The organism is Streptomyces sp. NPDC002754 (genome assembly GCF_053592315.1).
Genome location: NZ_JBSFVM010000001.1, coordinates 957,245 through 1,066,941, shown reverse-complemented (window position 1 = coordinate 1,066,941; position 109,697 = coordinate 957,245). Strand labels below are relative to the sequence as shown.

Annotated in this window: 111 protein-coding genes and 1 pseudogene (2 of these 112 running past the window's edge); 42 read left to right on the top strand and 70 right to left on the bottom strand. The window is 70.7% G+C overall.

What is annotated here, in order from left to right; genetic code table 11:
• Positions 1–433: the beginning of a phosphatidylinositol-specific phospholipase C/glycerophosphodiester phosphodiesterase family protein gene (locus tag ACWD2L_RS05155; RefSeq protein WP_351338036.1), read on the bottom strand. The gene continues 449 nt to the left of window position 1, outside the view; 433 of the gene's 882 nt are visible here — the first part of the coding sequence; it begins with the start codon at positions 431–433; the stop codon falls past the left edge of the window.
• A gap of 277 nt (positions 434–710) precedes the next feature.
• On the opposite strand from ACWD2L_RS05155, the gene ACWD2L_RS05150 reads away from it, so the two are divergent.
• A complete protein-coding gene (locus ACWD2L_RS05150) occupies positions 711–1,634 on the top strand; it encodes a Vgb family protein (RefSeq protein ID WP_351338038.1) in 924 nt (307 codons plus the stop codon).
• A gap of 16 nt (positions 1,635–1,650) precedes the next feature.
• Here the strand turns inward: ACWD2L_RS05150 and ACWD2L_RS05145 are convergent, their stop codons facing one another.
• From ACWD2L_RS05145 to ACWD2L_RS05105, 9 genes are all read right to left on the bottom strand, one after another.
• Positions 1,651–2,304: an ABC transporter ATP-binding protein gene (locus ACWD2L_RS05145; protein WP_351338039.1), complete on the bottom strand. Its 654-nt coding sequence runs from the start codon at positions 2,302–2,304 to the stop codon at positions 1,651–1,653.
• Positions 2,297–3,214 carry an ABC transporter ATP-binding protein gene (locus ACWD2L_RS05140; RefSeq protein ID WP_351338122.1) on the bottom strand — a complete coding sequence of 306 codons (918 nt, stop codon included), beginning with the start codon at positions 3,212–3,214 and terminating at the stop codon, positions 2,297–2,299. The genes ACWD2L_RS05145 and ACWD2L_RS05140 overlap by 8 nt, the downstream gene beginning before the upstream one ends.
• 41 nt (positions 3,215–3,255) lie before the next feature.
• Positions 3,256–4,152 carry an ABC transporter permease gene (locus tag ACWD2L_RS05135; RefSeq protein ID WP_351338041.1) on the bottom strand — a complete coding sequence of 299 codons (897 nt, stop codon included), beginning with the start codon at positions 4,150–4,152 and terminating at the stop codon, positions 3,256–3,258.
• Positions 4,145–5,137 carry an ABC transporter permease gene (locus ACWD2L_RS05130; RefSeq protein ID WP_351338043.1) on the bottom strand — a complete coding sequence of 331 codons (993 nt, stop codon included), beginning with the start codon at positions 5,135–5,137 and terminating at the stop codon, positions 4,145–4,147. Before ACWD2L_RS05130 ends, ACWD2L_RS05135 begins: the two co-directional genes overlap by 8 nt.
• Entirely contained in the window at positions 5,134–6,717 is a 1,584-nt protein-coding gene (locus ACWD2L_RS05125) for an ABC transporter substrate-binding protein (protein WP_351338045.1), read from the bottom strand. The genes ACWD2L_RS05130 and ACWD2L_RS05125 overlap by 4 nt, the downstream gene beginning before the upstream one ends.
• Before the next feature lie 122 nt (positions 6,718–6,839).
• Positions 6,840–7,949 (bottom strand): acyl-CoA dehydrogenase family protein, encoded by a 1,110-nt coding sequence (locus ACWD2L_RS05120; RefSeq protein ID WP_351338048.1) that lies wholly within the window; start codon positions 7,947–7,949, stop codon positions 6,840–6,842.
• Positions 7,946–9,130 (bottom strand): acyl-CoA dehydrogenase family protein, encoded by a 1,185-nt coding sequence (locus ACWD2L_RS05115; RefSeq protein ID WP_351338050.1) that lies wholly within the window; start codon positions 9,128–9,130, stop codon positions 7,946–7,948. Before ACWD2L_RS05115 ends, ACWD2L_RS05120 begins: the two co-directional genes overlap by 4 nt.
• On the bottom strand, positions 9,127–10,116 hold the full coding sequence (locus ACWD2L_RS05110; RefSeq protein ID WP_351338053.1) for an NADPH:quinone oxidoreductase family protein: 990 nt from the start codon (positions 10,114–10,116) through the stop codon (positions 9,127–9,129). The genes ACWD2L_RS05115 and ACWD2L_RS05110 overlap by 4 nt, the downstream gene beginning before the upstream one ends.
• A 108-nt stretch (positions 10,117–10,224) precedes the next feature.
• A complete protein-coding gene (locus tag ACWD2L_RS05105) occupies positions 10,225–10,809 on the bottom strand; it encodes a helix-turn-helix domain-containing protein (RefSeq protein ID WP_351338124.1) in 585 nt (194 codons plus the stop codon).
• A gap of 152 nt (positions 10,810–10,961) precedes the next feature.
• On the opposite strand from ACWD2L_RS05105, the gene ACWD2L_RS05100 reads away from it, so the two are divergent.
• Positions 10,962–11,996, top strand: coding sequence for an NAD(P)/FAD-dependent oxidoreductase (locus tag ACWD2L_RS05100; protein ID WP_351338055.1), 1,035 nt, complete (start codon positions 10,962–10,964; stop codon positions 11,994–11,996).
• A 20-nt stretch (positions 11,997–12,016) separates the two neighbouring features.
• On the opposite strand, the gene ACWD2L_RS05095 is transcribed toward ACWD2L_RS05100, so the two are convergent.
• Positions 12,017–12,238, bottom strand: coding sequence for a helix-turn-helix domain-containing protein (locus ACWD2L_RS05095; RefSeq protein ID WP_351338056.1), 222 nt, complete (start codon positions 12,236–12,238; stop codon positions 12,017–12,019).
• The gene (locus ACWD2L_RS05090; RefSeq protein ID WP_351338059.1) at positions 12,238–12,729 is read right to left on the bottom strand and encodes a DUF2975 domain-containing protein; all 492 of its coding nucleotides are present in this window, start codon (positions 12,727–12,729) and stop codon (positions 12,238–12,240) included. Before ACWD2L_RS05090 ends, ACWD2L_RS05095 begins: the two co-directional genes overlap by 1 nt.
• 153 nt (positions 12,730–12,882) lie before the next feature.
• Here ACWD2L_RS05090 and ACWD2L_RS05085 point away from each other — a divergent pair, with 153 nt between their 5' ends.
• Entirely contained in the window at positions 12,883–13,794 is a 912-nt protein-coding gene (locus ACWD2L_RS05085) for an SDR family oxidoreductase (protein ID WP_351338062.1), read from the top strand.
• Positions 13,795–13,851: 57 nt separating this feature from the next.
• Here ACWD2L_RS05085 and ACWD2L_RS05080 read toward each other — a convergent pair whose 3' ends face one another.
• The 3 genes from ACWD2L_RS05080 to ACWD2L_RS05070 all read right to left on the bottom strand — a co-directional run bounded on the left by ACWD2L_RS05080 (position 13,852) and on the right by ACWD2L_RS05070 (position 16,246).
• On the bottom strand, positions 13,852–14,283 hold the full coding sequence (locus ACWD2L_RS05080; RefSeq protein ID WP_351338065.1) for a PPOX class F420-dependent oxidoreductase: 432 nt from the start codon (positions 14,281–14,283) through the stop codon (positions 13,852–13,854).
• Between the two features lie 68 nt (positions 14,284–14,351).
• Positions 14,352–15,191, bottom strand: a complete 840-nt coding sequence (locus tag ACWD2L_RS05075) for an enoyl-CoA hydratase/isomerase family protein (protein WP_351338068.1) — start codon at positions 15,189–15,191, stop codon at positions 14,352–14,354.
• Between the two features lie 68 nt (positions 15,192–15,259).
• A complete protein-coding gene (locus ACWD2L_RS05070) occupies positions 15,260–16,246 on the bottom strand; it encodes an SDR family NAD(P)-dependent oxidoreductase (protein ID WP_351338071.1) in 987 nt (328 codons plus the stop codon).
• 64 nt (positions 16,247–16,310) lie between these two features.
• On the opposite strand from ACWD2L_RS05070, the gene ACWD2L_RS05065 reads away from it, so the two are divergent.
• From ACWD2L_RS05065 to ACWD2L_RS05055, 3 genes are all read left to right on the top strand, one after another.
• Positions 16,311–16,853 (top strand): TetR/AcrR family transcriptional regulator, encoded by a 543-nt coding sequence (locus ACWD2L_RS05065; protein ID WP_351338072.1) that lies wholly within the window; start codon positions 16,311–16,313, stop codon positions 16,851–16,853.
• A 71-nt stretch (positions 16,854–16,924) separates the two neighbouring features.
• Positions 16,925–17,512: a TetR/AcrR family transcriptional regulator gene (locus ACWD2L_RS05060; RefSeq protein WP_351338073.1), complete on the top strand. Its 588-nt coding sequence runs from the start codon at positions 16,925–16,927 to the stop codon at positions 17,510–17,512.
• On the top strand, positions 17,509–18,894 hold the full coding sequence (locus tag ACWD2L_RS05055) for an MFS transporter (RefSeq protein ID WP_351338075.1): 1,386 nt from the start codon (positions 17,509–17,511) through the stop codon (positions 18,892–18,894). The genes ACWD2L_RS05060 and ACWD2L_RS05055 overlap by 4 nt, the downstream gene beginning before the upstream one ends.
• 44 nt (positions 18,895–18,938) lie before the next feature.
• Here the strand turns inward: ACWD2L_RS05055 and ACWD2L_RS05050 are convergent, their stop codons facing one another.
• Positions 18,939–19,469, bottom strand: a complete 531-nt coding sequence (locus ACWD2L_RS05050; protein ID WP_351338076.1) for a MarR family winged helix-turn-helix transcriptional regulator — start codon at positions 19,467–19,469, stop codon at positions 18,939–18,941.
• 58 nt (positions 19,470–19,527) lie between these two features.
• Between ACWD2L_RS05050 and ACWD2L_RS05045 the strand changes: the two genes are divergently transcribed.
• Complete coding sequence (locus ACWD2L_RS05045; RefSeq protein WP_351338079.1) at positions 19,528–20,472, top strand: amidohydrolase family protein; 945 nt, start codon at positions 19,528–19,530, stop codon at positions 20,470–20,472.
• Between the two features lie 24 nt (positions 20,473–20,496).
• Here the strand turns inward: ACWD2L_RS05045 and ACWD2L_RS05040 are convergent, their stop codons facing one another.
• From ACWD2L_RS05040 to ACWD2L_RS05030, 3 genes are all read right to left on the bottom strand, one after another.
• Complete coding sequence (locus tag ACWD2L_RS05040; RefSeq protein WP_351338081.1) at positions 20,497–21,141, bottom strand: LysE family translocator; 645 nt, start codon at positions 21,139–21,141, stop codon at positions 20,497–20,499.
• A 143-nt stretch (positions 21,142–21,284) separates the two neighbouring features.
• Positions 21,285–22,217, bottom strand: coding sequence for a hydroxymethylbilane synthase (gene hemC / locus ACWD2L_RS05035; RefSeq protein WP_351338084.1), 933 nt, complete (start codon positions 22,215–22,217; stop codon positions 21,285–21,287).
• Positions 22,218–22,311: 94 nt separating this feature from the next.
• Positions 22,312–22,890, bottom strand: coding sequence for a TetR/AcrR family transcriptional regulator (locus ACWD2L_RS05030; RefSeq protein ID WP_351338086.1), 579 nt, complete (start codon positions 22,888–22,890; stop codon positions 22,312–22,314).
• 192 nt (positions 22,891–23,082) lie between these two features.
• Here ACWD2L_RS05030 and ACWD2L_RS05025 point away from each other — a divergent pair, with 192 nt between their 5' ends.
• A complete protein-coding gene (locus tag ACWD2L_RS05025) occupies positions 23,083–23,634 on the top strand; it encodes a hypothetical protein (RefSeq protein ID WP_351338089.1) in 552 nt (183 codons plus the stop codon).
• 75 nt (positions 23,635–23,709) lie between these two features.
• Here the strand turns inward: ACWD2L_RS05025 and ACWD2L_RS05020 are convergent, their stop codons facing one another.
• The 3 genes from ACWD2L_RS05020 to ACWD2L_RS05010 all read right to left on the bottom strand — a co-directional run bounded on the left by ACWD2L_RS05020 (position 23,710) and on the right by ACWD2L_RS05010 (position 27,096).
• Positions 23,710–24,903: a GDSL-type esterase/lipase family protein gene (locus ACWD2L_RS05020; protein WP_451187229.1), complete on the bottom strand. Its 1,194-nt coding sequence runs from the start codon at positions 24,901–24,903 to the stop codon at positions 23,710–23,712.
• A gap of 47 nt (positions 24,904–24,950) precedes the next feature.
• A complete protein-coding gene (locus ACWD2L_RS05015; protein WP_351338091.1) occupies positions 24,951–25,703 on the bottom strand; it encodes a PIG-L deacetylase family protein in 753 nt (250 codons plus the stop codon).
• 85 nt (positions 25,704–25,788) lie between these two features.
• Complete coding sequence (locus ACWD2L_RS05010; protein ID WP_351338093.1) at positions 25,789–27,096, bottom strand: alpha/beta fold hydrolase; 1,308 nt, start codon at positions 27,094–27,096, stop codon at positions 25,789–25,791.
• Between the two features lie 155 nt (positions 27,097–27,251).
• On the opposite strand from ACWD2L_RS05010, the gene ACWD2L_RS05005 reads away from it, so the two are divergent.
• Entirely contained in the window at positions 27,252–27,728 is a 477-nt protein-coding gene (locus ACWD2L_RS05005; RefSeq protein ID WP_351338129.1) for a flavodoxin family protein, read from the top strand.
• On the opposite strand, the gene ACWD2L_RS05000 is transcribed toward ACWD2L_RS05005, so the two are convergent.
• The gene (locus tag ACWD2L_RS05000) at positions 27,699–28,190 is read right to left on the bottom strand and encodes a nitroreductase/quinone reductase family protein (protein WP_351338096.1); all 492 of its coding nucleotides are present in this window, start codon (positions 28,188–28,190) and stop codon (positions 27,699–27,701) included. The two genes, ACWD2L_RS05005 and ACWD2L_RS05000, sit on opposite strands and share 30 nt — an antisense overlap.
• Positions 28,191–28,408: 218 nt before the next feature.
• On the bottom strand, positions 28,409–29,437 hold the full coding sequence (locus ACWD2L_RS04995) for a LacI family DNA-binding transcriptional regulator (RefSeq protein ID WP_351338099.1): 1,029 nt from the start codon (positions 29,435–29,437) through the stop codon (positions 28,409–28,411).
• 288 nt (positions 29,438–29,725) lie between these two features.
• Here ACWD2L_RS04995 and ACWD2L_RS04990 point away from each other — a divergent pair, with 288 nt between their 5' ends.
• A complete protein-coding gene (locus ACWD2L_RS04990; protein WP_351338101.1) occupies positions 29,726–32,845 on the top strand; it encodes a family 78 glycoside hydrolase catalytic domain in 3,120 nt (1,039 codons plus the stop codon).
• 3 nt (positions 32,846–32,848) lie between these two features.
• Here ACWD2L_RS04990 and ACWD2L_RS04985 read toward each other — a convergent pair whose 3' ends face one another.
• The 6 genes from ACWD2L_RS04985 to ACWD2L_RS04960 are packed head-to-tail and all read right to left on the bottom strand — an operon-like array spanning position 32,849 to position 38,941.
• A complete protein-coding gene (locus ACWD2L_RS04985) occupies positions 32,849–33,874 on the bottom strand; it encodes a LacI family DNA-binding transcriptional regulator (RefSeq protein WP_351338104.1) in 1,026 nt (341 codons plus the stop codon).
• A complete protein-coding gene (locus ACWD2L_RS04980) occupies positions 33,867–34,187 on the bottom strand; it encodes an L-rhamnose mutarotase (protein WP_351338131.1) in 321 nt (106 codons plus the stop codon). Before ACWD2L_RS04980 ends, ACWD2L_RS04985 begins: the two co-directional genes overlap by 8 nt.
• Before the next feature lie 23 nt (positions 34,188–34,210).
• Entirely contained in the window at positions 34,211–35,290 is a 1,080-nt protein-coding gene (rhaS, locus tag ACWD2L_RS04975) for a rhamnose ABC transporter substrate-binding protein (RefSeq protein ID WP_351338107.1), read from the bottom strand.
• Positions 35,291–35,321: 31 nt separating this feature from the next.
• Positions 35,322–36,338, bottom strand: coding sequence for an ABC transporter permease (locus ACWD2L_RS04970; RefSeq protein ID WP_351338109.1), 1,017 nt, complete (start codon positions 36,336–36,338; stop codon positions 35,322–35,324).
• Positions 36,331–37,386, bottom strand: coding sequence for an ABC transporter permease (locus tag ACWD2L_RS04965; protein ID WP_351338112.1), 1,056 nt, complete (start codon positions 37,384–37,386; stop codon positions 36,331–36,333). The genes ACWD2L_RS04970 and ACWD2L_RS04965 overlap by 8 nt, the downstream gene beginning before the upstream one ends.
• Before the next feature lie 43 nt (positions 37,387–37,429).
• Positions 37,430–38,941, bottom strand: coding sequence for a sugar ABC transporter ATP-binding protein (locus ACWD2L_RS04960; protein WP_351338114.1), 1,512 nt, complete (start codon positions 38,939–38,941; stop codon positions 37,430–37,432).
• A gap of 261 nt (positions 38,942–39,202) precedes the next feature.
• Between ACWD2L_RS04960 and rhaI the strand changes: the two genes are divergently transcribed.
• The 7 genes from rhaI to ACWD2L_RS04925 all read left to right on the top strand — a co-directional run bounded on the left by rhaI (position 39,203) and on the right by ACWD2L_RS04925 (position 48,347).
• Positions 39,203–40,369, top strand: coding sequence for an L-rhamnose isomerase (gene rhaI, locus ACWD2L_RS04955; RefSeq protein ID WP_451187225.1), 1,167 nt, complete (start codon positions 39,203–39,205; stop codon positions 40,367–40,369).
• A 52-nt stretch (positions 40,370–40,421) separates the two neighbouring features.
• Positions 40,422–42,461, top strand: a complete 2,040-nt coding sequence (locus ACWD2L_RS04950) for a bifunctional aldolase/short-chain dehydrogenase (RefSeq protein WP_351336013.1) — start codon at positions 40,422–40,424, stop codon at positions 42,459–42,461.
• A gap of 235 nt (positions 42,462–42,696) precedes the next feature.
• Positions 42,697–44,139: a rhamnulokinase gene (locus tag ACWD2L_RS04945; RefSeq protein ID WP_351336016.1), complete on the top strand. Its 1,443-nt coding sequence runs from the start codon at positions 42,697–42,699 to the stop codon at positions 44,137–44,139.
• Positions 44,140–44,231: 92 nt separating this feature from the next.
• Positions 44,232–45,023: a (Fe-S)-binding protein gene (locus ACWD2L_RS04940; protein WP_351336018.1), complete on the top strand. Its 792-nt coding sequence runs from the start codon at positions 44,232–44,234 to the stop codon at positions 45,021–45,023.
• On the top strand, positions 45,020–46,516 hold the full coding sequence (locus ACWD2L_RS04935) for a lactate utilization protein B (protein WP_351336021.1): 1,497 nt from the start codon (positions 45,020–45,022) through the stop codon (positions 46,514–46,516). Before ACWD2L_RS04940 ends, ACWD2L_RS04935 begins: the two co-directional genes overlap by 4 nt.
• Positions 46,513–47,160, top strand: coding sequence for a LutC/YkgG family protein (locus tag ACWD2L_RS04930; RefSeq protein ID WP_351336023.1), 648 nt, complete (start codon positions 46,513–46,515; stop codon positions 47,158–47,160). The genes ACWD2L_RS04935 and ACWD2L_RS04930 overlap by 4 nt, the downstream gene beginning before the upstream one ends.
• A gap of 23 nt (positions 47,161–47,183) precedes the next feature.
• Positions 47,184–48,347 carry an ABC transporter ATP-binding protein gene (locus ACWD2L_RS04925; protein WP_351336025.1) on the top strand — a complete coding sequence of 388 codons (1,164 nt, stop codon included), beginning with the start codon at positions 47,184–47,186 and terminating at the stop codon, positions 48,345–48,347.
• A gap of 97 nt (positions 48,348–48,444) precedes the next feature.
• On the opposite strand, the gene ACWD2L_RS04920 is transcribed toward ACWD2L_RS04925, so the two are convergent.
• The 3 genes from ACWD2L_RS04920 to ACWD2L_RS04910 are packed head-to-tail and all read right to left on the bottom strand — an operon-like array spanning position 48,445 to position 50,773.
• Positions 48,445–49,407, bottom strand: coding sequence for an ABC transporter substrate-binding protein (locus tag ACWD2L_RS04920; protein ID WP_351336027.1), 963 nt, complete (start codon positions 49,405–49,407; stop codon positions 48,445–48,447).
• The gene (locus tag ACWD2L_RS04915; RefSeq protein ID WP_351336029.1) at positions 49,407–50,081 is read right to left on the bottom strand and encodes an ABC transporter permease; all 675 of its coding nucleotides are present in this window, start codon (positions 50,079–50,081) and stop codon (positions 49,407–49,409) included. Before ACWD2L_RS04915 ends, ACWD2L_RS04920 begins: the two co-directional genes overlap by 1 nt.
• Entirely contained in the window at positions 50,078–50,773 is a 696-nt protein-coding gene (locus tag ACWD2L_RS04910; RefSeq protein WP_351336032.1) for an ABC transporter permease, read from the bottom strand. Before ACWD2L_RS04910 ends, ACWD2L_RS04915 begins: the two co-directional genes overlap by 4 nt.
• Before the next feature lie 128 nt (positions 50,774–50,901).
• Here ACWD2L_RS04910 and ACWD2L_RS04905 point away from each other — a divergent pair, with 128 nt between their 5' ends.
• Positions 50,902–51,867, top strand: coding sequence for a pirin family protein (locus ACWD2L_RS04905; RefSeq protein WP_351336035.1), 966 nt, complete (start codon positions 50,902–50,904; stop codon positions 51,865–51,867).
• Positions 51,868–51,989: 122 nt separating this feature from the next.
• On the opposite strand, the gene ACWD2L_RS04900 is transcribed toward ACWD2L_RS04905, so the two are convergent.
• The 5 genes from ACWD2L_RS04900 to ACWD2L_RS04880 form a co-directional block, all read right to left on the bottom strand.
• On the bottom strand, positions 51,990–52,496 hold the full coding sequence (locus ACWD2L_RS04900) for a hypothetical protein (protein ID WP_351336038.1): 507 nt from the start codon (positions 52,494–52,496) through the stop codon (positions 51,990–51,992).
• A 169-nt stretch (positions 52,497–52,665) separates the two neighbouring features.
• Positions 52,666–53,706 carry a fatty acid desaturase family protein gene (locus tag ACWD2L_RS04895; protein ID WP_351336041.1) on the bottom strand — a complete coding sequence of 347 codons (1,041 nt, stop codon included), beginning with the start codon at positions 53,704–53,706 and terminating at the stop codon, positions 52,666–52,668.
• A gap of 466 nt (positions 53,707–54,172) precedes the next feature.
• On the bottom strand, positions 54,173–54,523 hold the full coding sequence (locus ACWD2L_RS04890; protein WP_351336044.1) for a PRC-barrel domain-containing protein: 351 nt from the start codon (positions 54,521–54,523) through the stop codon (positions 54,173–54,175).
• 513 nt (positions 54,524–55,036) lie between these two features.
• A complete protein-coding gene (locus tag ACWD2L_RS04885; protein WP_351336047.1) occupies positions 55,037–55,498 on the bottom strand; it encodes a hypothetical protein in 462 nt (153 codons plus the stop codon).
• Positions 55,499–55,691: 193 nt separating this feature from the next.
• On the bottom strand, positions 55,692–55,817 hold the full coding sequence (locus tag ACWD2L_RS04880; RefSeq protein WP_351336050.1) for a hypothetical protein: 126 nt from the start codon (positions 55,815–55,817) through the stop codon (positions 55,692–55,694).
• Between the two features lie 206 nt (positions 55,818–56,023).
• Between ACWD2L_RS04880 and ACWD2L_RS04875 the strand changes: the two genes are divergently transcribed.
• From ACWD2L_RS04875 to ACWD2L_RS04865, 3 genes are all read left to right on the top strand, one after another.
• Entirely contained in the window at positions 56,024–57,736 is a 1,713-nt protein-coding gene (locus tag ACWD2L_RS04875; RefSeq protein WP_351336052.1) for a sigma-70 family RNA polymerase sigma factor, read from the top strand.
• Between the two features lie 107 nt (positions 57,737–57,843).
• Positions 57,844–59,184, top strand: coding sequence for an LAETG motif-containing sortase-dependent surface protein (locus tag ACWD2L_RS04870; protein ID WP_351336055.1), 1,341 nt, complete (start codon positions 57,844–57,846; stop codon positions 59,182–59,184).
• 110 nt (positions 59,185–59,294) lie between these two features.
• Complete coding sequence (locus ACWD2L_RS04865; RefSeq protein ID WP_351336057.1) at positions 59,295–61,445, top strand: ATP-binding protein; 2,151 nt, start codon at positions 59,295–59,297, stop codon at positions 61,443–61,445.
• A 97-nt stretch (positions 61,446–61,542) separates the two neighbouring features.
• Here the strand turns inward: ACWD2L_RS04865 and ACWD2L_RS04860 are convergent, their stop codons facing one another.
• Positions 61,543–62,175, bottom strand: coding sequence for a hypothetical protein (locus ACWD2L_RS04860; protein WP_351336059.1), 633 nt, complete (start codon positions 62,173–62,175; stop codon positions 61,543–61,545).
• A 285-nt stretch (positions 62,176–62,460) separates the two neighbouring features.
• Here ACWD2L_RS04860 and ACWD2L_RS04855 point away from each other — a divergent pair, with 285 nt between their 5' ends.
• A complete protein-coding gene (locus ACWD2L_RS04855) occupies positions 62,461–62,721 on the top strand; it encodes a helix-turn-helix domain-containing protein (protein ID WP_351336061.1) in 261 nt (86 codons plus the stop codon).
• A 115-nt stretch (positions 62,722–62,836) separates the two neighbouring features.
• On the opposite strand, the gene ACWD2L_RS04850 is transcribed toward ACWD2L_RS04855, so the two are convergent.
• From ACWD2L_RS04850 to ACWD2L_RS04835, 4 genes are all read right to left on the bottom strand, one after another.
• Positions 62,837–63,070, bottom strand: a complete 234-nt coding sequence (locus ACWD2L_RS04850) for a chaplin (RefSeq protein WP_451187221.1) — start codon at positions 63,068–63,070, stop codon at positions 62,837–62,839.
• A 108-nt stretch (positions 63,071–63,178) separates the two neighbouring features.
• Positions 63,179–65,233 carry a phosphocholine-specific phospholipase C gene (locus tag ACWD2L_RS04845; protein ID WP_351336064.1) on the bottom strand — a complete coding sequence of 685 codons (2,055 nt, stop codon included), beginning with the start codon at positions 65,231–65,233 and terminating at the stop codon, positions 63,179–63,181.
• A gap of 288 nt (positions 65,234–65,521) precedes the next feature.
• Positions 65,522–65,839 (bottom strand): winged helix-turn-helix domain-containing protein, encoded by a 318-nt coding sequence (locus ACWD2L_RS04840; protein WP_351336067.1) that lies wholly within the window; start codon positions 65,837–65,839, stop codon positions 65,522–65,524.
• On the bottom strand, positions 65,826–66,371 hold the full coding sequence (locus ACWD2L_RS04835) for a hypothetical protein (RefSeq protein ID WP_351336070.1): 546 nt from the start codon (positions 66,369–66,371) through the stop codon (positions 65,826–65,828). Before ACWD2L_RS04835 ends, ACWD2L_RS04840 begins: the two co-directional genes overlap by 14 nt.
• A 236-nt stretch (positions 66,372–66,607) precedes the next feature.
• On the opposite strand from ACWD2L_RS04835, the gene ACWD2L_RS04830 reads away from it, so the two are divergent.
• From ACWD2L_RS04830 to ACWD2L_RS04820, 3 genes are read left to right on the top strand one after another with little or no spacing between them, the layout of a single operon-like run.
• Positions 66,608–66,733, top strand: a complete 126-nt coding sequence (locus tag ACWD2L_RS04830; RefSeq protein ID WP_451187219.1) for a hypothetical protein — start codon at positions 66,608–66,610, stop codon at positions 66,731–66,733.
• Positions 66,706–68,013 carry an ABC transporter ATP-binding protein gene (locus ACWD2L_RS04825; RefSeq protein ID WP_351336073.1) on the top strand — a complete coding sequence of 436 codons (1,308 nt, stop codon included), beginning with the start codon at positions 66,706–66,708 and terminating at the stop codon, positions 68,011–68,013. The genes ACWD2L_RS04830 and ACWD2L_RS04825 overlap by 28 nt, the downstream gene beginning before the upstream one ends.
• Positions 68,014–68,035: 22 nt before the next feature.
• Positions 68,036–68,422 (top strand): ABC transporter ATP-binding protein, encoded by a 387-nt coding sequence (locus ACWD2L_RS04820; RefSeq protein ID WP_351336076.1) that lies wholly within the window; start codon positions 68,036–68,038, stop codon positions 68,420–68,422.
• 7 nt (positions 68,423–68,429) lie between these two features.
• Here ACWD2L_RS04820 and ACWD2L_RS04815 read toward each other — a convergent pair whose 3' ends face one another.
• Positions 68,430–69,182 (bottom strand): TetR/AcrR family transcriptional regulator, encoded by a 753-nt coding sequence (locus ACWD2L_RS04815; RefSeq protein ID WP_351336078.1) that lies wholly within the window; start codon positions 69,180–69,182, stop codon positions 68,430–68,432.
• Positions 69,183–69,296: 114 nt separating this feature from the next.
• Between ACWD2L_RS04815 and ACWD2L_RS04810 the strand changes: the two genes are divergently transcribed.
• A complete protein-coding gene (locus ACWD2L_RS04810) occupies positions 69,297–70,157 on the top strand; it encodes an SDR family oxidoreductase (protein WP_351336081.1) in 861 nt (286 codons plus the stop codon).
• Between the two features lie 118 nt (positions 70,158–70,275).
• Complete coding sequence (locus tag ACWD2L_RS04805; protein ID WP_351336083.1) at positions 70,276–71,754, top strand: glycoside hydrolase family 43 protein; 1,479 nt, start codon at positions 70,276–70,278, stop codon at positions 71,752–71,754.
• 37 nt (positions 71,755–71,791) lie between these two features.
• Here ACWD2L_RS04805 and ACWD2L_RS04800 read toward each other — a convergent pair whose 3' ends face one another.
• Positions 71,792–72,895 (bottom strand): saccharopine dehydrogenase family protein, encoded by a 1,104-nt coding sequence (locus tag ACWD2L_RS04800; protein WP_351336086.1) that lies wholly within the window; start codon positions 72,893–72,895, stop codon positions 71,792–71,794.
• A gap of 136 nt (positions 72,896–73,031) precedes the next feature.
• Between ACWD2L_RS04800 and ACWD2L_RS04795 the strand changes: the two genes are divergently transcribed.
• The gene (locus ACWD2L_RS04795; RefSeq protein ID WP_351336089.1) at positions 73,032–73,643 is read left to right on the top strand and encodes a TetR/AcrR family transcriptional regulator; all 612 of its coding nucleotides are present in this window, start codon (positions 73,032–73,034) and stop codon (positions 73,641–73,643) included.
• Here the strand turns inward: ACWD2L_RS04795 and ACWD2L_RS04790 are convergent.
• Positions 73,614–74,765, bottom strand: coding sequence for an LCP family protein (locus ACWD2L_RS04790; RefSeq protein ID WP_351336092.1), 1,152 nt, complete (start codon positions 74,763–74,765; stop codon positions 73,614–73,616). The two genes, ACWD2L_RS04795 and ACWD2L_RS04790, sit on opposite strands and share 30 nt — an antisense overlap.
• A gap of 62 nt (positions 74,766–74,827) precedes the next feature.
• On the bottom strand, positions 74,828–75,334 hold the full coding sequence (locus ACWD2L_RS04785; protein WP_351336095.1) for a transglycosylase SLT domain-containing protein: 507 nt from the start codon (positions 75,332–75,334) through the stop codon (positions 74,828–74,830).
• A gap of 510 nt (positions 75,335–75,844) precedes the next feature.
• On the opposite strand from ACWD2L_RS04785, the gene ACWD2L_RS04780 reads away from it, so the two are divergent.
• Positions 75,845–77,260 carry an FG-GAP-like repeat-containing protein gene (locus ACWD2L_RS04780; protein WP_351336200.1) on the top strand — a complete coding sequence of 472 codons (1,416 nt, stop codon included), beginning with the start codon at positions 75,845–75,847 and terminating at the stop codon, positions 77,258–77,260.
• Between the two features lie 131 nt (positions 77,261–77,391).
• Here ACWD2L_RS04780 and ACWD2L_RS04775 read toward each other — a convergent pair whose 3' ends face one another.
• From ACWD2L_RS04775 to hutH, 6 genes are all read right to left on the bottom strand, one after another.
• Positions 77,392–78,342: an SDR family NAD(P)-dependent oxidoreductase gene (locus ACWD2L_RS04775; protein WP_351336203.1), complete on the bottom strand. Its 951-nt coding sequence runs from the start codon at positions 78,340–78,342 to the stop codon at positions 77,392–77,394.
• 192 nt (positions 78,343–78,534) lie between these two features.
• Positions 78,535–79,971, bottom strand: coding sequence for an amino acid permease (locus ACWD2L_RS04770; RefSeq protein WP_351336098.1), 1,437 nt, complete (start codon positions 79,969–79,971; stop codon positions 78,535–78,537).
• 300 nt (positions 79,972–80,271) lie between these two features.
• A complete protein-coding gene (gene hutC, locus ACWD2L_RS04765) occupies positions 80,272–81,048 on the bottom strand; it encodes a histidine utilization repressor (RefSeq protein WP_351336101.1) in 777 nt (258 codons plus the stop codon).
• 72 nt (positions 81,049–81,120) lie between these two features.
• On the bottom strand, positions 81,121–81,984 hold the full coding sequence (locus ACWD2L_RS04760; protein WP_351336207.1) for an alpha/beta fold hydrolase: 864 nt from the start codon (positions 81,982–81,984) through the stop codon (positions 81,121–81,123).
• An 88-nt stretch (positions 81,985–82,072) separates the two neighbouring features.
• The gene (locus tag ACWD2L_RS04755; protein ID WP_351336103.1) at positions 82,073–82,642 is read right to left on the bottom strand and encodes a HutD/Ves family protein; all 570 of its coding nucleotides are present in this window, start codon (positions 82,640–82,642) and stop codon (positions 82,073–82,075) included.
• Between the two features lie 153 nt (positions 82,643–82,795).
• Positions 82,796–84,331, bottom strand: a complete 1,536-nt coding sequence (gene hutH / locus ACWD2L_RS04750; protein WP_351336105.1) for a histidine ammonia-lyase — start codon at positions 84,329–84,331, stop codon at positions 82,796–82,798.
• A gap of 128 nt (positions 84,332–84,459) precedes the next feature.
• On the opposite strand from hutH, the gene ACWD2L_RS04745 reads away from it, so the two are divergent.
• Entirely contained in the window at positions 84,460–85,230 is a 771-nt protein-coding gene (locus ACWD2L_RS04745; RefSeq protein WP_351336108.1) for an IclR family transcriptional regulator, read from the top strand.
• Between the two features lie 75 nt (positions 85,231–85,305).
• Positions 85,306–85,647 (top strand): VOC family protein, encoded by a 342-nt coding sequence (locus ACWD2L_RS04740; protein ID WP_351336111.1) that lies wholly within the window; start codon positions 85,306–85,308, stop codon positions 85,645–85,647.
• 25 nt (positions 85,648–85,672) lie between these two features.
• Here the strand turns inward: ACWD2L_RS04740 and ACWD2L_RS04735 are convergent, their stop codons facing one another.
• Together ACWD2L_RS04735 and ACWD2L_RS04730 are read right to left on the bottom strand one after the other, a co-directional pair.
• Positions 85,673–86,443 (bottom strand): NAD(P)H-dependent oxidoreductase, encoded by a 771-nt coding sequence (locus ACWD2L_RS04735; RefSeq protein WP_351336114.1) that lies wholly within the window; start codon positions 86,441–86,443, stop codon positions 85,673–85,675.
• A 98-nt stretch (positions 86,444–86,541) separates the two neighbouring features.
• Positions 86,542–86,748: a hypothetical protein gene (locus ACWD2L_RS04730; RefSeq protein ID WP_351336117.1), complete on the bottom strand. Its 207-nt coding sequence runs from the start codon at positions 86,746–86,748 to the stop codon at positions 86,542–86,544.
• Between the two features lie 182 nt (positions 86,749–86,930).
• Between ACWD2L_RS04730 and ACWD2L_RS04725 the strand changes: the two genes are divergently transcribed.
• Positions 86,931–87,503 carry a GNAT family N-acetyltransferase gene (locus tag ACWD2L_RS04725; RefSeq protein WP_351336119.1) on the top strand — a complete coding sequence of 191 codons (573 nt, stop codon included), beginning with the start codon at positions 86,931–86,933 and terminating at the stop codon, positions 87,501–87,503.
• An 88-nt stretch (positions 87,504–87,591) separates the two neighbouring features.
• Positions 87,592–87,825, top strand: a complete 234-nt coding sequence (locus ACWD2L_RS04720) for a hypothetical protein (RefSeq protein WP_351336122.1) — start codon at positions 87,592–87,594, stop codon at positions 87,823–87,825.
• Between the two features lie 45 nt (positions 87,826–87,870).
• Here the strand turns inward: ACWD2L_RS04720 and ACWD2L_RS04715 are convergent, their stop codons facing one another.
• On the bottom strand, positions 87,871–88,929 hold the full coding sequence (locus ACWD2L_RS04715) for an aldo/keto reductase (RefSeq protein ID WP_351336125.1): 1,059 nt from the start codon (positions 88,927–88,929) through the stop codon (positions 87,871–87,873).
• Positions 88,930–88,996: 67 nt separating this feature from the next.
• Here ACWD2L_RS04715 and ACWD2L_RS04710 point away from each other — a divergent pair, with 67 nt between their 5' ends.
• On the top strand, positions 88,997–89,533 hold the full coding sequence (locus ACWD2L_RS04710; protein ID WP_351336128.1) for a TetR/AcrR family transcriptional regulator: 537 nt from the start codon (positions 88,997–88,999) through the stop codon (positions 89,531–89,533).
• A gap of 25 nt (positions 89,534–89,558) precedes the next feature.
• Here ACWD2L_RS04710 and ACWD2L_RS04705 read toward each other — a convergent pair whose 3' ends face one another.
• The 4 genes from ACWD2L_RS04705 to ACWD2L_RS04690 form a co-directional block, all read right to left on the bottom strand.
• Complete coding sequence (locus tag ACWD2L_RS04705) at positions 89,559–90,926, bottom strand: MFS transporter (protein WP_451187213.1); 1,368 nt, start codon at positions 90,924–90,926, stop codon at positions 89,559–89,561.
• Positions 90,927–91,041: 115 nt separating this feature from the next.
• On the bottom strand, positions 91,042–91,500 hold the full coding sequence (locus ACWD2L_RS04700) for an RpiB/LacA/LacB family sugar-phosphate isomerase (RefSeq protein WP_351336133.1): 459 nt from the start codon (positions 91,498–91,500) through the stop codon (positions 91,042–91,044).
• Positions 91,501–91,550: 50 nt separating this feature from the next.
• On the bottom strand, positions 91,551–92,546 hold the full coding sequence (locus ACWD2L_RS04695; RefSeq protein WP_351336136.1) for a LacI family DNA-binding transcriptional regulator: 996 nt from the start codon (positions 92,544–92,546) through the stop codon (positions 91,551–91,553).
• Positions 92,547–92,677: 131 nt separating this feature from the next.
• Entirely contained in the window at positions 92,678–92,884 is a 207-nt protein-coding gene (locus tag ACWD2L_RS04690; RefSeq protein WP_451187756.1) for a hypothetical protein, read from the bottom strand.
• 5 nt (positions 92,885–92,889) lie between these two features.
• Here ACWD2L_RS04690 and ACWD2L_RS04685 point away from each other — a divergent pair.
• Together ACWD2L_RS04685 and ACWD2L_RS04680 are read left to right on the top strand one after the other, a co-directional pair.
• Positions 92,890–94,062 (top strand): annotated as a pseudogene (locus ACWD2L_RS04685) (glycoside hydrolase family 2 TIM barrel-domain containing protein); the annotation flags it as partial.
• Complete coding sequence (locus tag ACWD2L_RS04680; protein ID WP_451187210.1) at positions 94,059–95,867, top strand: sulfatase; 1,809 nt, start codon at positions 94,059–94,061, stop codon at positions 95,865–95,867. The pseudogene ACWD2L_RS04685 and the gene ACWD2L_RS04680, both read left to right, overlap by 4 nt.
• Here ACWD2L_RS04680 and ACWD2L_RS04675 read toward each other — a convergent pair.
• The 6 genes from ACWD2L_RS04675 to ACWD2L_RS04650 form a co-directional block, all read right to left on the bottom strand.
• The gene (locus tag ACWD2L_RS04675; protein ID WP_351336141.1) at positions 95,857–97,590 is read right to left on the bottom strand and encodes a CocE/NonD family hydrolase; all 1,734 of its coding nucleotides are present in this window, start codon (positions 97,588–97,590) and stop codon (positions 95,857–95,859) included. The two genes, ACWD2L_RS04680 and ACWD2L_RS04675, sit on opposite strands and share 11 nt — an antisense overlap.
• On the bottom strand, positions 97,587–98,564 hold the full coding sequence (locus ACWD2L_RS04670) for an MBL fold metallo-hydrolase (protein WP_351336143.1): 978 nt from the start codon (positions 98,562–98,564) through the stop codon (positions 97,587–97,589). Before ACWD2L_RS04670 ends, ACWD2L_RS04675 begins: the two co-directional genes overlap by 4 nt.
• Positions 98,565–98,569: 5 nt before the next feature.
• Positions 98,570–99,493: an alpha/beta hydrolase gene (locus ACWD2L_RS04665; RefSeq protein WP_351336146.1), complete on the bottom strand. Its 924-nt coding sequence runs from the start codon at positions 99,491–99,493 to the stop codon at positions 98,570–98,572.
• 5 nt (positions 99,494–99,498) lie between these two features.
• The gene (locus ACWD2L_RS04660; RefSeq protein WP_351336149.1) at positions 99,499–100,614 is read right to left on the bottom strand and encodes an FAD-dependent oxidoreductase; all 1,116 of its coding nucleotides are present in this window, start codon (positions 100,612–100,614) and stop codon (positions 99,499–99,501) included.
• Positions 100,615–100,666: 52 nt separating this feature from the next.
• Positions 100,667–101,623, bottom strand: a complete 957-nt coding sequence (locus tag ACWD2L_RS04655; RefSeq protein ID WP_451187208.1) for a phosphotriesterase family protein — start codon at positions 101,621–101,623, stop codon at positions 100,667–100,669.
• A gap of 67 nt (positions 101,624–101,690) precedes the next feature.
• Positions 101,691–102,665, bottom strand: coding sequence for a phosphotriesterase family protein (locus ACWD2L_RS04650; RefSeq protein ID WP_351336154.1), 975 nt, complete (start codon positions 102,663–102,665; stop codon positions 101,691–101,693).
• Positions 102,666–102,911: 246 nt separating this feature from the next.
• Between ACWD2L_RS04650 and ACWD2L_RS04645 the strand changes: the two genes are divergently transcribed.
• The 4 genes from ACWD2L_RS04645 to ACWD2L_RS04630 are packed head-to-tail and all read left to right on the top strand — an operon-like array spanning position 102,912 to position 106,339.
• Positions 102,912–104,084, top strand: coding sequence for a cytochrome P450 (locus ACWD2L_RS04645; protein ID WP_351336156.1), 1,173 nt, complete (start codon positions 102,912–102,914; stop codon positions 104,082–104,084).
• Positions 104,081–104,269: a ferredoxin gene (locus tag ACWD2L_RS04640; RefSeq protein ID WP_351336159.1), complete on the top strand. Its 189-nt coding sequence runs from the start codon at positions 104,081–104,083 to the stop codon at positions 104,267–104,269. Before ACWD2L_RS04645 ends, ACWD2L_RS04640 begins: the two co-directional genes overlap by 4 nt.
• Entirely contained in the window at positions 104,266–105,408 is a 1,143-nt protein-coding gene (locus ACWD2L_RS04635; protein ID WP_351336162.1) for an NAD(P)/FAD-dependent oxidoreductase, read from the top strand. Before ACWD2L_RS04640 ends, ACWD2L_RS04635 begins: the two co-directional genes overlap by 4 nt.
• Positions 105,409–105,418: 10 nt before the next feature.
• Positions 105,419–106,339 (top strand): LysR family transcriptional regulator, encoded by a 921-nt coding sequence (locus ACWD2L_RS04630; RefSeq protein ID WP_351336165.1) that lies wholly within the window; start codon positions 105,419–105,421, stop codon positions 106,337–106,339.
• Positions 106,340–106,360: 21 nt separating this feature from the next.
• On the opposite strand, the gene ACWD2L_RS04625 is transcribed toward ACWD2L_RS04630, so the two are convergent.
• Positions 106,361–106,969, bottom strand: coding sequence for a TetR/AcrR family transcriptional regulator (locus ACWD2L_RS04625; RefSeq protein ID WP_351336168.1), 609 nt, complete (start codon positions 106,967–106,969; stop codon positions 106,361–106,363).
• 204 nt (positions 106,970–107,173) lie between these two features.
• Here ACWD2L_RS04625 and ACWD2L_RS04620 point away from each other — a divergent pair, with 204 nt between their 5' ends.
• On the top strand, positions 107,174–107,473 hold the full coding sequence (locus tag ACWD2L_RS04620) for a hypothetical protein (protein ID WP_351336171.1): 300 nt from the start codon (positions 107,174–107,176) through the stop codon (positions 107,471–107,473).
• The gene (locus ACWD2L_RS04615) at positions 107,470–107,664 is read left to right on the top strand and encodes a hypothetical protein (protein ID WP_351336174.1); all 195 of its coding nucleotides are present in this window, start codon (positions 107,470–107,472) and stop codon (positions 107,662–107,664) included. The genes ACWD2L_RS04620 and ACWD2L_RS04615 overlap by 4 nt, the downstream gene beginning before the upstream one ends.
• Before the next feature lie 18 nt (positions 107,665–107,682).
• Here ACWD2L_RS04615 and ACWD2L_RS04610 read toward each other — a convergent pair whose 3' ends face one another.
• From ACWD2L_RS04610 to ACWD2L_RS04600, 3 genes are all read right to left on the bottom strand, one after another.
• On the bottom strand, positions 107,683–108,873 hold the full coding sequence (locus tag ACWD2L_RS04610) for an amidohydrolase family protein (protein WP_351336177.1): 1,191 nt from the start codon (positions 108,871–108,873) through the stop codon (positions 107,683–107,685).
• A gap of 117 nt (positions 108,874–108,990) precedes the next feature.
• A complete protein-coding gene (locus ACWD2L_RS04605; protein WP_351336179.1) occupies positions 108,991–109,665 on the bottom strand; it encodes a (2Fe-2S)-binding protein in 675 nt (224 codons plus the stop codon).
• Positions 109,662–109,697, bottom strand: the 3' portion of a protein-coding gene (locus ACWD2L_RS04600; protein WP_351336182.1) for a (2Fe-2S) ferredoxin domain-containing protein. The gene runs 357 nt beyond the window's last position; 36 of the gene's 393 nt are visible here — the last part of the coding sequence; the start codon falls outside the window, past its right edge; the stop codon is at positions 109,662–109,664. Before ACWD2L_RS04600 ends, ACWD2L_RS04605 begins: the two co-directional genes overlap by 4 nt.

Here is a 109,697-nt window from a genome sequence, read left to right as displayed (position 1 = left end):
GGCGGCCGTAGCGGCGCAGTTGGCGGTCGAGTTCCTGGTACGTCGCCGCGCCGTCGGTCTTGATGTCGACGAGGAGCTGCAGCGGGGTGCGCCATCCCCGGTACACCGAACCGCGGTTGGCCTTCACGCGGGCGGCGAGCGGGTCGAGGTAGAGGGAGGCCAGGGTGCGCGTGGGGTCGAGGTCGACGGGGTCGTGGGCGACGAGCAGGTCGCCGTTCACGAGGTAGATGTCGGCCTCTACGCTGTTGAACCGCTGGTCGAGCGCGTCGAACAGGGGCCGCGGGTGCTCGTAGTCGTTGTGGGCGTGAGCGCGCCGCAGGGGTGCGGGGCCGCGCTTGGGCTCGGATGCCTGCGCCAGGTTGGGCGTGGTGACACCGACGGCGAGCGCTGCGGCGAGGGTGCCGAGGGCTCTGCGGCGGGTGGTCGGGGCCATGTGTGCCTCCTGTGGTGGGCCGGTGGGACACGGCGAGTATGCGGGGCGCGGGTCATCAACCGGCAGAGGTGGGACGGGAGTTGGCGAGACCGGCACCCCCGGTTCACCGCGGGGCCATCACAACTCACTGGTCACGGGCCTGCGTGGCCTGCTCCAGGGACACCCACGACGGAAATCCGGCTAACTTTACGTCCGTCGTAAGTTTGCTACGAGGCCACAGCGGCCTCACAGAGGTGACCTGCCTTGCGGATCACCGCGTCCTCCGAGGGAGCGCACGATGTCGCCCGAGCCCACCAGCGTTCGCCCACTGCCCGCACACGACCGGGTGGTGGAACACGCGGTGTCCGACAGCGCGGCCGGCCCTTACGCGCTCACCACGGGCCCGGACGGCGCGTTGTGGTTCACCCTCGTCCACAGCGGCGAGATCGGCCGGCTCGTCCCCGGCGCCGAACCGACGCGTCACCGCCTCGACGACCCCGACTGCGGCCCGACCGTGATCACCCCGGGCCCCGACGGTGCCCTGTGGTTCACGGAGTACCGGGCGGACCGGATCGGGCGGATCACGGTGACCGGCGACGTCGCCGAATTCGAGGTACCCACGCCGAGCTGCGGGCCGTTCGGCATCGCGGCGGGCCCCGACGGGGCGCTGTGGTTCACCGAGACGGCGTCGGACCGTATCGGCCGCATCACGGTGGACGGTGACATCACCGAGTTCCCGCTCCCCCTGACCGGCGGCTTCGCCTCGGCGATCACGGCCGGGACCGACGGCGCGATGTGGTTCACCCTCAACCAGGCGAACGCCATCGGCCGGATCACCATGGACGGCACGGTCACGAACCATCCGCTGCCGACGGAGGCGGCGGCGCCCGTCGGCATCGCCGCGGGTGGCGACGGGGCGCTGTGGTTCGTCGAGATCGCCGCCGGTCAGATCGGCCGGATCACTCCGGACGGCGAGATCACCGAGTTCCCGCTGCCCGATCGCACGGCCCGCCCGCACGCCGTCACGGTCGACGCCGAGGGCACCGTGTGGTTCACCGAATGGGGCGCCAACCGCATCGGCACGCTCACCCCCGACGGCACCCTCACCGCCCACGCCCTCCCTACCCCGAACTCCGAACCCCACGGCATCGCGGTCGGCCCGGACGGCGCGGTGTGGACGGCGTTGGAGATCGGCGCGCTGGCCCGGATCGCCACCTCGTAGTGCGACCGGCGTCCGCCTACGCCCCCGCCAACTCCCCCCACTCGACCGTCCGGCCGCACCACCGCTCGAGGAGCACGCGGTCGTGTCCCACCGCCAGGAGGCCCGCTCCGGTGTCCCGGCGGTAGGCCTCCACCGCGGCCACCAGTGCGGCCGTGGTCGACGCGTCGAGCATGGCGGTCATCTCGTCGCAGATCAGCCAGCGGGGGCGCAGGGTGAGGGCGCGGGCGAGGCAGGCGCGTTGGAGTTGGCCGTCGCTGACCTCGTGGGGGCGGCGGGTCAGCAGGTCGGTGGACAGGCCCACAGTGTCGGCCAACTCCCGTACGCGGGCGGCGTGGTCGGCGCCGTTCGCGCGCAGGGGTTCGGCGATGAGGTCGGCGAGGCGCAGGCGCGGGTCGGCGGACAGGCGGGGTTGTTGGAAGACGACGCCGAACGCGGTGCGTTGGGCGCGTGGGGCGCGGTGGCGCCAGCCGTGGGCCGGTTCCCCGTCGATGACCACGCGGCCGGAGTCCGGGGCGTGCAGCAGCGCCGCGACGCGGGCGAGGGTCGACTTTCCGCAGCCGCTGGGGCCGAGGAGGCCGACGCTCTCGCCGGGCGACACGAACAGGGTCACGTCCCGGATCACCGGAGCGCGGCGGTCGTAGCCCGCCGTGATGGAGTGCAGTTCAAGCACGGGTGGCCTCCTGCTGGGCCGGTACCGGGTGGTGGCAGGCCACGCCGTCCGTCACCAACGGCAGCGTTGTGCACCGGTCGTCGGCGCCTGTGCAGCGCGGGGCGAACGCGCAGCCCTCACCCAGAGCGCCCAGTTCCGGCGGCATCCCGGGGATCGGCGTGAATTCGCGGTCGGGCAGCGCGTTGAGGAGGCCTCGGGCGTACGGGTGGCGGGGGCCGCGCGCCCCGAAGAAGGCGTCCGCGTCGGCCAGTTCGACGATGCGGCTCGCGTACATCACCGCCACCCGGTCCGCGATCCGTTCCGCCGCCGCGAGGTCGTGCGTGATCAGCAGCAGCGCCCGGTCGGTGCCGATGTGGCGGCGCAGCTCGTCGACGGTGCGCTCGACGAGGTCGCGGTCGAGGCCGGTGGTCGGTTCGTCGGCGAGCAGCAGGGGCGCTTCGCCGACCAACGCCAGCGCGGTCGCGGCGCGTTGCGCGAGTCCACCGGAGAGTTCGTGGGGGTAGCGGTCGAGGTGGTCGAGCGGGAAGGCGGCGCGTTCGGCGACCTGCCGGACGGCTTCCTCCAACCGAGGGCCGCGGCGCGGCGCACCCGTCAACTTCCGGAGTGTCTCGGCCAGTTGTGAGCGCACCGTGCGGACCGGGGTGAGGTGTGCGGCCGGGCTCTGCGGCACCAGTCCGATCCGGCGGCCGCGTACCGTGCGCGCGAGCGTCGGCTCGTCGGCCGTCATCAGGTCCAGGTCGCCGAGGCGCGCCGAGCCCGCCGTCTCGGCGTTCTGCGGCAGCAGGCCAAGGAGCGCGGACGCCAGGACCGATTTTCCGCAGCCGCTCTCGCCCACGAGGGCCAGGCACTCCCCCGCCCGGAGGCCGAAGGAGGCGTCGCTGACGGCCCGTACGTACGCGCCGTCGCGCATCCGGAACCGTACGGACAGCTCGTCCACCGAAAGCACCGTGGTCACAGGGTCAGCTCCGATCGGCGGCGCGGGTTCAGGCGTTCGCGCCAGGCGCCCGCGAGGCCGGCGATGGCCAATGTCGGGACGATGATGAACAGGCCGGGGAAGAGGGTCGGCCACCAGTCACCCGCGAGCAGCGAGCCGCGCGCCGTCTGCACGAGCGTGCCGAGGCTGGCCTGGTGGGTGGGCAGGCCGAGGCCAAGGAAGGACAGGGCGGATTCGTGCCAGATGGCGTGCGGCACCATGAGGACCGCGGCGAGCGCCGCCTGTGGCAGGACGCCGGGCAGGAGGTGTCTGACCGTCACGCGCCACCGTGAGGCTCCGCCGGAGATCGCCGCGTCCACGTAGGGGCGCGAGCGCAGTGAGAGGACTTCGGCGCGCACGATGCGGGCCGTCGACAGCCAGTGCGTCAGGCCCACCGAGATCACGACCGGCCACACGCCCGGCCGGAACATCGCCACGATGAAGATGCCGAGCAGCAGGTGCGGCACCGACGAGAAGGTGTCCACGACGCGCATCACGCCCCGGTCCACCCAGCCGCCGAGCGCGCCCGCGAGCGCCCCGACGGCGGTGCCGATGACGGTCGCGACGACGGCGGCCACCACGCCGACGAGCAGCGAGACCCGCAGCCCGTACACGCTGCGCAACAGCAGGTCCCGGCCGACGTCGTCGGTGCCGAACGGGTGCGCCCAGGACGGCGGTTGGAGCTTCGCGGCGAGGTCGACGGCCTGCTGGTCGAGTTGCGTCAGGGGCGGCACCAGGAGCACGGCGAGAACCACCACGGACACGAGCACCGCGGACGAACGTATTCGCCACGCGCGCGTGGAGCGGCGCCGCATCCCGCGCGTGCGCCATTCCAGGGCCGGCGCAACGGTCTGGTCAGCGGTTTGGTCAGCCATCGAAGCCCACCCTTGGATCGGCGATGCCGTACAGGAGGTCGGCGGCCCAGTTCCCGGCGAGCACGGCGAGCGTCGCGAGGACGGTGACGGCGGCGAGCAGCGGGAAGTCGACGGAGGTGGCCGCCTGCACGGTCGCGGCGGCGATGCCCGGCCAGCTGAACACGGTCTCCACGAGCAGTGCCCCGGTGATGAGTTCGGGCACCCGTGAACCGATGAGCGTGAGCACGGGCAGCGTGCCGGAGCGCAGCGCGTGCCCGAACAGCACGGTGCGCGGGGCGAGTCCGCGTGCGCGGGCCCCGCGCACGGGGTCCTCGCCGAGCGCGTCGCCGACGCCCTGACGGACGTAGAGGACGAACCACGGAAGCTGCGAGATCGCCAACACGCCTGCGGGCAGCGCGAGATGGGACAGCACCTGTCCGGCGGTGACCGTGGAGGAGCCGGTGTCGGTGAGGCCGCCCGCGGGCAGCACGCCGAGTTTCAGCGCGAACAGCCACACGGCGAGCAGACCGAGCCAGAACGGGGGCGCGGCCTCCAGCGTGTACGCGAGCGAGGTGACGGCACGGTCGAGCCAGCCGCCCTGGCGGCGTGCGGCCAGCACGCCGAGGAGGGTGCCGAGCACGATCGCGACGAGGAACGCGGTGGCGGCCAACAGGACGGACCAGCCGAGCCGTTCACCGATCACCTGCGCGACCGGCTGCCGCATGACGGCCGAGTCGCCGAGGTCGCCGGCGAACGCGGACGTCAGCCAGTCCCACCAGCGGGCGAACAGGGGCTGGTCGACGCCGAGGTTGACGCGCAGCTGGTCGAGGTTCTCCTGTGACGCGGTGAGCCCGGCCGTGCCCGCGTACGCCTTGACCGGGTCGAAGGGGGAGGCCGCGGCGATCGCGAAGACGCCGAAGGTGACGGCGGCGAGGACGGGCACGGCGAACACGATCCGCCGGCCCGTCAGGCGTGCCATCGGCCCCCACGGGAGCCGTCTGCTCATGCCTTCCAGTCCTCCACGTTCCACCACGGCCCGGAGGCGAGCCCGTGGTCGTGCGGCTCGATCTGGGTGGAGAGGCCGCCGAACTTCTTGTCGACCACGTAGAGGTGGTCGATGTGGGTGAGGAAGGTGTAGCCGGGGTCCTTCACGAGCTCGCGCTGGACGGTGTCGTACGCGGCCTGCCGCTTCGCCTTGTCGTCGGTGCGGCGGGCGGCCTCCAGGGCGGCGTCGACCTTCTTGTTGTCGTAGTGCGCCATGTTGTTGAAGCCGTCGCCCGCGAGGGAGGACTTGAGCAGCGAGTACTGGTCGAAGTCGGGGTCGGCGGGCGCGCCGCCACCGGCGAGGACGGCGTCCTTGGGCATGCGGGGCATGATGACTTCCCAGGTGCCGCTCTCGACCTTGACGTCGATGCCGAGCTTCTTGGCGTCGGAGGCGTAGGCGAGGGCGTGGTCCTGGCGGAGCTTGTCGCCGGTGAGGTACCAGAGCGGGAAAGCGGCGCGGACGCCGTCCTTCTCGCGGATGCCGTCGGCGCCGGCCTTCCAACCCGCCTGGTCCAGGAGCTTCTTGGCCTTGGCGATGTCGTGCGTACGCTCCGTGCCCTTGGTGAACCAGGGGCTGTCGGTGGGCACGGGGCCGTAGGCCTCCTTGCCCGCGCCCTCCAGGATCTGGTCGACCATGGCCTTGCGGTCCACGCCGATGTCGAGGGCGCGACGGACGGCGTTGTCGCCCGCGACCTTGTTGCCGGTGGGCAGGGTGACGACGCGGTAGTCGAAGGTCTTCGCCGCGTACGTCTTCATGTCGGGGTCCGACGTGTACGTCTTGGCGAGGTTGGGCGGCAGGATGGCGCCGTCGAGGTCGCCGGAGCGCAGCCGGGTGGCGCGCACGTCGTCGTCCTTGATGATCGCCATGGTGAAGTTCTTGATCTTCGGTGCGCCGCCCCAGTAGTCGGGGTTGGCCTTGAAGACGAGCTTCTCGCCCTTGGACCACTTCACCAGCTTGTACGGCCCGGTACCGATCGGCTTGGTGGTGAACTTCCCGTTGTTCACGTCGCCCTTGCCCGCGACGTGCTCGGGCGCGATGGGCAGGACGGTGCGCTCGGCGAACGGTGCGTAGGGGTACTTGAGGTGGAAGACGACGGCGTCGTCGCCCTTCGCCTCTACGTCCTTGACGGCGTCCAGTTCGGCCTTGGAGGCGTTGTTGGTCTTCTTGTCGAGGATGGACTCGTACGTGAAGACGACGTCCTTGGAGGTGAACGGCTTGCCGTCACTGAACTTCACGCCGTCGCGCAGCTCGTACGTGTAGGTGCGGCCGCCGTCGGTGACCTTGGGCAGCTCGGCCGCGAGGGCGGGCTTGAGCTTCATGTCGGCGTCGTGAGTGAGCAGCCCGTCGAAGATCTTCGAGTTGCCGTCCTTGCCGTAGCCGAGGAGCGGGCTGAGGCTGTCGGGCTCGTAGGCGATGCCGACGACGGCGCTGTCGGCGCCGCTGCCCTTGGCGTCGTCGTTCGGCGCCGCGCACGCCGCAGCGGTCACCGCCAATGCGGCGACCGCTGCCCCTGCTGTCGCGCTCCGTGCCGGCCTGGCCACGCCACCCACCCCTATTCAAGATCTGATGTTATTGCGAATGAGTCGCAATAATGTCATCTCGTCAAGGAGAGGTAAAACCCGGCTGTGCCCTGCCTGTGAAGTTGTGTGCGCGGCGCCTGCCGTCAGGGAGCCCGCAGATCGACCAGTTCGGCCAACTCCTCCCGGTGCCGCCCCGCCGTGCCGAGCGCGATCGAGTCCGCCTTGGCGCGCTTGAGGTACAGGTGGATCGGGTGCTCCCACGTCATGCCGATGCCGCCGTGCAGCTGGAGCGCCTCCTCGGCGGCGTGCACCGCGACGGGCGCCGCGTACGCCTGAGCCACGGCGACCGCGATGTCCGCGTCCTCGCTGCCGGTCGCGAGCGCGTCGGCCGCGTTGCGGGCGGCGGCCCGTGTGTTGACCGTCTCCAGCCACAGCTGGGCGAGGCGGTGCTTGAGCGCCTGGAAGGAACCGACGGGCCGGTTGAACTGGTTGCGCTCCTTCGTGTAGCGCACGGTCTCCGTCAACAGCCAGTCGGCGAGCCCCAGTTGCTCGGACACCAGCAGCCCGGCGCCGGCCCGCAGCGCGCGCCGCACCGCCGTCGCCGCACTGTCGGTCAGCTTCCGTCCGGCGGCCCCCGCGAACGTCACGGCGGCCAGCGGGCGCGTACGGTCCAGCGGGGTCTGCGGCTCGACGGTGACCCCCTCGGCGCCCGCGTCGACGGCGAACAGGCCGCTCGCGGTGGGCACCAGGAACACATCGGCGGCGGCCGCGTCCGCGACGCCGGTGATGCGCCCGGTCAGCGCCCCGCCCTCCTCTCGTACGTCCTTGAAGTCCTGCCCGGACGTGGCCGACAGCGGCACGGTGAGCACACCAATGGAACGGCCGGAGGCAAGCGCGGCAAGGACGGTTGCCGCCTCGTCGCCCTCGCAGGCGAGCAGCGCCTCCGTGGCGATGACGGCGCTGGTCAGGTACGGCACGGGGGCGACGGCGCGCCCCAACTCCTCCAGGACGACGGCCGCTTCGCGGTGCGAGGCGCCCTGGCCGCCCTTGTCCTCCGGGACGAGGAGGCCGGCCAGGCCCATCGTCTCGGCGAGGTTCTTCCATAGTGCGCGGTCGTGCGGCGCGTCCGTGTCGACGCGGGCGAGGACCTCGGTTGCGTCGCAGTGGTCGGTGAGCAGGTCGCGGACCGCCGAGCGGAGCGCTTCCTCCTCCTCGGAGTAGAGGAGGTCCGGTTCGGTGCTGTGGGTGCTCACTTGGCGAGATCCTTCCAGGCGACGTCCTTGTCGGTGCGCGGCTCGGACGGCAGGCCCAGGACGCGCTCGGCGACGATGTTCAGCAGGATCTCGCTCGTCCCGCCCTCGATGCTGTTCCCCTTGGCGCGCAGGTACCGGTAACCGGCCTCGCGGCCCGCGAAGTCGACGATCTCGGGGCGCCGCAGGGTCCAGTCGTCGTACAACAGCCCCTCTTCGCCGAGGAGTTCGACCTCCAGGCCGCTGATCTCCTGGTTGAGGCGGGCGAAGCCGAGCTTCATGCCCGCGCCCTCGGGGCCGGGGTGCCCGGCGACGAGCTGCTGGCGCAGGCGTTCCGACGCGAGGCGCGCGACCTCGGACTCGACCCACAGCTTCACGAGGCGCTGGTGCAGGTCGTGGGTGCGCAGTTCGGGGCGCTCGCGCCAGGTCTTGGCGACGAGGCCCACAAGGCCGCCCTCGCGCGGGACGCGCATGCCGCCGATGGAGACGCGCTCGTTGTTGAGGGTGGTCTGGGCGACCCGCCAGCCGTCGCCGACCTCGCCGAGCCGGTGGGCGTCGGGGATCCGGACGTCGGAGAGGAACACCTCGTTGAACTCGGCCTCGCCGGTGATCTGGCGCAGCGGCCTGACCTCGACGCCGGGATCGGTCATGTCGCACACGAAGTACGTCATGCCCTTGTGCTTGGGCACGTCCGGGTCGGTGCGGGTGACGAGGATCGCGAAGCGGGCGTTGTGGGCGCCGGACGTCCACACCTTCTGGCCGTTGACGACCCAGGTGTCGCCGTCACGGACGGCGCGGGTACCGAGCGCGGCGAGGTCGGATCCCGCGCCGGGCTCGCTGAACAGCTGGCACCAGATCTCCTCGCCGACCCAGAGCGGCTTGAGGAAGCGCCGCTTCTGGTCTTCGGTGCCGTAGCGCAGGATGGTGGGGGCGGCCATGCCGAGCCCGATGCCGTTGCGCCGCGGATGATTGTCGGGCGCGTCCGCGGCCGTCATCTCGGCCTCGACGACGGCTTGCAGGGCGCGCGGCGCGTCGAGCCCGCCGAGGCCCTCGGGGTAGTGCACCCAGGCGAGCCCGGCGTCGAAGCGGGCGCTGAGGAAGTCCTCGCGCGGCGTGGTCGCGGGCGGGTGTGCGGCCAGGAACTCCCGTGTGTTCTGCCGGAGTTGGGTGGCGTCGACGCTCATGCGGCGGCTCCTTCCTGCTGACGGGCGTTCAGGCCCGGCACCACCACGACGCGGCCCGTCGTGATGCCGTCGGCGACGCGCTGCACGGCGGACGCGGCGTCGCTCAGGTCGACGCGCTCGCTGACGAGGGGCTTGATGGCGCCGCTCGCGGCCAGCTCGGTGAGCTTCTGGTGGCAGTGCGGGATGAGCCCCGGGTTCTTGGTGGCGTACAGGCCCCAGTGCAGCCCGACGATGGAGTAGTTCTTCACCAGCGCGTGGTTGAGCGCCGCGGTCGGGATGACGCCGGACGCGAAGCCGATGACCAGGATGCGGCCCTCGAAGGCGACGACCTTCGTGGACTGCTTGTAGGCGTCGCCGCCGACCGGGTCGTAGATCACGTCGGCGCCGCGGCCTCCGGTGACCTCCTTCACGGCGGCGATGACGTCCTCGGAGCGCCGATCGATCACGACGTCGCAGCCCAGTTCGGCCGCGACCTTCGCCTTCGCAGGGCCGCCGACGACGCCGATGACCCGGGCGCCCGCCGCCTTGCCGAGCTGTACGGCGGCGCTGCCGACCCCGCCCGCGGCGGCGTGCACGAGCAGCGTCTCGCCGGCCTGGAGGTGGGCGCGCTGGTGCAGGCCGAACCAGCCGGTCTGGTAGCCGACGTGCAGGGCGGCGACCTCGGCGTCGTCGAGCGAATCGGGCGCGGGCAGCAGGGACTTCGCGTCGGCGACCGTGTACTCGGCGAGGCCGCCGCGCGGCAGCACGGGGTTGGCGATGACGCGGCGCCCGTCCTCGGTCTCGCCGCAGATCTCGACGCCCGGCGTGAACGGCAGCGGCGGCGTGACCTGGTACTGCCCCTTGCAGAGCAGGGCGTCCGGGAAGTTGATGTTGGCGGCGCGCACCTTGAGCAGAACCTGCCCCGCACCGGGCTCGGGACGCTCCACCTCTTCGAGGCGCATCACCTCGCTCGGCTCGCCGTTCTCGTGCACTTGCCATGCCTGCATGCGGAGCCTCCACGGGACTGCTTCGTCAAACCGGGTTCGGCCGCATACTAAGCGGTCGCTTGCCGATCTGTGAATGCCCCGTGGGGGTCAGTCTTCGCCCGCGCGGCTTCAGTCTTCGTCGGCCGGTCTGCGCGCGGGCCGCGCCCGTACGTGCATGCGCTCGCCCTGCGGCCCGAACAGGATCAGGAACTCGGCGGGCCCCTCCCCCGTCGACCCGAACCAGTGCGGCACGCGGGTGTCGAACTCGACGGCCTCCCCCGGCTCCAGGATCACGTCGTGCTCGCCGAGCAGCAGCCGCAGCTTCCCGGAGAGCATGTACATCCACTCGTAGCCCTCGTGCGACTTCTGTTCCGGGTTCTCCATCCGACGCTTCGGCTCGATCACCTTGTACGCCTGGAGGCCGCCCGGCTTGCGCGTCAGCGGGATGAGCGTGCGCCCGCCGCGGACGATCGGCTTGGCCTGCACCCTCGGATCCTCCACGGGCGGCGCGCCGACCAGCTCGTCGAGGGGGACCTTGTGCGCGCGGGCGATGGGCAGCAGCAGCTCGAGGCTGGGCTTGCGCAGGCCCGACTCCAGGCGGGAGAGCGTGCTCACGGAGATTCCGGTGGTCTCGGAGAGCCCGGACAGGGTGGCGCCACGGTCCTTGCGCAGCGCGCGCAGCCTGGGCCCGACGCCGGACAGGACGGCCTCCATGCCCGCGTCGGACTGCTCGCCCTCATGTTCATGGTTCTGGTGACCTTGCCGATTCATGAATCCATTGCAGTTTCAGCAAGCTTGTTTGTCAATACGGCAGGAGTGGATGCACCTTCGGGAACACAGCAGTTTTCGAGTGCGAGGTGGTCACGATGCAGGTTCAGACTCCGGCAGGGATCAAGCGACACGCGTACGACGTCGTGGTCGTCGGCGGCGGGACGGCGGGCCTGACGGCCGCGCTGATCCTGGGCCGCTCGCGCCGCTCGGTCCTCGTGGTCGACGCGGGCGACCCGCGCAACGCGCCGGCCGCGCACATGCACGGCTTCCCGTCGCGGGACGGCATGCCGCCGGCCGAGTTCCTGGCCGAGGTGCGGCGGGAGATCGCCGAGTACGGCGTCGAGCTGGTACGGGACCGGGTGACGGCGGCCGAGGCCGACGGTTCGGGTGAGTTCGAGGTGACCCTCGCGGACGGCGGCCAGGTGCACGCGCGACGCCTCGTCATCGCCACCGGCCTGGTGGACGAGCTCCCGGACATCCCCGGCCTCGCCGAACGCTGGGGCGACGACGTGATCCACTGCCCGTTCTGCCACGGCTACGAGGTGCGGGACCAGCCCATCGCCGTCCTCTACCGCAAGGCGACGGGCATCCACCAGGCCGTCCTGTTCAGCGGCCTCTCCCCGGACGTGACGCTGTTCCTGAACGGCACGGACGAGGACGACCTCCCGGACGAGCACTGGCAGACCCTCGCGGCGGCCGGGGTGAGCGTGGTGAGCGGCAGGGTCGAGGGCATCGAGGTGACGGACGACCGGCTGACCGGGGTGCGCCTCGAAGGCGGTCGGGTGTTCCCGCGGTCGGTGGTGGTCGTCCCGACGGTGATGGTGCCGCGCGACTCCCTACTGAGCGCGCTCGGGGCCCGGACCAAGGAGACCCCGATGGGCCCGTTCGTCGAGGTGGATCCGACAGGCCTGACCAGCGTGCCGGGCGCATGGGCCGTGGGGAACGCGACCGGCCCCGCGGAACAGGTCGTCAACGCGGCGAGCGCGGGCTACCGGGCGGGTGTCACGCTCCACGCGCAACTGCTCCAGGCGGACCTGGAGCAGGAGGTGGCGCGGCGCAGGGCCGGGGTGTTCTCACCGGAAGGCGAGCGGGCGGTGGCACGCGCGCGGCGGGAGACCGTGGGGGCGTGACGGGCGGGTGCCGGGGCGCCTCATGCGCCCGCGGCGCCCTCCGCCTCCCACCGCAGCAGGTCACCGGGCTGACATTCGAGTACGTCGCAGAGCGCGGCGAGGGTCGTGAAGCGGACCGCCTTGGCGCGGCCGTTCTTCAGAACCGCGAGATTGGCTGGGGTGATCCCCACGCGTTCGGCCAGCTCGCCGACGGACATCTTCCGCTTGGCGAGCATCACGTCGACGTCGACGACGATCGGCATCAGATCACCTCGTCCAGCTCGGCCCGCAGCTCCGTCGCCTCGACGTCGCGCGCGACCGCCTGGGCGAGCAGCATCCGCAGCACGAGCACGATGAGCGCGACACCGAGGATGGCCAGGCCGATCCCGCCCATGATGAGGGTGACGCCCGGATCGTCCGACTGGCCGGGCGCGTTGACACCCGTGACGACGAACCACAGCACGCCGACCGCCACGATCGCGCCGATCACCCCGTCCACGTACCGGAAGGCGGCGTGGGAGAACACGGTTCCGCGCCGCACCATCGACACGAGCCGCCATACGCAGACCAGGGCGACCTGAGCCGCGACCATTCCCAGGATCGCGATCACGCGCAGCGCGGTCAGCGGCATCGTGCCGTCCTCCGGATCGCTCCCGCTGACCAACACCCACACCATCAGCACCTGGACGAACACGGTGCCCGCGAGAACCACCGCGAGCACGGCGCGCAGCGCACGCACAGTCCACTTCCCCATGACCCACCCTGACCTTTCCATTGAATCGCGATGGAAATCTATCGAAAAACGATAGGCGCGGCAAATACGGGGTTCGTGCGGGCCGGGATTCCCGGGCCCGCCTGCACCCAACAGCCGCCAAGCCATGGAAGGTTGAGCGTTCAGGAGGTATCCATGTGCGCCATGACGCACTCCTCGCCCGCCCCGCGCGGCCTCCCCGCCCCTCCCCCACTCGGCGCGTCCGCGCTGCCCCCGGACACGTACGACGGCCGGGTCGTGCTGGTGTCCGGAGGTGGGACCGGGCTCGGGCGGGCCGTGGCGGCGGAGTTCGTGCGGCTCGGGGCCGACGTGATGATCGTCAGCCGGAAGGCGGAGCATCTGGCGCCCGCGCGCGAGGAGTTGCAGGCGATCGAGGGAGCGGGGTTGATCACGGCGGCGACCTGTGACATCCGGGACGCGGCCCGGATCACGGAGGTCTTCGACGCGGCCCTCGCGGCGCACGGCAGGATCCCGGACGTCCTGGTGAACAACGCGGCCGCCAACTTCCCCGCCCCGGCAGAGGAGTTGTCACCGAACGGCTGGCGCACGGTCGTCGACATCACGCTCAACGGCACGTACTTCATGACCCGCGAGTTCGGGCGCCGTCACCTGGCCGCGGGCACGCCGGGCTCGATGATCGCCGTCGGCGCGTCGTACGCGTGGACGGGCGGGCCCGGCTACGCGCACAGTTCGGCGGCGAAGGCAGGCGTGAAGAACCTGGTGGAAACCCTCTCCGTGGAGTGGGGGCCGTACGGCATCCAGGTCAACGGCCTGGTGCCGGGCCTCATGCCGCACGAGGACATGACACCCGACATCCGCGACAACCTCGACCGCGCCGAGGACCCCGCCGCCCGCCAGCCCGCTCTCCGGGTGGGCGCGCCACGGGAGTTGGGCTGGGCGGCGACGTTCCTCGCCTCCCCTTACGCCCGTTTCATCAGCGGCCACACGCTTGTGGTGGACGGCGCGAACTGGCAGCGGCGCGCTCTGGTCAACGAACCGGTGACGCCGGTGCGTGAGCAGTTGGGGCGCGGCCCGTTCGCACCGTGAGCCCGAACATCAACCGATCCTTGAACCAGGACATCAGCCGATCCGTGAACCGGGACATCAGCCGATCCGCTGCCCGTACACGTGGTCCACGTCCATCACCATGAGCACCCGGCGGTCGGACACCATCACCGACCGGTACTCGTCCCAGTCCGGGTGCTCGCCCGCGGCCTTGCGGTAGTACTCGACGAGCGCCTCGACCTCCGGCCCCTTGGGGTCGGTGCCCGGTCCGACGAGCTTCACGGTGCCTTCGGCGGTGGCCCAGGCCCGGCCGTCCGGGGCTGTCACCTCCAGTGCGGCGCGGGGGTCGCGGCGCAGATTGGCGGTCTTGGCGCGGCCCTCGGTCATCGACACGTACAACGTCTCGGTGCCGGGGTCGTAGAACGGCTGCACCGGCGAGAGCTGCGGCCGGCCGTCGGCCTTGAGTGTGGCGAGGACGCCGAGCCGGCTCTCGGTGAGGAGGGTGCGCGGGGCGAAGGGTGCGGTGGTCATGGTCACCTTTCGGTCGGGGGACGGACGCTACGGCGTCGACGTGGTCCGCCGACACCGTTGCGAACGTCTCACGCGCCCCGGTATTCCGGCGGCCTGCGCCGCGCCTTCGCCGTGAACCCCTCGGTCGCGTCCTCGGAGGTGAGCGTCAGCGCCGCGCTCATGGCGACCCGGTCGAGCGCGGCGTCGAGCCCCGCGTCGGCGTACGCGTCGATGTCGCGCTTGACGGACTGCACGGCGAGCGGCGCGTTGCCGGCGATCTCGGCGGCCACGTCGCGTGAGGCACGCTCCAACTCGACGACAGGTACCACCTGTTGGAGCAGGTTGAGCCGGTGGGCGGTCTCCGCGTCGATCCGCCGCCCGGTGAGCGCGAGGAACTTCGCCCACCCGGCCCCCGCCTCACGCGCGATCCGCAGGTCCCCGCCCGCGTCGACGGCGACCCCCAACTGCGCCTCCGGCAGGGCGAACACGGCGTCGTCGGCCGCGATCCGCACATCCGCCATGAGCGCCAGCTCGAACCCGAAACCGAGGCAGTACCCCTGCACGGCGGCGACCACGGGCTGCGGCAGCCGCGCGAACGCGGCGAACCGCTCGTGCACCCACCGGATGCCCTCGTAGTACGCCCGATGCCGCGCGGAACCGCTCTCCCCCTCGATGCCGCCGCCGGGCGCGGTCACATCGATCCCCGCACAGAAGGCCCGCCCCTCGGCGCGCAGCAGCACCGCACGTATCCGCTCGTCGAACCGGATCCGGTCGGCCATGATGCCCAGCTGCCGACTGGACTCCCAGCTCCAGGCGTTGAGCTTGGCCGGACGGCACAGCGTGAGCACACCGACGCCGCCCTTCTCGACGTCGAGGCGCATCCGCCGCTCGTCCCCTTCGGGGATCCGGGTGTCGGTCGTGTCGATCATCCGCGCAGGGTAGCGGCGGGAAGCAGCATCCTGAAGACACCTGCACGCTCAACTCACGGACGCCTACGTCATCGACGAGACACGCCCCGGCGGAGCAGACCGGTCGAGACGGCCCAAAGCCGCTCGGCGGTCGCGGGATCGAGCGCCCACTCCTTGACGCCGTGCGGGTGCCGCACGAGTTCGGCGTCGTTCGGCACGGTGTACGCCTCTTGCCCGTCGTCGAGGTAGTGGCCTCCCGTGCGGGCGAACTGCGGGGCGACGGCCGCGACGACGCTGGTGGCGGCCCCCTGCTCGACGGTCTTGTACGTGAAGGTACCGGCGGCCTCGGCCGCGTCGAGCGACGCCTTCTGTTGGGGTGTGAAGTTCCGCTGGAGCCCCGTCGCGACACCCCCTGGGTTCACCGCGTTGGCCACGATGCCGTCCGCTGCCCAGAGGCGGGTCGCCTCGACGGCGAAGAGCGCGTTCGCCGTCTTGGACTGGGCGTAGGCGAGCTGCGGGTCGTACGCACGACGCTCGAAGTGAAGGTCGTCGAAGTCGACACCGGCACGCATGTGGGCCGTGGAACTGACCGCGACGATCCGTGCTCCGTCGCGGTCGGCCGCGCCCCGCGCCAATGCGCCGTGCAGCCCGGTGGCGAGCGCGAAGTGGCCGAGGTGGTTCGTCGCGAACTGCAACTCCCAGCCCTCACGGGTGCGTTCGAGGCCGCCAGTGACGACGCCTGCGTTGTTGATCAGCAGATGGAGCGGGCCGTCCCAGGTGTCGGCGAAGCGTGCGACGGAGGCCCCGTCGGCGAGGTCGAGCCGGACGACCCGCGGCCGAGTCCCGGCGGTCGACTTCTCGACTTTCTCAGCGACGGCCTCACCCGCGGCCGTGTCGCGGACGGCGAGCGTCACGTCCGCGCCGGCGGCTGCCAGCGCCCGCGCCGTCTCGGCCCCGAGCCCGGAGGACGCCCCCGTCACGACTGCACGGAGACCGTCGAGGTCGACACCGCGAAGCACCTCGTCCGCGGTGCTGGAGGCGGTGAAGGGCGTGGTGATGAGGGCGTGGGCATCCATGCGGCCGACTATACGCACTGAACATTATTTGTATAGTACGTAATCCGTCGCCTACGCTCGCCCCATGAGCAGCCCCGACGCCGACCGGCGCACCCTGGTCCTGGACTCCGCCATGGCCACGTTCGCGCGATTCGGATACCGGAAGACCTCGATGGAGGAGGTGGCACGGGCCGCGCACATCTCCCGGCCCGGCCTCTACTTCCTCTTCTCCTCGAAGGAGACCCTGTTCCGCGCCGCGGTCACCCAGACGCTCGATCAGGACATCAGCGCGATCGAACACATCCTGGCGGACGCCGGCCGCCCCCTCGCCGCGCGCCTCGTGGACGCGTTGGACCGGTGGGCCGGTCGGTACATCGGCCCGCTGTCGGGCGACATCACGGTGGTCATCGAGGACAACCCCGGCCTCCTCGGCGAGATCGTCGACACCGCGCCACGGCGCTTCGAGGTCCTGATCACCAACGCGATCGCCCTCGAATCGGCACGGAAGACCGCCACCCCCATCGCCCGGACACTGATCAGCGCCTCCATCGGCCTCAAGCACCAGGCCGCGACACGGGACTTCTACGTGGACCGGATGAGGACCGCGGTCGCACTGCTGATGCGCTGAAGACATGACGGACGCCGGTAACGTCGACAACACCGTAGACACTGTCTACCTCCATCGGGTAGACAGTGTCCATGCAGACGAACGGCACCACGGGCGGCAGCCTCAGCGAGCACCTCATCGACACCGGCGTGGCACTCGTCGACGCGGAGGGCGCGGCCGCGTTGTCACTGCGCGAGATCGCGCGGCGGGCGGGAGTCTCGCACGGCGCGCCCCGCCGCTACTTCCCCACCCACCTGGAGCTGCTGTCGGCGATCGCCCGACGCGGCTTCGCGGACCTCGGCGAACACGCAACGCGGGCACTCGCCGACGCCGGGCAGGACCCACGCACCCAGGTCGCCGCCCTGGCGCGCACCTATCTCGACTTCGCGGCGCGACACCGCGGCATGTACGAGCTGATGTTCCGCCACGACCTCTTGGAGAGTGGCGAGTTGGGGCTGCGCGAGACGAGCCTTCCGCTGTTCAAGGTGCTCGCCGACCGAGTCTCGGCAGCGCGCCCGGACGCGGAACCCGCCCTCGTGGCAGGCGCGTTGTGGGCGAACCTGCACGGGGTCGCCCAACTGTGGGGCTGGGGCAGCCTCCAACTGGCCGTCACCGCAGAGGACATCGAGCCTCTACTGACCTCGGTGCTCGACGCCCACTTGGGCCCGGCGCCCCGATGAACGACCTCACGCGTCGGCGCATCACACTCGCGGGCAGCGTCGTCGGCGCGGTCCTCGTCGCGCTCGACGGCACGGTCCTGACCGTCGCCCAGCCCGCGCTCCAGGACGACCTCGACGCCTCCCTCACGCAGGTCCAGTGGACCAGCACCGGCTATCTGATCGCGGTGGCGAGCCTGCTGGTGTTCGCCGGACGGCTCGGCGACCGCTACGGGCACACGCGGCTCTTCGGATACGGGATGCTCGGGTTCGCGGCGGCCTCCGCCGGGATCGGTGTCGCGCCGGACATCCGGTGGGTGATCGCCCTGCGCGTCCTCCAGGGAGTGTGCGGCGCGTTGCTTCAGCCGGCGACGCTCGGCATGCTGCGGGCCGCCTACGCCGCCGATTCGCTCGGTACGCCGATCGCGTTGCGCACCAGCGCGATCGGTGTCGCCGCTGCCGCGGGCCCGCTGGTCGGCGGGGTACTCACGGCGCATCTGGGCTGGCGTTCGGTGTTCTTCCTGGGCGTGCTGCCCGCGGTGGCGATCGCGGTGCTCGTCCTGGCAGTACGGGACCGGGCGCCGGTGACCGGAACGCGCGCCGTCGGGCTCGATCCGGGCGGTGCGCTGCTGCTCGCGGCGGCGCTCGGCTGCCTGGTGGCGGCGCTGGCCGCGCTCCCGGGAGCGGGGTGGTCGGCGGGCACGGTGCTGCTCGCGGCCGGAGCGGGGACGGTGGCGGTCGCCTTCGTCGTACACGAACGCCGCGTGCCGGACCCACTGTTGTCCCCCGCGCTGCTCGCGTCCCCGGCGGTCGCGCCCGCGCTCGGCATCCTGTTGACGGCTTCGGCGGCGCTGTTCGGCACGCTGTTCGTGGCCACGTACTTCCTTCAGGATGTACTCGGCCTCGACCCGCTCGGCACGGCGCTGCACATGCTGCCCGCCGCGCTGTGCATGGTGCTCGCGGCGCCGCTCACCCCGGTACTGCTGCGCCGCTTCGGGAGCCGGGCGACGACGTCGGCCGGGATGCTGCTCCTGGCGGCGGGGGTGTTCGGCTTCGGTCGCCTCGACACGTCGGCGACCCAACTGGCCATCGGGGCCTGCGCGTTCGCGATGGGCACGGGTTTCGGCACGGTGATGGTCGCGGCGACGGAGTCCCTCGTCCGCCGGGCCGCCCTCGGCACGGCCGGCGTGGCGGGCGGCCTCCAGCAGACGGCGATGAACGTGGGCCCGACACTCGGCGTGGCGACGGCGACGACGCTGCTCGCGGGCGGCGCCGACTTCGTGGCGTCGATGGGCGTGACACTGACGGCGCTTGCGATCCTCTTGCTCATCGCCTGCGCGGCCGCCGTCCGGCTTCCCGCCGAGGCAAAGCAGGGAACGACCCGAGCCCGTACGCAAACGCCCTAGGAACAGCGGCCGGAGTGGTGACGGGGATCGATACGCCCCACCCGTCACCCCTGCGCAGCCTTACCTCCGGCCGAACGCGATGCGGTGTCGCTGATGACGCCGGCAAGCCGCTGGAGCTGCGCGGCGAGCGCGTGGCGCTCTTCTGGCGTGAAGTGTGCCAGGACCTGGGACTGACGCGCCCTCAGCTCGGCGCGCATGGCGGCAAGCCGGTCGGCGCCATCCTCGGTGAGACGGATCAGCACCTGCCGCTCGTCGTGTTCGGAACGCCTCCGCGTGACCACCCCGTCAGCCTCGAGCTGTTTGAGCATTCGAGTGGCGGTGGGGACGCTGACCTCGGCCCCGGCGGCGAGCCCCCCGACCGACGCCCCTTCCCCTCGAACGTCTTCCACCAGCGGTTCCAGCATCGCCACCTGCGCCAGGGACAGCCCGGCCTCGGACCGGCCGACAGAAGCGGCCCGCGATCGGCGCATGGCGTAGAAGAGCTGATCAGCGGCGCGCGCCAGCTCCTCCACACCACCCTCGTCGCCGTCGGCGCCCCGCCGCTCCTCACCTGCGCGTTTGCTCACGTCAGCCATGACCGTTAGCTTACTAAATGCATTCGTTAGCACGCTAACCAATAGGGAGCTAAGTGCCATGGACCTTCCTGCCCGCATCGACGTCCACCAGCACATCGTCCCGCCCGTCTGGGCCCGGGCCCTCGACTCACGCGGCCTGGACTCGGGCGGCTGGGCCATCCCGTCCTGGAGCCCGGAAAGCGCCATCGCGATGATGGACCAGCAGGGAATCGCCACTGGCGTGCTGTCGGTCACCGCACCCGGCGTGCACCTCGACAGCGACGCGGCCGCCCGTGACCTCGCGCGCGCCGTCAACGAATACGGCGCCGAGGTCGTCAAGGACCACCCCGACCGCTTCGGCCACTTCGCGAGCGTCCCGCTGCCCGACGTCGACGCCGCCGTGACGGAGGCCGTCCACGCACTCGACACCCTGCATGCCGACGGCGTGGTACTGATGTCCAACACCCACGGCCGCTACCTCGGCGACCCGGACTTCGAGCCGCTGTGGGCTGAACTCGACCGCCGCGCGGCCAGCGTCTTCATCCACCCCGCCCAGCCGCCGATGCCACTGCTGCCGGGCACCCCCGCCCCCCTCGCGGATTACGTCTTCGACACCACCCGCACCGCCCTCAACCTGGTGCTCAACGGCGTCATGAGCCGTTACCCGAACATGCGCGTGATCCTCTCCCACGGCGGCGGCTTCCTCCCCTACGCCGCCTACCGGTTCACCGGGCTGGCCTCGGCCGTCGTCGACCCGGGCCGCACGGCAGAGGACGTCCTGCGCGACCTCAAGCGGTTCTACTTCGACACCGCACTGTCCGCGAGCCCCAGCGCCCTGCCCGCCTTGCTGGCCTTCGCCGAACGCGGCCACGTCCTCTACGGGAGCGACTGGCCCTTCGCTCCCCAGGACGCCGGCACGTACTACAACAGGTATCTGACCTCGTACCCCGACTTCACGCCCGGCCAGGCCGAGGCCATCGACCGCGACAACGCCGAAGCGCTCTTCCCCCGCCTCGCCCACTGACCGCGCGACATCGGCGGTCGTGGCTCAGCCCGATACAGGCGTACGGGACAGCGCGGTACGCACCGCGAAGATGCCGAGCAGGCCGCCCGCCGTGAAGCGTTGGACGGCCATGGCGCGGGGACGGGCGGCCAGGAACCCCGATACCCGGGCGGCGCCGAGCATGATCAGGGCGTTCACGGTGATCCCCACGAGGATCTGTACGCCGCCGAGTTGGAGCAACTGCCCCCAGGCAGGCCCCGCGTGCGGGTCGAGGAACTGGGGCAGCAGCGCGGCGTACATGAGCGCGATCTTGGGGTTGAGCAGGTTGGTCAACAGCCCCATGGAGAACAGCCGGGCATCGGAGACCGGCTGCAGGTCGCCGGCCGGGGCGAACGGCGAGCGGCCGCCGGGCTTGAGCATGCTCCAGGCGAGGTAGGCCAGGTAGACGGCCCCGGCCAGCTTGACCACCAGGAACGCCACCGGCACGGCGGCGAACAGTGCGGACAGGCCGGCGGCCGCTGCCAGCAGGTAGGCCACGAATCCCACGGCGGTCCCACTGAGGCTGACCAGGCCCGCCCTGCGCCCTTGGGTGATCGCGCGGGAGGCGAGGTGGATCATGTTCGGTCCCGGTGTGAGGGCCATGCCCAGCTCGATCAGGGCCACTCCCCCGACTGCGGTCGCACTGATCACCGGTCGTCCTCCTGATCGCTCGTCGGGCGCCCGATGCGGATGGGGCGCCCGGGTGCGACGGACGGCGACACGATGCCCGAACACCCGTGCCGAAGATTACGCGATCAAGGGGGCCCGCCGGTCAGGCGTCAGGCATGATGCCCTCAGTGCGGGATCCCGTCGATCAGTTCCCGTGCGCCCTGGCGCAGCAGCGCCACCGCCACCGACATTCCCAGCGTCGCCGGGTCCAACGGGCCCGCCCACTCCTGCGCGTTGAGCACCCGCTTGCCGTCGGGGGTGAACACACAGCCCCGCAGCGACAGGTCGCCGGAGCGTTCGGCGCGGGCGTAGCCGGCGATCGGCGAGTTGCAGTGACCCTGCAAGACATGCAGGAACATGCGCTCGGCGGTCGCCTCGCGCCAGGTGTCGCGGTCGCCGAGGCCGGTCACCGCCTCCAGCGTCGAGTCGTCGCCCTCGCGGCACTGCAACGCCAGGATCCCCGCGCCGATCGGCGGGCAGATCACCTCCGGCGAGAGGACCTCCGTGATGACGTCGGTGCGGTTGATCCGCTCGAGTCCCGACAGCGCGAGCAGGAGGACGTCCGCGTCGCCCGCCGCCATCTTCTCCATGCGGCGGTTGGCGTTGCCGCGCATCGGGACGCATTCCACGTGCGGGTGGGACGCGGCGAGTTGGGCGACGCGGCGGACGGATGACGTACCGACGCGGGTGCCCTCGGGCAGCTCGTCGAGGGTACGGCCCGCCGGGTCGATCAGCGCGTCCCGTACGTCGTCCCGCTTCAGGTACGCGCCGAAGGTGCAGCCCTCGGGCAGCGGCCGGTCGGCCGGGATGTCCTTGAGGCAGTGCACGGCGAGGTCGGCCTGCCCGTCGAGCAGCGCCCGGTCGACCTCCTTGGTGAAGGCACCCTTGCCGCCGAGCTTCGACAGGTCGCCCATCCACTTGTCGCCGCTGGTCGTGACGGGCACGACCTCGGTCCGGATCTCGGGGTGCAGCACGGCGAGTTCGGCGCGAACACGCTCCACCTGGGCCAGCGCCATCGGCGACGAACGGGAGACGATACGGATCAACTCGGCTGACATGCCGACACGATAGCCGCTCCGACCGCGAGGGAACCGACACCCCCACGCGGAGCGATCCGCACTCAGCGGGGCTCGGCACGCCTCGACCTCGAACTCATTCCGCGCGCAGGATGCCTTCCACCCCGTACAGGAACGTCTCGGAGATCAGCGCGGGGTCGAAGAGGCAGCCGGCGGCCATGGCGCCGTCCCGGAGCATCACGAAGTGCCGGCCCGCCTCGTCCGCGGGCGTGCAGCCGGCCTGACCGAGCAGCTCGACGGTGGTTTCCAGGAACCATTGCCGATGCGCCAGCACGGCCTGGTGGACCGGGTGGGTCGGGGCGGGGTATTCGGCCGCCGCGTTCAGGAAGGCGCAGCCGCGAAAGCCCGAGGACCGAATGCCGTCGGTGATCGTGCGGGCGACGGCGCGGACTGTATCGGCGGCCGGGAGCTCCTGCTCGCGGACGGCCTCGACCTGACCCCGGATGCCTTGATCGGCCTGCTGCAGGTAGGCGACGACGAGCTCTTCCTTGCCCTTGAAGTGCCGGTACAGCGTGGCCCGGGTGACCTGGGCCTCTTCGATGATCCGGTCCACACCGACGGAGTGGATCCCCTCGGTGTAGAAGATGCGGGTCGCCGTGGACAGCAGCCGCGCCCGCGCCTCGGACGTCCTGCCGCCTGCCGTGCTCGCACTCATGGCGCCAACGGTACCAGGCATGCGAGGGAGAACGTTCGGTCTTGACGGCGGGGCGCGGACGGCTTTAGATGGGAAACAGAAAGAGACCGAACGTTCTCCCTCGGTCGAGTGTCGGGCCTCAAAGCGCGTCGAGAACTCCGGCGCGGCACGCCTCCTCCTCCGCTCCTCCTCCGCCCTCCGAAAGGGATCCTCATGGAAACCGTCGTCTCCGCACCCGCCCCCGCGGCGAACCCCGTCGCGGCACTGCGACGTCTGTACCTTCTCCGCTTCGCGTTCGCCACCGTATGGGCCGGACTGCTGTTCACGAGCGCCGGCGCCCTGGGCCCGCTGGGCAAAACACTGCTGGTGCTCTATCCCTTGTTCGACGTGGCCTGCGCGATCGTCGACGTCCGCTCCGCCAGGGCCAACCGCGGGCCGGTGCGCGGCCTTTACGCGAACATCGCGCTCAGCGTCCTGACCACGGTGGGACTGATCCTGGCCGTCTCCTCAGGCATCCCGGCCGTGCTGCGCGTGTGGGGCGCCTGGGCCATCACCGCGGGGTTCGCCCAGCTGACCGTCGGTGTCCTGCGGCGCGGCATGGGTGGGCAGTGGCCGATGATCGTCAGCGGCGGCATCTCCGCGCTCGCCGGGGCCTCCTTCATCGCCCAGGCGGCGAAGGACGGGGCTTCGCTGACCAACCTGGCCGGATACGCCTTCCTCGGCGGCGTCTTCTTCCTCGTCTCCGCGCTCCGTCTGCGGCGCTGAAGCGACGCGTCCGGCGTTGAAGGCGCCTCGGCGTCGCTCATGTCGAGCGGCGCCCGACCGCCGGACCAGCCGCGGTCAGCCGAAGGGGCCGTCGTCCGCGAAGACGTGGGCGGCGAAGCGCTTGCCCATCCGGCGGTATGCGGAAGCTGTGGGGTGAAGGCCGTCGGCCAGGTCGGACACCTCGTCCGGGCCGAGCAGTTCACGGCCGTCGAGATAGTGGAGGTGGGGGTCGTGTGCCTTGCGGGCCGCCACGATCCGGGCCAGTTCGGCGCGGACCACGGTCAGTGTCAACGCCCCGGTGGCCACCTCTCCCGGGTCGCCCAGGGCCGTGATCTTCCCGTCCGGTCCCGTCGTGGTCGGGCCGGGGGACTCCTCGAGTGCGGGGCAGCTCACCGGGGACATCAGCAGGAGCGGGGTGTCCGGGTGCCCGTCACGGATCGTGTCCAGGAATCCGTGCACGGCCGGGCCGAACGTACGCGACCGGAAGGCGGTCAGGCTCACGATGTTGATGCCCGTCTTGAGGCTGATCAGGTCGGCGGGCATGTCGCGGATCGTCCGGGCGACGTACGGGTCGAGCAGCGCGTTGCCCGCCTGGCTGAGGTTGATCACCTCCACTCCTCCGAGCGCGGCCGCCACCACCGGCCAGGTGCCGGTCGGGCCGTCGGCCTCGATGCAGTGGCTGATGGAACTGCCGTGGTGCACCCACCGGCGGCGGCCATCAGGCAGTGGCGCCAGCACCTCTCCGTCGGCGCGCAGTGCCACCAGTTCCGTGGGGGTCTGCTGCGGCAGCCACAGTTCGACGTTCTTCATGCCGCCCGGCAGCCCGGTGAACCGTACGGTCCCCGGCTCGCCCGGGATCAGCCTCTGCGTGGCCCCCGGGCCCGCCATCCGCAGCACGTTGCCCACCGGCGCCTTCCGACGTCCGGCCAGGACGCCGTCCACCACCAGCTCCAGCATCCCGGTCGGGCGGGGATAGAGGTCGGATTCGAGCTGCCCTGTGGAGGTGAGCACCTCGAACTCCAGCTCACGCGCGTCCGTGCGGAACACCAGCCGCACGCCCGAAGGCATCAGGGTCGCCCCGTACACCGAGGGGTCCTGGTACTGCTCCATGGTCCAAGCGGGCAACCGGCGCGGCATCACGCCCACCCGCGTGGTCTCCAAGTCCAGCGCACCCCGGAATTCCACCGGCCCGCACACCAGTGGAACCGCCCGCACCGCCACCGTCACCGCTCCTGCCTCGGGTCGAACATCCCGTGTCCGGATTCGCATACGTGCCCACAAGCCCACAGCCCACGTGCCCTCGGAGAACGCGGGGCCTACCGCCCGAACACCTCGAACGGCACCGCCGGCTTTCCGCCGAACCGCTCCGCCGCCGCTTGCACGTTCCCGGTGAGGAAGGTCCGGCAATACGTCTCCGGGTCCTCGCTCGTCAACACCTCGATGTACGTGCGGTGTTCGAGGAGGGAGCTGATGGAACGCTCGAGCCCGGCCGTCGCGTCGACGGCGTGGGTGGGCTGTGCGGAACCGGCGACGGCCACCCACCGCACCCCGCCCCACGGCTCCAGCCCGTCGTCCGCCAGCTCGGGGAAGATCCACCGGTTGCCCGCGTCGCCGGCCGCGTCGAGCGTGGCCCGGCCGACGGCGACGTGGTCGGGCGTGTTCCAGGCGACGCCGCCCCACGTGTCACGGTGGTTGAGGGTGATGACGAGTTCCGGCCGGTGCCGGCGGATCGCGGCGGCGATGTCGCGGCGCAGCGCCGTGCCGTACTCGATGACGCCGTCGCGGTGATCGAGGAACTCGACCGTCTCCACCCCGACGACGGCCGCACTGGCCCGCTGCTCCTGCTCGCGCAGCGGGCCGCACTTGGCGGGTTCGAGGGTGTCGATGCCGGCCTCGCCCCGGCTGGCGAGTACGTAGGTGACCTCGCGGCCCGCGTCCGTCCAGGCCGCGATGGCGGCGGAGCAGCCGTACTCCAGGTCGTCCGGGTGGGCGACGACGGCCAGGGCGCGCTGCCAGTCCTCCGGCATGGGCTGCAGCGGGGCTTGGGTGTTCGGTTCGGGCAGGGTCATGCCGGTAAGCCTATGGCGCTGCCCGAACCGAGGGCACGCTCTTACGCCATGCCCCGCGCCATCACAAAGAGCCGCAGGGCGGTTCTTATGCCATGCCCCGCGCCATCGCAAGCAGCCGGTCGAGCACGCGCGGGCCGCCCGCGCGCAGTCCGTCGTGCTCGAACTCGTTCGTCACCCAGGGGCGAAGGCCGCGGATGCTCCGGGCCGTGCGCAGCGCGTGCTCCGTGTCGACGTACATGTCGTCGTGGTAGACGGCGGCGACCGCCGGGACCTCGTTGGCGGCGAGCCGCGTCGGGTCGTACAGCGGCGCCCAGTCGGTGCGGGCCGCGAGCCGCTCCGCGACCTCGCGCAGTGGACGCAGCGCCGGGTCGCAGTCGAACTGCCACGGGTGGATCGTCTCGCCGGTGAACAGCAGCGGTCCGCCGCCCGCGAGGGCCTTCTCCCCGTCGAACTGCGGGAATTCACCGCGTACGCGCTCCGCGGACCAGTCGGTGGCCCGGCTGCCGCCCTGCGCGTAGATCGCCTCGTGCAGCACGGCGTACAGCGGGTGGGGGCGGTAGGACAGCGCGCCCGCGACCTGTTCGCAGAACGCGTCCGACAGCTCACGCCCGCCCGGTGTCCGCACGAACGCGTCCTCGAGGAGGTAGTGCAGCCGGTCGCTGCCGTCGCCCGCGCCGAGCCAGATGCCGAGGGACTGGAAGGCGGGGACGGTCAGGCGGTAGCCGTTCGGAAGGACCGGCTCGTGCTCCTGGACGTACGCGGCGATCTCCTTCGCCCGCTCGACGTCCATCGGGTAACGGGCGTAGTGCGCACGAACCTTGCGCTCGACGCGCGGGTACGCGGCCCGGTAGACGTCGTCCGCGTGGCCGTCGAGCGTCGGCAGCCCTCCCGTGATGATCGCGGTCTCCAGGCCCTCCGGCGCGGACGACAGGTAGCGGACGGCGCAGAAGCCGCCGAAGCTCTGCCCGAGGATCGTCCAGGGCGCGCCGCCGGTGACCTCCCGGCGGATGAACTCGCAGTCACGCACGATCGAGTCGGAGCGGAAGTGCCCTACGTACGCCGCCTGTTGCTCGGCGTCGCCGCGCAGCGGAAGCGTCTGGCGGTTGACGGTGGCGGAGGCGCCGGTGCCGCGCTGGTCGAGGAGGAGGACCCGGTAGTCCTTCAGTGCGCGGCCGAGCCAGGCCGCCGGGCCGGAGAAGCGGTTGGCGCCGAAGCCGGGGCCGCCCTGGAGGTAGAGCAGCCACGGCAGCTTCTCGTGGGCGCGCCCCGGAGCGACGGCCTCGCGCGCGTAGAGCTCGATGCGCTCCCCGTCGGGAAGGTCATGATCCAGGGGTACGGAGAACCGACGGTCGGTCAGGACGACCCCGGCCTGTCGGTAGCTGGCGGCGCTCAATGCGACTCCTGTGCGGCGGTGCGGATGGTACGTCCGCCCAGTTTCCCACCTCGGTGTTCGACCGGTGTCACATCCGGCACTCCTGAACTGTCCTACCTGTGTAAGCCATCGATGGAGGCCCTCCTCGGAGGCCGGAGAAAGGATCGATCGTGGAGATGAACGCCGTCCTCGTGTGTCACTCCGTATCGCACGGCAATACGCGTCGTGTCGCCGACACCATGGCCGAGGTCCTGGGCGCGAAGGTCGTGACCCCGGAGCAGGCCGACCCCGCGGAGCTCGCGGATGCCGACCTCGTGGGTTTCGGCTCCGGTGTCTTCTACGCCAAGCTGCACCCGCGCCTGACGGACTTCGCCCGGACCCTGCCCGCCGGGCGGGGGCAGGGCCGGGCCTTCGTCTTCGCCACCAGTGGGCTTCCCGAGACGCCCCTGACGCGATTCGCCCGTCCGCTGGTCCGCCTCCTCGAAGGCAAGGGATACGCGGTGGACGGGACCTTCTCGTGCAGGGCGTTCGACACCTGGGCGCCCTTCAAGCTCGTCGGCGGCATCCACAAGCAGCGGCCGGGCGACGGGGATCTGGTCGCGGCACGGGAGTTCGCCACGCGGCTACGGGGCGTCCGGGGACCGGTGTCCTGACAGGGGCTCCAGGACCACCACCGTGGTCTCGAACGACCGCTTCGCCTCGTACGCGTCGAGGTTCTTCTCGATCTCGCGCCAGCGGTCCCACAAGTGCGCCCGCTCGTCGCCCGTCGCGGCGCGCGCCCGCACCGTCCGGCGCCCGCTGACCAGCTGGACCATCGCCTCGGGGTGTGCCCGGAGGTTGAGCCACCAGGCGGGCTCGCCCTCGCCCCACCCGTTCATCGCCAGCGTGACGAGACGTGGACCGTCCTCTACGTAAGCGACGATGACGCCGCGCGGGCGGCCCGTACGGCGGCCCATGGTGGTCAGCCGCAAGGTGCCCCACTTGTCGGGGCGCGGCTTCCACAGTCCGATCCGGCCGCCGAAGGCGCGGTACGCACCCCGGTGCGTCGACCAGGCCAGGCGGATGAACCAGCGTGGCGGGAGCCACGGCGCCTTCGTACGGTCCCCGGTCGGCATGGCGACCTCCCCCACGCGCTGTTGGCTACGGTTCCGGGGCACGGTAGCGGCGGGAGCCCGCCCCGGGTAGGGCCGAACGGGACTGACCGGGGGCGGGTGCCTACGTCTCGGGGCGCTGCCCCGGACCCCGCGGGCTCTCGTCCAAAGTGCGGGCTGCCATGACCGGGGCTCAGCACGCACCCACGCCCGGACCGGACCGGACCGGAAGACCAGAACGCTCAGCGCGCGCCCAAGCTCGATCCCCGCACCACCAACTCCGGTTGCAGCACCACCCGTCGGTGCTCGTGCGCACGCTCCGGGTCGTCCGTCGCCTCGATCTCCTCCAGGAGGAGGTCCGCGGCGAGGGCGCCCATGTGGACCGCGGGTTGCCGCACTGAGGTGAGGGGGACCGCGGCGGCCGCCGCGAACTCGATGTCGTCGTAGCCGACGATCGCGATGTCGTCGGGCACCCGGACCCCGGCCGCGTAGAGGGACTGCAGGACGCCGAGGGCGAGGAGGTCGTTGGCGCAGAAGACGGCGGTGGGGCGCTCGGTGAGGCCGAGGAGGCGGGCGCCCGCGTCGCGGCCCGCTGCCACGTCGAGGCGGTCCGTGGGGAGTTCGCGCAGCACGGACGCGGGGAGGCCGGCTTCCTTCAGGGCACGCAGGGCGCCTTGGCGGCGGTCCTCCACCTGGTTGAGCGTGCGCGGGCCGCTGACGTAGGCGATGCTGCGGTGCCCCGCGTCGATGAGGTGGCGCACGGCGAGCGCGCCGCCGTTGACGTCGTCGACCGACACCGAGCATTCGGTGGCGCCCTCGGCGACCCGGTCCACCAGCACGAACGGGATGTCGTGCCGGCGGAACGCCTCCACGGTGGGGCCGGTCGCCTCGGCGGGTGTCAGGAGGACTCCGCGTACCCGCTGCTCGGCGAAGAGCGACAGGTAGTCGGCCTCTTCGGCCGGGCTCTGCGCGCTGTTGCAGACCATCACGCCGAGCCCGGTGTCCCGCGCGGCACGCTCGGCACCGCGCGCTACATCCACGAAGAACGGGTTGCCCATGTCGAGGACGAGCAGGCCGATGATGCGGCTGCGCCCGGCGCGCAGTTGGCGCGCCGACTCGCTGCGGACGTAGCCGAGCCGCTCGATGGCGGCCTGGACACGGGCCCGCGTCGCGTCGGCCACGGCCTCGGGCCGGTTGATCACGTTCGAGACCGTGCCCACGGACACCCCCGCCTCACGGGCGACGTCCTTGATCCCCACGGACTGTGCCATCGGGTGTGGTCCTCCTGGTGAGCTGGTGCGGCAGTCGGAGTGTACGTGGCTGTGCCCGGTTGGTGTTCGACGCACCGGACGACCGAGTGAATCGTTTCGGTATCCATGCTCGCCCAGCAGGCGGAACGCCACTCCCCTACACCCACCTCCGCTCGTCCTGTCGCACCAGTAGTGCGCCCACACCTCACGCACACCGAGGCCCTACCTCACGCACGCCTCTTGCCTCCTGGGCCGAGAACCTGAATCGTTTGAACCGGAACACCTTCACCGACGAAGGGACACCCCAAGATGCGCAGCGACATACGTCGCAGAACCGTCCTCGCCGCGAGCGCGGGCGCGGTGCCCGTCCTCGCCGCGACCGCGGCCCCGTCCGCCACCGCGGCGACCTCCACCGGGCCCGCCGCCCTCCCCGCTCCCCCGATCGGCGCGGTCACCGGACTCACCACCGAACACCGCGTCGACCCGCTCGGCACCGACGCCACCCGCCCCCGCTTCGGCTGGCGACTCGACTCGCGGCGGCGTGGCCTGACGCAGGGCGCGTACCGGATCCGAGTGGCGTCGAGCGCCGCGCGGCTCGCACGCCCCGACGTGTGGGACAGCGGCCGCGTGACGTCGTCCGACTCGGTGGCCGTGCCCTACGACGGGCCCGAACTGGAGCCGTCCACGGGGTACTTGTGGTCCGTCACGGTGTGGGACGCGGACGGCCGCGAGGTCGGCACCTCCTCCGCCGCCCGCTTCGAGACCGCCCTGCTCAGCACCGACGGCGTCACCCGCTGGGACGGCGCCCAGTGGATCGGCATGAAGGGCAAGAAGCCCAACTCTGCGGGCGCGCCCCTCGTGCGGAGCCAGAGCACACTGCGCAAGGGCCGGGTCAGCGAGGCCCGGTTGTACGTGACGGCGCTCGGGGTCTACGAGGCGTACGTCAACGGTGAGCGCGTCAAAGTCCCCGAGGGCGAAGGCCGCACGGCCGAACTGCTCACCCCGGGCTGGACCAACTACGACACGAGCGTGAACTACATGACGTACGACGTCACGGAGTTGGTCACACGCGGCGGCAGCCGTGACGTGACGCTCGCCGCCGTGCTCGGCAACGGCTGGTACAACGCGCGTGTCTCCGAGGGCAGCAAGTACTACTCCGAGGACGGCAATCCGCTCGCCCTCAAGGCCAAGCTCCTCGTCCGGTATGCCGACGGCAGCACGCAGAGCGTCGTCACCGAGCCTGGCGCAGGATGGAAGGCCACCGACACCGGCCCCTATCGCGCCGATGACATCTACGACGGCCAGACCTACGACGCCCGCAAGGAACTCACCGGCTGGACGGCGAACGGCTACGACGCGTCCACCTGGTCGGACGTCGAAGAGGTCGGCTACGCCGCGACGTACCCGGACGCCAAGCTGACCGCCTACCCCGGTGAGACGGCCCGCCTGATGGAGAAGTGGGACCGCGCGCCCGAGTCGGTGACGGTCTACTCCGAGGTCACGGGCGAGGAGTCGAGCGCCAACGGCAAGGGCCGCGTCGTCCCCGACCCCGCCCGCTCCACCAGCGGGAAGCCAGGACCCGTCACCCTGCGTCCCGGTGACACCGCCGTCTTCGACCTCGGCCAGAACATGGTCGGCGTCCCCCGCTACACGCTGCGCGGGCCCGCCGGAGCCGAAGTCGTCGTCAGGTTCGGCGAGATGCTCAACGACGACAGCAAGGGCGCGGACGGCCCGGTGGGCTCCCTCTACCGCGCGAACCTCCGCTCGGCGAAGGCCACGAGCACGTACATCCTCAAGGGGGCCGGCGGCGACAAGAGTTCCGGCGGCGAGGGCGAGACACACGAGGACACACTCACCTTCTACGGCTTCCGCTACGTGTCGGTGGCGGTGACCACCAAGGACGCCGAGGTCACCGTCTCGGACCTGACCGGCAGGGTCGCCACCTCCGCCCTCCGCGAGACCGGCAGCGTCACGACCAACGACGATGACATCAACCAGCTGATCAGCAACGTCCATTGGGGCCAGCGCGGCAACTACCTGTGGGTGCCGACCGACTGCCCGCAGCGCGACGAGCGTCTCGGCTGGACCGGCGACACGCAGGTGTTCTCGATGACCGGCCTCTACAACACGGACTCGGTCGCCTTCCTCAGCCACTTCGAGGACATCCTGATCGAGTCGCAGAAGACGTACGGCGTCGACGGCGCGCAGTTCACCGCGGTCGCGCCCGGCAACCGGTACAACGCAGCCGAGCCGTGCAGTGGTTGGGCGGACTGCGGGGTCGTCGTGCCGTGGACGGTGTGGCAGATGAGCGGCGACCGGACCATCATCGACCGCAGCTGGGACGCCATGGCCCACTACATCGACTGGATCAAGAAGAAGGGCGGCGACAGCTACGCGGGCCAGGGCGCGATCTTCGCCGACTGGCTCGCCTTCCAGAACACCGGCACCCAGCTGATGAGCGACGTCTACTACGCGTACAGCGTCCGCCTGATGGCACAGATGGCGCGCGCGACGGGCCGGACCTCGGAGTCGAAGGCGTACGAGGATCTCTTCGCCCGCATCCGCCGCGCCTTCATGGCGAAGTACATCGCGGTCGACGGCGCCAAGATAACCGTACGGTCGAGCCTCGGCGGCAAGCCGGTCATGGGCGGCGACCCGGAGGACAACAGCCAGTCGGCCCTCCTCTGGGTCCTCAAGCTCGGCCTCTACGACACGCAGGCCCAACGCCGCGCTCTGGTCGGCCTGTTGGCGGACAACATCGGCAACGACGCGGCGTACAAGGCCGCCCACCCCGACAGCGCCCGCGTCGACTACGCGGAGAACACCCTCTCGGTCGGCTTCCTCGGCTCGAACGTCCTCGCCCCGGTCCTCACCGACGAGGGCCGCCCCGACCTCGCGTACAAGCTGCTGCACCAGGACGCCATGCCGTCCTGGCTCTATTCGGTGAAGAACGGCGCGACGACGATCTGGGAGCGCTGGAACTCCTACTCCAAGGACGACGGTTTCGGCCCGGTGGAGATGAACTCCTTCAACCACTACTCGTACGGCGCGATCATGGAGTGGATGTACACGTACATGGCGGGCATCGCCGGCGACCCCGACCACCCCGGCTTCCAACGCTTCCGCCTCCAGCCGCACCTCGACCCGACCGGAAAGATCACACAGGTCGAGGCCCGCCACCTCTCCCCCTACGGCGACATCACCAGCTCCTGGTCCCTGTCGGCCGACGGCACCCTGTCCTACGAGGCCGCCGTCCCGGCCAACACCGAGGCGACACTGTCCCTGCCGGCCGTCGCGGCGGACGCGGTTCGCGAGGGCCGCACCCCACTGTCGAAGGCGGCCGGGGTGCGCTTCGAGGGTTTCGCGGACAAGGTGGCCACGTACCGGCTGTCGCCGGGGAGGTATCGGGTGACGAGTTCGGTGCGGTGACCGTCATCGCACTGCCCGGCTGGACCCCCGCACCACCAACTCCGGGCGCAGCACGATGTGTTCGTGGTGGTGTTCCGCCGCATGGGGGCCGGTTTCCTGGAGGAGGAGGTGGGCGGCGATGGCGCCGAGGGTTGTGGCCGGTTGGCGGACGGAGGTGAGGGGGACCGTCGCGGCCGAGGCGAATTCGATGTCGTCGTAGCCGACCAGCGACATGTCCTCGGGGACCCGGACCCCCGCCGCGTAGAGGGACTGGAGGACGCCGAGGGCGAGGAGGTCGTTGGCGCAGAAGACGGCCGTGGGGCGGTGCGACAGGCCGAGGAGGCGGGCGCCCGCGTCGCGGCCGGCCGCCACGTCGAGGCGGTCCGTGGGGAGTTCGTGGAGCGCGGTCACGGGGAGGCCCGCCTCGGCGAGTGCCTTGTGGGCACCCTCGCGGCGGTCCTGCACCTGTTTGAGGTGGGGTGGGCCGCTGACGTAGGCGACGGTGTGGTGGCCCGCGTCGACGAGGTGGCGGACGGCGAGCGTGCCGCCCGCCACGTCGTCGACCGCCACCGAGCAGCCCGGTTCGTCGCCGGCGACCCGGTCCACGACGACGTACGGGATGCCGTGGCGGCGGAAGGCGCGGAGCGTCGCGCCGCTGGGGTCGGCCGGGGTGATCAGGGCGCCGCGGACCCGCTGTTCGGCGAACATGGAGAGGTACTCGGCCTCGACCGACGGGCTCTGCGCGCTGTTGCACACCATCACGCCGAGCCCGGCCTCGCGCGCGGCGCGTTCAGCGCCGCGCGCGAGGTCCACGAAGAACGGGTTGCCCATGTCGAGGACGAGCAGCGACATGATCCGGCTCTGCCCGGCCCGGAGTTGGCGGGCGTACTCACTGCGTACGTAGCCGAGTCGGGCGATGACCTCCTGGACGTGTCGACGCGTGGGCCCGGAGACCCGGTCGGGCTGGTTGAGGACGTTGGAGACGGTGCCGACGGAGACACCGGCCTCCCGGGCGACGTCCTTGATGCCCACGGCGGGACGCTCACGCAAGGTGGAAGACCTCGGTGAGCGGGCACATCGCGGCGTCGGGCGCCTGCCCGTCCAACGCCTCGAAGAACTCGCCCATTTGGACCTGCCAGCGCGCGTTGACATCGGTGGCGTCCATGGCGGCGCGCGCCTTGTCGAAGTCCTCCGTCTCCAGGTAGCCGACGAGCAGTCCGTCCTCGCGCAGGAAGAGCGAGTAGTTGTGCCAGCCGGTGGCGGAGAGGGCATCCTGCATCTCCTGCCATACGTGCGCGTGGCGGGCCTTGTACTCGTCGATGCGCTCGGCCCTGACCTTGAGCAGGAAGCAGACGCGCTGCATGTCACTCATGTGTCGTTTCCCGCTCAGAACTTGTAGTCGTCGATGTTCGACTTGTTGAAGACGGTCGGCTTGCCGAGTGTCACGACGCCGTCCTTCTCGATCGTGTACTCGCCCATGTCACCGGCCGTGAACTTCTCCCCCGCCTTGCCGGTGATCTGCCCGGACTCCAGGGCGACGGCCGTGTGCGCGGCGAGCGCGCCGAGCTTCGCCGGGTCCCACAGCTCGAAGGCGTCGACGGTGCCGTTCTTGACGTAGGCGCGCATGTCGTTGGGGGTGCCGAGGCCGGTCAGCTTGACCTTGCCCTTGTACTTCGAGCCGGAGAGGTACTGGGCCGCCGCCTTGATGCCGACCGTGGTCGGGGAGATGATCCCCTTCAGCTTCGGGTGCTCCTGGAGCAGGCCCTGGGTCTGCTGGAACGACTTCTGCGCGTCGTCGTCCCCGTAGGCGGTCGTGACGAGCTTGATGTCCTTGTAGGCGGGCTTCTTCAGCTCGTCCTTCATGTACTTGATCCACGTGTTCTGATTGGTGGCCGTCTGGGCCGCCGAAAGGACCGCGATCTCGCCCTTGTTGCCGATCTGCTTGGCGATCTGCTGCACCTGGGTGCGGCCGAGGTCCTCGGCACTGGCCTGCGACACGAAGGCGTTGCGGCAGTCGACCTTGGTGTCGGAGTCGTACGTGACGATGCTGACGCCGTTCTTCATCGCCTGCTTGAGCGCGGTGCACAGGGCACCCGGGTCCTGCGCGGACACGGCTATGGCGTCGGCCTGCTGCTGGGTCAAGGTGTTGACGTAGGAGACCTGCCCGGAGGTGTCGGTGCCGGAGCTGGTGCCGACCTCCTTGTACTTCGAGCCGAGGGTGGTGAGCGCCTTCTTGCCGCCGGTGTCGGAGGTGGTGAAGTACGGGTTGTTGACCTGCTTGGGCAGGAAGGCGACCGTGAGGCCCTTCTTGGTCTTGGCGTTCGGGTCGGCCTTGCCCGCGGCCGCCGACTTGGCGTCCTCCTTGTTGGAGTCGGACTTGGTGGTGCCGCCGCAGGCGGTGGCGCCCACGACGAGGGCGGTGGTGACGGCGAGCGCGGCGGTCAGCCGGCGGGTGCGAGCGTTCATGGCGCTTCCTTAGGGAGTACGGGACGTAGGGCTATGGGGCGACAGGTGCGGGTTCGGCTGCCGCCGTCTTCTTGCGGGACCGTGCCTGCGCGATCTGGCGGCCGACGCGCGGCGCGAGCACGGAGATGACGAGCAGCACGCCGGTGACGACGATCTGGGACTGCGCGGAGACGTTGAGGAGGCTCATCACGTTCTGCAGCGAGCCGAGCAGGAACACACCGGCGATGGCGCCACCGAGGGTGCCCTTGCCGCCGTCGAAATCGATGCCGCCGAGCAACACGGCAGCGATGACGGAGAGTTCGAGCCCAGTGGCGTTGTCGTAGCGGGCGCTGGCGTAGTGCAGGGCCCAGAAGACACCGGTGAGCGCGGAGAGCACTCCGGTCGTGACGAACATCGACAGCTTGAGCCGCTTGACACGCACCCCGGCGAACCGGGCGGCCTCCTCGTTCGCGCCGATCGCGAAGAGGGAGCGACCCATGCGGGTGGCGTGCAGCACGACGATCGCGATGGCGAGGAGGACGACGAAGGGCAGGGCGGCGTACGGGATGAAGGTGTCACCGATCCGGTTCGCGCCGAAGTCCAGGTACTGGGAGGGGAAGTCGGTGACCGAGTCGGAGCCGAGGACGATCTGGGCGATGCCGCGGTAGGCGGCCATGGTGCCGATGGTGACGGCGAGCGAGGGCAGGCCGAGGCGGGTGACGAGCAGCCCGTTGATCAGTCCGCAGACGACGCCGAGGAGCAGGCACAGCGGGATGATCGTCTCGATGGCCATGCCGTTGTTCCACAGCGCGCCCATCACGGCGCCGGACAGGCCGACCGTGGAGCCGACCGACAAGTCGACCTCGCCGGAGATGACCAGCATCGTCATCGGCAGCGCGATGATCGCGATGGGCAGGGTGTTGCCGATCAGGAACGACAGGTTCAGCGCGTTGCCGAAGTTGTCGACGAACGCGAACGAGCAGAGCAGCAGCACGATGAGCAGGGCGCCGACGGCGGTGTCCCAACGAACCGCTCCTGTAAGCGAGTTCTTACGCATGGCGTCACGCATGGCGGGCGCTCCTCATCTGTGCGGCCTGCTTGCGCAGCACGGCGGCGACCCGCAGTGCGACGATCCGGTCGACGGCGATGGCGAGCAGCAGCAGGATTCCGTTGATGGCGGTGACCCAGACGGAGCTGACGCCGATGGCGGGCAGCACGCTGTTGATGGACGTCAGGAGGAGGGCGCCGAGGGCGGCGCCGTAGACGGTGCCCGCGCCGCCGGTGAAGGCGACGCCGCCGACGACGACGGCGCTGACGACGGTGAGTTCGTAGCCGTTGCCGGTGCCGGAGTCGACGTTGCCGAAGCGCGCCAGGTACAGGGCGCCGGCGAGTCCGGCGAGCGCCCCGCACAGCACGTACGCGGTCATGATCCGCTTGCGGACGGGGATGCCGGCGAGGTTCGCGGCCTCGGGGCTGGAGCCGAGCGCGTACATCTCGCGGCCGCTGCGGTAGCTGCGCAAGTAGTAACCGACGCAGAGCAGGACGGCGACGGCGAGCAGCGCCAGGTAGGGCACGATCCAGATGCCGTCGTGGCCGAAGTCGACGAAGGCGTCGGGCAGGTCGGCGGCCACGATCTGCTGCGAGCCGACCCAGATGGAGTCGATGCCGCGCACCACGTACAGCGTGCCGAGCGTGACGACGAGGGCGGGCACCTTGCCGAGGCTGACGAGGGCGCCGTTCAGGACGCCGAAGACGGTGCCGATGGCGACGGCGTACACGACGGCGATCAGTGAACTGCCGCCGCCCTGAAGGTAGTCACCGGCGGCGAAGGCGGAGATACCGAGCACCGAGCCGACGGACAGGTCGACGTTGCGGGTGATGACGACGATCGCCTGTCCGGTGGCGACGAGGACGAGGATGGTGGCGTTCAGGAGGAGGTCCTTGACTCCCTGCTGCGACAGGAACTCGGTGTTGGAGACCTGCGTGGCGAGCAGCATCACCACGAGCACGGCGGCGACGGCGAGTTCGCGCGCCTTGAACACCTTGTCGAGCAGCCGCCGCCCAGCCGTGGGAGGTGGCGCGGAGTCCTCGCGTACGGGTGGTGCGGTGATGGTCATGTCGTGCTCCTTGCGGTGCGGGCGGGCCGCACGGGGGTGGTGGTCACGCCACCCTCCCCGTCGCCGCCGCCATCACGGACTCCTCGGTCGCCTCGGCGCGGGGCAGTTCGGCGGAGAGCCGGCCCTCGTGCATCACGAGCACCCGGTCGGCCATGCCGAGGATCTCGGGCAGGTCGGAGGAGATCATCAGGACGGCGACGCCCTCGGCCGCGAGCGAGGAGAGCAGTCGGTGCACCTCGGCCTTGGTGCCGACGTCGATGCCGCGCGTGGGCTCGTCGACGATGAGCACCTGCGGGCCGGTGGCGAGCCACTTGGCGAGAACGACCTTCTGCTGGTTGCCGCCGGACAGCGTGCCGACGACATCGGCGAGCCGCGCGTACTTGACCTGCAGCTTCACCGACCAGTCGAGCGAACGGCTGCGCTCCGCCTTGCGGTTCATGAGGCCCGCGCGGGAGGTGTCGGCGAAGCCGGTGAGCCCGATGTTGCGCTCGATGGACATGTCCATCACGAGGCCCTGGGCCCGCCGGTCCTCGGGGACGAGCGCGAGGCCCGCGTGCATCGCGAGGCTGGGCGCGCCGGGCTTGAGCTTCTGCCCGAGGACCTCCACCTCGCCGCCGTCGAAGCGGTCGACGCCGAACACGGCGCGGGCCACCTCGCTGCGCCCCGCGCCGACGAGCCCGGCGAGGCCGACGATCTCGCCGCGCCGCACCTCGAAGGACACGTCGGTGAACACACCCTCGCGGGTCAACCGGCTTACGTTGAGGGCGACTTCACCGAGTTCGGTGACCTGCTTGGGGTACAGCTCGTCGAGGTCGCGGCCGACCATGCGGCGTACGAGTTCGTCCTCGGTGAGGCCGTCGACCGGCTCGCTCGCCACCCACGCGCCGTCGCGCAGCGTCGTCACCCGCTGGCACAGCTCGAAGATCTCCTCGAGGCGGTGCGAGATGAACAGCACGGCGGCGCCCTGCTCGCGCAGCGTCCGTACGACGCCGAACAGGCGGGCCACCTCGCTGCCGGTGAGCGCGGCGGTCGGCTCGTCCATGATCAGCACGCGGGCGTCGAAGGACAGCGCCTTGGCGATCTCGACGAGCTGCTGGTCGGCGATGGACAGGCCGCGGGCCGGCTGGTCCGGGTCGAGCTCCACGCCGAGCCGCTTGAACAGGGCCGCGGTGGACTCCTTGACCGTGGTGTGGTCGACGCGGCCGAAGGAGCGGCGCGGCTGGCGGCCCATGAAGATGTTCTCGGCGATGGACAGGTCGGGGAAGAGCGTCGGCTCCTGGTAGATGACGGCGACACCGGCGTCGCGGGCGTCGGCCGGGCCGTGGAACTCGACCGGGGAGCCGTCGAGCAGAACCGTCCCGGTGTCCGGGCGGTGCACCCCGGCGAGGGCCTTGATGAGCGTCGACTTTCCCGCGCCGTTCTCACCGGCGAGGGCGTGCGCCTCGCCCGCGTGCAGGCTCAGTGACACACCACGCAGGGCGCGCACGGCACCGAAGGACTTGCTCACCCCCTCCAGGGCGAGCACCGGAGTGGTCTCCGGTTCAGGTGGCGTCATGACAGGTCTCCAGACGATCCCGTGAAATGTTTCAGTGAAACGTTCCGGAAGCTAGCCACGCACCGGCGCCGCGGTCAAGGGGTCTGAACAGCCGGAATACGTCGACGTACGACACGATTCCGTAACGCGAGAGAGGCGCGGTCCACCCCCTTGACGCACTCCACGAGGGGGACTAGCTTCGCTGCACAATGAATCGATTCACACTCGATTCAGCAGACCATTCAGCAGACGGCTCGCAGACCCGTGTACTCAGAGGTGGACATGCCTGACATCGCTGCCGTGAAGGCCGCACTCGCCAACCAGCGGATCGAGACGCCTTCCTGGGGCTACGGCAACTCCGGCACCCGGTTCAAGGTGTTCGCCCAGGCCGGCGTGCCCCGCACGCCCCGCGAGAAGCTCGACGACGCGGCGAAGGTGCATGAGTTCACCGGCATCGCCCCGAAGGTCGCGCTGCACATCCCGTGGGACAGGGTCGACGACTTTGCGGCGCTGTCGGCGTACGCGAAGGAGCGCGGAGTCGAGCTCGGCACCGTCAATTCCAACACCTTCCAGGACGACGACTACAAGTTCGGCAGCGTCTGCCACCCGGACCCGAAGGTGCGCCGCAAGGCACTGGACCACCTGCTCGAATGCGTCGACATCATGGACGCGACGGGTTCCAAGGACCTGAAGATCTGGCTCGCCGACGGCACCAACTACCCGGGCCAGGACGACATCGTGGCCCGCCAGGACCGCCTCGCCGAGTCGCTCGCCGCCGTCTACGAGCGGCTCGGCGACGACCAGCGGCTGCTCCTGGAGTACAAGTTCTTCGAGCCTGCCTTCTACACGACGGACGTCCCGGACTGGGGCACCTCCTACATGCAGTGCCTCAAGCTCGGCGACAAGGCGCAGGTCGTGGTCGACACCGGCCACCACGCGCCGGGCACGAACATCGAGTTCATCGTGGCGCTGCTGCTGCGCGAGAAGAAGCTCGGCGGCTTCGACTTCAACTCCCGCTTCTACGCGGACGACGACCTGATGGTGGGCGCCGCCGACCCGTTCCAGCTGTTCCGCATCCTGCACGAGGTCGCGAAGAATGGCGGCTTCGACCCGGCCACGAATGTCGCCTTCATGCTCGACCAGTGCCACAACATCGAGGCGAAGATCCCGGCGGTCATCCGCTCCGTGATGAACGTGCAGGAGGCGACCGCGAAGGCGCTCCTCGTGGACCGGGAGGCGCTGAGTGCCGCGCAGGCCACGGGCGACGTCCTGACCGCCAACTCCGTGATCATGGACGCGTACAACACCGATGTGCGTCCGCTGCTGGCCGAGTGGCGCGAGGAGCAGGGGCTCGCGGCGAACCCTGTCACCGCGTACGCCGCCGACGGGTGGCAGGAGCGGATCGTGGCCGAGCGGGTCGGTGGGGAGCAGGCGGGGTGGGGCGCGTAACCACCTCCGTGCAGTCCGTCACCGTCAACTCCTCAGGAATTTAGGACCTTTCATGGCTACGCACCCCCAGGTTGCCGCCCTCATCGACCGCTCGAACCGGCTCGGCGCCGACCCCCGGAACACCAACTACGCCGGCGGCAACACCTCAGCCAAGGCCACCGGGACGGACCCGGTGACCGGCGGCGACGTCGAGCTGATGTGGGTCAAGGGCTCCGGCGGCGACCTGGGCACTCTCAAGGATGCCGGGCTCGCCGTCCTGCGCGTCGACCGCCTCAAGGCGCTGACCGAGGTGTACCCGGGCGTGGAGCGCGAGGACGAGATGGTCGCCGCGTTCGACTACTGCCTGCACGGCAAGGGCGGCGCCGCGCCGTCCATCGACACGGCCATGCACGGCCTGGTGGACGCGGCGCACGTCGACCACCTGCACCCCGACTCCGGCATCGCGCTGGCCTGCGCCACCGACGGGGAGAAGCTGACCGCCGAGTGCTTCGGCGAGAAGGTCGTGTGGGTGCCGTGGCGGCGCCCCGGCTTCCAACTCGGCCTGGACATCGCCGCGATCAAGTCCGCCAACCCGGAGGCGATCGGCTGCGTCCTCGGCGGCCACGGCATCACGGCGTGGGGCGACACGGCCGAAGAATGCGAGGCCAACTCGCTGCACATGATCCGCACGGCCGAGACGTTCCTCGCCGAGCGAGGCAAGGAGGAGCCGTTCGGCCCGGTCGTGGACGGTTACGCGGCCCTGTGCGCGGCCGAGCGCCGGACGCGGGCGGCCGAACTCGCCCCGCTCATCCGGGGGTTGGCCTCCACGGACCGCCCGCAGGTCGGGCACTTCGACGATTCGGGTGTCGTGCTCGACTTCCTGGCGTCCGCCGAGCACCCGCGCCTCGCCGCGCTCGGCACCTCCTGCCCGGACCACTTCCTTCGTACGAAGGTCCGCCCGCTCGTCCTCGACCTGCCGCCCACGGCCGAACTCGACACGGTGGCCGAGCGGTTGAAGGAGCTGCACGCCGACTACCGCACCGAGTACGCGGCGTACTACGACCGGCATGCGGTGGAAGGTTCGCCTGCCATGCGCGGCGCGGATCCGGCGATCGTGCTCGTACCGGGTGTCGGCATGTTCTCGTTCGGCAAGGACAAGCAGACGGCGCGCGTGGCGGGCGAGTTCTACCTCAACGCGATCAACGTGATGCGCGGCGCCGAGGCGGTCTCCGCGTACGCGCCGATCGAGGAGTCGGAGAAGTTCCGCATCGAGTACTGGGCACTGGAGGAGGCCAAGCTCCAGCGGATGCCGGCGCCGAAGCCCCTCGCCACGCGGGTGGCTCTGGTGACGGGCGCGGGCTCCGGCATCGGCAAGGCCATCGCGCACCGGCTCGTCGCCGAGGGTGCCTGTGTGGTCGTCGCCGATGTGAACGCGGACGGCGCGGCGGCGGTGGCCGAGGAGTTGGGCGGTCCCGACAAGGCGGTCGCGGTCAAGGTCGACGTCACGTCCGAGGAGCAGATCGCGGAGGCCTTCAAGGCGGTGGCGCTGGCCTTCGGCGGTGTCGACCTGGTCGTCAACAACGCGGGCATCTCCATCTCGAAGCCGCTCCTGGAGACGACGGTCAAGGACTGGGACCTCCAGCACGACATCATGGCGCGCGGCTCGTTCCTGGTCGCGCGGGAGGCGGCGCGGGTGATGCGGGCGCAGGGCATGGGCGGCGACATCGTCTACATCGCCTCCAAGAACGCGGTGTTCGCCGGCCCGAACAATGTGGCGTACTCGGCGACGAAGGCGGACCAGGCGCATCAAGTGCGGTTGCTGGCGGCGGAGTTGGGTGGGGACGGGATCCGGGTCAACGGGGTCAACCCGGATGGTGTGGTGCGCGGGTCCGGGATTTTTGCGGGGGGCTGGGGGGCGAAGCGCGCGGCGGTGTATGGGGTGGAGGAGGAGAAGTTGGGGGAGTTCTATGCGCAGAGGACGTTGTTGAAGCGGGAGGTGTTGCCGGAACACGTGGCCAACGCCGTGTTCGCGCTCACCGGCGGGGACCTTACGCATACGACGGGATTGCACGTCCCCGTGGACGCAGGTGTAGCGGCAGCGTTCCTCCGCTAACCCCGGGGCTCCGCCCCGGACCCCGCTGGCTCTCGTCCCAGAGCGGGGCTTGATTTTGCCCACCCGGGGCGCGAAGTCTCGCTGTTTGGGGGCGCGGGGAACTGCGCACCCCAGCCCCGGCGGTCCGCCACGGGGTCCGGGGGCTTGCCCCCGGTTTCGGGACGGGAAGGGGAGGCGGGGGCGACTTCACTCCCCCCGCCACCCACCACACCGCACACTCGTAAAGGCCAACCTCATGCCCACCACCCCCTACGCCGCCATAGACTTGGGCGCCTCCAGCGGCCGGGTCATGACGGCCCGCGTCACCCGGGACACCCTCACCCTGGCGGAAGCCCACCGTTTCCCGAACACCCCGGTCCGCACTCCCGACGGCCTCCACTGGGACATCCTCGGGCTGTACGCAGGCATCCTGGAGGGCCTCCGGAGGACCGGTCCGGCCCGCTCCGTCGGTATCGACAGCTGGGCCGTCGACTACGGCCTGCTCGACGCGGACAACGCCCTCCTCGGCAACCCGTACCACTACCGCGACTCCCGCACGGACCACACCGCCGAGACACTGTGGGCAACCATCCCCCCGGCGGAGCTGTACGCGGCCACCGGCCTCCAGTACGTCCCGTTCAACACGATCTACCAGCTCACGGCGGCCCGCGACACGGACCAACTCCAAGCCGCCCACCGCCTGTTGCTCATCCCGGACCTCCTCGCATACTGGCTGACCGGCCGACAGGGCACCGAGCTGACCAACGCCTCCACCACTCAGCTCATCGACCCCCGCACCGGCGACTGGGCCCACGACATCGCCGCCCGCGCCGGCATCGACGTGAACCTCTTCGCCCCGATCCGCCGCCCCGGCGACCCCGCGGGCGAACTCCTCCCCCACGTCCTCGACGAGACAGGTCTCACCGGCCCCGTACCGGTCACGACGGTCGCGTCGCACGACACGGCGTCGGCCGTGGCCGCGGTCCCGGCCACCGAGGAGAATTTCGCGTACATCTGCACCGGTACCTGGTCCCTTGCCGGCCTCGAACTGGACGCGCCCGTCCTCACGGAGGAGAGCCGCGCCGCGAACTTCACGAACGAGCTCGGCATCGACGGCACCGTCCGCTACCTCCGCAACATCATGGGCCTGTGGCTGCTCCAGGAATGCCAACGCACGTGGAGCCAGCCGGACTTGACCGCTCTCCTCGACGAGGCCGCGAAGGCGACCCCGTTGCGCTCGGTCGTCGACGCGGGCGACCCCACGTTCCTGCCGCCCGGCGGCATGCCCGACCGGATCGCCGCCGCCTGCCGCGCCACCGGCCAGCCGGAACCCCGCACCCGCGCCGAGACCACCCGCTGCATCCTCGACTCGCTCGCCCTCGCCCACCGCCGCGCCATCGAGGACGCTGCCCGCATCGCCGACCGCCCGGTCGACGTGGTGCACATCGTGGGCGGCGGCGCCCGGGGCGCCCTGCTGTGCCAACTCACGGCCGACGCCTGCGGGCTGCCGGTCGTGGCGGGCCCCGCCGAGGGCGCCGCGCTGGGCAATGTACTCGTTCAGGCGCGGGCAGACGGGGTCATCGGCGACCGGGCCGCGATGCGCCGGCTCGTCGCCGACACCCAGCCGTTGGCGCGCTACGAGCCGAGCGGCGGTAGTGGCACGTGGGACGCGGCAGCGGCGCGTGTCCGCACCCCGTGACCAGCCCCCGCTCACGACGTACGCTGCACCCGACCGATGATCACCGACGTATCACCCGCGCCGACCGAATCCGACCGACCGAAGGGGCCCCGATGCGTGTCGCGCTCTTCCTGACCTGTGTCAACGACACGCTCTACCCGGACACGGGCCGCGCCGTCGTCAAGCTCCTCAACAGGCTGGGCGTGGAGGTCGACTTCCCCGCCGCGCAGACCTGCTGCGGCCAGCCGCACTACAACACCGGCTACCGCCGCGAGGCCGAGCCGATGGCCACCCACTACGCCGACACCTTCGGCCCCGGCCTCGCCGCAGGTGATTACGACGCAATCATCACGCCGTCCGGATCGTGCGCGGCGATGGTCCGCGAGCTGTACCCGCGGATGGGCGAGCGGGCCCGCTCGGAGGGCCGTGGCGGACGCCTCGCGGCCACGCTCGCGCCGGTGATCCCGAAGACGTACGAGCTGACCGAGTTCCTGGTCGACGTACTGAAGGTGACCGACGTCGGCGCGTACTACCCGCACAAGGTGACGTATCACCCCACCTGTCACGGCCTGCGCTCCCTCGGGCTTGGCGACCGACCCACTCAACTGCTCAGCGAAGTCAAGGGACTTGAGCTGGTCGAGCTGCCGGGTGCGGCCGAGTGCTGCGGCTTCGGCGGCACCTTCGCCGTCAAGAACGCGGACGTGTCATCGGCGATGGGCACCGACAAGGTCCGCAACGCCGAGTCGACGGGCGCGGACGTGCTGTGCGCGGCCGACAACTCCTGCCTGATGCACATCGGCGGCACCATGTCCCGCCTGAAGGTCGGCATGCGGCCCGTCCATATCGCCGAGATCCTCGCCAACACGGAAGAAGCCCACACGGAAGAAGAGGGGGCCCTGGCATGAGCGGCGGAACGTTTGTCGGGATGCCGGCCTTCCCGAAGGCCGCGCACGACGCCGTGCGCAACACCACCCTGCGCGCCAACCTGAAGCACGCCACGCACACCATCCGCGACAAGCGCGAGCGCGCCGTGGCCGAACTCGACGACTGGGCACACCTTCGCCAGGCCGGCAAGGAGATCAAGGACCACACCCTCGCCCATCTGGAGCACTATCTGGTGCGGTTGGAGGAGTCGGTCACGGCCGCCGGCGGCACCGTGCACTGGGCCCGCGACGCCGACGAGGCCAACCGGATCGTCACGGCCCTGGTCCGCGAGACCGGCGGCAGTGACATCGAGAAGCATGAGGTCGTCAAGGTCAAGTCGATGGCCACCCAGGAAATCGGTCTCAACGAACACCTGGAAGCCGAGGGCATCCACGCCTACGAGACCGACCTCGCCGAACTCATCGTGCAGCTCGGCAACGACCGTCCCTCGCACATCCTGGTCCCCGCCATCCACCGCAACCGGGGCGAGATCCGCGACATCTTCCGCAAGGAGATGGGCAGTTGGGGCCGCCCTGCCCCGGAAGACCTGACCGACACCCCCGCCGAACTCGCCGAGGCGGCCCGCCTGCACCTGCGCGAGAAGTTCCTGCGCGCCAAGGTCGGCATCTCCGGCGCCAACTTCATGGTCGCCGAGACCGGCACCCTCGTGGTGGTCGAGTCCGAGGGCAACGGCCGCATGTGTCTCACACTCCCCGAGACACTGATCTCGGTCGTCGGCATCGAGAAGATCGTGCCGACGTGGCAGGACCTGGAGGTGTTCCTCCAGACGCTGCCGCGTTCCTCGACGGCCGAGCGCATGAACCCGTACACCTCCACCTGGACGGGTACCACAGACTCCGACGGCCCCCAGAACTTCCACCTCGTCCTCATCGACAACGGCCGCACCGACACCCTCGCCGACGAGGTCGGCCGCCAGGCCCTGCGCTGCATCCGCTGCTCGGCGTGCCTGAACGTGTGCCCGGTCTACGAGCGGGCCGGCGGCCACGCCTACGGCTCGGTCTACCCGGGCCCCATCGGCGCCATCCTCAGCCCGCAACTGCGCGGCACCGGCAGCGAGATCGACGCCTCGCTCCCCTACGCGTCGTCCCTGTGCGGGGCCTGCTACGAGGTGTGTCCGGTCGCCATCGACATCCCCGAGGTCCTCGTCCACCTGCGCGAACGCGTGGTCGCGGGCGGCCCCGCCACCCGGCACGGCAACAAGGTCATGCTCCGCCCGGCCAAGGGCCACGCCGCCGAACGCGCCGCGATGCGCGCCGCCACCTGGGCGTTCACCCACCCGGCGGCCCTCGCCACAGGCCAGCGCCTCGCCTCGCGCACCCGCCGCTTCCACCCGCGTACGGTGCCGGGCCCCGGCAAGGCGTGGACGGATACCCGCGACCTGCCCACGGTGCCCGCGGAACCCTTCCGCGACTGGTGGAAGCGTACGAACGGCGGCAAGGAGACGAACAAGTGAGCAGCAGAGACGTCATCCTGGGCCGGGTGCGCCGCGCCCTCGGCGGCCCGGTCGAGACACCGGGGACGTACGCCACGGACATCGACCGCGGATACCTGCGCGAGCACGGCACCCGGACGACGGAGCAGCAGGTGGAACTCCTCGCGGAGAACCTCGCCGACTATCGGGCGATCGTGCACCGGGCCACCAGCAAGGAGCTGCCTGCCACCCTCGCGCGGCTGCTCGCCGGGCACGGGTCGCGGACCGTGGTGGTGCCGTCCGGGCTGCCGGACGGCTGGCTGGCCGAGGCGGAGGCGACCCCGGTGACCGACAGCCCGGAGCACACCCCCGCCGAGCTCGACGGAGTCGACAGCGTCGTCACCGCCTGCGCGGTCGCCATCGCCGAGACCGGCACGATCGTCCTCGACGGCTCCCCCGACCAGGGCCGCCGCCGCATCACCCTCGTGCCCGACCACCACATCTGCGTGGTCCGGGTCCCGGAGCAGGTGGTGTCCTCGGTCCCGCAGGCCCTCGAACGGCTCGACCCGACCCGGCCGCTCACCTGGATCTCGGGCCCGTCCGCGACCAGCGACATCGAGCTCGACCGGGTCGAGGGCGTGCACGGACCGCGCACCCTGGAGGTCGTCCTGGTGAGCGGTGGCTGAGGGGCGCGGCTAGCGTTGGTGTCATGATCCGGTTCGACCATGTCACCAAGCGGTACGCGGACGGCACGATGGCGGTGAACGACCTCTCGTTCGAGGTGAACGAGGGTGAACTGGTCACGCTCGTCGGCCCTTCCGGCTGCGGCAAGACCACCACGATGATGATGGTGAACCGGCTGATCGAGCCGACGTCGGGTCACATCCACGTCGACGGCGAGGACATCTCCGGCGTCGACCCGGTGCAACTGCGCCGCCGCATCGGCTACGTCATCCAGCAGGTCGGTCTCTTCCCGCACCGCACGATCCTCGACAATACGGCGACCGTGCCCGCGCTCATCGGCTGGAAGAAGGCCAAGGCCAGGGCGCGCGCCGCCGAGCTGCTCGATCTGGTGGGCCTGGACCCGTCCACGTACGGGAGCCGCTACCCGGAGCAGCTCTCCGGTGGCCAGCGCCAGCGGGTCGGGGTCGCCCGCGCCCTCGCCGCCGACCCGCCCGTGCTCCTGATGGACGAGCCGTTCGGCGCGGTCGACCCGGTGGTGCGCGAGCAGTTGCAGGACGAGTTCCTGAAGATGCAGGCCGCCGTGCGCAAGACGGTCCTCCTCGTCACGCACGACATCGAGGAGGCGGTCCGGCTCGGCGACCGCATCGCGGTGTACGGCGAGGGCCGCATCGAGCAGTACGACACTCCTGGCGCGGTGCTCGGCTCGCCCGCCACTCCGTACGTCGCCGAGTTCGTCGGCGCGGACCGGGGCCTGAAGCGCCTGTCGGTCACCGAGATCGAGCCGGACGACCTGGAGCAGCCGTCGGTGGCCCGCTTCGACGAGTCGCCCGCGCGGGCCGCCGCCCGGATGCGCGAGGACGGGGTGCGGTGGGCCGTCGTCCTCGACGAGGGCGGTGACTTGCACGGCTGGGTCGGCGTCGACGAGGCGTCGCTCGCCGGTCCGGACGGCAGGGTCGGCGATCTGGCGCACCGGATGCGGGCGTGGGTGCCGGTCGGCGCGCCCCTCAAGCAGGCGTTCGGCGAGATGCTCCAGCACGACGCGGGCTGGGTGGCGGTCCTCGACGACGCCCGCTTCCTCGGCGTCCTGACCCCGGCCAAGCTGCACGAGGCGCTGCGCCGATCGGTGGACGCGGACGCACAGGGCGTGGCGCGGGACGAGGTGGAGTTCGACTCGGTGGCGGACGCCTGATCGGGCTACACACACCCCGCAGAAGTAACCCTAAAGTTGAGGTTGAGAGTCCGGTCAGGGTGAGCACCCCGATGTGGGCCGCCTCGGCACACACCTTTCAGCCGCCCTGCCGCCGCAGCAGCCCCCTGTCCTCCAGGTAGGTCCGCGCGACGTCCTCGGGGAGTCGGCGCCAGCTGTCGACCTGCTGGTTCATGGAGGCGAGGTCGTCGGTGGTGAGTACGGAGTTGAGCGCGCCGAGCGCCTTCGCGACCTTCGCGTTTCCGGCCCGGGAGCGGTTGACGACGGGCACGAGGTAGTCGGCGTTCTGCAGCTTCTTGTCGTCGTCGAGCAGCACGAGCCCGAAGTCGCCGAGGGTGGCATCGGTGGTCGTGGTGAGCACCATCTGGACCTGCCCGTTCTGGGCGGCGTTCTTGGCCTGCGTGGTGCCGACGCCCTTGGGGTCGATCCCGGTGACGTCGATGCCGTAGACCTTCTCGAGGCCCGGCTGGCAGTACGGCCGCTGTACGCACTCGTCGCCGGCGGCGATCCGCACCTTCAGCCCGGAGGCGCCGAGGTCGCTGAGCGTCTTGAGGTCGTGCTTCTTCGCGTAGGCCTCGGTCACCGCGAACGCGTTCTGGTCGACGGCCTTGCCCGCGTCGAGCACATCGAGCCCGCGCGGCGCGGCGAGTGCCCGCAGGCTCTTCATGGTGGCGCCGAGGTCGGGCGAGCCGACGGGCTTCGCGTCGGCGCCATTCTTCTTGGCGTTGAGCCAGTCGGCGAAGGTGGCGGCGTACTCGGGCACGACGTCGATCTGCCCGGACTCCAGGGCGGGCTCGTACAGCTCGCGGTTGCCCACGGACAGCAGCTCGGTCTCGTACCCCGCCTGCTTCAGCAGCAGCGCGTACATATTGGCCAGCAGATCGCTCTCGGTGAATCCGGCGGAGCCGATGACGAGGTGCTTGCTGTCGCCGGGCGGCGCGGTCACCTCGCCCTGGTCCTCCAGGGAGGGCCCACTGGTGCACCCGCCGACCAGCAGCAGGAGCCCCAGGAACAGGGCCACTCGACGCAACAACCCGCTCATCAGGCCCTCCTCCCCCGCAGCCGTCCGGGACCGAACCGCTCGACGAGCTCGAACAGCGCCTCGACGACGAGCGCGAAGACGGCGACGAGCACGGCGCCCGCGACCACCTGCGGTGTACTGGCGAGGTTGAACCCTGCTGTGATGATCCGGCCGAGCCCGCCACCCCCGGCGATGGCGGCGATGGTGGCCGTGGCGACCAGCTGCACGGCGGCGATCCGCACACCGTTGAGGATCATCGGCAGCGCGAGCGGCGCCTCGACCCTCAGCAGCATCTGCCGCCCCGTCATCCCCATGCCCCGCGCGGCCCGTACGACCTCCCGGTCGACGCCGCGCATCCCCACGTACGCGTTGGTGAGCAGCGGCGGCACCGCGAACAGTACGAGGGCGACGACGGTGGGCCCCTCGCTGTACTGCCCGAGCGGCGTGAGCAGCAACAGCACGAGCACGGCGAAGGTGGGCACGGCGCGCCCCACGTTGGCGATGTTGACGGCGAGCGCCCCGCCCTTCCCGAGATGCCCGAGGACCAGGGCGATCGGCAGCGCGATGAGACAGCTGATGACGAGACAGACGACGGTCAGTGTCACGTGCTGGGCGAGCCGGTGCCAGACGCCGTTGTCGCCGGCCCAGTTCGCGGAGTCGGCGAGCCAGTTCCAGGAGTCGGAGAGGAGCTTCACGCGCGGCTCGCTCTCGTCCAGGGGGTGAGCGCCCGCCCGATGGCAAGGAGCACCACATCGGCGACGAGCGCGATGACGACGCACAGCACGGAGGCTGTGAGCACCTGCGCCTTGAAGTACGTGTTCATGCCGCTGTAGATGAGATTGCCGAGACCTCCGTAGCCGACGATGGCGCCGACGGTCACGAGCGAGACGGCGGACACGGTCGCGATCCGCAGCCCGGCGAGCGCCGCCGGCAGAGCGAGCGGCAGCTCAACCGTCAGGAGCAGCCGGATCGGCCCGTACCCCATGCCGCGCGCGGCCTGCCGGGTGTCCTCGGGCACGGACCGCAGCCCGGCGAGGATGTTCCGTACGAGGAGGGTGAGCGAGTAGAGGACGAGCCCGGCGATGACCAGCGTGGCGGACAGCCCGTACACGGGCAGCAGCAGCGAGAACATCGCGAGCGACGGGATCGTGTAGAGCACGGTCGTCAGGGCGAGCACGGGCCCGGCGGCCCATCCCCACCGCCGCGCGAGCAGCGCGAGCGGCACGGCGATGACCACGGCGATGGCGACGGCGACGAGCGTGATCTCCAAGTGCTGCACCGTGGCGTCCACCAGCATGTGCCGACGCGTGCTCAGATACTCGCCGCAGATCCAGTCGTTGCGGGCGAGACAGTCGTCGGGCGGCGAAGTGCCGGGCCCACCGTTCACGAGGCGCACCCGACCATTCCAGTGGCTCGGCCCGCGCTCGGCGCGCCGGGTGACCCGTATGGGCGTCGCTCCGTCTTCCCCGCGCTACACACCTGACGTGGCGCGGTGCCAGGGCTAGGGTCTGCGTCATGAGCAATCTTGACCGCGAGCCAGTGCCCTCGGTGTGCGGCGGACGCGGCTTCGTCGTGGCGGAGCCGGTACGCGAACTCCTCACCCCGCGCCGCGTGAAGCTCGGCGAGTCCACGGAGGTGCGCCGGCTCCTTCCGAACCTGGGCCGCCGCATGGTCGGCGCGTGGGCCTTCGTCGACCACTACGGGCCGGACGACATCGCGGACGAGCCCGGCATGCAGGTGCCGCCGCACCCGCACATGGGTCTGCAGACGGTGAGCTGGCTGCACGACGGCGAGGTCCTGCACCGTGATTCGACGGGCAGCCTCCAGACGATCCGCCCCCGCGAACTGGGCCTGATGACGTCGGGCCGGGCGATCTCCCACTCCGAGGAGAGCCCGGCGTCGCACGCCCGCTTCCTGCACGGAGCCCAGCTCTGGGTGGCGCTCCCCGACTCCCACCGCCACGTGGACCCGCACTTCGAGCACCACGGGACGCTGCCGACGGTGACGGCGCCGGGCCTGACGGCCACAGTCCTCCTCGGTTCACTGGACGGCGCGGTGTCCCCCGGCACCACGTACACCCCGATCGTGGGCGCGGACCTCTCCCTCGCTCACGGCACGGAGACCCGCCTCCCCCTGAACCCCGACTTCGAGTACGCGGTCCTGTCGATGTCCGGCGAGGCCCACGTCGACGACGTCCCGCTCGTCCCCGGCTCGATGCTCTACCTCGGCTGCGGCCGCACGGAACTCCCGCTGCGCGCGGGCTCGGACGCGGGGCTGATGCTGCTCGGCGGGGAGCCGTTCGAGGAGGAGTTGGTGATGTTCTGGAACTTCATCGGGCGGTCGCAGGACGATATCAGCCAGGCACGTGAGGACTGGATGAACGGGTCGCGATTTGGGGAAGTGAAGGGTTACGACGGGGAGCGGCTGGACGCACCGGAGCTGCCGCCTGTGCCGTTGAAACCGCGGGGACGTGTCCGCTGATCAGCGGTTTTACCAGTGCGGGAGTCGCCCCGGGCACGCAGCGCAGGGCATCGACACCAGCACCGTCCCGCGCGCCGAGAGGTTCGGCCCCGGCTCGCAGGTGCCGGGCTCGCACCGCCCTCTTAAGACGTCGGCTCGCCCCTCGGTACCTCCCTGAACTGCATGGCAGGCGGGCAGACCTTATGCGGTGGTGCCGTCGTCCGAGTCGCGGGTCTGTTGCTCGGGTTGCGCACCGTGCGCATGCTCTGTCTCGGCCGCTTCTCGGGCGATGACGCTCGTTCGCGCGCGTCGTCCTCGTCCGCACGTTGCAGAGCTGCATCCGTGCGTCGCAGCCGAGCGCCGGACCTCTTGACGGCGGCGTGGGAGCGTTCCAGCGCCTCGAAGGCGCGTTGACGCAGGGTGGTCGTCGGTATGCCGACGACCCGGGCGCGGCGGTCCTGTTTTGCCTCTGTTTCGTCGAGGCGTTGTTCACGCTCGTCGGCCAGTTCCTCGCGCTCGTCCGCACGGCTGTCGCGGAGAGAGGCTTCGTCGTCTCGCTGGTCGGCGCGAGCATCACGCCGGTCCGCAACCCGGCCGCGCTCTTCCTGGTCACCGGCGCACGGATCGTTTTCTGGATCGCCTTGGCCCACTCCGTCAGTGTGCGCGCAGCAGCCGGGGATGCCAAGCCGCTCCGTGGGCGCCGACCGTACTGGGGATTCTTTCGTCAGTCTCAGTCGCGTACGTTCGCGTGTCGGGCTGTGCTGGAACCGCGTGAAACTGCGGGGTTCGGGCTGAGGCCCACCCGCCTCACGTTGCCGCTCATGAACGGCGCAGGGGTGCGCCGGCCGCGTGCAAGCTCTTCAACGCCAGCCGATAGGAGTCAAGAAGTCCTGTCTGTACGTAGTGCACCTGGAGTTCCTCGCAGTGGGCACGGACGATCAGTTGCGCCTTTCGTAGGTGGGGCGAGGGCATGTGCGGAAAGAGGTGGTGCTCGATCTGATAGTTGAGCCCGCCCATGATGAGATCGGTGATGCGGCCACCGTGCACGTTGCGTGATGTCAGGACCTGGCGCCGTAGGAAGTCGGGCCGCTCCTGCCCGGTGAACATCGGCATGCCCTTGTGGTTCGGCGCGAAGACGGTTCCCAGATACAGGCCGAACAGGCACTGGTGCACCAGCAGGAACATCACCGCCTTGCCCGCCGGAAGCACGGCAAACAACGCGCCGAGATACAGCACGAAGTGACAGCCGAGCAGCAGGGCTTCCGATCGGCGCTGCTTCAGGGCCGGCCCCGTCAGGGACCGCAGCCCGGACACGTGCAGGTTGAAGCCCTCCAGGGCCAGCAGCGGGAAGAACAGATACGCCTGACTGCCCCCGAGCAGACGAGGCAGCCCCTTGGCCTGCTCAGCCTGAGCCGCGCTCCACACCAGGATGTCGGGCCGCACATCCGGGTCCAGGTCCGCATGGTTGGGGTTCGCGTGATGACGGGAGTGCTTGTCCTGCCACCACCCGTAACCCATGCCGATGCCGAAGTTGCCCAGTGCGCGTCCGGCCCGTGCGCTGGTCGAGCGCAACCGGAAAACCTGACGGTGCGCCACATCGTGGGCAAGCAGGGCCACTTGTCCGAAGATGAACGCCAGCACCGCAGCAACGGCCAGATTCCACCAGCTGTCACCGACCAGTGCGAACGACGTCCAGGACAGTACGTAGGCAGTGACGACGAGGGCGATGCGTGCTGCGTAGTACCCCGGGCGTCGCACCAGTAGCCCGGCGGCCTTGATCCTCTTCGACAGAAGCGTGAAGTCGCTCCCTCGGTCGATCTTCTTCTCTGACTTCTGCTCTGAGAGCGCGGAAGTGGCCATGTACCCGGCCTTTCAGAACTGTCCACGCCCGGCTGCGGATCGAGGCGCACCCATCCGCCTATCCGGACTCTGGGCTGTGAAAGACCCTGAGAAGAACAGAAAGACGGGATCGCATGGCCGTTGCACACGGCTTCCCACAAGCCACGTAGCCGGAACGAAGGAGGTGTCCGGGGCTGGGGACGGAGGCTGTCGAAACCCGACGCCCCACGGACAGCATAGCCGCCCTCGCAAGCCCCCTGTCACTGGCGGGAATACGGGACCCCCGCAGGGACGATTCAATCGCCGTTGACATCGGATCCGGTTGGCGCACGTGAACGATTGTTTTCTGGGCGAGGTCCAGGCCCACGAGTGAGAGCGGTGGCGTGCTCGCCGCCCGGGTGAGGAAGAGTGGGAACTCCATCCCCGCAGGGCACCAAAACCGGCCGAAGTGCTCGGCCGGCCCCGGTGGTTGTGAGGGTGCGGAAACTCAGATGCGGCCCTTGCCGTAGTGGGCGCCGATCTGGTCGTGGTACCCGGCGTCCCCGACGTGCTTGTCCTTGTCGAATTCGGGGGCGTCCTTGATCTGTGCCTTGGTGCGGTCGACGTGAATCGCCTTGTCCTGGGTGTCGATCCGGGTCACTGTGCCTGCGGGAAGCAGGACATGCCTGCCGAAGATCCACACGCCGGTGTCGACGACGAGGTAGGCGGAGCCGACCTCGTCCGAGTGCTTGTCGACCTTGCCGATGCCACCGTCGGTGGCCTCCACCTTGAAGCCGATCAGGTCGGCTCCCTGGGTGTGGCCGCTCGTCGGCGGATAGCCCCACATGTTCTCGTTCACGTTCGGCTCCTTCATCGACGATGTACGGCCTGGAGTGCCGTGTCCAGTGATACCGGCGCTCCTCGGGTCGGCGGGTGCCCCCGTCCCGGGAATGAACACAGACGACCATGGAGCAACTGCCGCGCGGTTGCCGGGCGAACGTGAGGCCGCCGGATTCCCCGCCCGCCGAGTAGGCGCCCCCGCTGCGGTCCGACCTGCCGTGCCACGGCTTGTGTGGTGGCCGGCTCGGTTCGCTCTGACCGGCTGGCGTCAGTGAGGCTGCGCCATCTTGAAGTGGCTGGTCAGCAGGGGTGGTGGACCGTCAAGACCAGCTGCCGCTGGTACCACATGGGTAGCAACCAGCGGTCCTGGGCGTCGTCATGAGGAAGTTCCGCCTAGAAGTGTTCTGCGGCGGCCATGGATCCCGACGACTGCCCTCGCCGCCCCGAGCACGCCTTCGGACCGCCGGCCGCGACATTGCACAGCGGACGGGACTGCGTTCAACAGAGGCGACAGCAACTTCTCGCCTGCTTCTCACGACACCTGCGGCGCGTGGTAGCGCCTGCCGGCTGCCATCGCCTCTTCGATCACTGCGGCATCGTCGAGTCGGTCAGCGCGTACAACGATGTCCGCTCCGGCCGACGTCACCAGGGACCGGCTGAAGAGAATCACCGCCCACGCGTCGTCCTTTCCGATCTCCCGCACTTCCCATTCGCTCGACAGCACCGCCAGCGCTCCGCGGCCGCGCCACCGATAGACAGATCCCGGACGTCTGGTGAGACGCGTGTCGACACCGAGAATGCGGCGCTCCCGCCCGCTCCGAGTGCGGTAGCCCACCACGTCGTTCATCATCTGCTTGCCTGAACTGCCGCTCGGTAGCGGGTCATAGGTGAACGTCGCGCCAGTGCGCCGTTCCCCCTGCCACATGGGGAACGAGGAACAGATGATGTGCCAGGTGCCGGCCAAGCGGGTCGGCGTGACGTCGAATCGGTCCATGCCGAGACCCTACGACGCCCGTACATCTCGCCTGCATGGCGGTAGCCGAACGCAAGCATGCACGGCGGCCTCTCCGAGCAAGATCCACATCCAACCTGGCCCACTGTCCGTGGACCGGGTTCGAGCTGGGTCGGCACCGAGTGCGAACGCCCACCAGAGGCGGATCGCTCTGCCCCCGGCCGGGCCTGGGGCATCACCCCGGGCGTTGACGCCCTTCGCCGTCGACGCCCGCGCACGTCTCGCCCGTGTTCGTGCCCGCGTCCTCGCCGAACCCGACGACGTTGCCGGCACCGGTCATGCCGTAGAGGAACCTGATCACCGCACCCGGCACCCCTGGGCGCGCCAACCCCACGAAGGGCATCGACCAATCAAGTAGTAGGGCGATTTGAAGATCTGGAGTGGGCGGATATTACCGTGTGCGGTGCCCGTACCGTCGTCGCTCCGGGCTCCGCCGGGAGGGGCCGACGGGTCCGGTCGGGACGGCGGCGTCATCCCGTGAATCAGCGTCCTGGACAAGGTCTCCGCATGACTGGCATAGACAAGCGACACCGCCGCACCGACCCGACGGTGCCCGTCGACCCGCGTTCGGACGCGGAACTCGGGCGTGAGGTCAGGGGGACGGGGGACCCGGCGGCGCTCGCCGAGCTGTACGGACGCCACCACCCGGCCGTCCTCACCTATGCCCGGACCTTCGCCCGCGATCCGCACACCGCCGAGGACCTGGCCTCGGAGGCATTCGCCCGCGTCCTGCGCGCGGTGCGATCGGGCACCGGGCCGGAGGCGGCCTGGCGCCCGTACCTGCTCACCGTTGTGCGCAACACCGCAGGTGAATGGGCGGCCACGGCCCGGCGCACCGAACTGAGCGAGGACTTCGAGCAGTGGCTCGACTCGGGGGCGACAGCCGTCGGCGCGGGAACCTGGGGTGCGCAGGACGCCGGCGGCGACGAGCGGATGGTCGCGATGGAGGACCGGGACATGATCGTCCGCGGGTTCCGTGCCCTGCCGGAGCGCTGGCAGGCGGCCCTGTGGCACAGCGTCGTGGAGGGCGAGTCCGCCGAACGGATCGGCGTGCTGCTGGGGTTGAGCCCGAGCGGCGTCACCTCGCTCACCGCGCGGGCCCGCGAGGGGCTGCGCGAGGCGTACCTGGGCGCGCACGCCGAGAGCGGCAGCAGCAGCGAGGAGTGCCGACGTCACGGTTCGCTGCTCGCCGCGGCCGTCCGGCGTGGCGGCGCCCGGCGCGACCGGCGGCTGGGCCGGCATTTGCGGGACTGCGAGAACTGTCGGCGCGCGCTCACCGAACTCACCTATCTGGACGGCCGGTTGGGTGCCGTTCTGCCGGCCGGGCTGTTGCTCTGGGGCGGTCATGCCTACGTCACCGCCCAGCTCGGAGCGGCCGGCGGCGGCGCGGCGGCAGGTTCGGCGGCCGTGTCGGTGGCGGGCGGTGGCGGGGCGTCCGGGACCTCCGCCGCGGGTGCCGCGGGCGGAAAGGCGGCCCTGCTGGGCGCCGTCGCGGTCACCGTGTCCGGTCTGGTGGTCGGCGGCCTGCTCCTCCTGCCCGGCGGCGGGGAGGAGGAGTCCCCGACGGCCGACGCGTCCCGGCCCGCCGGCGCTGTCGCGCGCCCCACGAAGGCGGCGCCCCCGACGTCGCACAGCCCCCGGGCCAGTCGCAGCCCCAGCACGAGCCCCTCTGTCTCCGTGAGCGCCTCGCCGTCACCGCGGACATGGCTCCCGGCGGCCGAGGACCGCACCCGGCTCCGGCTGTCGTCCACCGGCCGGTGCATGGAGATCCCCGGCGGCAGCACGGCCGCCGGCGTGCAGGCGCGGGAGGCGCCCTGCGACGGCGCCCGCTACCAGGCGTGGGACCTGCTGCGGCCCAACGACGACGGGCGGGTGCAGATCCGCAACACCGGAACCGGCAAGTGCCTGGCCAACCAGGGCACCGAGACCGACGACGCCCCGGTCGTCCAGCGCGCCTGCTCCGCCGCCGACCCCCACCAGGTGTGGGGCCCGTGGCAGCCGGAGGGCTCCAGCGAGGTGCGGTTCCGACAGCAGGGCGACCGGATGTACCTGGGGCTGAACGACTGGAAGAACGCCGAGGACGGCGTGCAGCACACCACCGACATCGGCACCAACCACCACTACTACGCCTCCCCTTCGTTCGGCTTCCGTTACGACGGGGCGCTGTTCGACGGCCGTCTCGCCGGGCTTCCCGCGGACGGCACCGCCGCATCCGGCTGACGCCGTCACGAACGACTTGGTAAAAGATCGGCAAAGCCGCGGGACGTGGGTGCACGGGCACACTCCCTATCCCCGCAAACGTTCCACCGATCCCCCCAAGGACCCCCATGTACCAGCGCGCCCGCAAGAGAATCGCCACCGTCGCAGCCGCCTCCGCCGTGTTCGCCGGCGGCGCGACGATCACCACGGCCCACGCTGCCGACGAGACCCCGGCCAAGAACCGGGTCCTCGTGGTCGTGGTCGACTTCAAGGACGTCAAGCACTCCGACGCCGACGCGGTCAAGGAGAACGCCAGGAAGGAGTACTTCGGCGGCTCGCAGTCGATCGCCGGCTACTACTCCAAGGTCTCCCAGGGAGCCTTCACGTACGTACCGGCCGCCAAGGACGGGGTCGTCGGCCCGTACGAACTGGATCTGCCGCAGAACCCGTGCGACGCCGGAGCCGTGCGCACGGCGGCCGCGAAGGCCGCGGAGGCCGACGGCTACACGGCGGACGAGGACTACGACAGCATCTCCATCCTGCAGCCGAGCGCCGGAAGCGACTGCGGCTGGGCCGGACTCGGCTCCGTCCCCGGTCCGAACACCTGGATAATGGTCGGCGAGGACAGCAAGATCAGTAAGGGTGCCGCGGTCCACGAGTTCGGGCACAACCAGGGCTACAGCCACCACGAGCGCGACGAGTGCCCGGGCGGCGACCTCGACAGCTGCACCACCGCGGAGGGCTACAGCTCCAAGACCCCCATGGGCGGCGGCGGCCCCGGCGTCGGCTTCGCCGCTCCCGAACTGATCAGCAAGGGCTGGCTGCCCGGCGGCCAGGCCGTCACCGTGAAGAAGTCCGCCACCTTCACCCTCAACTCCCTCTACGGCGGCAAGACCGGCGGCGCCCGGGCCCTGGACATACCGCTCGGCAACGACCGGCTGGTCGTGGAGTACCGCCACGAGGACCCGACGAACAAGGACGACGAGGACGGCAACCTCGACGCCGCTCTCGAAGGCGTGTACGCCTACCTCGCGCCCGAGGGCGACTACAACAAGTCTCGCCTCCTCGACCCGACTCCCGGTGAGGGCAAGGGCAAGGAGGACGCCGTCAGCACGCTGACCGACAAGAAGAACAACGTCGAGATCGAGGTCGGCCGGTCCGGTGGCGGATCGGCCACCGTGTCGGTCGGCCTCGACGGCGTCCCCGCTCCCGACGCGGCCGGTGGCGCCAAGCAGGGCAACACCGCCGCGCCCGCCCCGCAGACCCAGGGTGAGGAGGGCGCTCCCGTCTCCGAAAAGGGCTCCGACGTCGGCACGCCCGCTGCGTCGCGGCAGGCGAAGGACAAGGACCTGGCGGAGACCGGCGGCAGCTCCACCACCCCGCTGATCGCCGGAATCGGCGCCGCGCTGGCCTGCGTCGGCGGCGTGTTCCTTTACACGGTGCGCCGCCGCGGACGCCGTAGCGCGTAGTCACCAGTCGCCGTCCGGCTTCGGCCGGTCGAGATGCGGACCTGCCGCCTGCCCCTGTGGGCCGACGACTTCGGCGTCGGCCCCACAGGCTGCGAGCACGGTCCGGATCAGTGGCGACGGGCGACTGGTGGGTCGACCCCGATCGGCAGGTTTCCATCAAGTCGGTCACGGGGCTCGCGACGTTCGAGCAGACTCGGTCCGTGCTGACGAATCTCCCGAACGAGACGACACAGTTTGTAGGCCGGACCGATGAGCTCGCCGAGCTCGCGGCGGCCCTTGAGGAACCCGGCCTGGTGACGGTCGTTGGCGGGGCAGGCATGGGCAAGTCACGGCTGGCGCTGCGGACCGTGCGCAGCCGCGACTGGGCAGGATTCACCGCTGTGTGCTGGACGGATCTATGGCCTTTGCTCGGGGACGAGCTGCTGACCGCCTCCGTCGCGGACGCGCTGAACCTCTCGGACCACACGTCGCGCACTCTGGCGGAGGTCGTGCGCCACTGGATCGCGGACCAGCGCGTGCTGTTGGTCCTGGACTCCTGTGAGCATCTCGTCGAAGCGACCCGGGACCTCGTGGCGAGCCTCCTGAGCGCTTGCCCTCGTCTCACGGTGCTCGTCACGAGCAGGGAGCCCCTGGACGTGGAGGGCGAGAGAGTGGTCGGCCTGGGGCCGCTCGACCCGGCGACCGAAGCTCTCGCACTCTTCGAGTCGCGAGCCGCCACCGTGGGCCGCCCGCTGCGAGACATGACGGACCGCCTTCTGGTGGAGCGCTTGTGCGCCCATTTGGAAGGTGTACCGCTGGCCCTGGAGTTGGCCGCCGGCTTGCTGCACAGCCGGACTCTTGAGGAGACTTGGGAGTTGGCCGAGGCCGGGCTGGACGCCTTGGAGCAGCCGGGCCTGCGTCCGTCCCGGCACAGCGCACTGCGCACGGCCGTGGGGTGGAGCCACGAACTGTGCCGGCCCGCCGAACGCCTCTTGTGGGCGCGGCTCTCGGTGTTCCCGGGGGCGTTCGACGCCGAGCTCGCAGGGACCGTGTGCGTCGGCGGGCCGCTGACAGCACAGGTGTTGAGTGACGCGCTGGCCGGGCTCGTGCGCAAGTCCGTGGTCACAGCGGTCGACGGCAGGTATCGCATGCTGGACTCCGTGCGTGCCTACGGCCGCATGTGGCTCCGTGAACTGGGCGAAGAGACAACCGTGGCCGCAGGACACGCGGCGATACTGCTGGAGACGACCGCTCGCGCGAGGGGCGAATGGATGGGCTCGGCACAACAGTACTGGTATGCCCGTATGCGGGATCTCTACCGCGATGTCTGTGCCGCAATGGAGTTCCTGCTGCGTTCCCACAGTACGGAGGCGCTTGAACTCCTGGGCAACGTCGCCTTCTTCTGGGTCTGCTCGGGCCACCTGCATGACGTGGCGCACTTCGCACAGCTCAGCCTCCCCCTCACGTCGGACTCGGACCCGCGGCGGGCACGTGGGCTGTGGTCCTTGGGCCTGGCCCGGATTCTGCAGGGTCAGCATGCGCAAGGGCGTCGTCTCGCGGGCGAGAGCCTGCAGGCCGCCTTCGGCGCCGGTGATGCAGAAGGCGTACGACAGGCCGCCTATCTCGAAGGGCTGGTCGCCCTCCTGGACGGTGCGCCGATCGAGGCCCTCGACCGGGCCGATGAGGCCCTGCGCAGGCAAGTGCCCATGCCGCGCGACGCCGACGGAGGGGCGACGGACAGGCCGGCAGCTCCCCTCACGGTCGGCGAGAATCTGTGCCGGCTTGTTCGCGTTTTTGCCCTCACAGGAGCCAGGCGCTTCAACGAGGCACGCCAAGAAGCAGAGGCCCTGCGCCACTTCTGCGTGCGGTCGCGGGAGTACTGGACCCGCTCCTATCTGGACTACCAGCTGGCCCTGATCGCCTTGTTCGAGGGGCGGCCCGATGAGGCGGGGGCTCATGCACGCGACATGCTGGATGCGAAGCGGCGCATCGGGGACCAGTTCGGTATCGCGATGGGCCTCGACCTGTTGGCCGCGAGTTGGTCTGCGCAGGGCGACCCCGGTCGGGCCGTTTCGGCGATCGGTGCGAGCAACCAGTTCTGGAACGCGGTCGGTCTGCTCCGGCGCGGAACCCCCGATGCCTTGCCGCTGTGCGAAAGCACCCGGGCTCAGGCCAGGGAGCTCCTGGGGGACGCGGAGTATGGCGAACGACTGCGCCGTGCCCGGTCCATCGCGCCGGAAGCCCTGCTGCACACCGTTCTCGAACAAGGCAGGACACGGTGAAGACGCGTCAGGGCGTTCGTACACCGTGATGGCGCGCATCTCAGCCGGCTCGACGCGGCCTCACCACCGACCCTCCGCGCGGTGAGTTCCTGGACAGCTAGGGCGTGTTTCGGAAGTCCCGCCATCCGTGCGCGTTGTGCGGCCAGCTCCCCTCGGTCGTGGAGTCGGTCTGCTCGTCGGACACCTTGTCGGCCACGGAGATTCCGCCGTCCTTCTGGACGCCGGTACGCATCTCTGAAGTCCCGTCGCCCATGGACTGCACGATCAGGAGCTCTGCCCTGCCGTCGTGGTCCTGGTCGGATGCACGGACACCGTCGACGAACGTCTTGCTGCCGATGCGGATGTTCCCGGTCCGCTCACTGGTCAGGTCGCGGGCGAGCGGCCCGTAGTGGACCTCGTGAACGAGCATGGCTTCCCGAGGCGAATCGCCTATTCCGTCCTGGCTGTAGAAGACGGCGAGGTCGACATACCCGTCGCCGTCGAAGTCGCCGACGCTGCCCCGCGTCGTCATGTCCTCGAGGATGGCCCCGCGCAGCTTCGCCCAGGTGCCGCGGACGTCGCCGACGTCGGCCTTGTCGCCGTCGCTGAACACCACGGAGCTGACACCGTCGTGATCCGGATCGTTGATCGCCCCCGCGAGCACCAGAACGACCGCGAGCGCTCGGACGAGGCCGCGGTGGCGCGAGCCCTGCCGGAGCAGTGAGGCGAACACGTTTCCTGGAGCCGGCATGCCCGGACCCTAGCGGTGGCGGTCCCGCGTCTGGCAGGGGGTGTTTCCAACGATGCCGCCAGCAGTGATACAGATCACATGAAATAACTGCCGCGACCCGCGTAATGCAGCGCCACATGGGTGGTCTCACGCCACAAGGGCCACACCCGCCCTTGTAGCCCAGACGTCCCATCGGAGCCCCCTCATGTACATCACACTGGAGCTGTCCACCAGTGCCCGCACCGTCACCATGGACGGTCGACCGCCCTTCACTCGCACCCACACGGCGATCTACGGAGGGGCGGTATGAATGCGGCGCGCACCTACGTCCTGGGGCAGCGCCTGCGGCAGATCCGTCAGGAACAAGGAGTGCCGCTGGGGCAGGCGGCCGCGACGGCGGGGATCTCCCGGTTGTGGGCGGCCCAGATAGAGGGTGGCGAGATACTCGACCTGGAGACGATGGAGCTCTACGCGGAGGGTCTGGGCGCCCGGGTCACCGTCACCGTCGACTATGAGCCGAAGGCTGTACGGTCCACCGGGTTGTACGCGATGCCGACGCAGCGGTGAGGGCGACGCAGCGGTGAGGGCGGCCGGTGCGTTACGACGTGGAACATCCCGCGCCGACTCTCCGGAATGAAGCTGCCGGGGCCGGCGCGGGATGTTCACCGCACGGGGGTGTGCGTCAGCGGCAGTAGTTGCCGAACGCCGGGTTGAGCAGGCCGACGAGGTTGACGCTGTTGCCACAGGCGTTGACCGGGACGTGGACAGGGATCTGGGTCACGTTGCCGGAGACCACACCCGGCGAGTTCTGAGCCACGCCAAACGGGTCGGTGTCGGCGGAGGCCATGCCGGCGGTTCCGAGGACGGCGACACCGGCCGCGGCTGCCGCGAGACCCAGCTTGATCATGGGCTTCATGAAGACTCCTTGAGGTCGACGAAGGAATGACGGGTTCACATCCCGTCGTCATCCAGACACTCACAGTTTCCGCCGGTTCGCCTCTCGGCGGGGTCCGACCCCCTCGGCTCAGGCGGTCGCGATACCCGGGTCGCTGACTCCCGGCGCCCCGTTCTCCACGTGCCCTGCCAGCCGGCGCAGATACCCGGTGACACCCTCCGCGGCCACCGTCAGGTCGTACCAGCGACGGGTCCCCTTGAGGTCGACGGTGTGCCGGGCCGTGCTGACCGCGGGCACGGTGTACGTCTGCGCGGCACCGCCGTACCCGTTGGTGACGGTGAGTCGGACGGCCGCCGACGTCGGGTTCAGCAGGGTGAGTTGGAGGTTGCCGGTGCTCGCGTCGTGGCGCGCGGTCACCTCGGGGCCCGCGGTCTTGTTGTCGCCCTGGAAGGAACGCAGGAAACCGTTCGGGCCGTGCACGGTCAGGTCGTAACGGCCCTTGGAGTACTGCGAGTTCCAGCTGTCCGCGATCGACTTCCCGGCCTCTGCCGTGTACGTCCAGGGGCCGTCGCCGCGGCTGAGCGAGCGGACCTGGAAGGCGGCTCCGGCCTGCTCGCCGCCGCTGAAGGTGAGCCGGTACTTGCCGGTCGCGAGGTCGGCCACGCCGTCGACGTACGGGGCGTAGGCGAGCGGGCGGCTGGGGCGGGAGCCGGCCTCCTGGCGGGGCAACTCGCCCTGTGCGGGCGGCTTCGGGACGTAGCTGGGGTGACGGTCGCGGTCCGGCGGCGCGTAGCCGGAGGTGTCGGGCAGCTCGGCCGGGTCGGTCACCTTGAGGGAGAAGTCGAAGGCCGAGGTGAGGTCGCCGCAGATGGCGCGGCGCCACGGCGAGATGTTGGTCTCCTCCACCCCGAACCGCTGCTCCATGAACCGCAGGATCGAGGTGTGGTCGAAGGTCTCCGAGCACACGTAGCCGCCGGTGGACCAGGGCGACACGACGACCATGGGGACGCGCTGGCCGAGCCCATAGGGGCCGGCGGCGCGCGTTCCACCGGGGTAGTAGTCGAGCTTGGTGTCGACGGTGGACAGGCCCTGGTCCGCGGACGCCGGCGGGTAGGGCGGCACGACGTGGTCGAAGTAGCCGTCGTTCTCGTCGTAGGTGACGAACAGCGCGGTCTTGCTCCACACGTCGGGGTTCGAGGTGAGGGCGTCGAGGACCTGGGAGATGTACCAGGCGCCGTAGTTCGCGGGCCAGTTGGGGTGCTCGGAGAACGCCTCGGGTGCGGCGATCCAGGAGATCTGCGGGAGCTTGCCGGCCTTCACGTCGGCCTTGAGGACGTCGAAGTAGCCGTCGCCCTCCTTGGCGTTGGTGCCGGTGCGCGCCTTGTCGAAGAGCGGGTCACCGGGCTTGGCGTTGCGGAAGTTGTTGAAGTAGAGGAGCGAGTTGTCGCCGTAATTGCCGCGGTAGGCGTCGTCGATCCAGCCCCAGCCGCCGCCGGCGTCGAGGCCGTCGCCGATGTCCTGGTAGATCTTCCAGGAGACGCCCGCCTTCTCCAGGCGCTCGGCGTACGTCGTCCAGCCGTAGCCCGCCTCCTCGTTGCCGAGGACGGGGCCGCCGCCGGTGCCGTCGTTGCCGACGTAACCGCTCAGCATGTAGTAGCGGTTGGGGTCGGTCGCGCCCATGAACGAGCAGTGGTAGTCGTCGCAGACGGTGAACCGGTCGGCGAGGGCGTGGTGGAAGGGGATGTCGTCCCGGTTCAGGTACGCCATCGTGCCCGTGCTCTTGGCGGCGATCCAGTTGTCGTACCTGCCGGCGGCGAAGGCGCTGTGGCCGCCGGCCCAGTCGTGGTCGAGGCCCGCGATGAACTTCATGCCGAGGTCGTCGGCGTCCGGGTGGTAGGGCAGGGTCTCCTTGCCGGCGCTGGACTGGTGCCAGACCGGCTTGCCGCTGGGCAGGGTGACCGGGCGCGGGTCACCGAAGCCGCGGACGCCCTTCAGAGTGCCGAAGTAGTGGTCGAAGGACCGGTTCTCCTGCATGAGCACCACGATGTGCTCGATGTCCCGGACGGTGCCGCTGCGGCGGGCAGCGGGGATGGCGGCCGCGCGGTCGATGGAGCCGTTCAGCGCCGTGACGGCGGCGGTGGCTCCGGCTATCTGCAGGAAGCGGCGCCGGTTGAATGCGGTCATGGGTGGGGGGTTCTCCTGTTCTGCGGTGGTGACAAGTCGGGCCGTCGTGCGAGAAGCAGGGGAAGGACATCACCGATGTCGTCGGCGCCGACCGGCAGTTCAAGAGACGCCCACGTCAAGCCGTCCGACAGGCCCTGCGCGCAGTCCGGCATGTGCTCGTCCTTCGGCGAGAGAGAGCAGGTCGAGATCGTTCTTACGCGAATCGACAGACATGATCAAGGTGCTGCGCCAACACGACGAGGCGGGAAACCGTCGCGGAGTTGAACAGGCTCCTGCCGCCGAGGCGCCTCAGGTGTCGGTCTCGTCGGCGCGGCGACGCGAGGCGTCGACGACCTGCTGCAGGGCGGCGACATGGGTCTCCAGGGCGCCGCGGCCCGCGTCGCTCAAACTCACCCAGGTTCGCGGCCGCTTGCCGACGTAGCCCTTCTTGACGTCGACGTACCCCTTCGCCTCCAACGTGCTGACCTGCTTGGACAGGGCGGACGCCGAGACGCCGGCCTCCTCGCGGAGCCAGCCGAACTCGGCCCAGTCCACGCCCGCCAGCAGCGACACGATCGTCAGCCGCGTCGGGTCGAGGAGGACGGCGTCGTACTCAAATGTGGCCATTGAGGGCGCTTCCCGCGGTGTGCCGCTCGCGCGTCGCCGTCGACGCCAGTGCGCGCTGCATCCGTCCACCGAAGAAGATCAGCGCGCCGCCCAGCACCACGCCGAGCGCCGTCCGCCAGTACGGGACGTGCACGCCGAGGTCCGGCTGGAGCAGGGCGACCGCGATGCCGAGCGCGAGGGCCGCGAGGAGCACCACCCGCGAGATCAGGGCGAAGCGGCCGGAGATCTCACTCCGGCGCAGCCGCGCACGCTGTCCGAGCAGCGCCGAGCCGCGGCGGGTGTTGAGCAGGACGTAATAGGCGATGGCCAGCGCCGAGAAGGCGGGCGTGGTCCAGCCGGCCACATCGGAACCGAAGAAGTCGGGGGCGGCGAGCACCGCGAAGGTCAGGACGCCGAACACCATGTCCACCCAGCGTGCCGTGCCGGTGCCGTCGTGGGCCTGGGCGCGGCGTTGCTCGATGCCGTGCAGCGCCTGGGCCGCCTTGGCGGCCTCGTCGGGTGCGGGCTCATGGGACTTGTGAGGCTCGGACATGGGGACCTCCATCGATGTGCGCCAACAGAACTTGTTTCCTGAGAGGAAAGTAGTTTCTCGGGCGTCGGTCGTCAAGCGATGGGCGCTCACCCCTGCGGGCCTCGTTCGTCCCTGACGTTTCGCATTTCGGCGAACCGGCCATGCCGGCCCGTACGCGAGCCGCACCGTAGCGGCAGGTGCACACCTGTCCGGTTCGCTGACCGAGGAGGTCGCGTGCGACGTCAAGCGAGTACGACATGGGCTGGAGCAAGCACGAGTACGCCCGCCTCGACCTCACTCTGTGGGGTGCGCTGAAGTCCCTGCCCCGCCTGGAGGGACACACCATCACCCTTGCGTGGGGCAGGGCATCGCGGCCACGCTGAAGCTGCTCGCGGTCAACGCCGCCCTGCACGCGGTGCTCGCGGCGGGTGCCGATGTGCGCGGCCTGCGCGCCACACTGCCCGCGGGGGCCCTGCTCGTGGCCGTCAGCAGCGTCAACGCCGTCCTGGCATCGTGGTCGACCTCGGTCGCGGGAAGCCTGGAGCCCAAGGTCGAACGGGCCGCGGCGGAGCAGTACTTGGCGGGCCGCGAGCGCGTCGAGATGGCGGCGATCGAGGACGGCGCGTTCCGTGAGTTGATCGACCGGGCGCAGTACGGGGCCAACGAGGCGCGGCACATGATCGGTTCCAGTGTCGCTGCGATCAACAGTGTGTTCTCGCTGATCGCCTCCGGCGGGGTACTGCTCGCGCTCAACCCGGTGCTGCTGCCGATGCTGGTGCTGATCGTGGCGCCGCGGGGCTGGGGCGTGATGCGGGTGGCCCAGCAGCGGTACCTCTCGACCATGACCTGGATCGAGCACCTGCGGGCGAGCCGCGTGCTGTCCAGCCTCCTCACCTCGGTCACGGCCGCGTTGGAGGTGCGCGTCCATGGCGTGGGCGGCTTCCTGCTGCGGCCCTTCCACCGGATGTCGCACACCGCCGAGTCCGAGCAGGAGCGTCTGGCCAAGGACAAGGCCCGTACCGAACTGGCCGCCTCCGCCCTCCAGGGGGTCGGCTATCTGCTGACCTTTCTGCTGATGATCGGCCTGTGCCTGTCGGGGCGTATGAGCGTGGCCGCCTTCGGCACCGCCGCCATGGCGCTCAACTCGGGCTCCGCCGGGATCGGCGCCCTGGTCAACACCATGAGCCAACTCCACGAGCAGTCCCTGTACGTCCACGACCTGGCCGACTTCCTCGTGAAGGCCGGCGACTGGGCCATCCCGGACGGCGGCCTCCCCCTCCCCGACCGGCCCCGGTCCATCCGCCTGGACGGGGTCGGCTTCCGCTATCCCGGCCGCGACGAGCCGGCGCTCTCGGATGTCCCCTTCACCATCCCCCTGGGCAGCGTCATCGCGCTGGTCGGACCCAACGGCTCCGGAAAGTCGACCCTGGTCCGCCTTGTTGTGCGGACTTCATCTGCCCGGGGAGGGGCGCATCCACTGGGACGACATCGATATCGCCGAAGCCGACCGGGCGCAGCTGTTCGCCCACGTCAGCCTGCTCACGCAGAGCTCCGAACGCTGGCCGTTCACGGCCGCGGCGAACATTCGCATCGGCCAGCCAGACCGCGAAACCCTCGACGACGAGCTGCACACCTCGGCCTAGTACGCGGGCGCGGACCGTGACATCGCGGCGCTCCCCCGCGGCATGAACACGCTGCTGGGCAAGGAGTTCCGTGGCGGAAGCGATCTCTCCGGCGGCCAGTGGCAGAAGACCGGTCTGGCTCGCGCGCACTCCCGGGACGCCTGCATGATCATCGTGGACGAGCCGACGTCGGCGCTCGACCCGGACGCCGAGCAGCGTGCCTTCGACCAGATCCTCGGGCTCGCGGGACCGGACCGCATCATCGTCCTGGTCACGCACCGGATGGCCGCGGTCCGGCATGCCGACCGCATCTTCGTCCTGCACGAGGGCCGCCTGATCGAGCAGGGCAGTCACGCCGAACCGTTCGCCGCCGAGCCCATGAGCCGCTATGCACGGATGTACCGGCTCCAGGCGGAACAGTACGAACACCTCCCCCACCGCCCCGGCTGACGTCGAGTCAGGCCCGGTCCGTACCGCCATCCGCCGCCAGGCGCGTGAGCCACTCACGCAGCAGGCTCTGCTCGGCCTCGCTGAGGACATCCACCTTGCCGGTGCCGGTGCCGGTGTCCCTATCGGGCAGCGCGGCGCGCAGGGCTCGGGCGGCCGGGGCAGGGCCGGACTCCGCGGCGGAGAAGACGGGTTCGGCGCGGGTGACGGCAGCGATCATGGATTCGCGCAGGACGGTCAGCAGCGCCGGGTCGCGGCGTTCCGCCGGGGTGGCCTGCCAGGTGATGACGGCGCCCTGACCGGTGGCCTGGATGATCTGCGCCGCCAGCTCCTCGTCGACCCGCAGCCATCCCGCGGCGGCGAGCCTGCGGACCCGGCCGTGGAGGATCTCCAGGCCCGCGTGGTGCGCCACGTCCGCCTCCCGGCCGGTGGACCTGTTCATCACCGCGTACAGCTCGGGGCGCGAGACCCCGAACTCCACGACCATGTCCCAGCCGCGTCGCAACTCCTCCACCGGATCCTGCGGCGCGGGGTCGAGGTGTGCGCGCTTGCTCTCCAGGAACTGGTCGTAGCCGTGCTCGGCGACCGCTTCCAGGAGTCCGTCCTTGTCCCCGAAGAGCCGGTAGATCGCCGGCGGCTGCATCCCGGCCGCGGCGGCGACCGCGCGGGTGCTCACCGCGTCCGGCCCTCCGCGCTCCAGCAGCTCGACGGCCGCTTCGACGATGCGGGTGCGGGGGCTATCTGCGGTGTCACGAGGAGGCATATATCAACGATATCGACTTTTTGCTTCCATCGCTATTTCCAGTGTTACCGTGGCAGTGATTCCACCGGAAACGCCATCGGAAGCATCACCGGCAACAACATTTGGGAGACCCCTGTGATCATCGTGACCGGAGCCACCGGAAAGCTCGGCCGCCGCATCGTCGAGCGCCTCCTGGACCGCGTCCCCGCCGAGCGCGTCGGCGTCAGCGTCCGCGACCCCCGCAAGGCCCAGGACTTCGCCGACCGCGACGTCCGCGTGCGACAGGGCAGCTTCGACGACCCCGGCTCCCTCGTGCACGCCTTCGAAGGCGCCGAGCAGCTGCTTCTCGTCTCCCTCGACCGCATCGGCGAGGAGTGCGTCGCAGGCCACCGCACCGCCATCGACGCCGCCGTGAAGGCCGGCGTCGGCCGCATCCTCTACACCAGCCAGATGGGCGCCGCCCACGACTCGCTCTTCCAGTCGTGCCGCGACCACGCGAGGACCGAGGACCTGCTGCGCGCCACCGGCCTGCCCTGGACCTCGCTGCGCAACGGCTTCTACGCCGCCAGCGCCCTGCAATTCCTGGAGCCCGCCCGCCACAGCGGCGACGTAGCGCTGCCCGCGGACGGCCCCGTCGCGTGGACCGGCCACGACGACCTCGCCGAGGCCACCGCCGCGATCCTCACCGACGAGGGCCGCTTCGAGGGGCCCACCCCGCCGCTCACCGGTCCGGCGGCGCTCGACTTCGACGCTGTCGCCGGGCTCGCGTCCCGGGCCGCCGGACGCCCCTTCACGCGCACCGTCGTCCCGGACGACACCTTCCGTGAGCAGTCCCTGGCGCACGGCGCGCCCGCTCCGATGGTCGACCTGATGCTGAGCATCTTCGCGGCGGCGCGGGGCGGCGAGTTCAGCGCCGTCGACCCGACGCTCCCCGAGCTGCTCGGCCGTCGGCCCGCGGACTTCCGCACCCTGCTGGACGGTGCCTGGGCCGAATAGAACCGCGGGAGTGCAACGGCGACCCGAGCGCGCACAACGCGGCATCACTCAATCAACATAAGTAAAATGCGCACCAGTTGAGAGCCCTCGGGACCGACACCGATATAAGGAGTCGTTCATGCGCGCACGACACCGTGCCGCTCTGGTCGCCACTCTGGCCGCCGCGTTGATCGCCCTGCTCGCCGGCCTGGTCAGCGCGACACAGGCCACCGCGGAGAAGTCCGCACCGGCCTCCGCGCAGAAGCCGGCGCAGGCCGCGGCCGCATCGAGCACCTTCCGCAATCCGCTCAACACCGGCCCGGACCCGTTCCTTTCCTACGCGAACGGGGCCTACCACCTCACCACCACCCAGGGCGGCGGCATCAAGATGTGGAGCTCGCCCTCCCTGGCCACGCTGCTCGACGCCGACCCGAAGACGGTGTGGACGGACACCGACACCTCGCGGAGCCAGCACATCTGGGCGCCGGAGTTCTACCGCTCCGGCGAGCGCTGGTACATGTACTACACGGCCGACGACGGCACGGACGAGCACCACCGCCTCTACGTCCTGGAGTCGGCGGGTGACGATCCCACGGGCCCGTACCACTTCAAGGCGAAGCTCACCCCGCCCAACCACAAAGACGACTTCGCGATCGACCCGGGCATCCTCCAGCGCGACGGCAAGCTCTATCTCGCGTACAGCGGCATCAACCAGTACCAGCACAACGGCCTCAACATCGCGCCGATGTCGAACCCGTACACCGTCTCGGGCGACGCGGTCGCCATCGACGGCGCGGGCGGCTGCCCGGAGGTCCGCGAGGGCCCGGAGTTCCTCAACCGCAACGGCCGTACGTGGATGACGTATTCGACCTGCGACACGGGCAAGCCCGACTACCAGGTATGGATGATGTCCCTTGCGGACGGCGCCGATCCGCTGGTTCCCGGCAACTGGAAGCAGCACGACGGGCCGGTCTTCAAGCGCGCCGACGACCGCGGTGTGTTCGGCCCCGGCCACCACGCCTTCTTCAAGTCCCCCGACGGCAAGGAGGACTGGCTGATCTACCACGCCAAGACCACGTCGACGAACACCTACAGCAACCGCACGACCCGCGCCCAGAAGATCAGTTGGAACGCGGACGGCAGCCCGAACCTCGGCACACCACTCGCCCTCGGCGCCACCCAGGACCTGCCCTCCGGCGACCCCGGTTCGGGCAACCACTGGATCAACGACGACAGCCGCTCCAGCGGATCCGGCTCCGTCAAGTACACCGGCACGTGGAACTCCGGTGCGGGCTGCGCGGCGCAGTGCTTCTGGGGCGACGACCACTGGAGCGACAAGGCGGGCAACACCGCGACGTACTCCTTCACCGGCACCCGGATCGCCCTGCTGTCCGTGCAGGACACGGGCAACGGCATCGCCGCGATCAGCGTCGACGGCGGCCCCGAGCAGCGCGTCGACTTCTACGGCGCCATCCGCACCGGCGAAACCCTCCAGTACCTCAGCCCCCGCCTCGCGAACGGCCCGCACACACTCCGGGTCCGGGTGACCGGCGACCGGAGCGCGTCCTCTTCGGGCTCGTTCGTGAGCGTGGACCGGGCGGAGGTCTATACGGACTGAGGCCCGGCCTTCGGGACAAGCGCCTACCCCGCGGTCCTCACGCCTCGTCCCGGCCGAGGAAGAAGTTCCCTCCGGCGGCGGCCGCAAGGTCGGGGCCGAGGGCGGCCGCCGGGGTGTGGGCGCCGGGCACGCCTTCGCCGCGGGCGAGCCGCGCGGCCGCTTCGGCGGCGACTGCGGCCGTGTAGTCCATGGCATCGTCGGCGCGCAGCCAGCCTTCGCGGCGGGTGCCGTCGGACCAGTCGACGACCGCGTGCCCCCAGGAGTGCCGCCGGGGACGGGGCGCCGCCTTGATCCTCATGCCTGCCATGCGTTGGACCGCGAAGCGCCGCACGGCCGGGATGGACAGCAGCCTTCCAGCCAGGGGCAGCACGGCCCGCGCGACGGGTGACGTCGGGGCCAGGGCCGTGGTGACGGTGACGTCGGGCGCCCCACTGGATCGGTACGCGGCCAGCAGCTCTCCCGAGGGGGCACCCGCGGACTTGACGGACTCCCCGTCGGGTGGCACAAGCACCTGTGGCGCCGCGCCCAGCCTCGTCCCGACCATGCGGCCACGGCTGTACGCCCGCCCGCCGGTCGTCAGGGCGTCGACGATCGAGGCCGCGAAGGCGGCGCCGACGACACCTCCGTCGAGGGCCACGGAGCCCAGCGCGTCGACCCGTACGCGATCCGGGGTGGGACGTCCCTCGCACAGTTTCACCACGACGGCCTCGGTCGCCAGGACGCCGAACCCGGCGCCCGTGATCAGCGTGCTGCCGGCTTCCACGGCGTCCTGGTGCAGGCCGAACAGCCGGGGCAGCGAGGTCAGGTCCGCCGCGAGGTCCAGATAGTGCCCACCGGGCAGGCAGGCACGAGCCACCGTGGTCGCCGTGTCGGCGTAGTCGCCGATGGTGTTGACGACGACGGAGGGCCGCCGCCGGGTGATCTCGGCGGCGATGCTGTCGGCACCGTCGGCGACGACCGTCCTCGCGTCGTGGTCGGCGGCGGCCTCGCGCAGCCGGTCGCCGTCACGCCCGACCAGCACCGGGTCGATCCCTTGCGCGACGAGACGCGCGGTGACGTCGCGTCCGATTCGGCCGGTGGCCCCCAGGATCCAGACCTCACCGGGGCCTTCGTGGCTCGCGTGGATCGTGGTGTCGGCCATGGGAGAACTCCTCTTCACGGCGGGGCCGGCCGGCGCGCTCGGGAAGTGGCACGCCCGGACCGACCGATGTCTCACTGTGTCATCACCGACTCTAGCACCGACGACACAGTGAGACATCGATTGCTATGCTCCGACCATGGCCAGATGGGATCCCGGCACGCAGGAGCGCCTGACGAAGGCAGCGCTCGAGCTCTTCACGGAGCGCGGATACGACGGCGTGACCGTGACGCACATCGCCGAGCGGGCCGGGATCACCCGACGCTCGTACTTTCGCTACTTCCCGGACAAACGCGAGGTGCTCTTCGCGGGTTCGGAGGAACTGCCGCCCGCGGTGGGTGAGGCCGTACGTGCCGTCGATGCGTCAACTCCCCCGCTCGCGGCGGCCTTTGAGGCGCTCACCGCGGTCGGCTCGCTCCTCGTCGAACGCATCGAGAACGCGGCCGAACGCCGTGCGGTCATCGACGCGAGCCCCGAACTCCAGGAGCGCGACCGCACCAAGCTCGCCGAGATTTCCGCCGCGGTCCGTGTCGCACTCGCCCACCGCGGCACGGACGACGGGACCGCACGACTGGTGGCCCAGATCGCGACGGTGACCTTCGAGAACGCCTTCGTACGCTGGGTCGACGCACGCGGCGAAGAAGACTTCGTCACCTGCCTCCACGCGGTGAGCACGTCACTCCGAGACTCGATCACCGCAGAGGCCGAAGCGCGTCCGACGTCAGACCCCCGCCCCCGACACCACCGGTGAGTCCGTCCGGTCAGCCACCGAACCGTCCGTCGCCGTCTTCGGGATCGGCTGGTCGTGGCGGAGGGACTTCCAGACCTGGTGTGAGGCCTTTTCGAGGGGCAGGACGCGGCCCGCGTCCTGCGTGTCGTAGGTGACCGGAAGTGTGGCCATGTGGGTGCGGTCGGGGCTGATGCCCTTCAACTCCTTGGCGAGGCCGAGGAGTTTGTCGGCGGAGGCCAGTTCGGAGTCCGCGCTGATGGTCTTCGTCGCCGTGTCCGCGAGGGCGTAGGACTTGCTCGGGCTGCCGAGCGGGTCGACCGTGTCGGCCCGGTGGATCAGGGCCTTGATGAACGCCTGTTGGAGCTGGATGCGGCCCAGGTCGCTGCCGTCGCCCACGCCGTGCCGGGTGCGGACGAGCGCGAGCGCGTCCTTGCCCTTCAGGCGGTGCTTTCCGGAGTCCAGGGAGAGGCCGCTGTTGCTGTCGTGGATGGCGTTGCGGGTGGTGATGTCCACGCCGCCGAGTTCGTCGATCAGTTTTTGGAAGCCCTTGAAGTCGACTTCGAGGTAGTGGTCCATGCGGACGCCCGACATCTTCTCGACCGTCTTCACGGTGCAGGCGGGCCCGCCCAGCGCGTACGAGGAGTTGAACACGGCCTTGTGGGCCGCTTGGACGTCGCCGTGCGAGGTCTTGCAGGTGTGGCGGTCGACCTCGGTGTCGCGCGGGATGCTGACGACCGATGCCTTCTTGTGGGTCTTGTCGACGTGCAGGACCATCGCCGTGTCCGCGCGGGCGCCCATGACGCCGCTGCCGTACTCGCCGTGGGTTCCCGCCCGGGAGTCGGAGCCGAGCAGGAGGATGTTCATCGCGCCGCCGTCGCGCTGTTCGTCCGGGCGGTTGGAGCCGAGGGCGGCGTCCACGTCCGTGCCCTTGATGTTGCCGTTGAGGTGCTGCCAGGCGTAGGCCACGCCGCCGCCACCGACCAGGGTCAGACCCAGGGCGCCACCCGCGATCCAGCGCAGCGCGCGCTTGCGCTTGCGGTGCCGGGAGCGGCGCAGTCGGGCGGGGCCGTAGGCGGGCACTGCGGGCGCCGCGGGTTCGTCCGCCGGGTGCGCCTGGTGCTCGTTCCCGCTCTCGTGCGGCATGGGGAATTCCTCACTGATGGTGCTACGTGCTAGGTGCTGCTCGGTGCTCGCTGACCAGTGGCTCAGTAAGCGGAGTCGACGTTGTCGATGGAGCCGTAGCGGTCGGCGGCGTAGTTGGCGGCCGCGGTGATGTTGGCGACCGGGTCCGTCAGGTCGTTGGCCGTGCCGCCGACGTGGTACCGGTCGAAGGTGGGCTGGATAACCTGGAGCAGGCCCTTGGACGGGATGCCGTTCTGGGCGTTGACGTCCCAGCCGTTCTCGGCGTTCGGGTTGCCGGAGGACTCGCGCATGATGTTGCGGTGCAGGCCCTCGTACGAACCCGGGATGCCCTTGGACTTCATGATGTCGAGGGACTCACGGATCCAGCCGTCGAGGTTGTTGGAGTACGTCTTGGCGGGCGCCGCGGTCTTGGTCGTGGTGGCGGGCTTGGCGGGCGCGGTGTGCTCGGCCGCCTGCGCCGGAGACGACGGGACCAGGGTGAGTGCCGCGGCGGCGGCAGCCGCCGTGGCGACCCCGGCGACGGACATCCTGCGGACGCGGTCGGTGTGGCTGGCGGCGCGGGCAGGCATCGGGGCAAAGGCAAAGGGCATGAGCATGAGAGGGGAACTCCAACGGTTCTACGGGGGCGACACGAAGTGCGTCGTGCGCGATGAGCCGGTTCCAGTGCTTGCCGGACACTCCGGCCGGCCCCGGCTGCTGGGGACTCACTCAGGGGTAGCGGCGAGCGGCTCCGGGACGCAAAGGTGTGACGTACTACCCGGGTACGCAGAACCGGCGGATCGGACACTTCGGACAGGCCCCGGGTGGCGGCCTCGCACGCCGGCCGGGATTACTACCGCGCTTAGCATGTGCCGTGGCTCATATGGGTGGGCTCACAGCCGGAGCGGCCCGCCGGGCCTGTTTGCCACCAGCTTCGGTGGCGGCCGGCGACTCCCGGCGTTCACACCACTTCCACCTCGGCGTGTACAACCAGTCACCTCCCTCAGCGGTCTGCTGTGATGACGCTGCGCCGCATTCCGCAGGGAATCCCGGCGCACCGGCACCACGGCGACAGGACAACGGGAGTGTGTGTGAACAGCATGAGACGGCAACGGTTGCTCGCGGCGTGCGCGACGGCGCTGGCGGTGACGGGAGGGACGCTGCTGGTCGCGGGACCGGCGCAGTCCGAACCCCGGGCCGCGGCGCCCCGCGCGGGTGACTTCGACGGCGACGGCTTCGGCGACCTCGCGGTGGGCGCGCCGGAGGGGACGATCGCCGGGTTCGCGAAGGCCGGCTACGTCTCGGTGGCGTACGGCACCGCTCAGGGCGTGCGCACCACTCGCCACAAGGGCATCACCCAGCGCACCGCGGGCATCCCCGGCACCCCGGAGGCGGGCGACCGGTTCGGTTCGGCGACGGCCGTCGGGGACGTGGACGGCGACGGGTACGCGGACCTGGTCATCGGAGCGGGCGGGGAGGCGATCGGCTCCGTCAAGGGCGCCGGTTCGGTCACCGTCGTCTTCGGCGCGAAGGGCGGGCTCAGCGCGGACGCGATCGCCTTCCACGCCCCGACCCCGACGGCCCGTCAGGCCTTCGGCGACCAGCTGGCCGTCGGCGACTTCGACCACGACGGCCGCGCCGACATCGCGGTCGCGGCCGGGACGAAGGTGCAGGTGGTGAAGGGCGCAGCCAAGCTCCGCGACACCCCGACGCCTGCCATGAAGGCCCTCACCCCGCCCGGCGGCGGCGCCGGTACCGGCCAGATCGCGGCGGCCGACGTCAACGGCGACGGCTACACCGACCTCGCCACCGTCGCCTACATGGACGACGCGGCCGACGAGGGCACCCTCGGTGTCCTTGCCGGGTCGGCCGGCGGCCTCACCGGCACGACGCTGGGCAAGACGGGCCTGCCGTTCGCCGGGTACAGCATCGTCGCCGGTGATGTCACCGGCGACGGCAAGGACGACATCGTCGTGGACACCGGCTTCTCGGACGGCCCGGACGACTTCCTGCTGCGCATGTTCCCGGGCACCGCTTCGGGGATGGGCAAGGGCGTCGCGTACGGAGGTCAGGCGCAGCCCGGCGACGCCGGTGTCCTCGCCGACCTCGACGGCGACGGCCACGCCGACCTCGTCACCGCCGACACCACCGCGACCGACCCGGACGGCTTCAACAACGCGGGGGCGGTCACGGTCGTGCCCGGCGCCGACTCCGGCCTCGACGCGCGGGGCGCACACACCATCACCCTGGCCACGCCCGGTGTGACCGGCTCCAGCGAGGGCAACGACCTCTTTGGCTCCGCGGTGGCCGCCGGTGACTACGACGCGGACGGCACGGCCGACCTCACCGTCGGCGCACCCGGCAAGTACCTCGGCACCGGCGCGGTCAGCGTCATCCCCGGCTCGGCGGACGGCCCGACCGGAAAGGGCTCGATCCTCTTCACCCCCGAGGACCTGGACCACCCGGCGGCCAAGGCCCGCTTCGGCTCGTCCCTGGGCGCGACGACGCGACGCTGACGCCACCACGGATCGGTCCGGAGGATCCTCACCTCGCCCGCCGAGGCCTCACGGTGTGTGCCTCGGCGTGGGTGCCTCGGCGTGGGTGCCTCGGTGTGGGCGGCGGCCGGTCGCCAGCTCCCGCCCCGCGCCTACCGAAAGCCGAGGTCCGGATCCGTGCCGGTCAGCTCGCCACAGGCGACCCACAGGCGGGCGGCCACGTCCCGGTCGGTCATGTGCGCCGGGACGGGCTCACGCCGCGGTGTGCCGCGCAGTCCGAAGACCCGCGGCCCCCACAGCTGCCCTCCCTCCACCTCCGGATCGAGGACCGCGCGCACGACGGGCCGGGCTCCGGCCTCCTTGCCCTGCACCAGGAGTGCGGCGGGCAGGGCGCGCAGCCGCTCGCCGGGTGTCGTCACGGATACCGGCGGTCGGGACGGGGTGAGGGAGTCCAGGGCGCCGCCGGGGTGGGCCACCACGCTGAGGACGGTGCTGTTGGTGGCTCGCAGGCGGCGGTCGAGTTCGAAGCCGAAAGACATCTGGGCGAGTTTCGAGCGGCCGTAGGTGCGCTTGGGCCGGTAGTCCCGGGTCGATTGCAGATCGTCGAGGTCCAGTCGCTCGGAGCGCGCCGCGAAGCTGCCCACCGTCACGACGCGGCCCGCGGGCGCCGCCGAGAGGAGCGGGGCCAGCCACTGGGTCAGTGCGAAGTGGCCGAGGTGGTTGGTGGCGAACATGAGCTCGTGGCCGTCGGCGGTTTCCCTGCGGGGCGGGTCGTCGAGCGCGACGCCCGCGTTGTGGACCACCGCGTCGAGGCGGTCGAGGTCCAGCCTGTCCACGGCGGACTTGAGGGATGTCAGGTCGGCGAGGTCCAGTGCGAGGTGACTCGTGTGTGCGTCGGGGACGCACGAGCGGATCGAGGCCATGGCGGCGTCGGCCTTGGCCCGGTCACGGCTGCCGAGGACGACGTGGGCGCCGGTGGCGGCGAGCTGCTCGGCGGTGAAGTAGCCGATCCCGGCGTTTCCCCCGGTGACCAGGAAGGTGCGGCCATCGGCGGACGGCAGTCGGTGGACGTCCCACGGTCGGTGCTGGGATGCGGATGACACGGTGTCGGGCTCCTTGCGGTCCGGGGCGGTGTGCTCTGGGGAAGCACCCATGCGTCCAGACTGACAGGCGCTACCGACATATCGCCGACAGGTCTCCGACAGTCCGCGGGCCCGGACTTCGACGTCAACCGCACGGTAGGTGCTCGGTCGACGTCGCGGTCGGGGCCCGCGGAGTTGCCGATACGTAGGCGCTCAGCCCGCGACCTCGGCCCGACGATCCTCCGAGTCCGCACCGGCCTCCGCCTCGGCCGGTACGGACTGCGGGCCCGTACCGGTCCGGCGGCGGACGGCGAGGACGTAGACCACCGTGAGCAGCGCCAGCCAGACCGCACCGACCTCGAGCGCCACGCGCGTGCTCTCGTGGACGCCGAGCAGGACCAGCACGGCGGCCATGAACACGAGCGTGACGATCTGGGCGTAGGGCCAGAACGGCGCCGGGAACTTCAGGGCCGCGGACTCCTCGGCCGACATCGAGCTGCGGGCCTTCATGTGGGTGAGCATGATCATCACCCAGACGAAGACCGTGGCGAACGTCGCGATCGAGGAGATGATCAGGAAGATCTCGCCGGGCACGACGGCGTTCATCACGACGCCGAAGAGCAGGGCGCCGATCATGACGAGGGTGGTCACCCAGGGCACACCGTTGGCCGTCGTGCGGCGCATCGCGGCGGGGCCGTGGCCGCGCTCGGCGAGTCCGTACATCGTGCGGCCCGCGGCGAAGATGTCGCTGTTGATGGCGGACAGCGCGGCGGTCAGGACGACCACGTTGAGGACGGCGGCCGCGGACTTGAGACCGACCCCGGCGAAGATCTGCACGAAGGGGCTGCCCGAGTCGTCGATCTGCTGCCAGGGGGTGATCGACATGATCACGGCGAGGGTCAGGACGTAGAACAGGATGATGCGCAGCGGGATCGAGTTGACCGCGCCCGGGATCGTCTTCTCCGGGGACTGCGCCTCGCCGGCCGTGACGCCGATGATCTCGGTGCCGCCGAAGGCGAACATGACGATGGCGAAGGAGATCACGAAGCCGTCGATGCCACCCGCGAAGAAGCCGCCGTGGCTCCAGAGGTTGTCGAAGCCGACGTGGACGTGGCCGCTGCCGAGACCGAACGCGATGACCGCGATGCCGACGAGGATCATCGCGACGATGGCGACGATCTTCACGAGGGAGAGCCAGAACTCCAGCTCACCGAAGACCTTGACGCTGACGAGGTTGAGCGCGCCGACGATGACGACGGCGGCAAGCACCCAGATCCAGCGGGGCACGTCCGGGAACCAGAAGCCCATGTAGACGCCGATGGCGGTGACGTCGGCGACGGCCACGATGACCATCTCGAAGGCGTACGTCCAGCCGGTGACAAAGCCGGCCAGTGGCCCGAGGTACCGGTTCGCGTACTCGCCGAAGGAGCCGGCCGTGGGCGAGGCCACGGCCATCTCACCCAGGGATCTCAGGACGAGGAAGACGGCGGCGCCGCCGATCAGATAGGCGAGCAGGACGGCCGGGCCGCCCGCCTGGATGGACTCGGAGGAGCCGTAGAACAGCCCCGTGCCGATGGCGGAGCCGAGCGCGATGAAGCGGATGTGCCGCGAGTTGAGCCCACGGCTCAGGCCGGCCTTTTCGGTACGCAAACGAGTGTCTCCCTCTTCGGGGCGGGGCCGACGGACGTTCCGGATGACCTGTCGTCCTGGCTCCCAATGACGAACGGCAGCCTGTATATTCCTGTATATACAGGTCCGTCAAGAGGTGGTCCGATGAGTGAACACACGAGCAGTCCCGAACGACCCCCGGAACCACGTCGAGCGCGTCCCCGACAGTGGGACGCGCTCTGGACATCCTGCTGTACCCCGTCGGCCGACCTGGCCTGGTGCAAGCGGACACTCTAGCCGGTGACCTGCGCCTTTCGCGCTCGCGGGCCTACCACGGCAGGGTCAGTGCGTGGCGAACGCCCCTTCGAGGCGGTAGCGGGTGCCTGGATGGAGCAGCCGCGCGATGCTCACGAGGGCGTCCCGCGACCAGGTGCGGCGCTGGATCAGCAGACACGGCTCGGCCGGGCCGACGTCGAGGATCGCGCACTCCTCCGGCGAGGCCAGGACCGCTTCCACGATGTGCTCGCCGCGGCCGAGCGGCGCGACCTTCGACAGGAACGTGGACGGCGTCTGCAGCGTGAAGTCCTGCTCCAGGTAGCCGGGCGCGAAGGCCGGGTTGACGTACCGGTCCTCCAACTGGAGCGGCACCCCGTCCTCGTAGTGCACGACCTGTGAGCGGAAGACCGGCCGGCCCTTGCCGAGGCCGAGGTGAGCGCCGGTCCGCTCGTCGGCCTCCTCCTCGCCCAGGGACAGCACGCGGGCCGAGTAGCGGTGGCCGCGGTGGTGCACCTCGTCGGCGATGTTGTGGACCTCCAGGAGCGCGGAGCTGGCTTTGCGTTCGGCAACGAAGCTGCCGACGCCCATGACCCGGCGGATGAGTCCGTCGGCGGCGAGCTCGCGCAGTGCGCGGTTGACCGTCATCCGCGACAGGCCGAGCGCCTCGACGAACTGGCTCTCCGAGGGCAGGGCGTCGTCCTCCTGCCAGTGGCCGTCCCTGATCTGCCGCTCGACGAGCTCCTTGACGCGCTGGTACGCGGGCATGGCGCCGCTCGCGCCCCGCTCGTACCAGCGGGCCAGCTCGGCCTGGTCCACCGTCACATCGCCCACTGTCCTCGCCATCCACTCCCCCGCTACCGGCTTCTGCTGACTACAGCGAATCCTATGGGGGCAGCACGGAGCCGCGGTGCCGCGCTAGCCCGGCACCGCGTCCCGCACGAATCGGCGAAGGTGTGCGCGCACGGCCCGGGGCCGCTCCAGCCAGGGTTCGTGCCCGGCCCCCTCGATGCGTGTCAGCGGAACATCGAGCCGGCGCCCGAGCGATGCGAGAGCCGCTACGGGACGGGGATCATCGGCGCCACCGAGGAGTTCGGTGCGCGCGGGCAGGCACGCGCGCAGCTCGTCCAGACGCTCATCGAGCGGGTCCGCGCGTCCGTCACTGCCGAGTTCGGCGTTCATGGCCCAGTTGACGGGGCGCCGCCGACGGGCGTCCTGAGCGGCCCAGCGGTGCCCGCGTTCGGGCTCGGCGTGGTCGGTGAACCAGGACAGGGTGAGCAGCTCGACCTCCTGCTCCTCCGTGCGGTCCGGCAGCTCTTCCAGCGCTTCGCGCCGCGCCTGCTGTGCCGCGGACATGCGGCGGCCCCGCTCCGCCCGGTACCCGGTGCGCCAGTCACCCACGAACGGCCCGCACATCAGCAGCGTCGCGGCCACCCGGCCGGGGTGTGCCAGGCAGAAGCGGCTCGCCAGGTCGGTGCCGTAGGAGTGCCCGATCAGCACGGCCTGCGGCGCGTGCCACGTGTCGAGCAGCTCGGCGAGGTCGTCGACGTGCCGGGCGAGGGTGTGCCGCCCGCGCCACGGGGAGCGGCCCGTGCCGCGCTGGTCGTAGCGGTACACGGGTGCGAGGTCGCCGATCATGGCGGCGACCTCGCCCAGGTAGTCCGGCAGTCCCGGGCCGCCGTGCAGCAGGACGACGGGCGGTTTGCGGGCCCGGTCGTCCCCCAGCGCTGTCCAGCTCAGCCGGGCCGTGTCGGTCATCGGCGCGAGGCCCTGCGTCTCCATCGAGGTCACCGCGGAGAACCTACCGATCCAACTGACGCTCCGCCAAAGGTTATTGACCTCAATTGACCTCAATCGACCTCAGTCGACCTCAGTCGACCGCGGTGAGGGACACGACCGCCAGCACCCCGTCGACGGCGATGTCGGCCGGGTCCTCGTCGTCCTGGAGCAGGACCGCGTCCAGGCGGTCGAGGTGGACGGAGTCCCGGTGCAGGGTCGCGGTGCCGTCGAGGACGAGCGCCAGGACGCGGGTGCCGGGGGCCGGTTCGAGGCGCGTCGGGCCGTGCTCGATGCGGACGTCGCCCTTCGCCTGGGTACGGCGGAGCATGACGTTGAAGTCGACCAGGGGGCCGCCGAGGAGCCGGCAGTCGGTGGTGGCGTCGCCGGAGAAGGCGAACGGCGCGAAGCGGGTGTCCACGACGTGCTCCGTGCCGTCGACGGTGAGGGCCATGCCAGGGCCCTCTACGACGGTGATGATCCGGTCGACGCCCTCGAACGCCGAGAAGGGCCCGCTGCCGGCGACGTCGGCGAGGCTGATCCGCCACGCGAAGTCGTCCGTGCCGGAGCCCTCGGGGTGCGCCAGAACCTCGGTGGTGACTCCGCCGCCGTTCTTCCACGGTGCGGGGGTTCGCTCGTGGGCGCGCAGGATCTGGGGTGCCATGAAGGTGAGTTGTCCTTTCTTCCGGCCGGCGCCCGGATACCGGCGCCCGGCCGTGTGCCGTGATGCGGACGACCGTACGCGAAGGCGTTGGGTGGAAGTGCCGAACCTCCGGGGCCCCGCAGGACCCCGGAGGTGTGATGTGGAGCGGCCAGGTCAGACCAGGGAGCCGGTGACCGACTCGGCGGCGGCCAGGGCGCGGCCGGAGGCGACGTACTGGACGGCCTCCTCGATCTCCGGCGCAAGCCAGCGGTCGGTGCCGGGGCCCTCGACGGTCTCGCGCAGCCCGTCGCGCACCGCGGCCGTGGCCGGGGCGGGGGTCAGCGGCGCGCGCAGGTCCAGGGCGCGGGCGGCGGTGTAGAGCTCGACGGCGAGGACGCGGCCGAGGCCGTCGATGGCGCGGCGCAGCTTGCGGGCGGCCGACCAGCCCATGGAGACGTGGTCCTCCTGCATGGCGCTGGAGGGGATCGAGTCGACGGAGGCCGGGGTGGCGAGCCGCTTGAGCTCGGAGACGATCGCGGCCTGCGTGTACTGGGCGATCATGTGGCCGGAGTCGACGCCCGGGTCGTCGGCCAGGAAGGCGTTCAGACCGCGGTTGCGGGCCGGGTCGAGGAAGCGGTCGGTGCGGCGCTCGCAGATCGAGGCGACGTCGGCGACGGTGATCGCGAGGAAGTCGAGCACGGCGGCGACCGGGGCGCCGTGGAAGTTGCCGTTGGACTCGACGCGGCCGTCGAGGGTGACGACCGGGTTGTCGACGGCGCTGGCGAGCTCGCGGGAGGCGACCAGTTCGGCGTGTCCGAGGGTGTCGCGGGCGGAGCCGTGGACCTGCGGGGTGCAGCGCAGCGAGTAAGCGTCCTGCACGTAGGTGCAGTCGGGGCCCGCGTGGCTGGCGATGATCCCCGAGTCGGCGAGCAGGGAGCGCAGGTTGCCCGCGCTGTCGCCCTGACCGGGATGCGGGCGCATGGCCTGCAGGTCGGCGGCGAACACGGCGTCGGTGCCGAGCTGGCCCTCGACGCTCATGGCGGCGGAGATGTCGGCGGTGCTCAGCAGGCGGCGCAGGTCGTGGGCGGCGAGGACGAGCATGCCGAGCATGCCGTCGGTGCCGTTGATGAGGGCGAGGCCCTCCTTCTCCTCCAGGACGACCGGCGTGATGCCGGCGGCGGCGAGCGCCTCGCCGGCGGGCTTCTTCTCACCGTCGGCGGTGCGCACGACGCCCTCGCCCATGACGGCGAGCGCGCAGTGCGCGAGCGGGGCCAGGTCGCCGGAGCAGCCGAGCGAGCCGTACTCGTGGACGACCGGGGTGATGCCCGCGTTCAGGAGCGCGGCGTAGGCCTCGGCGGTCTCGGTGCGCACGCCGGTGCGGCCGGTGGCGAGGGTGGACAGACGCAGCAGCATGAGGGCGCGCACGACCTCGCGCTCGACCTCGGGACCCGAACCCGCGGCGTGGGAGCGGACGAGGCTGCGCTGGAGCTGGGCGCGCAGCTCGGTGGGGATGTGCCGGGTGGCCAGGGCGCCGAAGCCCGTGGAGACGCCGTAGTGGGGCTTGACGTCGTCGGCGAGGGCCTTGATGACCTCGCGACTGCGGGCGATCTCCTGGAGGGCCTCGGGGGCGAGGGACACCTGGGCGCCGTGACGGGCAACGGAAACAACTTCGTCGGCCGCGAGGGCACCGACACCAACAACAACGTTCATGCCCCTATGAAGCCGCAGTTGGGCAAGGGTTCGCGAGTCGTGCGACAGGTCTTGTGTCTGGGATCCAAGACGCTTCCTCTGGGATCCCAGACAGATGGTTTGCGACATCCCTGGTCTACGCTCGCCCCATGAGCATCGTCCCGGCCGCCGCGCAGGTCCTGGCCGTCCTGCGCTATCTGGCACGCCAGGCGGCCCCCGTGCCCGCGGCCGCCATCAGCCGGGACGTCGGGCTGCCGCGCTCGACGACGTACCACCTGCTCGACACCCTGGCGGCGGACGGCTTCGTGGTCCATCTGCCGGAGGAGCGGCGCTACGGGCTCGGGGTCAGCGCCTTCGAACTCGCCTCCGGCTACGAGCGCCAGGCCCCGTTCCAGCGCCTGGCCCGCGCTCCGCTCGCCGCGCTCGTCGACCGCACGGGACACAACGCGAACCTCGCCGTGCTGCACGGCCGCGAGGTCATCTACGTCATCGAGGAGCGCGCCCCGGGCCGTCCGCCGTTGATCAGTGAGGTGGGCGTCCGGCTGCCCGCCCACCTGACGGCGAGCGGACGCGCGGTCCTCGCGCTCCTTCCGCCCGCGCAGGTACGGGCGTTGTTCCCCGACCGCTCGGCGTTCGTGCAGCGGCACGGGGCGGGCCCGGCGACGCTCACCGCGCTGCGCACCCTGCTCACCCAGGCACGCCGCCGCGGCTACGCGACGGAGGAGGGTGAGGTCACCCCGGGCCTGTCCTCGGTCGCCGCCCCCGTCCTCGACCACCACGCCCATCCGATCGCCGGGATCGCGGTGACGTTCCCCGAGGAGACGGCCGACGAGGCGGAGCAGCAGCGGATCGCGGGGCATGTGGCGCAGACGGCGCGGGAGTTGACGCGAAGGGTGGGCGGGGCGACACCGCCGCGATGACTTTGGGGCGCCGCCACGGTCAGTACAGACGACGGGCCCGCATGCACGCCCCCTCGACTCTCCATGGAGAACGCCATGCCCCTGGATCTCTTCGCCGGCATCCCTGTCACCGACTACGCCGCCGCGCTCCCCTGGTACGAGCGGTTCTTCGGCGCGGAGCCGTCGTTTCTGCCGAACGACATCGAGGCGGTGTGGGAGGTGGCCGAGCACCGCTACGTCTACATCGTGGAGGACCCCGAGCGGGCCGGGCACGCCCTGGTGCTGTCGTTCGTCGACGACCTCGACACCCGGGTCGACGCGATCGCGCGGCGCGGCATCGAGGCCACGAAGCGCGAGACATACGACGGCGGCGTGACCAAGGTGAGCTACCGGGACGCGGACGGCAACGAGATCAGCCTCGGCGGCGGGGCGGCCTGACGCTCCCGGAGTGCGCGGCGCGCCCTCACCACCGATGCACCCCGAGGCCGTCGCGGCCCGGCGCGAGGTCGGGGCGCAGGACGAGGTCCTCGTCGTAGTCGCCGCCCGCCTCGGACCGGTACGCCAGCGGTTCCTCATCGGGCAGCGTGCGCAGCCGCTCCCGCAGCGCGGCGGACGTACGGGCGTAGTCCGCCGCGTCGTGCCGGTCCGCGCCGTACGCGACGAACGGTTCGAGCGGCGCCATCCCCGTGTACCAGAACGTGCCGTGCAGCAGCGGGAACAGCACCTGGTCCAGCCGCCCGTGGATCCCGCGCGGCCCGAACCCGGACACCCTGGCCCCCACCGAGGTGACGACCAGGGCCCGCTTTCCGGCCAGACCCCCGTCGCCGTACCGGCGGGTGTGCCCGTCCGCCGCCTTCACACCGAACCCGAGCCCCTGCACCAGGACCCGGTCGAACCAGCCCTTGAGGATCGCCGGAGGCCCGAACCACCACAACGGGAAGTGCAGGACCACCACATCGGCCCAGGCCAGTTTCTCGATCTCGGCACGGATGTCGGCGCTCAACTCGCCCGTCGTGTACGCGCGTTCCTGCTCGGCGCCGATGAAGAGCCGGTCGTCGCCGGGCGGCCCGCCGCCGAAGTCCTCGGCGTCGAGGACCGCTTTCCACTTCATCGCGTACAGGTCGGACACCTGGTACGCGTGCCCGAGCCCATCGAGAGCGACGAGCGCGTCGGTCATCAAGGAGCCGTTGAGTGAGCGCTGTTCGGGGTGGGCGTAGACCCAGAGGATGTTCATGCCTCGAGCGTGCGCCCTGGCCCTCGTACGGCATCAGTGGCCAGACGGACATGGGTCGCAAGAATCTGGCCATCGCGGGCACGGCGCGCCAGGCGCTCCTACTCCATCAGGGCCACCGCGAGCCCCACGACGATCAGCCCGCTCGCCAGACCGACCAGAACGAGGCGAAGGGTCGCCGCCCGGGACCAGGGCGGTCTGGAACCCTCACACTCGTACGGCGGCGGCTCGTGCCCGAGCGGAGGTGAATCGGGCCCGTTCGGTTCGGTCAGGTCGGCCGGTTCCTCGGCGCGCACGGTGTCGCTCATACCGGGGAAACGACACTGCACCGCGCACGGGCGCGGACCTGCCCGAACCGTTATGCCGCCCTCACCCAATGGTCACAGTCGGGTCCGTCAGGTGAACCGTCCGCATTCCTACGAGGGACGAGTCGGCGGGGGGGGCGACGACCCGCACGATCGGCAAGGGACGTGGATGGGAGGGTCGGCGCATGACACACACGACGCGACGCGGCCCCCTCTCGATGGAGCACATGGACGGGGCCGCGGCGGTGCAGGCCGAGGACGCGTTCAGGCTGATCTACGCCGAGGCATTCGCCGGCCCCCCGTACGACGAGTCCGCGGACGACGTCGACGCCGCCTTCCGCCGCTTCCCCGCCCAGGCCCGCAATCACGGATTCCGCGCCGTCCTGGCCCGGAGCGAGGGCGGCGAGCCGGTGGGCATGGCGTACGGGCACCCGCTCAGGCCCGACACGGTGTGGTGGGACGAGCTCATCGAGCAGCCCGTGCCCGCCGACATGCGCCGCGAGGACGGGCGGCGCACCTTCGGGCTCATGGAACTCGCGGTGCGCGACGCCTGGCGCGGGCGGGGTGTCGCACGGCGTCTGCACGCGATGCTGCTCGACGGCATCGGAGCCGAGCGGGTCCTGTTGAACGTCCACCCGGCGAGCGGGGCGGCGCCGACCGCCTACCGCTCGTGGGGGTACCGCAGGATCGGCCAGGGCAGGCCGGGAGGCGGGACAGACGTCGACCTCCATGATGTGATGCTGCTCGACCTGCGCTGAAGCAGGCCCTTCACGGGGACCGCCGCGCACGTCTCAGCGCTCCTCCAGCGCCTTCCGGAACGGCAGCGGGCTGTGCAGTGCCCGCTCGATGCGTTCCAGTGAACGCCCCTTCCACCAGGCACTGGACCGGGCGGACGGCGCCCACGCCATGACCGAACTCCTCGACGGCCCCGAGCCTCCGGACACGGCGTTCGCCTTCAGCGACGAACTCTCCCTGGGCGCCCCGCAATGCCTGGCCGACCGCATATACAGCCCCGAGAACGCCGTGCCCGCACAGGATCTGACGGTGGCTCACCGCTTGGTGGTGCGCGGGACGGCGTGAGGCGGGCGGGTGACCCGGCAACCGGCCGCCGGGCCGGCCTGTGTGTCAGACCACCGGAACGACCGGGCCGTCGAGAAGACTCCGGTCCCCGTCGGCGCCGTGGGCCAGCGCGGCGGCCACGTCCTCGTGCGGGGCGCCGAGCCGGATCGCGCTGACCTCGTCCAGCTTCTGGTAGTGCTGCGGGGCGAGTTCGACGTTCAGGGCGTCGAGGTAGCCCTCCAGATGGGCCGGCGTGCGGGGCCCCACGATGGGGAGCAGCGAGGTCCCGGCCCGCGCCGCGCGTTCACGCAGCCAGGCCAGCGCGACCTGGACCGGGCCGGTACCCAGTTCATCGGCGACTGCGAGGACGGCGTCGAGCACGGCGGTACGTTGCCCGCTGCCCTCGCCGGTCGTGCCGTCGGACACGGCCCGGGCGCTGAGCCGCCCCTGCTCGCCATGACGGTACTTTCCGGTCAACAGGCCTCCGGCCAGCGGTGAATAGAGAACCACACCCAGGCCGTGCGCCTCGGCCATCGGAAGGAGCTCCCGCTCCGCCGAACGTTCGGCCAGGCTGTACTCGGTCTGGACGCCGACCAACGGCATGCGCCCGCCCAACTCCGACCTGACGGCGGCGCCCGCCACCCGCCAGGCCGGGAAGTTCGACAGTCCGCCGTAGCGAATCTTGCCCGCCCGGACCAGGTCCTCGAAGGCGGCCAGGATCGCCGGCAGCGGAGTCACGCCATCGGGGAAGTGCGGCATGAAGACATCGACGTAGTCGGTCCCCAGCCGTCGCAGGCTCTCCTCCAGGGACCGGATCATGGCCTTGCGGCTGTTGCCCGTGGTGCCGGGGCGAACCTGGGCGCTTCTGGTACCGCTGTACTTGGTGATCACCACGTAGTCGTCGCGGTCGCGGCCCAGCAGCTCGCCGAGGACGGTCTCGGCCTCGCCGTTCTGGTAGATGTTCGAGACGTCGAAGGTGGTCCCGCCTGCCGCCACGAACGACTCGAAGATCGCTCCGGCCCCCTCCAGGCCCGCCGCTGCCGGGGCCGAACCGAAGTTGGCCGTACCCAGCACGTACTCCGACACCCGCAGGCCGCTGTGTCGTCCGAAAGTCTGGTAGCGCATGTGATCCTCCTCGGATTCTGCGGTACGGTCGACGACACTAACACGTAAAACGAATGGTCATTCTCTTATGCCGAAGGTCAGCCAGGCCCACCTCGACGCCCGCCGCCAGCAGATCATCGACGCCGCCCGCGCCCGCTTCGCCGCCGACGGCTTCGCACGGACCTCCATGCCCGACATCGTCCGGGCCTCGGGGCTCTCCACGGGGGCGATCTACCGGTACTTCAAGAGCAAGGACGAGATCGTCGCCGCGATCTGCGAACAGTCGAGCCAGGCGTTCCCCGCGGAGCTGACCGCCGAGTCCATCCAGGACTTCCTCGACCACATCCGCACCCTGGCGCGCGAGGAGGGCCACGCCCGACTGGTCGCCCAGATCTACGCCGAGGCCGCGGTCTCACCGAGCCTCGCCGCGCTCGTCACCCGCCAACTCGGGGAACTGCGCGAGGCGGTGTCCGCGCTGCTGCCCGACCACGAGCCGGTACGCGCGGCCCGGACCGCCGAGGCCTTCGTCGCCCTCTGCCAGGCCTACAGCCAGCAGCTTGCCGTGCGGGACGACGTAGATCCGGGCCCCTTCACGGAGGGGCTCGTCGCGATCGCGGGATCGTAGCCGCGGAGTTGCCCCCGGCATCGCCTCAGGTCCTCGCACCACTCGCCGCAGCCCCAGTGGCCGGCGCCGCCCGGAGTTCCGCGGCGACAAGGCCGCTCACGCGCTCGCGTTCGGCGCGGCCCCAGGTCTCCTTCGTGACCAGGATGCCGACGAGGCCGATCACGGCCGCGGCGAGGTACAGCAGCGCGGCGCCCGGCCAGCCGAAGGCGCCCACCAGGGCGGCGGCGAGCAGCGGGGCGAAGCCGCCGATGGCCGCCGCAATCTGGTAGCCGAGCGAGGCGCCCGATGTACGCGTCGCGGTGCGGAACTGTTCGGTGAGCAGGGAGCCCTGGGTGCCGGTGAGCGAAGCGTGGATGAGGCCGATGCCGATGATGAACACCGCGACGACCAGGGCGGGTTGGGCGGAATTGGTGAGCAGATACATCGGGAACGCGAAGAGGATGGCGGCCGTGCACCCGGCGATATAGATGGGTCGGCGTCCGATGCGGTCGGTGAGCGCGCCCGCCAGGAAGGTGACGCCGATGGCCAGGACGCTGGCGACGGTGATCGCGCCGAGGGCCACGGGCCGCAGGTCGGGGTGGTGGTCGGTGATGTAACTGAGCAAGTAGGTCGCGGTGGAGTAGTAGGCGAAGGACTCCACGACGCGCAGCGCGATGACCCGCACGATTCCGCGCCAGTCCCCCGCCAGTGTCGCCAGGAAGGGGTTCTTCTCCGTCCTGCCCTCGGCCCGGGCCTCCTGGAACTCGGGGGATTCCGAGAGCCGCGAGCGCACGATCAGCGCGGCGACGACGAGCACGGCGCTCACCAGGAACGGGGTCCGCCACTGCCAACTGCCCTCCAGGGTGGCGCTCCAGGCGAACACGCCGCTGGCCAGGGCGATGCCCAGCGGGTTGCCCGACTGGGGTATCGCGGCGAACATGCCGCGCCGGTGCCAGGGCGCGTGCTCGTACGCCATGGTGATCGCCCCGCCCCATTCGGCCCCGAACGCGAGGCCCTGCACCATGCGGATCACGGTGAGCAGGACGGGGGCGAGCACACCCACCTGTTCGTATGTGGGGAGTGTGCCGATGAGGAAGGTGGCCGCACCCATGACGATCATCGCGGCGACGAGGACGGGCTTGCGGCCGAACTTGTCGGCGAAATAGCCGCCGACGGCGCCGCCGAGCGGGCGCATGACGAAGCCGACCGCGAGCGTGGCGAAGGAGAGCAGCGTGCCGACGAAGCGGTCGCTTTCGGGGAAGAAGACGGCGCCGAAGTAGAGGGCGGACGCGGTGCCGTACGCGATGAAGTCGTAGTTCTCGACGCTGGTGCCGAAGGCGGCAGCGATCGCGGTTTTGACGCGGTCCTTGGAGCCGAGCACGCTCGGCTGCCCTGCGGGGGTGCGGGTGGACATGGGGATCTCCTGCGGGTTCGGGGCACGTGCGGGTACGCCGAGGGGACGCCCGGCGCGGTGCGTGCGCGGGCGTGGGGAGGGAGTCGGTGCGGGAGCGGGAAGAGCGGGGGGGGTGTCAGACGGTGCTGGGCGTCAGGGTGTCGAGGGCGTTGAGTTTCGCGACGCGGCGGCGGGTGTCCGCGTCGTCGTCGAAGGTGGCGCCGAGGAACTCGCGGACGATGTCGGGCACGAGCGCGTGCGGCACCAGCCAGGCACCCATGGCGATGGCGTTGGCGTCGTCGTGCTCGACCGACTGGTGGGCGGAGTACGGCTCGTGGGCGAGACCGCAGCGGATGCCGGGCAACTTGTTGGCGGCCATGACGGCGCCCTGCCCGGTACCGCACACGAGCACGGCGCGGTCGGCGGCACCGCTGAGCACCGGCTCGCAGGTGGCGCGGGTGATGTCGGGGAAGTCGACGGGTTCGCTGCCGTGGGTGCCGCAGTCCACCACTTCGTGCCCGAGCGTCTCGATGGCCTGCCGGACGGTGTCCTTGAGTGCGAAACCGGCGTGGTCCGCGCCGAGGGCGACCCTCATGTGTTGTCCTGCCTTTCGGATTTCACTGTGCACAAGTACCTTGCGCGCGCTCACTGTTGGGCCTTGGGCGACCGGTCGACGAAGGACGTGGGCACGCGTTCGCCGGTGGCTCCGCGCCCGGCGATGAGGTCCACGACCCCGCGCACGCCGAGCCGTCCGATCTCCGCCGCGTCCTGGCGGAGCGCGCTGATGGGCGGCGAGGCGAACTCGAACCAGTCGAGGTCGTCGACGGACACGACCTCGATACGGGCCGCCCCTTCGACGCCGAGCCGCTCGCGCATCGCGCGCACGGCGCCGAGCGTGGTCGGTCCGTTCGCGCCGAACACGGCCGTGAACGGGACGCCCCGGTCGAGCACGCGATTCATGGCCTTGGCCGCCCCCTCGGCGAGGAAGTCACCGGCCTCCAGCAGCCCTTGGGCGGTGCTGATGCCGTGCTCCTCGCGCCCGGCGAGGTAGGCGGCCCGGCGCTCGGCGCCGGTGGAGATGGTGTCGGGTCCTCCGATGAAGGCGACGTCGCGATGCCCGCGCCGGCGCAGCCAGTCGAGCACCTGCCCGACGCCCTGGGCGTTGTCCGTCCCGTACATGGGCGCGTCGATGCCGTCGATGGTGCGGTTGAGGAAGACGAGCGGAAGGCCCGAGGCGACGGTGGCGGCGAGCTGCGGCGAGACGGTGCTCTGCGGCGCGAACAGCAGGCCGTCGATGCGCTGGGAGGCGAAGGTCTGCAGGTAGGCGTCTGCCTGGTCGGCATCCTCGTTGGCGTTGGCCAGCAGGACGGTGTAGCCGTGCAGGCGGGCCTCCTGCTCGGCGGCGTGCGCCAGTTCGGAGAAGAACGGGTTGCGGATGTCCGAGACGAGCAGCCCCAGTACGTCGGTCCGTGCGCGCCGCAGCGCGCGGGCGGGCCCGTTGGCGACGTAGCCCAACTCAGCGGCGGCCGCGAGCACGCGCCGACGCGAGTCCGCCGAGGTCTGACTGCTCCCGCTGAGTACCCGCGACGCGGTCCCCAGAGCGACTCCGGCCCGCGCCGCGACGTCCTTGATCGTGGCCATCCGTGGCCCCACCTCCTCGTGGACTCCATTCCATGGAAACGTTTCCATGATGTGGATGACTTTAAGATCGCATACGGGCTCGGCTCAGGGCAAGGGGTGGGCGGGGGCGGGCCTCCAGGGCCCGACCGGTCTCAGTCCACCATCAGCGCCGAGGCCCGCGGCGCCAGGAAGTGGTCCATCACCAGTTCCGCGGCACCCTGAGCGGCGACTTGGACCCCCACCACGGAACCCTCGACGCGGATGCCTTCGCGCGCCGCCACGAGTTCGTTCGCCACGAGGTCCGGCACGACCGGGAGGAACGCCGGACCGAGGCGGTCCCACAGCGGCCCGCCGAGCACCACCCTCCGTACGCGCCGACCTCGACCTCGCGCCACGGCTGAGCCTGCCGCTGCCCCCGGAGCGGATCCGGCTGTGGTGTCCACAGGACCCGCACCTCTACGACCTGCGTATCGAACTCCGGGACGCAGAAGGCCAATTGGTCGACACGGTCGAGTCGTACGCCGGTCTGCGCAGTGTCGCCGTCACCGGAAAGCAGGTATGCATCAACGGCGAGGTCGTGTTCCAGCGCCTCGTCCTCGACCAGGGCTACTACCCCGACGGCCTGATGACCGCTCCCGACGACGCCGCCCTGGTCCGTGACATCGAACTCGGCCTGGCCGCCGGCTTCAACGGCGCGCGCCTGCACCAGAAGGTCTTCGAGGAACGCTATCTCCACCACGCCGACCGCCTCGGCTATCTGGTGTGGGGCGAGTTCGGCGACTGGGGCTGCAACACCGAACAGGGCCAGTCCACCAACCAGCAGCCGGACGCCTCCTACGTACAGGAGTGGCTGGAGGTGCTGGAGCGGGACCACTCCCATCCGTCGGTCATCGGCTGGTGCCCGATGAACGAGACCTGGCAGGACTACGGCGACCGGATCACCGCGCTCGACGACGTGATGCGCGCGATGTTCCTGGCCACCAAGTCCCACGACACTTCACGCCCGGTCCTCGACACCTCCGGCTATGCGCACCGGGTCGCCGAGTCGGACGTGTTCGACAGTCACGACTACGAGCAGGACCCGCGGCTCTTCGCCGCCAACCACAAGGCACTGGCCGACGGTGATCCCTACGTGAACCGCTCCGACACCACTGGCGAGTCCTGGTCCATCGGCTACCGAGGACAGCCCTTCTTCGTCAGCGAGTTCGGCGGCATCTGGTGGAACCCGGCAGAGGCCGACCGGCCGCAGTCGGACACCCGGGCGGGGTCGTGGGGCTACGGCGACCGGGTGCGCACCCAGGAGGAGTTTCACACCCGGTTCGAGGGGCTGGTCGGTGTGCTGCTCGACCACCCGGACATGTTCGGCTACTGCTACACGCAGCTCACCGACGTCTTCCAGGAGGAGAACGGCCTCTTCGCCTTCGACCGCTCGGAGAAGTTCGACATGGAACGCATCCGCGCGGCTCAACTCCGCCCCGCGGCCATCGAGTCCGGATGCGAGACCAACACCGAGACGAGGGAGAGGGCCCGCCCGTGAAGGCCATCATGGTCATGTTCGACAGCATGAACCGGCGCATGCTGCCGCCGTACGGCGCGGACTGGACCCATGCCCCCAACTTCACCCGCCTCGCGGCCCGTTCCACCGCGTACGACAACTGCTACGTGGGGTCGATGCCCTGCATGCCGGCGCGCCGCGAACTGCACACGGGCCGCTACAACTTCCTGCACCGCAGCTGGGGCCCGCTGGAACCGTTCGACGACTCGATGCCCGAACTCCTCAAGCAGCGCGGCGTGTACACCCATCTGACCAGTGACCACCAGCACTACTGGGAGGACGGCGGCTCCACCTATCACGGCCGCTACAACACCTGGGAGTTCTTCCGCGGACAGGAGGGCGACGCCTGGAAGGGGCAGATCGCCGACCCGGTGATCCCGGAGAACCTGCGCGGCAAGCGCCACGATCTGTGGCGCCAGGACTGGGTGAACAGGGCGCACATGGACACCGAGGAGACGCATCCGCAGACGCTGACCTTCGACGCCGGGCTCGAGTTCCTCCGCGTGAACCAGGCCGCGGACAATTGGTTCGTACAGATCGAGACCTTCGATCCGCACGAACCCTTCTTCTCGCACCAGCAGTACAAGGACCTCTATCCGCACGACTACGAAGGGCCGCACTTCGACTGGCCGGACTACGGCAAGGTCACTGAGACCGAGGAGCAGGCGAGCCACGCCCGGATGGAGTACGCCGCGCTCCTCTCCATGTGCGACCACTCGTTGGGCCGAGTCCTCGACGCCATGGACGCGTACGACATGTGGTCGGACACCCTGCTGGTCGTCTGCACCGACCACGGCCTGCTGCTCGGCGAGAAGGGCTGGTGGGGAAAGCTCGTCCAGCCCTGGTTCAACGAACTCGCGCACACACCGCTGTTCGTGCACGACCCGCGCAGGCCGACACTCGCGGGCAGCCGTCACTCCGGGCTCGTCCAGACCATCGACCTCGCGCCCACACTCCTGGAGTTCTTCGGCGTCGACCGCACACCCGACATGCAGGGCCGTCCCCTGTGCGAGGCGACGGACGAATCGGGCGCTGAGGTGCCGCTGCGCGAGTCCGCGCTCTTCGGCATGTTCGGCGGTCACGTCAACATCACCGACGGCCGCTGGGTCTACATGCGCGCCTGCCACGACGCGACGAACTCACCGCTGTACGAGCACACCCTGATGCCCACCCACGGCCGCGGCCGCTTCGCCCCGCACGAACTGGTCGACGCCGAACTCGCCGGCCCCTTCACCTTCACCAAGGGCGTCCGCACGCTGCGGGCCCCGGCCAGAACCGCGCCCGGCTTCGACCCCTACCGCTTCGGCACCCTCCTGTACGACCTGGCCGACGACCCCCGGCAGGAGCGGCCGGTCCAGGACGACGAGGTGGAGCTTCGCATGATGCGCATGCTGGTGGCACACCTCCGGGACACCGACGCCCCGGCCGACCAGTACGAACGACTTGGCCTGCCCCTGCAGCCCGAAGACGTGACCACGGCCCACCTCCAGGTCGCCACGCACCGGGACAGGCCGCGGCAGGAGGCGGCCCTCTCCCCCGCCCCGCGGGCCGACGAGTTCCCCGAGAGCCGCCTCGGTCTGCGCACACCGTTGGCGGTGCTGCTGTCCGACCCGGTGGCGGTGGATGCGGTGCGCCGCTTCGTCCCCGGTCTCACCGACACCGAGCTCCTGACGGTGCGGGACTCGGTGTCCCTGCTTCAGCTCTCCGCCGCCACTGGGCGACCCGACCGGGGCCAACTTGAGGCTCTGGCAGGCGAGTTGGCGCGCCTCTTCCCTCCTAAGAAGTAGCCGCCCGTGTGAACGGCAACACCAGCCGCGACCGATGCGCCGCGTCCCGGTACACCTTGTGCGTGACCGGGCGGCCCACCGGGAGGTGGAACGCGTCGGGTGGCAGCAGTGCGTTGTGCGCGTCCGCCAGCGGTTCGTTGTTGGAGAGTTCCGCTACCAGGCGGTGGCCCGGCAGGAAGGTCGCCGCGAAGGGGTAGATGCGCAGGACGTACTCCTCGACCCGGCCGGGCTCGACCGGGACCGCGCGGGTGTGGGGGTGGTGCGGGTCGCCCTCGGTGGTGCGGGTCTCGTCGAGTTCGCGGTGCGAGGCCTTGAGGTAGGCGGTGGTGATGAGTTGGCGTTTGCCGGCCGGGGCCTCGTCCCACATGCGCAGGATGAGGTTCGTGTCGGGCTGGTCGATCTCGGCGAAGAGGTGGGCCGCGCCCTGGCCGATCATCTCGGTGGGTTCGGTGAAGGGGGCGGTGCTCCAGTTGAGGATCTCCACCTTGTCGGTCACCGTGAGGGGCGCCTGGTAGAAGCCGTCGGGGGCGGCGTGTTCGGCGCCCATCGGCTCGGGCTCGTAGGAGAGTTGGCGACGTGGTCGGAGGTACAGGGGGCGGTGCTCGACGTCCCGCGGGGGCCATTGTGTGCCCGTGACGGTCTCGCGGGAGCCCTCGACGTGGACCGTGACGGCCGGCTCGTCCATGACGCCGTTGTCGATGCCCTTGAGCCAGTACTCGTACCAGCGGAACATCTTGTCGTGCTCCTCGACGAAGGGGCGCGACTGCATCGGCGGATAGGGGCCGATGTCGAGCTTCTTCGGGCCGTTCAGCGCCTTGTAGAGCTCGATGGTGCCGTCCATCGTCCAGCCACGGCCCTGGTCGATCTGGAGCCAGACGGGGATGTCGATGTTCGGGGCGAGGGTGATCGGGTTGCGTTCCTCGTACCAGTCGCCGTCGACCTCGTTCATGGCGATGTCGAACCAAGCCTCGTGGTTCTTCGGGTAGTTGAGGACATGGAACAGGTTGGGCCAGGCGGCCACGTCCGGGTCCTGGAGGCGCTCGGCAACCCGCTTCTTGATCTCCTCGGGCGTGTAGGTCTCCAGCATGCGGGACTTGACGCCGTCGGTGAATGCCCAGCCGGAGTCGCCGCCCCGGCCCTCGCGGGCGGCGCGCGGCATGAGCCACATGATGCCGCCGTGGTAGGTCGTCTCGTAGAAGTCGTAGTGGCCGCCGCTGACGAAGATCGCCTTGAGGCTCGGCGGGCGTTCGGCGGCCGCAAGTACCTGCATGGAGCCGAAGTACGAGATGCCGATCATGCCTACGTTGCCGTCGCACCAGGGCTGCGCGGCGACCCACTCGATGAAGTCGTACGCGTCCTGGCCGAGGGGGACGCCGCCGGCGTTGTAGTTGCCGATGTGCGTGCCTTCGGAGGCGCCGGAGCCGCGCAGGTCGCCGATGACGTGGACGTAACCCTCGTCGACGACGCGCGCGATGTCACCCGCTTCGATGCAGCCGTCCCACATCGGGCTGGGTCGGCGCTGCGGGGGTGTGGTGAGGGCGAGTGCCTGGAGTTCCTTGCCGTAGGGGCTCAGGGCGACGAGTGCGGGGCGCGGTGTGTCGTCGTCCGCGCGGCCGTAGGTGTCCGCCGCCAGCGTGACGCCGTCGCGCATCGGCACCCGGAGGTCCTTGCGGGCGGTGATGGTCTGCGCGCCCGCCTGAATGGTGTGTTGGTGGTCGGTCATGTCTGCGGTGTGCTCCTGTGTGACGCGTGCTCGCCGGTCGTGTCGTCGTCGCGCGTGCGATACGCGTGCATCGAGGTGAAGAACGGCGACGGTTCGAGCGTGGGATCGCCGGTGTAGTCGAGTTCCTCGGCGGCCGCGGCGAACGGGGAGTACGGGGAGTCCGTCTCGGTGAGGCCCGACTCCAGGCAGCTGCAGGCGGCGTGGTCGACGCGGGCCTCGGCGGTGAGGCTCTGGTCGATGGCCTCCCGGGCCTGCGCCTCGTCGAGTTCGACGCCGTACGGTGTGCCATCGGCCCTGCGGTAGGGGTGGCCGAGGTAGAGGCGGTGCGGGCGGATCTCGTCGCGCAGGTATTGAAGGCCCGCTCGGTACGCGGACGGGTCGGTGTAGCCGGGGAAGCCGTTGGCGGCGCCGTGGACCTGCACGGCGTCACCGACGAACACCGAGCGTTGCCCGTCGACCACGTACGCGACCGACCCGGGGGTGTGTCCCGGGAGCGCGTGCACGGAGACGGTGACGTCTCCGCCGAGGGAGAGTGTCTCGCCGCCCTTGACCAGCCGGGTGGGCTCCAACTCCCCCGAGATGACGGCCTTCGTGGCCGCCGCCACCTGGGCCTCGCCCTCGGGGTCGCGGAGGTACCGGCCGCGGCCCGCGCGGTATTCGTCGACGTGCGCCTGCCGGGAGCGCAGCATCGGCGCGTCGGCCTCGTGGATCACCACCTGTGCCCGGCGTCCGGTGAGTTCCCACAGGGCGTGTGCGCCGCCGACGTGGTCGATGTGACCGTGTGTCAGCAGGATCCAGCGGACGTCCTCGATGCGGCGCCCGATCGCCTCAAGCGCGGGGGCCATGCCCTCGGCGGGTGAGGTGGCGATGCCGGTGTCGATGATCGCGGGTTCGGGTGCGTCGACGTAGAAGCTGTAGAGACCGAAGCGGCCCCAGGGCGAGAACAGGGGGTGGACGGTGATGTCTTCGGGCATGGCGCTCAGCGCCCGGTGAGGAAGTCGCGGGTCTCGGTGAAGACCCGGTGGTATTCGGGGATCCAGGAGAAGTGCTGGACGAAGCCGTGCCCCGCTCCCTCGTAGCGGCTCACCGTCGTCGCCACTCCGGCCTCTTGCAGGCGGCCGCCGTAGAGTTCGCCCTCGTCGCGCATGGGGTCGAACTGGGCGGTGACGACCAGGGCCGACGGCAGCCCGCTCAGGTCCTTGCGCTTGATCGGGGAGACCAGCGGGTCGGCCGGGTCGGCGCCGCTGTCGACGTAGAAGGCGTTGAACGGCTTGAGGCCCGCCGTCTCCAGGCCGTAGCCGACCGCGTTCTCCCGCAGCGAGGCGTAGCGGTCCTCGTCGAAGTCCAGGTCGAGGGAGGCGTAGTAGAGGATCTGGTGGGTGATCCGGTCGAAGCCGTCGTCGTGTGCCCGTGCCGCGACGGCGGCGGCGAAGGTGCCTCCGGAGCTGTCACCGGCGACGGCGAGGGTCGTGCCGTCCCAGCCCAGCGACTCGCCTTGTTCGGCAGCCCATCGGGTCACGGCGTAGCAGTCGTCGAGGCCCGCCGGGAACGCGGACTCCGGTGCCCGGCGGAAGCCCACGGAAACGACCTTCAGGCCGGTCTCCTTCGCCAGTGAGCGTGCGACGTGGTCGTGCGTCTCCAGGCTGCCGAGGAAGAACGCTCCGCCGTGGAAGTAGACGAGCAGGCCGTGGCGGTCGGCGTCGGTGGGTGTGTAGACGCGTATCGGCACATCACCGGTGGTGGTGTGTGCGGTCAGGTCCGCCACCGCGTGCAGCGGCAGGCGCTCCTCCACGGGAGGTACGTGTGCCTCTTCACCGGCGCGCATCGCCACCGGGTCGAGGGGGCCCTCGGGCGGGGCCGGGAGGGTGGCGAGGAACTTCGCTACCTCGGGGTGCAGCGGCATGGTTCCTACTCCTTTGTCGCGGTGGGCGCGGTCGCGGGCTTCTGGCCGGGGAAGACCTCGTCGATCTCGTCCTCGGCCCAGCCCTGCCGCGAGATGGCCTGCAGCTTGTCGGTCACCGGCTTGCGGGTGGCCTGGAAGAGGGCGAGTCCCTCCTTCACGGAGTCCGCCTCGCGCAGGGCGTCGGCGAGCGCTCCGGCGTCCTCGATGGCGGAGTTGGCGCCCTGGCCCTGGTGGTGCAGCATCGAGTGCGCGGCGTCGCCGATGAGGACGACGGAGTCCGTGTGCCAGGTGTCGATGGGGTCGATGTCGTAGACGGCGCGGGCGTTCACGGTGTCCATGTCGAGGCCGCGGGTGATGTCCACAAGGCGCTCGTCGAAGCCCTCGACCGTGCGCAGGATGTCCTCCTTGGTGACCTGCGGTGTCCACTCGCCGTCGGGGCACAAGGCGGTGATGTCGAAGGACACCTGGTCGCGGTGGCGCAGCGGCAGCAGGTAGATCTTCGTGCCGCGGCCGATGTACATGCGCAGGTTGTCGTCGGTGACCATGCCCCGCGCGTCGGCCACCGGGATGACGGCGCGGTAGGCGTGCTCGCCGGAGAACACCGGCTCCTTGTCGCTGAACAGCCGCTGCCGCACGACCGACTTGATGCCGTCGGCGCCGACGACGAGGTCCGCCTCGGCGGTACTGCCGTCCGCGAAGGTCAGTACGGAGCTGTCGCCCCTGTCCTCGACGCTCTCCAGCCGGTGGCCGAGGCGCACCATGCCCTCGGGCAGGGCGCCGAGCAGTGCCTCGATGAAGTCGCCGCGGTGGATCAGGTGTGTACGGGTCTGCTCGCCGTCGGCCGGCCACGCCTCCTTCATGATGGGTTCGCCGGTGGGGGTGAGGATTTCGAAGTACTCGCTGGGCGAGCTGACGGGGGCGATCGCGTCGAAGATCCCCCATTCGCGGAACCGGTTCATGGTGACGGGGCGCAGGCCGATGCCGGCGCCGACCTCGCGGATCCGGCTCGCCTGCTCGTACACGGTGACGTCCGCGCCGAGCAGGCCGAGCGCCTTGGCCGCGGCGGCGCCACCGTAACCGGCTCCGACGATGGCGATCTTGAGATCTTTCAGGTCCTGCATGAGGTGGGGTCTCTCCTGCTTCTCGGTGGTCAGGAAGGCGGCTTGTGAACGGTCAGGAAGTCGGCTTCCGGACGGTCAGGAAGTCCGCGGGGTTGTCGACGAAGATCGTCCGGATGGCGGCCTCGTCGAGACCTGCGGCACGCAGGTCCGGGAGCAGGTCGTCGAACAGGTAGTTGACGGTGTGGCCCTTGACGCCGGGCCAACCCAGCGGGGAGCAGTTGGCGTCGGCGGAGGCGAGGACCTGGCCGATGCGGCGGCCTCCGTCGATGAACCGCAGGAAGTGGTCGAGGCGGTCCTTGCGGGGGCGGGCCCAGAACGGCGGGTCCGGGAGCTCGGTCTCGTAGCCGAAGGTGTCGAAGCCGATCCGGCCGCCCTGTTCGGCGATCCAGACGTCGCGCGTCTTGTCGGCGTTGACACCGTCGTCGACGTGCCCGAACAGGACGCGGTCCAGGGGCAGCTGTTCCTCGTTGAAGATCGCGACGGCGTTCTCGGCGTCGATCGCCAGGTGGGTCAGGATCGGCACGCCGGTGGCGAGCGCGGCGCGGGCTGCGGCGCGGTAGATGCGCTTGTCGAGGTCGGTCATGCGGCCGCCCCGGCTCACGCCGACCTTGATGACACCCGCGCGGCTGCCGGTCTCACCGATGCCGACGGTGATCTCGTGGACGAACTGCTGGGCCAGGTAGTCGACTTCGGCGCGGGCGAAGTGCGGGAGAGCGGTGTCGCCGCCGACGAAGCCGGTGCAGGCGACGATGTGGACGCCGGTCTTCGCCGACAGGGACTTGTAGTAGTCGACGTCGCGGCCGTTGCAGATGCCGGTCGCGTCGACGAAGGTGCCGCCGCCCAGTTCATGGAAGCGGCGCAGCTTCGGGACGGTCTCCTCGTAGCGGCGCTCGGGGTCCTGCCACCACTGCGTGTCCAGTTCGGAGCCGGGCATGCCGTAGCCGATGTGTTCGTGGACGGCCACGAAGCCCAGTTCCTCGGCGGGGATCGGCCCCAGGACGGTGTTCACTCGCGACACAACACTCAACTCGCCTTCGGGTTCACGGAGTTCTTGACGGTCGGTTCGGGGCGCACGCTCAACGCGCCGCGAGCAGCTCGCGCGGATTGGCCTCGAGGATGCGCCGTACGTCGCCGTCACCGATGCCGTGTGCGCCCAGCAGCGGCACGAAGGCGGTCAGCAGGTGGCTGTACGGCAGGTCGACCGCGGGGTACCCCTTGGCGACCCCGGTCGCGCCGACGGAGAGCAGGATCCGGTCGGTGTGTCCTGCGCGCACGAGGTCGGCGACCAGGGCGGCGCGCTCGGCGTCGCTGAGGTGCTCGTCGTCCTCGGTGCCGACGTGGTCGAGGAGGACGTGGGCGCCGCGGGCGGCGATCTTCTCGGGTGCGCCGGCGGCGACGGCGTCCTTGCGGTCCAGGCCACCGACGGCCACGCGGTCGGCCGGCAGCTTCTCGGACAGGGCGATGTCGAGTTCGCCCACGGCGTCGGCGCCGTGCCGGAAGGAGACGGCAGTGCCGGTGGCGAGGGCGGCGCGGGCGGCGCCGCGCAGCAGGCTCTCGTCGGTGGCGGTCATGCCGGCACGGGTCACGGCGGTGGTGACGAGCCCGGCCGGGCCGCGGCGCTCCACGCGCGGGACCACCATGCCTTCGGTGATCTCCCGGGCGAAGAGGTCGGCGAACTTCTCTGCGGGCCAGGGGGTCGGCGGGTTGGTCTGCGGTGTCAGGAAGTAGCCGCCGAGCAGCTCCTCGGGGCCCTGACCTGTGGAAGCGACGATGTGCACGCCGGTGGCGCGGGACAGGGCCTCGTAGAGCCGCACGTCGCGGCCGTGGAACATGCCGGTGCTGTCGACGATCGTGCCGCCGCCGTGGGCCCGGAAGTCGCGCAGCCGGTCGGCGAGCGTCTCGAAGATCTCGGCGCGATCGAGGGTGACGTCGAAGGCGTGCTCGGCGCCCGGGAGCACCGAGAGCAGTGCCTCGTGGACGGAGACGACACCCAACTCATCGGCCGGCACCGGCCCCAGGACGGTGTTCACAGTGGTGCTGTTCACGCTCATGCCTGCCTCACGTGTCCGATGCGGGTGCGGCGGTGCACCCGGTGGATGAGCTCACGCTAGCCATTCGCTTTACAGCATGTCAACGAAATGAACGCCATGAAAATCAATCGTTTCTGGCGTTGCACCAAGGTGCGAGATGTGAGCATCGCGTCGCCGCGGCTTGCGTGATGACATGCAGGTCATGCATGCAGAGACATGCGAATCATTCATTTGATGAATGTGGCCGGGCACACTTTGACTGAGGACATGAGCCGACCGCCCACCTCAGACGTGGATCTCTTCGCCGACGAGGTTCTCCTCGACCCGCACCCCGTCCACGCACAGCTGCGGGACCTGGGCCCCGTGGTCCACCTGCCGCACAATGACGTTCACGCACTGACGCGCTACGACGTCGTCCGAGGCGCCCTGGCCGACTGGGAGTCCTTCTCCTCGACGTCCATCGCCTTCAATCCTGCGGCCGATCAGGCCCTGGCGGGCACCTCGCTGGCATCCGATCCGCCGACGCACACCCCGTTGCGCACGGCCCTCACCGAGAACCTCTCGCCCCGCGCCCTGCGTGGACTCAAGGACCGGACCGAGGCAAAGGCCGACGTTCTGGTCGCCGCACTCGTCGAGAAGGGCTCCTTCGAAGCCGTCGACGCCCTCGCCCGCACCTTCCCACTGGAGGTCGTCGCCGACCTGATCGGCTTCACCGGCCACGTGCGCGAGAACATGCTGCGCTGGGGCCAGGCCGCGATGCAGGTCATCGGGCCGGCCAACCAGCGCACCGCCGACAGCTTCCCCATCGCGGGCGAGCTGTACGCCTGGTGCTCCGAGGTCACGGCCGACAACCTGGCCGAGGGCTCGGTGGGCCGCGGCATCTTCGACGCCGAGGCGCGCGGCGCCATCCCCGAGGGGACCGCGGGACACATCATCCACCAGTACCTGGGCGCCGGCATCGACACGACCGTCGCGGCCATCGGCAACGTGGTCGCCCTGTTCGCCGCCCACCCCGAACAGTTCGACAAGGTGCGCGCCGAACCGTCCTTGACGTCCGCGGCGTTCAACGAGGTGTTGCGGTACTGGCCCCCGGTCAACGTCTGGGGCCGTGTCACCACCCGCGACGTGGAGATCGAGGGCGTCGTCGTCCCGGCGGGCGCGCGGATCGCGGTGCTGCTCGGCGCCGGCAACCGCGACCCGCGGCACTACGAGAACCCCGACGCCTTCCTGGTCGAGCGCAATCCGGTCGACCATCTGTCGTTCGGCTACGGGCCGCACGGCTGCGCGGGCCAGGGCCTCGCCCGCATGGAGGCCCACGCCGTGCTCACCGCGCTGACCCGGCGCGTGCGACGCCTGGTCGTCGGGCCCGAGGTCCGCGTTCCCGCCAACATCACCCGGAGCATCGAAGCGCTCCCCGTCCTGGAGGTGATCCCCGCATGAGGATCGTTCTCGACCGTCCCCGCTGCGAGGGACACGGCCTGTGCGAGGAGGCCGCACCGCACCTGATGCACCTCGACGACGAAGGCGAGCTGGTGCTCGACCGCGAGGAGGTCGGCGCGGGCGAGGCCGCGCCCGCCCAGGCCGCCGCCCGCGTGTGCCCCGTCGCCGCGCTGAGGGTCGAATGAGCGCCGTCGCGCTGCGCCGCGTCGTCGTCGTGGGCAATGGCATCGCCGGGCTCACCGCCGCCCACACGCTGCGCGAGAGCGGATTCGACGGCGAACTGACCGTCGTCGGCGACGAGTCGCACCCGGCGTACAGCCGGCCCGCCCTGTCGAAGGCGCTGCTGCTCGACGGCGACGACCTGACCTCGCACACGCTGCCACCGGCGTCCCACGGGGCGAGGGAAGTGCTCGGCGTACGCGCGAGCGGCCTCGACGTGGACCGACAGCTCGTCACGCTCGAAGACGGCACGGCCCTGCCGTACGACGGTGTCGTCCTCGCCACCGGCTCCCGGGCGCGACGGCTGTCCGAGCTGCCCGACGAGGTCACGTTGCGCGGGCTCGACGACGCGCTCGCGCTGCGCCGCCGCCTGACCGGCCGACCCAGTGTCCTCGTCGTCGGCGGCGGGCCTCTCGGCATGGAGATCGCCTCGGGGTGCCTGGCCGCGGGCTGCCGGGTCACCCTCCTCTCACAGGGGCAGCCACTGGTCGCCCGGCTCGGTCCGCGTCTCGCCCGCGTCCTCACCGACGCCGCCCGCGAACGGGGGCTCACCGTGGTCGAGTCCGGGCCGGTACGCATCGAAGGGCGGCCCGGCGACGCCCACGTCGCGCTCGACGACGGCACGGTGCTGCGGGCCCAGGTCGTCCTCAGCGCCGTCGGCGACATCCCCAACACCGACTGGCTCGCCGGCACCGGGCTCGTCGTGAACGGCGCCGTCCCCGTCGACACGCGCGGCCTCGCCCGCCCCGGCATCGCGGCCGTCGGCGACCTCGCGGCCCTCCCCACCCCACAGGGCCCGCGCCGTGTCCCCCTGTGGAGCAGCGCCGTCGACCAGGCGAAGGCCGCCGCGCGGGCGCTCGTCCACGGCGACGACGCCCCCGCGCTCTCCTTCCAGCCGTACTTCTGGACCGAGCAGTTCGGGCACACCCTCAAGGCCGTCGGGCACCTGCCCGCCGAGGGGGAGCCGCAGTACGCGGTCGGCGGCCCCGGCGGCGGCCCCGCACTGATGACCTGGCGGCAAGAGGACGGCAGCACCACGGCCGTCGCCCTCGACCACCGCATCCCGGTCCCCCGGCTGCGCCGCATGACCCGCACCGCCACATAGGGTGTGCGCCATGAGCGGCGAGGAGGACACCGGCACGTCGGGACTCGACCGGCTGGCATCCGTCGACCTCAACCTGCTGGTGCCCCTCCTCGCCCTGCTGGAGGAGCAGTCGGTGACCAGGGCCGCGGAGCGGGTGGGGCTCTCGCAACCGGCCATGAGCCACGCCCTCGCCCGGATGCGGCGCCTGCTGGGCGACGACCTGGTCGTCCGTCAGGGCAGCGGCGTCACGCTCACCCCGCGGGCGCTGGAGCTGATCGCCCCGCTGCGCGGCGCGCTGCTGCAGACGGCGCAGATCGTCGATTTCCCGTCCTTCGTCCCCGCCACCGACGAGCGGGTCATCACGGTCGCCATGACCAACAGCACCGCGTTCGTCGTCGGCCCCCGGCTGACCCGGCTGGTCGCCGAGCGCGCGCCGCACGCCACACTGCGGATCCGGACGATCACGGTGCCGACCGAGGCCACCTTCACCGAGGGGGGCGTCGACGTCGTACTGATCTCCGAAGGGCACTTCTCGCCGTATCCACGCAGTCGGCTGTACGACGACCGCTGCGTGGTCGTCGCCTCGCCCGACACTCCGCCGCAGGCGAGCGCGCTTCAGCTGCTCTCCACCGAGCCGCACATCGTCGTCGACACCGAACGGCGGGTCTTCCCGTACTCGGTGCTGGAGGACGAGGGCATCCCCCACCGGGTCGGGCTGTGGATCTCCGACTTCCTGCTGGTGCCGTTCCACGTGGCCCGCGCGGGCGGGGTCGCCCTGCTGCGCTACCGGGTGGCCGCCGCCATGCGGACCCTCGCCGACCTGCGGATCGAGGAGTTCCCCTTCCCGCTGCCCGGGCTCGGCATCGACATGGTGTGGAACCCCCGGCTGGCCGACCGGCACTTCGTCGACTGGCTGCGGGAGCTGCTGTGCGACGCCGCGGCCGAGCGCTGAGCCCGTCGCCCGAGGGACGGATCAGGTCAGCAGCCGGACCCAGCTGGCGCTCAGCTCGTCGAGCAGCTGCTCGCGGGTGAGCTTCCAGTCGGCGCTGCCCCAGTGCTGGGCGACGTAGTCCAGTTCGGCCATCGCGAGCACCCCCCGGAAGCGGCGCTGGTGGGGGGCGAGGCGCCCGGCCTGGGTCAGACCGTCCTCGATGTCGCTGATGGCCTCTTCCAGCCACCGCTCCACCAGATCGCGCAGCTCCGGATCGATCGCCGCGGCGTCCCGGCCGACGCGGATGATCGGCCGGATCTCGGGCCAGCTGTCGGCGGTGCGCCGCAGCCAGAGGCCGATCGCCTCCACCGTCCCCTCGGCCACGGTGGCGACCAGATCCTGGGCCGTCGATCCGTGCTCCGGGGAACGAACTCGCTGGAGCGCCTCGTTCAGCCGCTCGTCGATGAGCGCCTTCATCAGGTCGGTCCGGGAGGGGAAGTAGGCGTAGAAGGTGACCCGGGTGGTGCCCGCGGCGGTCGCGATGTCGTCGACCTTGGTGGCGGCGTACCCCTTCGTCGTGAACAACTCGAGCCCGGACTCCAGCAGGAGGCGGCGCGTCATCTGCTTCTGCGCCTGTCGAAGGTTCGCCATGCCGGAAATCCTAATGCCCCACCGCGCACCCGCTGTACGGACGGGCTCCAGGTCATACGCCCTGGCCACACCGTCAGGGGCCGCCGAACCGTCCGCTCCGGAGGCGGGGCCCGGGAGAAGCGGCACTGACCGGCACTTGATGACCCGGTGCCTGAGAAGGCTCGATTCGGCGCATGCCCGCCGCGGCGCTCGTAGGATGCCGGGGTGCCGAGACCCGTCCCGATACCGAAGAGCCGCCGCGCGTGGATCGTGACGTGGGCGGTGCTGTGTGCCGCCGGCCTCGCCGCCACCTACGTACTGACCACCTCCTCGGAACCCGAGCCGCCTCCCAAGAAGCCGGTCAGCGCCCGGTGCGCCGAACTGATCAAGAACATCGAGGGCCAGATCGCCAAGAACGAGCGGGACGGCAAGAAGGACGGAGTGGTGGCGTTTTCGCGCATCCGGGGCGCCGGCCAGGAAGATTGCGGCGATGCGCTCCGCGACCACTTCGGCAGTAATCGGTGAAGCGTGGCGCCCGGGCCGCCGCGTTCGCTGGTCTGGCCGCCGTCACCACCGCCGGGCTGACCATCGCCATGCGCGTCACGTCCGAACCGGAGCCGCAGCCCGCACCGACGCGGGTGTACTCCTCCTGCCTGGCGGCGGACACCCGGCCGCCCGCTCCCGGCGAGGGCCCGTGCGAGGGTCCCGGGCGCTGAACAACTCCCCTATTCCTGCTACGTGTTGGTGATCGGGTCGTACCGCCTGCCCGCCGCGATCACGGCCCCGACGGACTGCAACGCCCCGAGGTCCGTGAGCGGGTCGCCGTCCACCACGAGGACGTCCGCGCTGTAGCCGGGAGTGAGCTGCCCGGTTGTCTCGTCGAGGCCCAGCGCGCGAGCGGGCTCCGTCGTGGCCATCGCGAGGACGCGGTCGTTGGGCAGGCCCAGGTGCCCGTAGAACGTGAGGCTGGAGGGCAGGCCGTCGAAGCTGGCGCGCTGGACTCCCGCGTCGGTGCCCGCGATCAGCCGCGCGCCCGCCTCGGCCATCCGGCGCACCGCGTCGAACATGGCCGCGGCGCGCTCGGCGCCGAAGAACCGCGGCAGCATTCGCCAGTTCGGGCTGACCGTGGGGCAGACGTAGATGTTCCGCTGAACGATCTGGTCGAGCACGTCCTGGCGGACCTCGATCCCGTCGGCCGTCATCCACGTGCAGTGCTCGATACTGTCGACCCCTGCCGCGACGGCGGCGGTGATGCCGTCCGCACCGTGCGCGTGCGCCGCGACCGGCAGTCCGGCGCGGTGTGCCTCGTCGACGAGCGCCGCCAACTCCCCTTCGGAGAACTGGGTTTCCCAGCTCTGGGCGCCGCCCTTGGTGAGCCCGCCGCCGGTCTCCATGACCTTGATGACCTTGGCGCCCGCCTCCGCGTTGCGCCGCACAAGGCGCCGGACCTCCTCAGGGCCGGAGACCTCGCCACCGAGGAACCAGCAATGGCCACCGGGCGGAGTGACGGGCACCGTCGCCGAGACCAGCCGCGGGCCCACGGCCGAGCCCTCCCTGATGTCGTGGGCGAGACGCACCGCGAGGCCGCCCCGGTCACCGAGATCGCGGGCCGTCGTGACACCGACGCTCAGCAACTTCCGAGCCCGAGCGGCCATCGCGGCGAACAGCGCCTCGTCGTCCTGCTCCTGGAGCGTGGCTACGGGTTCCGGTCCCGCGTCGAAGCAGAGGTGCACGTGGGCGTCGATCAGGCCCGGGAGCACGGTCGCGGCGGGAAAGTCGAGCCGGGGCTCGTCGGGCTCCGCCTGGCGCTCGACCTCCGAGCGCGGGCCGGCGCCGGCGATGACGCCCTCGCGTACGAGGACGGCGCCGTCGGCGACTGTGTGAAGATCCGGTCCGGCCAGGACTTGCGCGGCGGTGATCAACATGAAGCGCGGCTCTCTTTCGTCTGCGAGGAACGCCAGTTGCTGCAACGCAGCACATCAGAAAGGGTCAGGGGTTGTCGGTTGCACGCGCCGCCCCGCCCCCGCTGTGTCCTGTCTTCGTCACCGCGTCAGACAGCAGTCTCCGCATGTGCCGCCGCCGGGAGCGCGGTAGAAGAGGCAGCAGCTCCGGCGGCGGAATGTCAGGTCCGGGCCGGTGATCCGGCCCGTTCCGTGTAGCCGGCCCGTCTCCAGGAGTTCGCGTGTCAGCCGCGTGAGATCCGTGCGCAAGTCGGGTCGGGACCGCAGCAGTTGAGCCGACGACCCGAGGAGAGCCGAGGCGGAATTGCCGGCCAGCAGGCGTGGCGCCACCTTGACGGTGAGGCCGTTCTCGACCGCTGCCAGGACTCCGTCCACCTCCGCGTGGACCGCGTCGGCGAGGGAGCGGAGCTCCGTCGCACGTCGGCCCTCGGGCCGGGGCAGGCGCAGAGCCGAGCTCTCACCGGACCACTCGACCGTGCTCATCGCCAGCACGATCCCGTGGACGAGGGCGCAGGCGAGGACCGGTGACCAGAGGCGTGCCGCGAGGCCCAGGTGGGCGATGGAGGCGCCGATGCGGGGTTCGGGGGTGGCGTAGTGGTCGTTGACCGCCTGGGCTCGTGCGGCGAGCCCGGCGTGGGTGAGCCGTGCATCGGGCCGCCGCCGCGTCGGCGTCGTGTCGAGGGCGAAGAATCCCCCGAGCCGCGACTCCACGTCCCGCAGCGCCTCGGCGACCTGTTCCGACGGCACCTCGTTCATGAGGCCCTGGCCCGGCGCGGCGCCTCGATGAC

Coding starts and splice junctions, on each gene's coding strand:
- ACWD2L_RS04610 (WP_351336177.1), bottom strand. CDS start 108,873: ATGTTGATCACCGCCGCGCAAGTCCTGGCCGGACCGGATCTTCACACA.
- ACWD2L_RS05075 (WP_351338068.1), bottom strand. CDS start 15,191: ATGATCGACACGACCGACACCCGGATCCCCGAAGGGGACGAGCGGCGG.
- ACWD2L_RS04645 (WP_351336156.1), top strand. CDS start 102,912: ATGAGCCGACCGCCCACCTCAGACGTGGATCTCTTCGCCGACGAGGTT.
- ACWD2L_RS04780 (WP_351336200.1), top strand. CDS start 75,845: ATGAGACGGCAACGGTTGCTCGCGGCGTGCGCGACGGCGCTGGCGGTG.
- ACWD2L_RS04960 (WP_351338114.1), bottom strand. CDS start 38,941: ATGACGCCACCTGAACCGGAGACCACTCCGGTGCTCGCCCTGGAGGGG.
- ACWD2L_RS05130 (WP_351338043.1), bottom strand. CDS start 5,137: ATGAGCAGACGGCTCCCGTGGGGGCCGATGGCACGCCTGACGGGCCGG.
- ACWD2L_RS04990 (WP_351338101.1), top strand. CDS start 29,726: ATGCGCAGCGACATACGTCGCAGAACCGTCCTCGCCGCGAGCGCGGGC.
- ACWD2L_RS04815 (WP_351336078.1), bottom strand. CDS start 69,182: ATGCCTCCTCGTGACACCGCAGATAGCCCCCGCACCCGCATCGTCGAA.
- ACWD2L_RS04650 (WP_351336154.1), bottom strand. CDS start 102,665: ATGAGCGTGAACAGCACCACTGTGAACACCGTCCTGGGGCCGGTGCCG.
- ACWD2L_RS04795 (WP_351336089.1), top strand. CDS start 73,032: ATGGCCAGATGGGATCCCGGCACGCAGGAGCGCCTGACGAAGGCAGCG.
- ACWD2L_RS04640 (WP_351336159.1), top strand. CDS start 104,081: ATGAGGATCGTTCTCGACCGTCCCCGCTGCGAGGGACACGGCCTGTGC.
- ACWD2L_RS04805 (WP_351336083.1), top strand. CDS start 70,276: ATGCGCGCACGACACCGTGCCGCTCTGGTCGCCACTCTGGCCGCCGCG.
- ACWD2L_RS05080 (WP_351338065.1), bottom strand. CDS start 14,283: ATGACCACCGCACCCTTCGCCCCGCGCACCCTCCTCACCGAGAGCCGG.
- hutH (WP_351336105.1), bottom strand. CDS start 84,331: ATGAACGTTGTTGTTGGTGTCGGTGCCCTCGCGGCCGACGAAGTTGTT.
- ACWD2L_RS04950 (WP_351336013.1), top strand. CDS start 40,422: ATGGCTACGCACCCCCAGGTTGCCGCCCTCATCGACCGCTCGAACCGG.
- ACWD2L_RS05005 (WP_351338129.1), top strand. CDS start 27,252: ATGAACGCCGTCCTCGTGTGTCACTCCGTATCGCACGGCAATACGCGT.
- ACWD2L_RS04630 (WP_351336165.1), top strand. CDS start 105,419: ATGAGCGGCGAGGAGGACACCGGCACGTCGGGACTCGACCGGCTGGCA.
- ACWD2L_RS04625 (WP_351336168.1), bottom strand. CDS start 106,969: ATGGCGAACCTTCGACAGGCGCAGAAGCAGATGACGCGCCGCCTCCTG.
- ACWD2L_RS04755 (WP_351336103.1), bottom strand. CDS start 82,642: ATGGCACCCCAGATCCTGCGCGCCCACGAGCGAACCCCCGCACCGTGG.
- ACWD2L_RS04735 (WP_351336114.1), bottom strand. CDS start 86,443: ATGAACATCCTCTGGGTCTACGCCCACCCCGAACAGCGCTCACTCAAC.
- ACWD2L_RS05085 (WP_351338062.1), top strand. CDS start 12,883: ATGTGCGCCATGACGCACTCCTCGCCCGCCCCGCGCGGCCTCCCCGCC.
- ACWD2L_RS05105 (WP_351338124.1), bottom strand. CDS start 10,809: ATGGAGGCCGTCCTGTCCGGCGTCGGGCCCAGGCTGCGCGCGCTGCGC.
- ACWD2L_RS04905 (WP_351336035.1), top strand. CDS start 50,902: ATGAGCAATCTTGACCGCGAGCCAGTGCCCTCGGTGTGCGGCGGACGC.
- ACWD2L_RS05110 (WP_351338053.1), bottom strand. CDS start 10,116: ATGCAGGCATGGCAAGTGCACGAGAACGGCGAGCCGAGCGAGGTGATG.
- ACWD2L_RS04790 (WP_351336092.1), bottom strand. CDS start 74,765: ATGCCGCACGAGAGCGGGAACGAGCACCAGGCGCACCCGGCGGACGAA.
- ACWD2L_RS04925 (WP_351336025.1), top strand. CDS start 47,184: ATGATCCGGTTCGACCATGTCACCAAGCGGTACGCGGACGGCACGATG.
- ACWD2L_RS04945 (WP_351336016.1), top strand. CDS start 42,697: ATGCCCACCACCCCCTACGCCGCCATAGACTTGGGCGCCTCCAGCGGC.
- ACWD2L_RS04935 (WP_351336021.1), top strand. CDS start 45,020: ATGAGCGGCGGAACGTTTGTCGGGATGCCGGCCTTCCCGAAGGCCGCG.
- ACWD2L_RS04730 (WP_351336117.1), bottom strand. CDS start 86,748: ATGAGCGACACCGTGCGCGCCGAGGAACCGGCCGACCTGACCGAACCG.
- ACWD2L_RS04920 (WP_351336027.1), bottom strand. CDS start 49,407: ATGAGCGGGTTGTTGCGTCGAGTGGCCCTGTTCCTGGGGCTCCTGCTG.
- ACWD2L_RS04875 (WP_351336052.1), top strand. CDS start 56,024: ATGACTGGCATAGACAAGCGACACCGCCGCACCGACCCGACGGTGCCC.
- ACWD2L_RS05150 (WP_351338038.1), top strand. CDS start 711: ATGTCGCCCGAGCCCACCAGCGTTCGCCCACTGCCCGCACACGACCGG.
- ACWD2L_RS04995 (WP_351338099.1), bottom strand. CDS start 29,437: ATGGCACAGTCCGTGGGGATCAAGGACGTCGCCCGTGAGGCGGGGGTG.
- ACWD2L_RS04965 (WP_351338112.1), bottom strand. CDS start 37,386: ATGACCATCACCGCACCACCCGTACGCGAGGACTCCGCGCCACCTCCC.
- ACWD2L_RS04740 (WP_351336111.1), top strand. CDS start 85,306: ATGCCCCTGGATCTCTTCGCCGGCATCCCTGTCACCGACTACGCCGCC.
- ACWD2L_RS04705 (WP_451187213.1), bottom strand. CDS start 90,926: ATGTCCACCCGCACCCCCGCAGGGCAGCCGAGCGTGCTCGGCTCCAAG.
- ACWD2L_RS04760 (WP_351336207.1), bottom strand. CDS start 81,984: ATGGAGACGCAGGGCCTCGCGCCGATGACCGACACGGCCCGGCTGAGC.
- ACWD2L_RS04820 (WP_351336076.1), top strand. CDS start 68,036: ATGAACACGCTGCTGGGCAAGGAGTTCCGTGGCGGAAGCGATCTCTCC.
- ACWD2L_RS04840 (WP_351336067.1), bottom strand. CDS start 65,839: ATGGCCACATTTGAGTACGACGCCGTCCTCCTCGACCCGACGCGGCTG.
- ACWD2L_RS05095 (WP_351338056.1), bottom strand. CDS start 12,238: ATGCCGATCGTCGTCGACGTCGACGTGATGCTCGCCAAGCGGAAGATG.
- ACWD2L_RS05065 (WP_351338072.1), top strand. CDS start 16,311: ATGAGCAGCCCCGACGCCGACCGGCGCACCCTGGTCCTGGACTCCGCC.
- rhaI (WP_451187225.1), top strand. CDS start 39,203: ATGCCTGACATCGCTGCCGTGAAGGCCGCACTCGCCAACCAGCGGATC.
- ACWD2L_RS04800 (WP_351336086.1), bottom strand. CDS start 72,895: ATGGCCGACACCACGATCCACGCGAGCCACGAAGGCCCCGGTGAGGTC.
- ACWD2L_RS04835 (WP_351336070.1), bottom strand. CDS start 66,371: ATGTCCGAGCCTCACAAGTCCCATGAGCCCGCACCCGACGAGGCCGCC.
- ACWD2L_RS04885 (WP_351336047.1), bottom strand. CDS start 55,498: ATGGACCGATTCGACGTCACGCCGACCCGCTTGGCCGGCACCTGGCAC.
- ACWD2L_RS04785 (WP_351336095.1), bottom strand. CDS start 75,334: ATGCCTGCCCGCGCCGCCAGCCACACCGACCGCGTCCGCAGGATGTCC.
- ACWD2L_RS05100 (WP_351338055.1), top strand. CDS start 10,962: ATGCAGGTTCAGACTCCGGCAGGGATCAAGCGACACGCGTACGACGTC.
- ACWD2L_RS04720 (WP_351336122.1), top strand. CDS start 87,592: ATGCGTTCCAGTGAACGCCCCTTCCACCAGGCACTGGACCGGGCGGAC.
- rhaS (WP_351338107.1), bottom strand. CDS start 35,290: ATGAACGCTCGCACCCGCCGGCTGACCGCCGCGCTCGCCGTCACCACC.
- ACWD2L_RS04665 (WP_351336146.1), bottom strand. CDS start 99,493: ATGCCGCTGCACCCCGAGGTAGCGAAGTTCCTCGCCACCCTCCCGGCC.
- ACWD2L_RS05030 (WP_351338086.1), bottom strand. CDS start 22,890: ATGAGTGCGAGCACGGCAGGCGGCAGGACGTCCGAGGCGCGGGCGCGG.
- ACWD2L_RS05135 (WP_351338041.1), bottom strand. CDS start 4,152: ATGGCTGACCAAACCGCTGACCAGACCGTTGCGCCGGCCCTGGAATGG.
- ACWD2L_RS05090 (WP_351338059.1), bottom strand. CDS start 12,729: ATGGGGAAGTGGACTGTGCGTGCGCTGCGCGCCGTGCTCGCGGTGGTT.
- ACWD2L_RS05045 (WP_351338079.1), top strand. CDS start 19,528: ATGGACCTTCCTGCCCGCATCGACGTCCACCAGCACATCGTCCCGCCC.
- ACWD2L_RS05055 (WP_351338075.1), top strand. CDS start 17,509: ATGAACGACCTCACGCGTCGGCGCATCACACTCGCGGGCAGCGTCGTC.
- ACWD2L_RS04695 (WP_351336136.1), bottom strand. CDS start 92,546: ATGGCCACGATCAAGGACGTCGCGGCGCGGGCCGGAGTCGCTCTGGGG.
- ACWD2L_RS04970 (WP_351338109.1), bottom strand. CDS start 36,338: ATGCGTGACGCCATGCGTAAGAACTCGCTTACAGGAGCGGTTCGTTGG.
- hemC (WP_351338084.1), bottom strand. CDS start 22,217: ATGTCAGCCGAGTTGATCCGTATCGTCTCCCGTTCGTCGCCGATGGCG.
- ACWD2L_RS05070 (WP_351338071.1), bottom strand. CDS start 16,246: ATGGATGCCCACGCCCTCATCACCACGCCCTTCACCGCCTCCAGCACC.
- ACWD2L_RS04860 (WP_351336059.1), bottom strand. CDS start 62,175: ATGCCGGCTCCAGGAAACGTGTTCGCCTCACTGCTCCGGCAGGGCTCG.
- ACWD2L_RS04660 (WP_351336149.1), bottom strand. CDS start 100,614: ATGCAGGACCTGAAAGATCTCAAGATCGCCATCGTCGGAGCCGGTTAC.
- ACWD2L_RS05020 (WP_451187229.1), bottom strand. CDS start 24,903: ATGCGAATCCGGACACGGGATGTTCGACCCGAGGCAGGAGCGGTGACG.
- ACWD2L_RS04670 (WP_351336143.1), bottom strand. CDS start 98,564: ATGCCCGAAGACATCACCGTCCACCCCCTGTTCTCGCCCTGGGGCCGC.
- ACWD2L_RS04850 (WP_451187221.1), bottom strand. CDS start 63,070: ATGAAGCCCATGATCAAGCTGGGTCTCGCGGCAGCCGCGGCCGGTGTC.
- ACWD2L_RS04855 (WP_351336061.1), top strand. CDS start 62,461: ATGAATGCGGCGCGCACCTACGTCCTGGGGCAGCGCCTGCGGCAGATC.
- ACWD2L_RS05025 (WP_351338089.1), top strand. CDS start 23,083: ATGGAAACCGTCGTCTCCGCACCCGCCCCCGCGGCGAACCCCGTCGCG.
- ACWD2L_RS05015 (WP_351338091.1), bottom strand. CDS start 25,703: ATGACCCTGCCCGAACCGAACACCCAAGCCCCGCTGCAGCCCATGCCG.
- hutC (WP_351336101.1), bottom strand. CDS start 81,048: ATGGCGAGGACAGTGGGCGATGTGACGGTGGACCAGGCCGAGCTGGCC.
- ACWD2L_RS04710 (WP_351336128.1), top strand. CDS start 88,997: ATGCCGAAGGTCAGCCAGGCCCACCTCGACGCCCGCCGCCAGCAGATC.
- ACWD2L_RS05000 (WP_351338096.1), bottom strand. CDS start 28,190: ATGCCGACCGGGGACCGTACGAAGGCGCCGTGGCTCCCGCCACGCTGG.
- ACWD2L_RS04940 (WP_351336018.1), top strand. CDS start 44,232: ATGCGTGTCGCGCTCTTCCTGACCTGTGTCAACGACACGCTCTACCCG.
- ACWD2L_RS05060 (WP_351338073.1), top strand. CDS start 16,925: ATGCAGACGAACGGCACCACGGGCGGCAGCCTCAGCGAGCACCTCATC.
- ACWD2L_RS04745 (WP_351336108.1), top strand. CDS start 84,460: ATGAGCATCGTCCCGGCCGCCGCGCAGGTCCTGGCCGTCCTGCGCTAT.
- ACWD2L_RS04980 (WP_351338131.1), bottom strand. CDS start 34,187: ATGCAGCGCGTCTGCTTCCTGCTCAAGGTCAGGGCCGAGCGCATCGAC.
- ACWD2L_RS04635 (WP_351336162.1), top strand. CDS start 104,266: ATGAGCGCCGTCGCGCTGCGCCGCGTCGTCGTCGTGGGCAATGGCATC.
- ACWD2L_RS04870 (WP_351336055.1), top strand. CDS start 57,844: ATGTACCAGCGCGCCCGCAAGAGAATCGCCACCGTCGCAGCCGCCTCC.
- ACWD2L_RS04605 (WP_351336179.1), bottom strand. CDS start 109,665: ATGAACGAGGTGCCGTCGGAACAGGTCGCCGAGGCGCTGCGGGACGTG.
- ACWD2L_RS04830 (WP_451187219.1), top strand. CDS start 66,608: ATGGGCTGGAGCAAGCACGAGTACGCCCGCCTCGACCTCACTCTGTGG.
- ACWD2L_RS04895 (WP_351336041.1), bottom strand. CDS start 53,706: ATGGCCACTTCCGCGCTCTCAGAGCAGAAGTCAGAGAAGAAGATCGAC.
- ACWD2L_RS05050 (WP_351338076.1), bottom strand. CDS start 19,469: ATGGCTGACGTGAGCAAACGCGCAGGTGAGGAGCGGCGGGGCGCCGAC.
- ACWD2L_RS04675 (WP_351336141.1), bottom strand. CDS start 97,590: ATGACCGACCACCAACACACCATTCAGGCGGGCGCGCAGACCATCACC.
- ACWD2L_RS05115 (WP_351338050.1), bottom strand. CDS start 9,130: ATGAGCGTCGACGCCACCCAACTCCGGCAGAACACACGGGAGTTCCTG.
- ACWD2L_RS05140 (WP_351338122.1), bottom strand. CDS start 3,214: ATGCGCGACGGCGCGTACGTACGGGCCGTCAGCGACGCCTCCTTCGGC.
- ACWD2L_RS04845 (WP_351336064.1), bottom strand. CDS start 65,233: ATGACCGCATTCAACCGGCGCCGCTTCCTGCAGATAGCCGGAGCCACC.
- ACWD2L_RS04715 (WP_351336125.1), bottom strand. CDS start 88,929: ATGCGCTACCAGACTTTCGGACGACACAGCGGCCTGCGGGTGTCGGAG.
- ACWD2L_RS04700 (WP_351336133.1), bottom strand. CDS start 91,500: ATGAGGGTCGCCCTCGGCGCGGACCACGCCGGTTTCGCACTCAAGGAC.
- ACWD2L_RS04725 (WP_351336119.1), top strand. CDS start 86,931: ATGACACACACGACGCGACGCGGCCCCCTCTCGATGGAGCACATGGAC.